The sequence below is a fragment of the Micromonospora sp. C81 genome, from assembly GCF_018070425.1.
Lineage (GTDB): Bacteria > Actinomycetota > Actinomycetes > Mycobacteriales > Micromonosporaceae > Micromonospora > Micromonospora zamorensis.
On record NZ_JAGPXS010000005.1, the window covers coordinates 1 to 114875 of the forward strand.

Below are 114875 nucleotides of genomic sequence, written 5' to 3' on the forward strand. Positions count from 1 at the left end.
GGCCGTCCTACGACAGCGTGGTGCAGAGTCAGCTCGCGGCCGCCAAGGCGACTGTCACCGAGACCCCCGAGCAGCAGCTCGCCGGCCTGCTGGGCAGTGGCGACACATGGACGATCCTCTGACCCGTACGGCATGACGAACGGCCGTCCCCGTTTCGGGGGCGGCCGTTCGTCATGCTCGGCGCAGGTTGTTCAGCGCTGGGCGGAGGCCGGCACCCAGAGGTTGTCGATCTCCTTCTCGGCCGCCGCGAGGCTCGCCTCGTGCAGCGGGATCAGCTCGGCCATCGCCGGCACCGAGGGCGCGAGGGTCAGCTCGGCATGAATGAAGCGCGGCTCCAGGCCGGTCATCGACAGGCCGTGCGGGAGCCACTGCTCCGCGTGGTCCCAGCCGTGGCGCGGGGTGCCCTCGCCGTAGCCGCCACCCCGGCTGGCCAGCACCACGAACTCGCGTCCACCGAGCATGCCCTCCTGCGTCGTCGGGTCGTAGGTGAGGCCGGCGACGATCAGGTGGTCGACCCAGGACTTGACGCTGCTGGGCGCGCCGTAGTTGTAGAGCGGCAGGCCGAGCAGCACCACGTCGGCCCGCTTCACCTCGTCGACCAGCCGCTCGCTGAGCTCCCAGGACTCGCGCTGGGCCGGGGTGTGCTGGTCCGGCGGCGTCATCCGAGCCAGCCCGCCGTCCGCGTCCAGGTGCGGCAGCGGCTTGGCGCCGAGGTCCCGGTAGTCCACCGTGCCGTCCGGGTGGGCCGCACGCCATGCGGCGACCGCGCGGGCGGTGAGCCGCCGGCTGATCGACCACTCACCGCGGATGCTCGAGTCAATATGCAGAAGATGCATGGTTCCCCCTCCAGGGATCGTCTGTGTAGCGCCAACTATTTATAGCAGGCAGATGTTCCAATCACTCGGTAGACTGGGTCACATGTCCGCCCTGGCCCCAGATCCCTCGGAGCACCGTTCGGGCGCGCTCCTGGACCACCTGGCCCGGCGGATGCGACTGCGGTCGGAGTCGGTGCTGGCGCCACTGGGCCTGCGACCACGGCACCTGGTCGCGCTCACCGTGTTGCGGGACGGCGGCGGCAGCAGTCAGCAGGCGCTCGCCAGCACCCTGGAAATGGACAGCACGAACATCGTCGGGCTGCTCAACGACCTGGAAGCGAAGCACCTGGTCGAGCGGCGACGCTCACCGGAGGACCGCCGACGACACGTCGTCGAGTTGACCGAAGACGGTGCGAAACACCTCAAAGAGGCCGAATGCGCCCTGGCTGGCGCCGAGGACGAGGTGCTGACCGCACTGGGGCCCGCCGAACGGGAGACGCTCTACGAACTGCTCCGGCGGGCCGTCTCCGCGACACCGGTCATCTGCACCGAAGCGCTCCGCGCCGACGTCGACAACTGCTGACGGCGGCGGCCGGAGGTCAGGCGGTCGTCGCCGACTGCGGCCTGTCGTCGCGTACGTGCACCAGCATGTCGCCGGTCTCGATCACGGCACCAGCCCGGTCTGCCAGGCTGACCACCTTGCCCCGCCGCACCAGGGCGATCACCAGTGACTCCAACTCACGCGGCGAGCGACCCACCTCGCTCCGCTCGGCCGAGCGCATCGCCAACGCCATGCCCTGGCCGGGAGTGAGCAGATCCTCCACCACGTCGATCAGCGGCGGGGCCGAGGTGGACAGACCGAGCAGCCGGCCTGCGGTGGCCGAGGAGACGATCACGTGGTGCGCGCCGCTCTGCTTGAGCAGCGGGGCGTTCTCCGCCTCCCGCGCCGCCGCGATGATCCGGACCTGCCCGGCGGTGAGCTGCCGCACCGTCAGCGCGACCAGCACCGAGGCGTCGTCGCTGTCGGTCGCGATGATCACGGCCTTCGCGTTCTTGACGTGCGCCTCGTTCAGCACCGACGACCGGGTCGCCGAGCCCTCGATCGCCACCAGCCCGGCGGAGGTGGCCTGCCGCAGGGCGGCGGCGCTGCGCTCCACCACCACGATCCGCGACCGGTCCAGACCGTTCTCCATCAGGGCGGAGACCGCGCTGCGCCCCTTGGTGCCGTAGCCGCAGATGATGACGTGGTCCTTCACGCTTCTCCTCCACCGCGACAGGCGACGGCCGGTGCGGTACTGCTCGGTCAGAACTTCCAGGGTGGTGCCGACCAGGATGATAAGGAAGATCACCCGGGCGGGGGTGATGAAGAGGACGTTGACCAGCCGAGCCGACGGCGCGGCCGGTGTGATGTCGCCGTAGCCGGTGGTCGAGAGCGACACGACCGCGTAGTAGAAGCAGTCGAGCAGGGTGAGGCCGTCCTCGTTGACGTCGCGGTAGCCGTCCCGGCCGATATAGACGGCGGCGACCACGGCGAAGACCAGGCCCAGTGCGGCGGCGAGCCGTAGGCTCAGCGCGCTCAGAGGGCCCCGGCGTTGCGCGGGGAAATGGATCACCGTCGAACCTGCCCCGCCACCGTCGCCTGCACGCCCACAACATAGCGGTTACGGCCCGCTTCGCACGTCCGGGTCGCTCGCGGACAACCTGGACGGCCCGGGACGGGCATGATGAGGGTGTTCCCGACGACGACCGCGAAAGTGAGGCCGGCATGTCGTTGCTGCGACGAGTCATCGGCGGAGTGCTACGCCGCCACCGGCAGCGTCAGGGCCGCACGCTGCGCGAGGTGGCTGCATCGGCCGACGTCTCGGTGCCCTACCTCTCGGAGGTCGAGCGAGGCCGGAAGGAGGCCTCGTCGGAGGTGCTGGCGGCGATCTGCCGAGCGCTCGGCATCAGCCTCGCCGACCTGCTCGGCGAGGCCCGCGACGATATGCGCCGGGTCGAGCCCCGCCTCCCGGCCGCGCCGCGCGCCGCGCTCACCCACCTGGAGCGGGTCGATGCGACCCGGCGCGAGATCGGCAACGCCACCCTGCTGGTGGGTCCACGTATCGGCGGGTTCGTCCTGCACCACGGGCCGGTGGCGAGCGAGCCGGCCCTCAGCGTCGCCGGAAAAGCCTCCGCTGGTGGCTCGTGCCCCGGTCCGCGTACCGCCGCCCTGGCTGACAGCGCACAGACCTGGCTGGGCCTGCGGCGGCTGACCGCCGCGTAGGCCGCGTGGGTTCTGCCGTCGGCGGATCTGCCGGCGGCAGAATCACTGGGCTGGCCACCGCCGCCGCGCGCACGCTGAAGGCGCCGGTCCCCCGGGCGGTCCCATCGCCCGCCGGCACCGTGAGGCGGCGGCACATGATCGAGTACGGCGTACGGATGGTGGACGGCCCGCAGGCGTCCTTCGGTGACCAGGTGTTCGAGCGGCTGCTGCGCGAACGCATTGTCTTCCTCGGCACCGAGGTGACGGAGGAGTCGGCCAACCAGATCTGCGCGCAGATCCTGCTGCTCGCTGCCGAGGACGCCAAATCGGACATCTACCTCTACATCAACTCGCCGGGCGGGTCGGTCAGCGCGGGAATGGCGGTCTACGACACGATGCGCTACGTCCGCAACGATGTGGCCACCCTGGCGCTCGGCTTCGCCGGCTCGATGGGGCAGTTCCTGCTGTGCGCGGGGGCGGCCGGCAAGCGGTACGCGCTGCCGCACTCGCGGATCATGATGCACCAGCCCTCCGGTGGAATGGGCGGGACCGCCTCGGACATCACTATCCAGGCGGAGAACATGCTGCACGTGAAGCGGACGATGCAGGAGCTGACCGCCCAGCACAGCGGACGGACGCTGGACGAGATCCAGCGCGACTGGGACCGGGACCGCTGGTTCACCGCCGAGCAGGCCCGGGAGTACGGCCTCATCGACCAGGTGATCACCCGAGCCGAGCAGCTACCGGCGGTCTGAGCCACCCGCTGGCCTGGTCTCGGCGGCGGCACTCGGGCAATATCGGTGGCGCTCGCCCGTTAGGGTCACGTCTATGCGTCGACTGATCCCAGCCCTCTCGATTGCCCTCGCCGTGACCCTCGTCAGCGGCTGCGGCACCAATTCCGGCGACCCGGCGGCGTCATCGTCCTCCGCCGCGCCCGCAGCGTCCAAGGTCGAGCCGACCGCCGCCGTCAAGCAGGGCATGGACCGCAGCCTCGCCGGCCCGCTCACCATGGATGCCTCGGTCAAGGCCGGCAACCAGTCGATCACCATGAGCGGAAAGATGGACCCTGCCGCCCGCACGCTGCACTTGACCGGCAAGGCGCCGGAACCGATCGAGGCGCGGCTGATCGGGGATGCCGCCTACCTCAAGTCGGACTCGCTCGACGGCGAGAAGCCGTGGATGAAGATCGACCTCACCAAGCTCAGGCCGAACAGCTCCTTGCGCCAGTCCTTCGACCTGAAGTCGCAGACCGGCCTCATCGGCGGCGTCGTGTCCGCCCAGGAGGTGGGCGGCGGCCGGTACACCGGCGTCGCCGACCTGGAGAAGGCCGCCGAGGCGGCCAGCGGCGAAGCCGGGATGCGGGAGGGCCTCGAGTCGACCGCCAAGCTGGCGAAGGACCCGAAGGCGGTCCCGTTCGAGGCGACTCTCGACGCCGACGGGCGCCTCACCGCGCTCTCCTACACGATCGCCACCAAGAAGCTGGGTGACCTCGTCACCGAGATGCGCATGAGCGACTTCGGCAAGCCCGTCACGGTGGACGCGCCGCCCGCCAGCGACACCGAGGCGGCGTCCGAGGAGATGTACAAGTTCCTCTGACCGGTCGGCGGGTGGGCTGCGGTTACCCGCAGCCCACCCGCCATTGTCTGTGCCCCAGCTCACAGCGCCATCGGTAACAATCCGTTGGACCAGCCCGTCCTTGAGGCAGCACAAACCACAAGGGAGGGCACATGTACGCCGCTTATGTCACGGTCACCATCCTCGCCTCGGTCTTCACCGGAGTCGCCGCCGTCACCTACCTGATCGGCCACGACTACCCGAAGGCCCAGATGGACATGAAGCGCCTGCCACGGGCCTGGATGCCGAGGTTGGGCACGGCGTTGGCAGCCGGTGCGTTGGGGCTGCTGGCCGGGTTCGCCGTGCCACTACTGGGGACACTCGCCGCCGCCGGCCTGGTGTTGTACTTCGTCGGCGCGCTCATCGCGCACCTGCGGGTAGGTTCCCGCCAGCTCGTGGGATGGGCGGTGTTCTTCTTCACCTCGGTGGCGGCGCTGGTCCTGAATCTGGCCCACCACTGGTGATCCGCCCGAGCCGGATGGGGCTTCGCGCGGTGACGTATCCGGCCAATGGTCTTCGGCGGATCTTCGAGGTGCCCGCGGCAGGATTCGAACCTGCGACACACGGTTTAGGAAGAAACTAGCGCCGCCTGCGCTGCCTAGCGTCCTACCAGGACGTATTTGGAATGATTCCCGGCTGGTGCGCCTGATGATTCCGCGCATGTTCCGAATTTTGCTACACGGCCAGACTAGTTGATTACAAGCTTCGCGCGTCGCGTCTGCACCCGTCGGGCAGCCGCTACACGCCGGAACTTCGTCCGTGCTGGGGCTTGTCAGCGTGCCGACTTACAGCGGCGTTGCTGTCGACAGCCCTTTCGCTGGTGATCCAGGCCGTTTCTCTCTCGGAGTCGTCGTAATCCGGTTCCTACGCACCGCCGGCGGCTCGAAGCCGGCCAGCACGCACATACCGACGTCGTAGGCGATCGTGGCCGAATCGTCCAGCAAGTTCGCCGAATTGAGGTAAAGGATAACGGTGACGGCAGCGCGTCGATGAAGGCGCACAAACGCGGCTTTAGGCAGGACCCCACACGACGGGTGGATGCATAGATCCGTCTCCACCCGTCGTGTGGGGTTTCAATCGACGTCGACGTGGAACTGGTCGCTGACGGCGAGGTCGGCGAGTTGCTGGGCGGTGAACGGCAGCTTCTTCAGCTCCGGCGGTGCCGTCCAGTATCTGTCGGGCCTCGAGATCTGGACGACCTTGACCAGTACCCCGTCCGGGTGCCGGTACACGGCCCACTGGGCGAATCGCGGGGGGTCCTCGTTCCAGCGGGCTTGCGCCACCCCTACCTTCGCTTGGCTGGCGGTCATCAGCTGGCATGTTCCGCGGGGGGGCCAGATCTCCAGCGCCAGGTCGCAGCCGTTACCCTGCCACCGGTTTCCAATTGGAGACTGCGGGGTGTGCACCTCGACCATCACCAACCCGGTCTGCTTCCCTTGGCGTACGTTGAAGTACGCCTGGTAGAACCCTAACGAAAACGCCTTCGGATCAAGCGGATTCAGCGGGTCGTCTCTCACCACGGTGTACCCGGCGGGCAGGGCGGCAATGAGATCGTCGAGCATCTCCCGTGCCCGGTTATTGCGTGCGTCCCACTCCTCCTGCGGCAGGTCCGGCGATCCCAGGTGCGGACAAGATGCCGGTGTGCACCTCACGGCACCGGGCGGCGTGGTCGCCCTCGGATCCGCCGCGCTGTTGGAGGGCGGCTCGGTACCCGCCGGACGATAGCTACTTCCGCTGCCCAGCACGCCGGTGAACCCGACGGCGGCGACCAGCACGACCGCTGTCGCCGACCCGGCGCAGAACGAGACGACACGGCGTCGGAACCGGGCGCGGCGACCAGCAGCGAGCGTGTCCGCTGCACTCATCGGTGGGGGAGGGCTCGTGGTCGCCATGACGTCGCGTAGCGCTCCTCGAAACTCGTCCTCATTCATTGATTCCCTCCCTGTTAGTAGCCAAAGTCGGTGCCAGCACCCGGCGCAGCGTTTCTAGCCCCCGCGCAGCCTGGCTTTTCACCGTTCCAGGCGAGCACCCCAGCAGCGACGCGGTCTCTTCGACGGACAGGTCCTCCCAGTACCGCAGGACCAACACGGCCCGCTGGCGAGGAGGTACGCCCGCTAGCGCCCGCAGCAAGACAAGCCGTTCTTCCGGCGAGTCCGCAGTCACGGCCTGTTCCACTGCCTCGCTGGTGACGCGTTCCTGTCGCCACCAGCCACGTCGCCGCTCATCGAGGAAGGTCCGCAACAGGATCTGCCGCACGTACGCGTCGAGTACTTCATGCCGAGATGTGCGATTCCAGGCCATGTAGAGCTTCGTGAACGTGGACTGGACCAGGTCCTCCGCCCGATGCCAGTCGCCACACAACAGGTAGGCGGTCCCGCGCATGGCGTCTGATCGCGCCGCGAAGTACGCCGCGAATGCGGCGTCACGATCGCTCATCCGATGCCTCCGATTCCCCAGTCGGGGATAGTCACGCAGGTTCCGGCTCCGGAGGTTGCATCCAATGAGAAATTCGCAGGGCTGCAGATGGAAGCCGCGCCGCGCTCCGTCCGGCAGAGGCATTGGCGCTGCGAGAGCAGGACTGCGACCTTCCCGAGACGGGATGGGGTTGGCTGACGCTGGCCAAGAGTCGACCCCAGGCGGGCAAGCGGTGGACCGACAGCGGCCAGGTCCATGACGACCGAGGGCTGAAGCACCGTGCCGAGGACGAGCCGCGCGGCGTGCCAATCCCACCCGCGCTCGTGGCGATCCTGCGCGCCCACATTGGACGATTTGGCGTCGCCAAGGATGGCCGGCTATTCCAAAGTGAGCGGGGCAACGTCGTTGCGGCCTCAACCTACTCACGCGTGTGGGAAGAGGCACGTCGGCTAGCTCTGACGCCGCGCCAGGTTGACTCTCCGCTGGCTGGTCGGCCGTACGACCTGCGGCACGCCGCCGTGTCGCTGTGGCTCAACACTGGTGTGCCGGCAACCGAGGTAGCCGACCGGGCCGGACACTCCGTGGACGTACTGCTGAAGGTCTACGCCAAGTGCATCGACGGCGCGGAGGCCACCGTCAACGACAGGATCTCTGAGGCTCTGACCGGGATGGCATGGCCCGTGTGACGGTCGCCGTTCCGGATCTTGCCTCGGTTGTGTCGACTGACCTGGTCGGATGCCTTCAAGGTCATTCCGCGCCCGTTCCGCGACCTACGACAAACGGCGGCTCCGGTGGCCTGCGGCTGCACATCTGTTCCAATTGAACAGCATTTATATGGGCAGCTCAGGTGGCGTTTCGACTGCGTATTGAGGTGCCCCCGGCAGGATTCGAACCTGCGACACACGGTTTAGGAAACCGATGCTCTATCCCCTGAGCTACGGGGGCGCGAGCGCACAGTCTAGCGACCTGGGCGCTCACCTGGGGTGGCAGGGAGTGGCCCACGTTCACCCGCGTCACCCGGACCCCTGTTCTCCCAGCCCAGGACCACACCCGGAGTCTTCATGTGACTCCGGATGATCTTAGTGGGCAGGGTGGAGTGGCCGCGCGGACCGTCGGTATCCGGGCAGCACATCGATGTGCAGGTGGGCAGGGTGGTCGGCGAGTTCCGGCAGCACCATCTGCTCGGGTGTGTGCAGCAGGTGCGCCATAACGGAGTCCGTGGGCCCCCGTTGTTCTCGGTTCAGCAGTCGTACGGACGGTCGGTGCGGGCGGCTGCCAGGGTGTGGGCCCACCAGTTGAGCTGGCGCACCATCTCGGCGAGGGCGGCTTCGACGGGCCCGGGGTCGCGTAGCTCGCCGTCGTCGAACACGTCGTGCACGTTTGGGATCAGGACGCTGGTGCGCATGGTGGGGACGTGCAGTTCGGCGAAGACGTTCCGTAGCTGTTCCACCGCGCGCAGTCCGCCGGAGGCGCCGCCGTAGGAGACGAAGCCGAGGGGCTTGGCTCGCCACTGTTCGTATGGAGTGTCGATGGCCGTCTTCAGGGGGCCGGGATAGCCGTGGTTGTACTCGGGCGTGACGATGACGAACGCGTCGGCCTTGTCGACACGTTTGGTGAACCGCTCGGCGTCGCCGCCACCGGCCAGATCGTCGGAGAGGTCGAGTTCGGCCAGGTCGATGTGGTCCACGCCAGCGTCGGTGTGCCGGGGGATGTGGCGCAGGAACCACCGTGTCACCGTCGGGCCGATCCGGTCGGGGCGGACGCTGGCGGTGATGACGGCGAGGGAGTAGGGGTCACGCATCGTGATCTCCTGTCGGCGGTCGGAGTTCCAGGTCCGGGGCGGTGGGCCGGTCCCCGTCGGGTGGGGGGAGGGTGGCGATGAGTGCTCGGATCTCCGGCGGGCTCAGGGCGAGGCTGAACTCGGAGTCGAGGACGGCGCCGTACTCCTCGTCGGTCAGCGACCGGGTGCGGGTCAAATCGCCCGGGCGTTCCTCGCTGTAGTCGCGGCCGATGAGCCGCCGGATCGCCGTGTCGTGCTTGCGGACGACGATGCACTGCTGGGTGAACGGCGAGTGTGGGCTGGTGGCGGTGTTGTGGTTGGCGACCTCGACGTCGACCGGGTACTGCGGCTCCTCGGTAAAGGTCAGCAGCGTGGTCCAGCTGCCGGTGGTCCGCTCACGCAGCCGCCAGGCGCCGTCCGCGCCGCGCCGGAGCTGGTACTCCCATGCGCCTTGGCGCTGCGGGGTGCCCTCGACCAGCGGCAACGGTTCAAGCAGGCCGGAGCCGAAGCCCACGTCGGCCAGCCACACCTGGTCGCCGTCGTCGACCCCGCAGGACCAGGTGCGAGCGCGGGCGCGGTTGCTCGGCCGGGTCGCCGGTACGGGCGAGCAGCCTGTCCACCCGGTAGCCGAGGTGCTGGAGTACCGCACCGAAGAGCACCCCGTGCTCGTAGCAGTACCCGCCGCGGCCGGCGTGGACGAGCTTGTCCTGCACCCGTGGCAGGTCGACCTCGACGCCCCGGCCGAGCATCACGTCCAGGTTCTCGAAGGTGATCGCGGCGATGTGGGCCCGGTGCAGGTTACGCAGGGTCATGCCATCCGGCGTGGTCGGGCCGCGGTAGCCGACCCGGCGCAGGTACGCGTCGAGATCGAGTGCGTCGATCAGCCAATGTGTCGTGGGACCGATGGCTCCCAGCGGGGAAGCCTGTCGAAGGGTCATGTCACATTCCTCCCAGTCGGTGACTCGGCACGGGGCCGGTGCTGGAGCGGACGACGAGTTCGGTCGGCAGGGTCAGGCGATTCGGCGTGTTGTCAGGGTCGAGCAACATGCGCGCCATCAGCCGGCCCTTCTCGTGGATGGGCTGACGGACGGTGGTCAACCCGGTCGAGGCCGCCAGGGGCACGTCGTCGAAGCCGGTGACCGACAGATCGCGTCCGACGCGGAGCCCCTGGACGGTGGCAACCTCGACGACGGCGGCGGCGAGCACGTCGCTGTCCGCGGCGATCGCCGTCGGGCGGTCGGGGGCCGCGAGGAGCGCTGTCGCCGCCAGGCGCCCGGCGGCGGCGGCGTTGTTTCCTCCACTGACGACACGCACTCTGGCCCGAGCGGGGAGCGCCTCGCGGATGCCGGCGAGCCGGTGCCGCGAATACGGGTAGAGCGCTGCCTCTTCCTCGACAGCGATGGCGCAACCCGGCTCGCCCGGGGAGGAGACCACCACCGCGACCTCGTGGTGGCCGAGGTCGGCAAGGTGGCGTCCGATCTCCCGACCCGCCTGCCGGTCGTCGATCAGCACGCAGCGACCTGCCGTCGTGTCGGAGGAGCGGACCAGGGGAAGGGAACGCTCGGACAGGGCACGGACAGCCGGATGATCGTCGGTGAGCCCGTCGGCCACCGCACCGTCGATGACCGCCCGGTGCACGGCGTCGAGCGACTCGCGTACCTGCGCGTCGCTGAGCCCGGCGACGACCGGCGCGAACGGGATGAGCACCAGACTCGTACGGCTCTGCGCCAACGTCTCGGCGAGGCCGCCGAGCAGAGCGAGGACATAGGGATCACTGAAGGCGTACGTCAGCTCGGTTGTGAAGATGACGCCGATCGCGTTGGCCCGCCCAGTCCGCAACGACCTCGCGGCGGCGTCCGGTCCGGAGTAACCGAGCTCGCGTGCCACCGCCAGGATCCGTGACCGCATCTCCGACGACAACCGGTCCGGGCGGTTGAAGGCGTACGACACCGACGCCGTCGAGACCCCGGCCGCCTCAGCGACCGACCGCAGTGTGACCCGCATGCCCATGCCCCTCCTCATGTTAATCGTTTAACATCGTGCATTGTGGAAGGTGAGACGTCAAGGACAGGCCCCCGACCGGAAGATCGGTCGGCTGGCGCGCGGAGCGGTATCTCCGGGCGCCTACCAGGAGAATCGCCTGTCTGGTAACAACTCCGCACGGCACCCGCCCCGACGGTCCCGCCGCGACAGATGTTCGTAAGAAGTTAGGCGAGCGGGCCGGGTGTCACGCGTACCCGATCGATGGGTCTTAGCGTGAACCGGAACGGAACGTGATGAGCCGGCCACAGTTCGAGGGTCGGCTCGTCGGGGGCGGCGTCGGCGGACGGCTGACCCGGCGGACATCGGGACGAGGAGTCGGACAGTGGCGAGCTGGGTGCAGGTGGAAACGGCGGATCGGTCTCTCGCGGACCGGGTGAAACGACGTTTCGCGATGGGGACGAACAAGACGATCGCCACGCTGCGCAAGGATGGCGGGCCCCGCATCAGCGCGTGTGAGGTCGAGTTCCGGGACGGCGAGGTGAAGCTGGGCATGATGCCCGGGTCGATGAAGCTGCTCGACCTGCTGCGTGATGCCCGGATCGCCATCCACTGCCCCACCATCGAGCCGACCGATGAGCAGTCGGACGGCTGGCCCGGGGACGCCAAGCTGGCCGGTGTAGCTGTCGAGGTACCGGAGCCGGCCGACAACACCGTGGAGGGTGCCCGGTTCTTCCGCGTCGACGTGCGTGAGGTGGTGCTGACCTACGTCGCCGAGACCCGTGACCACCTCATTGTCGAGTCCTGGCAGGAGGGCCGCGGGGTCCAACGTCGGCCGCGTTACTGAGGCTCCGCCTAGCCGATTCTCAGGCCGGGCGGACTCAGCCTCGGCGGTCGGCCGCGAGCTCGGGATGCCGCTCCGGCTTCGAACGCGACTGCCGGTACGCGAGCAACCACGGGATCGGCACGAGCGCCATGAGACCGCCGGCCACCGCCACCGCGGCGAACCCGCCCCCGGCGAAGAGTGCTCCGGCGGCCAGGCTGGCGACGATCGACGCGGTGAAGACGATTGCGTCCACGCCACCCTGCACCTCGCTGCGCTCCACCGGGTCCAACTGCCCGCTGAGCATGCTGCTGCTGCCGACGAAGACGAGGTTCCAGCCGTATCCGAGGAGGAACAGGCCCGCCGGGAGTGTCGTCGTGTGCCCGGTTGGGGCGATCCCCACGATCAGGGCGGCCGCAACGAGGAGGACGACCCCGGCGCTCACCGTCCAGCGCCCACCCCAGAGGTCGGACAGACGACCGGACAAGGGGGCCAGGGCGAACATGCCGATCATGTGGGCGCTGAGCACCATGCCGACCACGTTCAGGCCGTGGTGCTGATCGTGCAGTTGCAACGGGGTCATCGTCATCACGGTGACCATTGAGAGGTGGGCACCGAGCATCGCGCACAGGGCGGTGGCCACGGCGGGGAGCCGCACCAATGCGCGAACGCGGGACAGGGAGAGCGCGGACGGTCGGTTCACACGCGGTGGCTCGCCGGACGGTGGCAGCACCCGGGTGATGGTCAGCGCCACGATGACGAGCACGACCGCGGCGAACACCGTGCCGGACAGTGCCGGCAGGCGCATGGCTTCGGCGAGCCGGCCGGCGGGCGCGACCAGGTTGGGGCCGGTCAGCGCGCCGACGGTGCCAGCCCAGACGATGATGGACAGCGCGGACGCCTTGCGATCCTCGGGGTACATGTCCGCCGCCAGATAGCGCGACACCTGGGCGCCACCGTTGCCGACGCCGATCAGGACCAGCCCGACGAGCAGGGCTGCCAGGCCGGCGCCGGCCGCGCCCGCGAAGGCGGCGACGGCCCCCGCGACCGCCGACGAATACACCACGGTCAGCGCGAACGACCCGCCCCGCCGTGCCGTCACCGCGCCCAGACCCAGCGCACCGATCGCGGACCCGAGCACTCCCGCCGCGTTGGCGAAGCCGCTCAGGCGGGCCCCCGCACTGTCGGCGACGATCAGGGTGCTCACGGTGGTGACCGGCACGGTCGCCGTATTCATCATGGCCACCCCGACGAACAGCGAGGTCATCGCTCGCGCGCGGGAGGGTGGAGCAATTCCGTGTCGTAGAAACCCCATCCTTGCAGCCTAGAAATTCAGTAGTCGATATAGAATTTCATGCGTTTCACAGATGCGCGATCAGAGATCCGTTTGTCAGGTGAGGACAGGCGATGACTTTTCAAGTGGAAAAGGCGCTCGACGACGTCGACTGGCAGATCATCCGGGAGCTTCAGCAGGACGGTCGGCTGTCCATCCGCGCCCTCGGTCGGCGGGTCAACCTGTCGGCCCCGGCGGTCGGAGAGCGGGTCCGGCGGCTGGAGGACTTCGGTGTCATCACCGGATACCAGGCGCGGATCAACCCGCGACTTGCCGGATACCCGCTACTGGCGTTCGTGGAACTTCGGTGCGCGCGCGGGCAATGCCTGCTGAACACGAGTTCGGCTGCCGAGCATCCGGAAATTGTCGAGGTCCACAAGCTGAGCGGTGGGTACTGCTCGATGTTGAAGGTACGCACCACCTCCCTTGAGCACCTGGAAGGGCTGCTCGAACGCCTGGGGCGACACGGCGACGTCCGATCCAGCGTGGTGCTCTCCAGTCAGCACGAGGACGACCGGGTCACCCCGCCGCACGAGGTGTATCGCGGCGCCACCCGGCACGCAGGCTGGCAGCCCCGGTGACGAGCCGGGGAGCGGCGGGGCCGGTCAAGCAACTCCGGCTCCTCGGTCCTCGTGCGCTTGAGCTGGGCGCAGCGGTGCCGCCGACCTTTTGGCAGCCAAATGCACCCAACGCAGGTTCTTTCCGTCCGGTTTGGCGCGGCAGCTCGGGGTACGGCCACCTGATGGAAGGCGATCGAGCGAGGGAGGCGGCGGTGGCGGACGCGACGGTGGCGGACCTGGTGGTGTCCCGCTTGACGGACTGGGGTGTGGACCGGGTCTTCGGCTATTCGGGTGACGGCATCGACGGGGTGATGGGGGCGCTGCGTCGGGCCGGGCAGCCGGAGTTCGTGCAGGCCCGACACGAGGAGACGGCCGCGTTCATGGCGTGCGGTCACGCGAAGTACACCGGCGGGCTGGGGGTGTGCCTGTCCACTCAGGGGCCGGGTGCGGTGCATCTGCTCAACGGCCTGTACGACGCCCGGCTGGATTCCCAACCGGTGCTCGCCCTGGTCGGCCAGCAGGTGACGTCGGTGCTGGGCAGCGGTTACCAGCAGGAGATCGACCTGGTACGCCTCTTCGGCGACGTGTGCGCACAGTTCGTGCAGACCGCGTACACCGCGGAGCAGTTGCCGATGCTGCTGGACCGCGCGATCCGGACGGCCCTGGCGACCCGCAGCCCGACCTGCGTGATCCTGCCGCACGACGTGCAGACCGCGCCCGCTCCCGACCTCGGTGCTCAGCAGCACGGGATCATAGTGACCAACCCCGGGTTGCCCGTGCCGGAGCTGCGGCCCCGCGCCGATGATCTGCGGGCCGCCGCGGATCTGCTCAACGCCGGACAGCGCGTGGCGATCCTGGTGGGCCAGGGCGCCCGCGCCGCCGCCAACGAGGTGGTCGAGCTGGCCGAGGCGCTCGGCGCGGGGGTGACAGTGTCGCTGCTCGGCAAGCCGGTGTTGGACGAGGCGATGCCGTTCCACACCGGCGTGATGGGTCACCTGGGCAGCACCGCCAGCAGTTTCCTGATGAGCGAGTGCGACACGCTGCTGATCGTCGGCAGCAACGACCCCTGGTCCGAGTTCTACCCCGCGCCGGGGCAGGCCCGGGCGGTGCAGATCGACATCGACGGCCGACGCCTGGGCATGCGCTACCCGGTGGAGGTGCCGCTGCTCGGTGATGCCGCCGAGACGATCCGGGCCCTCCGGCCGCTGCTCACGCCCCGACCGGACCGGAGTTGGCGGCAGCGCGTCGAGGCCGAGGTGACCCGCTGGCGGGACATCGCCCGGCAGCGGGCCACCGCCGAGGCCGAGCCGCTCAATCCGCAGTACGCAGTGCACGCGCTCACCGACCGGCTGCCCGGAGACGCGCAGGTGTCGGTGGACGTCGGGTCGGTGACCTACTGGTACGCGCGGCACCTGCGGCTGCCCGTCGGTGTCGACGCGCACCTGTCGAGCACCCTGGCCTCGATGGGCTCGGCACTGCCGTACGGGTTGGCCGCGAAACTCGCCGCACCGCACCGACCGGTGGTGGCCCTCGCCGGTGACGGTGCCATGCAGATGAACGGGTTGGCCGAGCTGCTCACAGTGGCGCACCGCTGGCGGGACTGGGCGGACCCGCGCTTCGTGGTGCTGGTGCTGCACAACCGCGACCTGGCGGAGGTGAGCTGGGAGCAGCGGGAGATGGAGGGCGACCCTCGCTTCGTCGACTCGCAACGACTGCCGGACGCCCCGTACGCCCGTTGGGCCGAGCTGCTGGGACTGCACGGCTTCCGGGTCACCACCCCCGCCGAGGTCGATGCCGCCTGGGACCGGGCCCTGTCGGCGGACCGTCCGACGCTGATCGAGGCGATCGTGGATCCCGCGATCCCGTTGCTGCCGCCCGCGCAGCCGTACGACAAGGTCGCCACCATGTACCAGGCGCTCGGCCGGGAGGACACCGACCTGAGTCGGCGGGCGCTGGCACACCTGCGCCGCGAGCGGGCCAGCGAGGGCTTCGACGACCCGCAGTGACCAGCGGGCAGGTGTCACGTTCGGGTTCTGGGGGACATATCGCTGAGTCGGTGACGGGCGGCGAACGAGAGCAGGGGGAAGCCCATGGGCCTGGCCAGGCAGTCGGCGCACGCCTTCGTGGGCAGCGCGCTGGCGGTGGTGATCGCCGGGCTGGTCGCCCTCGTCACGCATCAGCCGTGGCTGTTTCCCAGTCTGGGGCCGGCCGTGATGTTGCATGTGGAGAAACCACGATCACCTGAGGCTTCGCCGCGTAACACGTTCATCGGGCACGCGGTCGCCCTGCTGGCCGGGTACGTGTTCCTGATGGTCTGTGGGCTCGCCGACGAACCCTCCGCGCTGCAGGAGGGGGTGAGTGGGCCGCGGATCGTGGCGGTGGCCGGCTCGCTGGCGGTGACCGTGTTGGTGTTGATGCTGCTGAAGGCGTCCCATGCCCCGGCCGGGGCGACGACGCTGATCGTGAGTCTGGGTCTGCTGCGTACGCCGACGCAGTTGCTCATCGCGGCCGGTGCGGTGGTGCTGGTCACTGTCGTTGACTGGTTGTACGGGCGGGTGTCCGGACGACCGATGCCGCTGTGGGCGGCACCCGAGCGGTAGTCGAGAGGAGTGCGTCGTGGTTGACCGGATCGCCGAACCGTGGGGTGAGCGAACCCCGTACGGGCCGGGGCAGGAGTGGCCGGTACGGGTGGACCGGTATCTGGCCGACGGTCGGGGCGATGCCGACGTGGACCGGTGGGTGCAGTCCGCGTCGGTGCTGCACTCCAACGGCGACGCCATGGACATCGGGGTCGCCGACGGGCGGATCGTGGGCGTGCGTGGCCGCGCCGTGGACCGGATCAACCGGGGCCGGCTCGACCCCAAGGATCTTTACGGCTGGCAGGCCAACCACAGCCCGGACCGGTTGACCCGGCCGCTGGTCCGTGACGGTGACCGCCTGGTCGAGGCGGACTGGGACACCGCGATGGGCCGAATCGTGGCCCGGTCGAAGGAACTCCTCGACGGGCCGGGGGGATGGGGGCACTTCGGCTTCTACACCAGCGGCCAACTCTTCCTTGAGGAGTACTACACCCTCGGCGTGATCGGCAAGGCCGGCCTCGGCACGCCGCACATGGACGGCAACACCCGGCTCTGCACGGCCACCGCCGCGGCGGCGATGAAGGCGAGCTTCGGCACCGACGGCCAGCCCGGTTCGTACACGGATGTGGACCACTGCGACGCGATCGCGCTGTGGGGGCACAACGTGGCGGAGACGCAGACGGTGCTGTGGATGCGGATGCTGGACCGTCGACGAGGGCCGAATCCACCGGCGATGCTGGCGGTGGACCCGCGCGCCACCCCCGTCGCCCGGGAGGCCGACCTGCACCTCGCGGTCCGCAACGGCACCAACATGGCCCTGATGAACGGCCTGCTGCGGGAGATCGTTCGGCGGGGTTGGTACGACCGTGACTACGTCGACGCGCACACAGTGGGCTTCGACGAGCTGTGCCGGATCATCGACGGTTACCCCCCGCGCCGGGTCGCCGACATCTGCGACGTGCCCGCGGCCGACGTGGAGCGCGCCGCCGAGCTGCTCGGCTCGTCGCAGCGGCTGCTGTCGACGGTGTTGCAGGGCTTCTACCAGTCGAACCAGGCCACCGCCGCCGCCTGCGCGGTCAACAACCTGCACCTGATCCGCGGCATGATCGGCCGGCCGGGGGCGGGCATCTACCAGATGAACGGTCAGCCCACCGCGCAGAACACCCGGGAGACCGGCGCCGACGGCGACCTGCCCGGCCTGCGCAACTGGGACAACACCGCGCACATCGAGGAACTGGCCCGGCTGTGGAACGTCGACGTCGACATGATCCCGCACTGGGCGCCGCCGACGCACGCCATGCAGATCTTCCGGTACGCCGAGCAGGGCTCGATCAAGCTGCTCTGGATCACCGCCACCAACCCGGCCGTCTCGTTGCCGGACCTGGCCCAGATCCGGCGGATGTTGGCCAAGCCCGACCTGTTCGTGGTGGTGCAGGATCTCTTCCTGACCGAGACCGCCGAACTGGCGGACGTGGTGCTGCCCGCCGCCACCTGGGCGGAGAAGACCGGCACGTTCACCAGCGTCGACCGGACGGTGCACATCTCCGACAAGGCGGTCGACCCGCCCGGCGAGGCGCGCACGGACCTCGACATCTTCCTCGACTACGCCCGCCGGATGGACTTCCGCGACCGTGACGGCCAGCCGCTGATCCCGTGGACCGGGCCGGAGGAGGCGTTCGAGGCGTGGAAGGAGTGCAGCCGCGGACGGCCCTGCGACTACACCGGCATCACGTACGAGAAGCTTCGCGGCGGCTCCGGCATCCAGTGGCCCTGCACCGAGGAGCATCCCGACGGCACCGAGCGCCTCTACACCGACGGGACCTTCAACACCGACCCCGACTACTGCGAGACGTACGGCAACGACCTGGACACCGGCGCCGAGTTCACCGAGCCGGAGTACCGCGCCAAGGAGCCGCGCGGCCGGGCGTTCCTGCTCACCGTCGACTACCAGCCCTCACCCGAGGTGCCCGACGACGACCACCCGATGCTGCTCACCACTGGTCGTACCGTCTACCAGTTCCACACCCGGACGAAGACCGGCCGCGCCCCGCAGCTCAACCAGGCAGCCCCGGACGTGTGGGTGGAACTCAACCCGGACGACGCCGCCCGACTCGACATCGCCGAGGGCGACCTGATTGGCATCTCATCCCCGCGCGGCGCCATCCAGGCCCGTGCCCGGCTCTGCGGCATCCGTCCGGGTGTCGTCTTCGTGCCGTTCCACTACGGCTACTTCGACCAGGATCCGGACGACAGCACACCGCGCGCGGCGAACGAGCTGACCATCACCGCGTGGGACCCGGTCTCCAAGCAACCTCTGTTCAAGGTCGCCGCCGTGGCGGTGGCGAAGCTCGCCGACGGCCGGGGCGTACCCTCGCCAGCACCCACGGTCGGCGGCAGCGCGCCGCCCCCGGACGCCCACGTGCCGTCGACCGTCGGCGGGCCGGCCGCCGAGGCCACCAGCGGAAAGGAGTGAGCCGTGCACCTCGCCCACTACCTCGGCCTGCTGCACCGCGCGCAGGTCAATCTGGCAGACGCTTTCCGGCAGGTCGGCGACGCGCACGCGGAGGAACCCGACATCCGCCACCTGTGTCAGCGGCAGGCAAAGCGCTGCGACGAATACGCCGAACAGCTCCAACCGTTCGCCGCCCGCTACGCCGAGGACGCGCCCGACGAACCCGACCGGCTGTACTCGCAGCTCTTCTCGGGCACCCGCACCGGCGGCATCGGCCTGCTGCGTGACCTACAGGACCTGTACCTGATGGCCGCCGAGTGCGACATCGCCTGGACCGTCGTCGGCCAGGCGGCGTACGGGGTCCGCGACCAGGATCTGCTCGCGGTGGTGCGGCGCTGCGAGGGGCAGACCGCCATCCAGCTCAAGTGGCTGCGTACCCGGATGAAGGCCGCCGCGCCCCAGGCGCTCGTCGTCGCCGACTGACCCGCGCCCGGCTCGACCGGAGCCGTTCTCCTCACACTGCCGGCAGGCGTGAGCGGGCTTCCTCGGGGTAGGAAGACGCACGGGTCAAGACATGCGCCCTCCAGCCTCCCGGGTGGCGTCTCGTGCCGCTGCGGGTGGCGTGGCCGTTGCGGAGCGGAGGCGTCATGTGGGAGACCGGCACATCTGGTGAGCGCGCGGACCGTCGACCGGACCGGCTCGGTGACCCGATCATGTCGTTGGCCCTGACCTGTGCGGGCTCGACGAAGCTGATCACCGTCTCCGGTGAGATCGACATGAGCAACGCACACCTGCTCACCGAGTTGGTGGCGTGCGCCTGCGACTCGTCGGCGCCGGTGGTCGCGGTGGACCTCTCCGCGGTGCGGTTCTTCAGCGCGCACGGAGTGAGCGCGCTGCTGCAGGCTCAGCACATCGCGGTGACCGCCGGAGCCGCGTTCATCCTGCGTGACCCCGCGCCGTGCGTCACCTACCTCCTCGCCACGTCCGGTGCCCTAGGGGACTTCCGGCTCAACCGGGGCGACGGACACCCTCCACGTCCGCGATCGACGGCCGTCGAGCTGGTGACGCCTGTGCGGGGCGATCCCCTGACCAGCGGCTGATCCTGGCCCGGGTCCTGCGCCGCAGCCAGGTCGACCGGGACAAGGCCGTGGGGCCTTGTGACAGCAACCCCGCAAGAGATAGATAGATTTGCATGTGTCTTTAGCTTCCGGTATGAAGGCTGCAAGCACGTTCGGTGCTGGTTCTTCGGGAGGAGCGACGATGAAACATGCCCTGCGCCGCCTACGAACGGTGGCCGTCGCGCTCGGCGCCGGCACACTCGGGCTGAGCTTGCTGTCGGTACCGGCCGCCGAGGCGTACTCGGTTCAACCACTCGCGCCGCAATCCCAGCGGGCACCCGAAGCAGACCAGTTCTCCGCCGAGGGCGTCACCACGGTCGGCGAACTCCGGACCATCGACGGCTCGCTGTCACACGCACAGGAGGGCGGGAAGCAGATCATCCGGCACCCCGGCGCGTCGTACGTCAAGGTGCACTTCAGCTCACTGCGCCTGGCCGACGGCGAGTACGTGACCGTGTCGAGCCCCGACGGTCGGGAGAGCTACCGGTACGACCGCCACCTGAACCGGGCGACCGGCGCGGACTACACCACCGACGGACAAGCAGGCTTCTGGGCGATGTCGGTGGACGGCGACACCGCTGTGGTGACGATGCACAGCAGCCGCTCCTCCCGCACCAGCGCCGCGACCATCGACCGGTTCTGGCGCGGCTACGACGCCACCGAGATCAAGCAGCACAACTTCACCACGCAGTCCGTCTGCAGCACCGACGCCCGGCGCGACGTGGTCTGCTACCAGAGCAGCCACCCCAACGAGTACGCCAAGGGCAGGGCGGTGGCGCGGCTGCTGATCAGCGGTGGCGGGATGTGCACCACCTGGCGGGTCGGCAACACCAACCGCATGCTGACGAACAAGCACTGCTTCTCGACGCAGTCCGCCGTCAGCGGCAGCGAGATGCAGTTCAACTACCAGTGCGCCACCTGTGGCGGCTCGAACCCGGGCGCCGGCACCAAGGTCAGCGGCGCCACCCTCTACAAAGTGAGCAGCGGCGGCTCCAGCCAGCTGGACTACACCCTGTACTCGGTGAACAACTTCGCCAACATCCAGTCGTTCGGCACCCTGTACCTGGCGACGACCGCCACCACCACCGGCACCCGGATGTACGTCCCGGGCCATGGCGACGGCAACCCGAAGCGACTGTCCATCTACGAGGACACCCAGAACGGCGCGACGTGCACGGTGAAGAACGCCAACTACAACACCTACAACATCAGCTACAGCTGTGACACCTCCGGCGGCAACTCGGGGTCGCCGGTGCTGAACGCCAGCCACCGGGTGATCGCCCTGCACCACCTCGGCGGTTGCCCGTCGAACCAGGGCGCGAAGGCGCACCTGATCTACAACGAGATCGCCAGTCTGATCGACAACGGCTGACGACCGACGTCACGAGGGCCCGGAGCCAGCTGGCTCCGGGCCCTCTTTCTGCCGTGCTCAGGGACTGGTGCAGGTGACGTTGCTCGGCGGGGTGGCGCCGTCGCCGGTGGCGGTGAACCCGAACGTGGTCGAGGCGTTCGCGCCCAACGTGCCGTTGTAGGCGGCGTTCCGCACGGTGACGCTACCGGTGGTGCCCGTGTTGGTGCCGCTCCACAGGCTGCTGATGGCCTGGCCGCCGGCCAGGGTCAGGCCCACGGTCCAGCCGTTGAGGGTCGTGGCCGTGGGGTTGGCCACCGTCACCTCGCCCTGGAAGCCACCGGGCCAACTGTTGACCGCCCGGTAGGTGGCGGCGCAGGTGCCCGGCTCGCCGGTCGGCGGCGGAGTGGTGGGTGGCGGAGTGGTCGGGGGCGGGGTCGTCGGCGGCGGAGTGGTGGGTGGCGGAGTCGTGGGTGGCGTGGTCGACTCGAACTGACTGAAGAACCGCCAGATCTCACCCGAGGTCCACGTCCGGGAGTCGTTCGGGCTGCCGGACCCGTCGACGGGGCTGGGGGTGTGGTCGCCGTCGAACGCCGCCCACTGCACCGGGTAGCCCGCTCGACATCCGGCGTACGCGGTGGTGATGTGGGTGAGGCTGCCTCGGCTCGGCTCGCGCGGGCTCTGCGCGGTGCAGCCGTTGTTGCGGACGAACGTGTCGCGCAGTTGCCGACCCTGCGAGATGTTCAGCACGCTGTCGAAGGTGCCGTGGATGCCGAAGTAGGCGACGGGTTGGGTGCCGCCGTTGCATCCGCTGAGGTTGGCACCGGACAGGACGGTGACCGCGCGGATGACGGTGGGCCGGGCGCAGGCCACCGCGTAGCTCATGGCCCCGCCGTAGCTCCAGCCCAGCGCGAAGCGTTGGGTCGTGTCGACGCAGAGGTCGTTCTCGATCTGTCGGGAGATGTCGTCGAAGAGAGTCAGGTCCCGACCGTTGGTGTTGGCCCAGCCGGCGTTGAGGCCCTGCGGCGCGACGAAGATCGTGCTGTTGTTCGACAGCGGCTGAAGCCCGTAGTAACCGGCCGAGGTGACGTTGTTGGCCGAGCCGTTCAACCAGTGGAACCCGAAGATCAGTCGGTAGGGGTGGTTCCGGTCGTACCCGTCCGGGATCCGCAGGTTGTAGGTACGGCTCTGTCCGCTGCTCTGGATCGTGCGCGTTCCGTTGGTCAGGGTGGGGGCCTTGCCGCAGCCGGCGGTGGCCGCGAGGGTCCCGTTGGTGGCGGCGACCGCTGTCGCACCGAAGCCGCCGCTCAGTGCGCCACCGGCGGTGGCCGCGAGGAGAAGTGCCGCGGCCATGATGGATGGGAGGAGATACCTACGTTTCAGCATTGCGTGGGCTCCTTGCCGTAGGGCCGTGTCGGCCGGCGACGGAATGCGGTCGCCTGGCATCGACTGGGGTGCCCGGACAGGTCACCGACCTGGGGCCGGCGGGAGAGGGCGTGCGGCGGCACGTCGTCGCGACTGGCTGCGGTGACCGGGAGCGTGCCCTTCACTCCCGGATGAAAGATAGCATGTTATCGATAACATCCTGAAGCGTTCGCGCCTCTCCGGGTCAGGGCGCAGGCGGTCGTGCCGCCCATTCGGCGGCCACCTCCTGCGGGTCACCGTTCATGAACAGCGGGGGCTCGTGCAGCAGGAAGTCGCGGTGGCTGATGTTCCAGGCGTACGCCCCGGCCATGGCGAAGGCCAGCACGTCACCCACGCCGATCGGCCCGGCGGTGGCCGACCGGGACAGCACGTCCTTGGGGGTGCAGAGCTGCCCGACCACGGTGACCGGTCCCCCGTCGGTACGCACCCCGTCGACACCACGTCGCCGGTGTACGCGGAACGGCTGCGCGTGCCCCTTCGCCGCCGGTGTACGCAGGTGGTGGGTGCCCCCGGCCACCACCACGAACCACTCGCCGTAGGAGCGCTTCACGTCGATGACCTCGGTGAGGTACGCCCCGCAGTAGGCGGTGACCGACCGGCCCGGCTCGATGCGCAGCCGCACCCCCGGGTGGGCGTCGAGGACGTCCGCGAGTGCCCGGCCGTAGCTGACCCAGTCGAATCGCGCCGCCGGGTCGGTGTAGTCGACGGCCATGCCTCCGCCGACGTCGACCTCGGCGGCACCGACCTCGGTGACCGCCCACTCGACCACGGCAGCGGCGACCGCACCGGCGAGAGGGGCGTCCAGCCCGCTGGCCAGGTGGGCGTGGATTCCGCGTACGTGGATGCCGGTGGGTGGTCTGCGGGCGCACTCGACCGCGTCCGCCGGGTCCATGCCGAACGGGCTGGGCCCGCCGCCCATGACCAGGCTCGCGCCGGGCGCCTCGACCGGCAGGTTCACCCGCAGCAGCACCTGGGCCGAGGTGCCCGAGGCGGTGGCCAGCGCGCCGAGTCGCCGAAGCTCGGCGGGCGATTCGACGTGGATGCGGTGCACCCCGGCGGCGAGGGCGGCGGCGAGGTCCGCGTCGGTCTTGCCCGGCCCGGCGTACGCGGCGGGGGGCCGCCCCGGCAGCGCCTCGGCCAGTCTGCGCAGCTCACCACGGCTCGCGGCCTCGAAGCCGTCGACGGCCGGGGCAAGGGTGCGCAGCACACCGGGGTCCGGGTTGGCCTTGACCGCGTAGAGCAGCTCCACCTGCTGGGGCAGCGCCGCCCGGATGGCCCGGGCCTGCGTGGCCAGCGCGTCGAGGTCGTGGACGTAGACGGGCCGCGTCACAGTGACCCGCCCAACGGGTTGGGCACCGGCACGAACGGCGCAGCCCGGTCCGCGTCGCGTCGCCACCGGACCAGCAGGTTCGCCTTGGCCGGCAGCGGCTCACCGTTCAGCAGCGCACGCAGCTCGGGTGGGTCGTCCAGGTCGGCGGCGACCGCCTCGACGACGGCCCGCAGCTCCTGCCACAGCCGCCGTTCGATTCCCGGTCGCGCGTCGGCGAGCGCCCCGCAGATACCACCGAGGTGATTGACGAACAGGCAGTAGACGATCCGGCGCCGGGCGTCCAGGGGGCCGTAACGGACCTGCGCGGGGACCCCCTCCGGCCAGGTCGCCCAACGGTCGGCGTCGAGTTTCACCCCCTCCAGGTCGCGCAGCAGCATGCGTACCGGGCGACGGTCGCGGTCGAGCACGACGACAACGTTCTGCAGGTGTGCCTCGTGCACGACGCCGTGGCTGAGCCAGCAGCGCAGCACCGCCGGCACCAGCAGCCCGACGTACGCCCGCCACCAGGCCACCGGGTCGGGTGTCACCAGTGGTGTGGCGGCCAGCGCCGCCGCGAGCATCGGGGTGTCGCCCGGGCGCAGGTGCGGGCGCAGGCCGCTGCGCAGGATCGTCCCATACGCCTCGTCCGGGCCGGGTGCGGCGACAGTGCGGTAGGCGGGTTCGGTGAGCAGCCCGACCCCGTCCGGCATCGGCACCCGCGCCAGCAGGTCGGTCAGGGCCACCGCGCCGGTGAGCTCGTAGCGGGCGTTCTTGCGCAGGCAGTTGGTGATCCGTACGTGCAGGCTGGTCTTGACGAACAGGTCGGCCGCCGGGGCGTAGAGGGTGCGGACGCTCGCCGTGGGCCGCACCGGCACGCCGGCCTCCCCCAGGTCCCGCAACCGGGGGTGCGTCGGCGGGATCAGTGACAGCTGCCAGGGATGCACCGGCAGGACGCGGTGCCCGTGCGGGGGCCGGGGCGGGTCGAGGGCGGCCACGAGCGCGTCGAACGGCCCGGCGCCGGCGACCAGGTCATCGGGTACGGCGAGCCAGTGCAGCCGGAACGACGTGCGCAGCTCCGGGGCGTACGCCCGCCAGCTCTCCGGGTCACCGCTGCGCCACTTCGGAGTGGGGTGGTGCGGGTGGCCGAAGACCAGTGACTGTTCGGAGTCGACGTACGCGTCGATGGCCGGTTCGCCGGTGGGCTCCGGGTTCTCGGTCGGCCGGTCGGCCAGAAGCCGGGCCACGGTGTCCCGGCTGGCCTGGACCTGCTCGACGAACTCGTCGTTGGCCAGGCCGGTGCGGGTGGTGAGTTCGGCCGCGACCAGGCTGGCGAGCCCGTCCGCGTCCAGGTCGACCCACCGTCCGTTGTCGGTACGCCGCTGCACCGGGCCGGTGTAGCGGTGCGCCCCGAGCGGCGAGTGTCGCGCGACACCGCAGCGCACCGTGACGCCGAGGTGCCGCAGCAGCAGATGCGCGGCACCGTCGACCACGCTCGGGCCGCCGTCCGGCGGGGTGAGTTCGCGGACCAGGCAACCGAAGACGGCGTGGGCGGTGGCCAGGTCGGCGAGCTGACCGGTGTCGGTGGCCGGGCGGGAGCGCAACTGGGCGCTCGTCATCGTGTCTCCCGGAGGTAGTTCGGGCCGGTACGCAGGTAGTACTTGTTGATGTCGGCGCAGCCCAGCCGCTGTTTGGGCAGCAGGGTGCCGGCGGTGAGCATCGCCTTGATGGGCAGGTGGCCGGCCCGTAGGACCCGGTCGGTGAAGGTTCGCGCCGCTGGCCCGTCACCCCACCGGTCGCGGGCGGCGGCGAGCCGGGGTGCCAGCGCCTCGGCGGGTGACGGCACGGGCAGCCCTCGGGCGGCAAGCGCGACCAGAGGTGCGGCGGCGGCCAGATGCAGGGTGATGGTGATGAACACGTCGGCCAGCTCGTGCGGGTCGCGCGCCCACATCCGGTCGTCGTCGAGGGTGAGCCCACCCGGGCCGCCGTGCCGCGGGTCGAGGCGGGCCCCGTCGTTGTCCTTGTAGAGCAGGCCGACAGTGCCGTCGGGGTGCACCAGCAGGTGGATGTTCTGCGGGTGCGCCTCCAGCGCGATCCCGTGGCGGAGCCAGAGGAAGACGTGCCAGTCGAGCAACAGGTCCAGATAGGACTCCAGCAGCGCCCCGGGCCGCTCGGGGCTGATCCGTTCGAGGACCGTTGCCGCGACCGGGTCGGGTGCGGCCAGGGCCGCGACCGGCACCACGTGGACGCCGGCCAGATCACCCGGGAATCGGCGCAGCAGGAAGCTGCGCCGCTCGTCGCCGCCGACGTGCGCCCAGGTGCTCTCGTCGACGTGCCGGATCCGCCCGGCGAAGGTTGGTTCGGCGTTGGCGATCCGGTCGAGCAGCGCGGCGACGGCCGCGCCGTCGGCGAGCGAGCCGGGGTGCAGCGTGCGCCGGTTGCCGGCGCCGAGGCTCGCGGTCGGCAGCGGCAGCTTGAGGTGCAGGTACGGGTGATCGTCGAGCGCCACCGTCCGCATGGAGAGGGTGGGCCGTACGGTGATCGCCAGCAGGTCCGTCACCGGTAACGCGTCGCGCTCGGCGGTGATCGGGTGCGCCGGCAGCAACAGGTGGTCCGGCCGCCGTGCGCGTGGCCACCAGGACGGGAGTTCGCCGGTGAGCTGGACGTCCTCGGCGGGGACGGTGTACCAGCGCAGCGCGAAACGCGGGGCGTGCTCCGGGGCGTACCGGAGAAGGTCGTCGTCTCCGAGACCGTGCCGGCACCGGTCGGTGGGGTAGACCGGGTGGCCGAGGTGGGCGGCGAGTACGTCGTCCAGGAGCGCCGCCGGCAGTCCCGTGGGGGTGGTGGCGCGTTCGGCGGCGACCTCGGCGAGCACCCGCGAGCGGTGTCGGGCCGCGAGCCGCCGGGCGCGCAGGTCGGCGCGGCACTCGACGCCGAAGTCCCGCCAGCCGGCCTCGGCCTCGGCGTTGCCCTGCGGGGTGAGCAACCTGAGCAGGCCTTCCACCGTGTCCGTGCGGTGGGTGTCGCCGCCGCTGTCGAGCAGCAGCATCATCGGTGCGGCGCTGCGCAGGGCCTGCTGGAACCCGTCCGCCCGGACCGGGATCCGCAACAGGCCGGCGGGGTGCGGTGCCTGCCACCAGTCGGGCCCGTCCGGTCGGCCGGTGCTGAGCAGACCGAGGTGATCCTCGCGCAGCAGGGCGTCGAGGACCCGGGTGAACACCTCCCGCTCGCAGTCGTCGCTCACTCGACGATGGTCCACTGGAGGTCGCCGCGGAAGGCGGCCAGCGACTGCCGGACCGCGCCCTCGTCGGGGCCGATCCCGTGCAGCACGGCGAGGTAGTCGCGGTTCGTGCCGGTGTGCTCGGCGGTGCGCCCCACCTCGCGCAGCGGATGGCAGCCCAGCCGGACATCATCATGGACGGTGTCCAGTCGGCCCGGCGCGGCGACCAGGCGGCCGGAACGATCCGCGCAGACGTACTCGACCTGGGCGTACCGGTCGACACTGGCGGGCAGGTCGAGGGCGGCCAGGGGCTCGCCGAGGTGCAGCCGGATGACGTGCTCGAACAGCGGCACACCGAGCAGCTCGGACAGGATCAGGTCCATTCGGTCGCCGATGAGCCGGTAGTTCACCTCGATCAGCCGGACCCTGCCGTCGGCGATGACGTACTCGGTGTGGCAGGCGCCGAAGCCGACCCCGAGCGCGTCGAGCCGCGCCCGAAGCTGGGTGGTCTCCGGCTCCGTCGGAGGCGACCAGGCGAGGCTCTCCTCGGTGAAGGTCGGTGGCAGCCCGAGGCCGGTGCGCCAGCCGCCGAGGGAGGCCAGCGCCGTGCCGTCGCCGAGGGTCTCGAAGGTCCGCAGCTCGCCGGGGAGGTACTCCTCCACCACCAGGGCCACGTCCGGCCGACGGCCACGGATCTCGGCGATCCGGGCGACCAGTTCGGCATGGTCGGCCACCAGGTACGCGTCCTCGCTGGCCACCCCCTCGCGGGGTTTGACCACGGCTGGGAACATCCCGTCCGGCACCTGCGGTGCGGCACCGGGATCGACGGTGACGGTGCGTACCAGATCGAGGCCCGCGGCCGCGATCACCCGGCGGGCCGCGGCCTTGTCCTTGCAGAGACGGGCGGCGTCGGGATCCTTGCCGGGCAGACCGAGCTTCCGTGCGGCGATCGCGGTGGCCTCCTGAAGGTGGTCGCTGTTGGACAGTAGCGCCACCGGTCGGGTCGGTGCCGTCGCCGCGACCACAGCGGCCGCGTCCCGGACCGCGCAGCGCGCCACCGGCACGCCCGCCGGCCACTCCGCCGGCCGGTCGGTCAACACGGTGACCGACAGCCCGAGCGACGCCGCCGCGGGGAGGAACCCCTCCAGCACGGCGTCGGTGGGGTTGAGCGCGGTCAGGTACAGCCGCATACCGCCTCCGTCGACTACGACGATGTCGTGATTAGGGTAGCCTACCCTTATTGGGCGGTTTTGGGGCGGTCTGCCCGGTAGAGCAGCCCGGCGGCGACCAGCCCACCGATCAGCACCGCGGCAGCGCCCGCCAACTGTCCCGTCTCCAGCGCCGCGGCGAAGGCGACAGTGACGGCCTCCCGCTCGGCCCCGTCGCGGGCGGCGGCCAGGGCGGCGGGAAACGATCCGGCACCGGCCAGGGCCGCCGGCAGCAGGGCGGCGAACCGGGCGTTCAGCACGGCACCCAGCACCGCGATGCCGAGACTGCTGCCGACCTCGGTCATGGTGCCGTCGACACCCGCGCCCGCGCCGGCCTTCTGCGCCGGGATGGCGCTCATCACGGCCTCGACGATGGCCGGGTTGGCCAACGCGCACCCGACACCCATCACGAGCAGCCCGGCCAGCAGCACCCCGTACCCGTCGGACGGGAAGAGGGTGATCAGCGCGAGACCGCCCGCGAGCAGCGTCATACCGATGGCGATGGCGGCGGCCAGGCCGAGCCGACGGATCACGACCGCGACCGCACCGCTGACGTTGAGCAGCACAATGGACAGCGCGAAGGGCGCCATCCGGAGACCGGCTTCCCAGGCGGGATAGCCGCGGACGAACTGCAGATGCTGGGTGAGCAGGAACAACGCGCCGGTGGCGCCGAACGTGATCAGCACGACCCCGGAGATCGCGCCCACGAACCGCCGGTCCTGGAAGAAGTGCATGTCCAGCATGGGGTGCGGGATCCGCCGCTCCCAGCGGACGAAGAAACCGAGCAGGAGTACGCCGACAGCCGCCGCCCCGAGCACCTCAGCCGACGTCCACCCGTGCTCCGGCCCGGAAATGATCGCCCAGACGACCGCGGTCAGGCCGGCGGTGGAGAGCGCCGCGCCCACCACGTCCAGGCGGCCACCGGCCGGGTCACGGGACTCGGGTATCAGCGCGCGAGCGACGAACAGGCAGACCAGCACGATGGGCACGTTGACCAGGAAGATCGCGCCCCAGGGCAGATGCGCGAGGATGGTGCCGCCGATCGGTGGCCCGACGGCGAAGCCCAGCGCGCTGGTGGCCGCCCAGATGCCGATCGCTCGGGACCGCTCGGTGGCGTCGAAGACCTGCATCGCGACCGCGAGCGTCGAGGTGATCAGCAACGCGCCACCGACACCCATGCCGGCCCGGGCCGCGATCAGTTGCCCGCTGGTGCTGGACAGCCCGGCGGCCAGCGAGCCGAGACCGAACAGGACGAGCCCGGTGAGCAGCATCCGACGACGCCCGTACCGGTCGGCGGCGCTGCCGGCGGTCAGCAGCAACCCGGACAGCACCAACGCGTACGCGTTGATCATCCATTGCACGTCGGCGGTGCTGGCGCCCAGCTCGGTGGTGAGCACCGGCACCGCCACGGTCAGCACTGTGTTGTCCAGCACCACCACGAGCTGCGCGACGCAGAGCACGGCCAGGATCAGCCACCGCTGCGGCAGTCGCGCCGAGGCCGTGGTGCCGCCGGCCGGCTCGGTGGTGTCGCTGGCCGGCTGAACTGTGGTCACGCCACGGCCTTCACGCCATCCACCGTCGGGTGCTCCGCCGTCGAGCCGACGGGACCGGGCCTGCGGGGGAATCGCCGCTGGTGGGCGAGGCCGAGGACGACACCCGCGGCCACCAGCACGATGGCCGCGATCGCGACCGGCGGGTAGCCGACCCCGTCGGCGGCCGCGAGACCGATGGACGAGGCCACGAACGAGCAGACCAGGCCAAACGACGACAGGACGGTGAAGTCGGTGCCACCGGTGTCGGGGCGCGAATAGTCCATGTTGACGGTGTAGAGCACCACGTTGGCGATGGTGTAGGCCACCATGAAGCAGCAGAGCGCGGCGACCGTCCCGCCCAGTGGGGCGCGACCGTTCATCAACGGCAGCAGCAGCAACGTCGACACCGTGAGTGCCACGCCGCCGACCACGAGCACGCCGCCGCGCCCGAACCGGCCGATGCCGAGCCCGGCGACCAGGCCCGCCACGATGGCCGGGACGCTGGTCACCACTCCGGTGACGACGCCGATGCGGCCCAACGACCACCCAGCGTCGACCAGGGCCGGCGTCACCAGTGCGTACGCCATCCCCGCCCCGACGTAGACCAGCGGCACCACGCCGAACGTCCACCACCGGCAGCCCGGCTGGCCGAACACCGACAGCAGCGCCCGGTAGGCGGTGCCGATCTTGGCCACCCGGTCGGTACGTGGAGGTTCCCGGAACCGCCACACGACCACCAGTCCGACCGCCGTCATCGCGGCCAGCAGACCGATCGCCGCCGCCCAGCCGAACTGGTCGTAGACCAGGACGCACGCGCCGCCGCCGAGCAGGTTGCCGAGGTAACTCGCGGCGACCTGGATCCCGTTACCGGTCCCCCGGCTCGACTCGGCGAGCATCCGGACCGCCACGGCGTCCACGGCGATGTCCTGCGTGGCGGAGAAGAAGACGTACGCGGCGCAGATCGCGACGATCGGGCCGAGCGCGTCGGCCGGGTCGGTGAACGGCAGCAGCGCCAGCAGAGCGAGCACCAGGGCGGTCTGGAGCACGAGCAACCAGGATCGGTAGTGGCCGCGGTGCCGCGAGCCGTACCGGTCGAGGATCGGCGCCCAGAGGAACTTGATGGGCCAGATCAGGCCGACGATCTGCAACAGGGCCAGCGTGTCCAGCGAGGTGCCGCCGTCGCGCAGGATGGCGGTCAGCCCGACGGTGATGAAGCCGACGCCGAGGTACTGCGTGACGTACAGCGCGGTCAGGGTGCCGAGCCGACCCTTCATGCGGCTTTCCAGTAGCCGAGGGAGGTCACCCGGTCCTTGTCGACACCCAGCGTTCGTCGGATGTGTCGGGTGATGCCACGGGTGGTGGCCGCCTCGCAGGCCACCCAGTAGTGCCCCGCGCCGCTGGTCGGCAGGGCCGCGCAGACCGTGTCGACGAGGTGTTGACCGTCGTCGCGCCGAGGCACCCAGGTGACGTCGTGGTGTGCCCGGGCCCGCAACGCGAGAGCCTTCTCGCCCTCGTGGGCGTACTCCAGCCACACCGTCGCCGGGATGTCGGCGCTGGCGTCGAGCAGGCTGTTCACCGCGGGCAGGGAGGCCGCGTCGCCGACGAGGTAGAGGTGCTCGGGCGCCGGGTCGGGCAGGTCGAAGGCGCTGCCCTGGACGGTCGCGCTGATGGTGTCGCCGACCTGGGCGGTGGTGGCCCAGCGGGCGGCGCAGCCGTCATGGATGGCGAATTCGAGGGTGAACCGGCCGGTGGAAGGGTCGGGGTCCACCAGGGTGTACGCGCGCTGGTGTGCCCGGCCGTCGTTGTCGAACCACAGCCGGATCCACATCGTGGGGTGCACCCCGCACGCCTCCAGCAGGCCGCCGCCGTCCAGGAGGAGCCGCTGATAGTGGCCGTCGATCGACTCGGTGCCCAGCACGGTCAACCGAAAGTCCCGGCCTCCCATGGCCTTGAGGACCAGGGCCTCCCAGTTCCGTTTCACGCACCCCTCCAGGTAAGGTCATCCTTGGTTAGGGGAGGTTAACCTAAGTCGCGCCCCGGATGGAACAGAGGACAGCGCCCGATGACGTACCTGGAGAAGATCGCCGGTCTCGGTGAGTTGTCATTGGTGACCGTCGACCCCGACCGGCACGCCGCCCTCCTGCACGGCTGGGTCACCCAACCTCGAAACTCGTTCTGGGGCATGGGTTCACACACCCTGGAACAGGTACGCGAGATCTACGCCTTCGTGGACAGTCTGCCGACGCACCACGCGTACCTGATCATGGTCGACGCGGAGCCGGTCGGCCTCTTCCAGACCTACCAACCCGAGGCGGACCCGGTCGGCGAGCGCTACCGCGTGCAGCCCGGTGACATCGGGATGCACCTGCTGCTCAGTCCCGACCGGCGCCTCGCCCGCGGCCTCACCAACGTCGTCGGCCCGGCCCTCGCCCGCTTCCTGTTCCGCGACCCGGCCGCCCAGCGGATCGTGGTCGAGCCGGACATCCGCAACCACCTCGCGCTGCGCCGACTGGAGATCGAGGGGTTCACCTTCGATTCGGAGATCGACATGCCGGACAAGCGGGCCCAGCTGGCGTTCCTGACGCGCGACCGGTTCGACGCGAACCACCCGACCCCGGCCTGAGCAGCCGCGCCAGCCTGAGCAGCCGCGCCGCGACATCGGTAGGTCTTCTGCCCGGCATGCTCAGTCGGCCTGCGGGGATCCGGTCGCGCCGGGCCGACCGTCCAGTGCGCTCAACTCGGCGGCCCGGGCCTGCTGGATCCGGCCGGCGAGCGCCTTCAGCTCCGGGCTGCCCCCGGCGGTCTGCTCTCCCCGGCACAGCACCACGGTCTGCGCGAGGTGCGCCCGCACCAATGCGGCGGCCCGGGACGGCACCTCGGTGTCGGGGGCGGCGCGCAGCTCGGCGAGGCCGGCGTCGGTGACCATGCCGGGCATCTGGTGCCCCTCGTGGATGTTCTGCTCCGGGACGTTGCCCGCGGCCAGCAGCCCGCGCAGGTCCCGCAACTCGGCCTGGTGAGCAGCCCGGAGGTCGTTGAGCACTGCCCGCAGCGACGGATCCGCCCCCGCCGACCGGCTGTCGACGTGGTCGATCAGCGCGAGCGCACCCTCGTTCATCGGGATGAGCAGTTGGATGAAGGCGTCATCGGTGCTGTTGAGCACCACCGACGCGGTCGGCGCCGGGCCGGCCGGCGGGGATGCGGCCGGCGGGGATGCGGTCTGGTCGGCGCGGCCCCAACCCTGACTGAGCCCGACCGCCACCGTCGTCACGACCAGTGTCGCGACGACGCCGACGATCCGCCCGGCGCGGCCACGGAACGCCGGGCGTCTGGTCGTGGTCGGCTGCTGATCCACCGGTGCGTCGCCGCTCAACGGGCGACCTGGAACGCGCGACCGACCACTGTCGCCTCGGTGCCGTTGCTGAACAACCCGGACCGGTCCTTGTCCGTGGCGGGCAGGCCGAACCACGCGTACCGCTGCACATAGGACAGTTGGCCGAGCATGGCGGTGGCCGCGGTGAGGAACGCCGCCTGCTGCTCCTGACCGGGGAACTGTGCGCCGCCGCTGTCGAAGCGGATCAGTGCGAACTCGGTCAGCCAGATCGGTTTGCGGTACCGCTGGTGGACGGCCTGGAGATACCGCCGGAGCTGGTCGACCGCGGTGCTGGTCGTGAAGTCGGCGCCGAACCAGTGCAGGGTGATGAAGTCGACGCGGTGGCCGCGGGCCTGGGCGCCAGTCATGAACCTGTCCAGCCAACCCTGCGGATCCGGCCCGCCCCAGGCGACCGCCGGGCTGCCCAGCCTGCTGCCCGTCGCCATCAGTTGCGGCCACAGGTCCAGCGCCTGCTCGACGGTCATGTTCGCCTGCTCGGGCATGTCCGGCTCGTTGAAGGTGAGCAGATCGGGCCCCGCCGCCCTGGCCCGGGCCAGTTCCGTGGCGGTGACGTTCTCCGCACTGCGGATCATGGGCACGAACGTCACACCGCGCGGCGTGCTGATTCCCGGGTGCTGGGTGCCCCAGGTGTAGTACCAGCCGGCCTTCGAGTTCGCCAACGCCTGACTGGCTCCGGCGAAGTTCCACACTCCGACGCCCTTGCGGGCGGAGCTGACCGCCGGGACGACCGGAGCCTTCGACGCGGGGCGTGCGCTCGGTGACGGTGCGACGCTCGGGCTGGCCACGGCGGTGGGCGCGGCGGGCGGCGGTGCAGCCCACGAGGGCGCTGGTGGGTCCTCCGGCAGGATCACCACCGCCATGGTGATGGCGAGAACTGCCGCTGCGACCCCGACGGCGAGGGACGGGACCAGGCCACGGGGACGGTTCACCGCGAGGTCGACGATGCTCGGGCCACCGCCGCCGTCGGAGGGCACACCGCCGGGCGGGGTCGTCCCGGCGGTGTGCCCGGCCGTCGGGCCCGGGGGGTGGTACCCGACGGCCTGCGCGGCAGCCGGGGGTGCGGCCGCGCTCGGAAAGTGGGCGTTCAGACCCGCCGGCAACGGCAGCATCGGCAGACCGGCAAGCAGCCGGTCGATCGGTAGGAGTGTGGAGCCCAGTCGCCCACAGAACGCGCAGTCGCGGACGTGTCGGGCCAGCCTCTTGCGCCACAGCGGGCTGGGAGTGCCGTCCCACTCGCCGCTCACGGCGCGCAGGTCCGGGCAACCGGGGCGGGCGCCGAGCGCGCGTACGACGCCCCGGGCGCTCTGGGTCTGCTCCTTCATCCGATGGATCCGCACGGCGACGTGCCCGGGTGACAGCCCCAGCGCGTCGGCGACCTCGGCGCGGGTGATCTCGCCGGTCTCCTCCAGCCACCACAGCGACAGCAGTTCCTGGTCGTCCGGGTCGAGCCAGCGGGTCGCCTCGGCGACCTCGCGTCGCTGGTCGGTGAGGCCAAGCCGGAGGATGGTCATCCCCGCGAAGTCGGAGGCCGGGTCGGGCACGTTGTGGATCGCGTCGAGCCCCGCGTCGCGGTTGAGCGCGAGCCGTCGGCGCTGTTCCCAGTCACGCACCTGACGGATGGCGATCGCCACCAGCCACGAGCGGTACGCCGCCGGGTCGTTGAGCGCGGGCAGGTACCGGATCACCCGTACCAACGTCTCCTGGACCACGTCGTCGACGTCGGCGTGACCGCGCAGCGCACGCCCGACGATGTTGTAGACCAGCGGGAGCGAGGCCGCGACGACGTCATCGAGGGCGCGCTGGTCGCCCTGTCGGGCCGCGACGACCAACCCGGCATCGGGTAGTGCTCGACCGGCTGACGACATGGGTGTCACTCCTTGTGTGCTCGTCCGCGCGGCACCCGCGCTGCGCGTTGACCGCCCTCAGGATCGGAGACTGGCAGCACCGGGCCGGATTACAGAATTCTCGGCTGCTGGCGGTGCGGATGCGATCCGGGGGCCTCGGCGGCGCATGAGGGGTGCCGAGGGCGGGTATGGTGCGGGGTGTCGGTGTCGCCGGGCGTTCGCCCGTGCACGAGGCACCTGATCGGGCGCCAGTGTGAGCGCCGCATGTCACGAGGTCGCACGGCGAGAGCCGGGGCCCGGACGCACTCCTCAATGGAAGACAGGAATCCTGCATGACATCGAACGACAACCCTCGACCGGCCCTGTTCCTCGCCACGTCGAACTCCGACGTGCTCGACGGGTCGATGGCGACCGTCGACGGCAGCGAGGAGGCCATGCTGCGGCTGCGCCATCCGTTCGCGGTGAAGCCGGCCCAGCAGGCCCCGATCGCCGGCGACGAGCCGGACCCGCAGGGCTGATCGGGGCCGTTCTCACCCGTTTCGAGCACCACCCACCTGCGCCGGATCGTACTTTCGGCTAGTAAACATTCAGTATTTCGGGTAGTGTCCGGGTCATCAAGTGAACGACATGACGCGGCGGCGAGGCCCGTGCTCGTGGCCTTGCGACAGCGCACCTTCGCCCGTACGTGCGCCCCGGCGTCAGCCGGTTCGGAGACCCCTTCCGGTCGACTCGATCGACGGGCAGTGCGGGAAGGACCACTCCCATGGCCATCATCGTCGACACCGCGACCAGCACCAGCATCGACCAGCGGTGCACTGAGCAGAGCCCGGAAGACCTCCTGGCCGCCCTGGCGGCGACGCCGGCCGACGACTCTCGCCGCCCAGCCCTGCGCGACCGCACCATCGAGGCGTGGCTGCCGCTCGCCCGGCACCTGGCCCGCCGCTACGGCGGTCGCGGCGCGCCGGACGACGACCTGGTCCAGATCGCCTCGGTCGGTCTGATCAAGGCCGTGGACAACTTCGACCACAGTCGAGGCGTCGACTTCGCCGGGTACGCCATCCCCACCATCATCGGCGAGATCAAGCGCTACTTCCGGGACCGCACCTGGGCGATCCGGGTGCCCCGCCGCCTCCAGGAGCTACGCCTGTCGATCAGCGCGGCCAACAGCGTCCTGACCCAGACCCTCGGTCGGTCGCCGACCGTGGCCGACATCGCGTCCTACCTTGACGTGACCGAGGAGATCGTGCTGGAAGGGCTGGAGGGCGCACGCGCCTACCGGGCCACGTCGCTGTCCACGCCGATCGGTGGCGAGGGCAGCCGGGAGCTCGGCGACACCCTCGGCGGCGACGACCACGAGTTCGACGTCGTGGAGATCAGGGTCGCCCTCGGCCCGGCCCTCGCCACGCTGCCGGAGCGCGAGCGCGAGATCCTGAGCCTGCGCTTCCACGGCAACCTGACCCAGTCCCAGATCGCCGACCGGGTCGGTGTCTCGCAGATGCACGTCTCCCGGCTGATCAACCGGTCGTTGGCCACGCTGCGTCGCCACCTCTCCGGCGACAACTCGTTCTGACCGTCGGCGTCGTCGACCGCTCAGAGTTGGACGACGTGACCCACCCGCGGCGGCGTACGACCCGCGAGGACGTCGGCCCAGGCCCGTTGCAGGGCCTCCGGCCCGACACCCACCTGAACGTCGAGCCACCCGCTGACCACTGCGGTGAAACGCTGCCAGGCCTCGGTGAACCGTTGGTCGAGCCCTTCGCGGCCCCAGTCCTGGCCGCGCTTGCGCATCTGGACCGGCGCGAAGAACACCTCCTCCGCGGCGGCGGCGTTCGGTGTCTGGTTGGTGAGCCCGACCGCGATGTCCCGGACGAGCCGGTCGCCGAGGTGCTGGCGCAGGGCGGCACGGGTCGAGGGCGCGCCGGACAGGTCGAGGTAGACGGTCGGGACCACGTCGAGGGCGCTGATGTCGTCGTACGGGACGACCTCGTCGTAGCAGCCGAGTGACCGGGTGAAGGCCAGGTTGCCGGGTGAGGTGAGCCCGACCAGGCGCGGCCCGCGACCGCGCAGCTCGAACGCGGCAGCGTACGCGGTCTTGCTCGACGCCGATGACACCAGCAGCGCCTCGGCACCGTAGAAGCCGTTGTCGACGACCTGGTCGGCCAGCATGAACGAGGTGAAGAACAGGGGCCGGAACAGGATCAGCAGGTCCTCCTGGTCGGCCTGGTACGCCGGGTCGCCGGTGGTCGACCGGTACGCGTTGTACGGCGACGGCAACTCGGCCCGGTGCGGGCTCGCGTCGCGGAACCCGGACGCGTCCACCCGGTCCGGCCGCACCACGAGGTGCCCCGCGGGAGGCAGGTAGCCATAGACCCGTTGCCCCACCTCGACACCGGCAACCGTCGAGGCGACCACCTCGGCGAAACCCCAGAGTGGCGGGAGGCCCCACTGCGGCCCGAGCCCACGGGCCGCCGGCGGAAAGAACTCCCAGTAGCGCATCGCGTCGCCGAGCACCGCGTAGGTCACGTTGTTGGCGGTGAGGCCGACGCGGTCCACCCGCAGCAGCGCCTCACCATCGGCCACCTCGGGCGTGGCGCCATCGACGAGCGTGCTCTGCCCGAGGTCGTCACGTGCGACGGCGAAGGTCCATGAGTCAGCCATGAGGTGACGCTAGACAGCGCCACAACCGGAGACAAGTGCACTGCGAGTGCAAAATCCCACTGCTGCGGTCAGTGGCGGTTCGCCGCGAGGTCACGGAGGTGCGCGAGCGGCAGGTGCGGCGGCCGCCACTCCACGAAGAGCGCCGTCGCGTCGTCCTGAAGCTGGTCGTCCTGGTAGCCGACGACGGCGCGTACCAGGCGACGCATCGTCTCCGGGCTGGGCAACCCGTCGTTGAGGGCCCGGTTGACGAAGTCAACCAGCCGGTCCAGCCCGAAGTGCTCACCGTCGGCGCTGCGCGCATCGGTGATGCCGTCGGTGTAGGCGAGGATCCGGTCGCCCGGGTGCAGATCCTCGACGTGCACCTCCGGGCGGCGTGGCGTCAGATGACCCAGGCCGAGCGGCAACGCGGTCGGCCCTGGCAGCTCACGGATGGCCTTGCCGTCGCGCAGCAACATCGCACCGGGATGACCCGCGTTGATCGCGCTCAGCCGGCCGGTCCGGCGGTCCAGTTCGAGGAGCAGCCCGGTCGCGAAGAAGTTCGGGTGCTCGGATCGCACCCACCGGTCGATGCTGATCGCCGTGTCGACCAGGTCGAGGCCACACCGGCGGGCGTTGCGGTACGCGCTGACGACCAGCGAGGCCAGGGTGCTCGCCTTGATGCCGTGCCCGCAGGTGTCGAAGAGCCCGACGCTGAGCACGTCGTCGTTGAGCGCGTAGTCGAAGATGTCGCCGCCGACGTCGTAGCACGGTTCGAGGATGGCGGTGATCACCAGGTCGTCGGTGGCGAAGGTCAACGGTGGCAGCAGACCCCACACGATCTCGGCCGCGACCTGCATCGGGAGCCGGCGACGCATCCGCTCGACCACGTCGCCGTAGAGCCGGCGGTTGACCAGGATCTGGGCGATGGTGACCGCCACCTCCCAGGCCGGCCCGTCCATCGCCTCGTCGGCGGCCGTCGGCGCCACGATCTCCAGCACGCCCATCCGCTCGCACCCGAGCAGCAGCGGCACCCAGACCCGGTCCGGATTGTCGGGCGCGCGCTGGATGGTGAGGTTGGTGAAGGCCCGGCCGGCGAGGGTCGTCTCGATCGGCAGTTCGTCCCGGTCGAGGCCCGCGCCGAGCAGAGGCACGAGCAGGGACTGCGTGTAGTCGGCCAGATAGAGCACCATCTCGCTGGCGTCGAGGGCGGGAGCCGCCTCGGCGATCAGCTGAGACAGCTCGTCCGGCCCGCCACGGGGCGCGTTGAGCTGAAGCCAGCGCACCACCTCGCCGACGTCGCCCACGCTCCACCTCCCCCGAGTCCTCCCCCGACCGCGGGAGCACGTAGTGCCAGCGTGAGGCTACCCTGCCCCACCCAGTTCATCAGTCGCGGTCACCGGCGGTGGGGCCTGCACCATGGCGCTGAGCAGCGCGGGCACCGACACGGTGGCGAAACCAACCCGGGCGTCACTTGCCCCGTACGGCACCCACAGCTCACCGTCGTGCACGAGTGCCCCACAGGAGTAGACGACGTTGGGAACGTACCCGTCCCGGTCGTTCTCGTCGGGTGCCAGGAGCACGCCGGGCAGGTGCGCGACGACCCGCTCCGGTCTGTGCAGGTCGAGCAGGAGCGCGCCGATCGCGTACCGGCGCATCGGCCCGACCCCGTGGGTGAGGACGAGCCAACCCGCGTCGGTCTCGATGGGAGACCCGCAGTTGCCGACCTGGATCAGCTCCCAACTCTCGCCCGGGGCGTGCAACGGGGCCGGAGCCTGCCAGCGGTTGTCGCTGTCCAGAGTGGTCAGACCGATGGTCTCGCCGTCGGCACGGCACAAGGCCAGGTGCCGGCCGCCGACGGTACGCGGAAACAGCGCGATCCCCTTGTTCCGGGCACCCGGCCCACGCATCGGGGTCATCTCGAAGCGGCGCAGGTCACTGCTGACCAGCGCACGGGTGGCGATGCTCCGGCCGTCGTAGGCGGTGTAGGTGGCCCGGTACACCGGCCCGGACTCGTCAACGAACCGGACGAACCGCGCATCCTCCATGCCGTTGCTCTCTGCCGGAGTGGCCGGCCAGAGCACCCGTTGGTGCAGGGCCGTGTCGGCGGGAAAGGCCGTGGCGTAGCTGCCGGCGTTGGTGCGACGCAGTTGTTCGAGGGTGCCCAAGCCGGTGCTGCGAGAGAGCAGATCGGGTGGCAGGTTGGCGAGCACCCGCTCGAAGGTGGCCTCGTCGTACCACTCGGGCAGGGCGTCGAGCACCGTGGCCGCGACCTCGTTGTCGCAGTCCTCCTCGGCCAGGCCGGCGACGAGCAGGTCCCGACGGTGCTGTACGCCCACCCGCTGCCCGACGGCCAACGGGCCGGACCGGTCGGCGACCGTGAGCTGCCGCCCTGGTCCGATGACCGCGGTGGCGAACCCGATGGAGGACACGTGCCCCTCCCCGACCTGGCGCAGGCTGACGGCGACACGAAGTTGCCCGGTGCCGAGTTCGGTCTGGTCCGGGTGGGCCACCATCGACGGGTTGCAGAGGGCGGCGGCCTCGACGGCGTACTCGTGGCTGAAGTAGGCGCCGACCAGCAGCCGGCTGCTCGGCGAGAGGTCCCGGGCCCGCGCGGCCCGGTGCCGGACCAGGTCGTAGTGGTGGTGGAACGTGCCGGCCAGGTCGCGGTGCCGGGCGCCGAAGCGGTCGAAGGTGTCCCGCAGCAGCCGGCCGGTCTCCTCGTCGCCGAGGCGCGCGACCCGGTCGATGAGTGCCCGCGCGCGAGTGCGTACCACCGCGGCGTCCTCACCCGGGACGAAGAGCTTGATGATGACCCGGCGCGGGTCCGGGGTGAGGGTGACGTCCTGACGGACGGCCAGACTCGGGGTCACGACCACCGCCGGGCGTGCTGGAGGGTGGAGATGAGCGCGAGGGTGGACTCGGCGCCCTGGTTGAGGTTGTGCCCGTGCGCGGTCAGCCCGTCGTAGCCACCGCCGGTCGCCGGATCCCACATCGGGGTGCCGAGGTCGTTGTCACCGAGGAACCACCCGACCGACTGCCGCACGCCGGCGTCCCACCCGGGGTCCCCGGTGACAGTGGCAGCCGTGGCGCAGGCGTCCGCGAAGGTGGCGACCTCGATCGGCTGCTGGTCGTGGTGCAGTCGTACGGCGCCGCGCCGCCACCCCCCTGCGGGTACGACCGACAACCGCCCGTCGCGGAGCTGGGTCTGGTGCAACCAGGTCAACATCCGCAGGCCGTCGTAGAGAGGTGGACCACCCTCGCGAAGCTGGCTGGCGGCGATGACCACCTCTGCGAGGGCCGCGTTCGCGTAGGTCAGCTCCTGCCGTGGCCACGGCCACCGCGGGTCGGACCCGGCCGGGCCGACAGTGCTGGCCGCGTCCGCGAGCAGGGATGCCGCGGCGACGTGACCCGGGTGACGGCGGAGCACCTCGGCCGCGCCCAGACCGGCGAACGCCATCGCGTGCGGTGCCTTGGCGCGCCGGGTGGCACCCCGGCTGAACGCCACCAGCGCCTCCTCCCGTATCCAGGGCGCGGAGCTGCGGGCGACGGCAGTGCCCAGGCCCCACAGCGCCCGACCCCACCAGTCGCCGAGCCCTGGTTCGTCGGCCCAGCGCCGGTCGTGCCCGAGTCGGTTGTGGAACGCGCCGTCGGTGTCCTGCGCGTGGGTCAGGAACGCCAGGTAGCGCTCCGCGAGCCGGAGCAGCTCGTCGCTCGGCTCCGGCTCGCGGCTGACGACCACCAGGCCGCGAGCCACGTCGTCGGTGCAGTAGCCGTGCTCGCGGCGGACGATGGCGTGCCGGGCATGCTCGAACAGACCGGTGTCGTCACTCAGCCGTGCCAGGTGCGCGAAGCTCGGCGGGGGCGCCGTCACCCAGCGCTCACCCGTCGCGGTCCGGGGGTGTCCGGTGGTCGCCGTCACGCCGGCACGGGGCTGGCGGTGGGCGAGCGGGCGGCCAGGAGGTCTTCGGCGAGGGTGCCGTAGCGGGCCGCCACCGCCGGCCAGCGCAGGTCTGCGGCCAGCGGGCGGACCCGCCCGGCCAACCGGGCGGCCAGGCCCGGCTCGGTCAGGACCCGCCGGATCGCCTTGGCCAGCGCCGCCGGGTTCTGATGGGGTACGACCAGACCGGGCCCACCGGTCAGCAGCTCGACGGCGTGCGGGAACGCCGTCGCCACGACGGGCACCCCGGCGGCCACCGCTTCGATGAGGACACCGGAGGTGACCTGTTCGCGGGAGTCGTAGGGCAGGACGACCACGTCGGCGGAGCGGATCAGCCGACCCAGTGCCTCCTGGTCGTGGTAGATGTCCTGATAGTCGACGGCGTGCGCGACACCCAACTGGGCACCGAGCTGGTGCAACCCGGCCCGGTACGCCTCACCGTGGTGCTCGATCACCTTCGGGTGGGTCCGTCCGGCGACCGTGTAGGTCGGAGTCGGTTCCAGATCCTGCAACCGCGCGAGGGCCCGCAACGACCACTCGATGCCCTTGCCCGGGCCGATCAGTCCCCAGGTCAGCAGGTGCGGGCGGGCACGCCGGTCGACGGGCACACCGGCAAGCTCGGCGGCGCCGTGCGGGATGACCGTCACCTTTCCCGCTGGCACTGCGTACCCGACGAGCAGCCGGTCCCGGGCGGTGTCGGTCATCGTGACGACCGCCCCGGCGGTGGCCACGATCTGCTCCAGCAGGGATTTCTGCCGGGCGGAGGGCTGGCTGAGGACGGTGTGCAGGACCACGATGCTCGGCACGCTGAGGCGCCGCAGCAACGGCAGGACCTCCTCGCCGTCGGTGCCGGGATAGATGCCGTACTCGTGCTGGACGATCGCCACGTCGTACGCGTTGAGGGCGGCCGCCGCGTCCCGCCAGCCGGACGGGTCCCGCGCCGACCAGGTGTGCACGACCCCTGGGGTGGGCCGTTGGTCGTCGCCGTGATCGGTGACCCGGACGATGCCGCCGTGGGTGCCGTCGGCGGTGAGCTGGGCGGCGAGGGCGGCGTTGAACGTGGCCAGGCCGCACCGGGTCGGTGGGTGGGTGCTGAGGAAGCCGTAGCTGGGCATGAACGTCGTGCCTTCCGGTTGTCGGCCCACCACAGGAGTACGCGGTGAGCCTCACGCGGGAACGGCGCACGCCGGTCAGCGTGTGTGACCGGCGGAACGAAGAGGTGTGCGGCTCAGTCAGTTACGAACGAGCTGGTCGTAGACCGCGAGATAGTCGGTGACCATCCGGTCGGCGCTGAAGCGCTTCAAAGCCTGCGCCCGACACTCCGCCCGATCGAGGTCGGCGGCCCGGGTGATCGCCTCGACTGCCTGGTCGACGGTGTGGACGAGGAGGCCCGTCACCCCTTCGTCGACCACCTCGGGCATGGACCCCCGTCGATAGGCGACGACCGGGGTGCCGCAGACCATCGATTCCACGACCGACAGCCCGAACGGCTCGTCGAAGGCGATCGGGTGCAGCAGCGCGGTGCTCTCGCCCAGCACCTCGGCACGCCGTTGCGGGCCCACCGACCCGAGGAAGACGACCTGGTCACCGTCGATGTGCGGTGCCACCTCTTCGGCGAAGTACCGCTCGTCCTGCACGATCCCGCAGATGGTCAGCGGCCGGCCGGCGCGGCGGGCGATCTCGATAGCGGTGTGGGTGCCCTTGTCCGGGTGGATCCGGCCGAAGGCGGCCAGCCCGGGGCTGGCCTTGTCGGTGAACGGCAGACCGCCGACGTCGACGCCGTGGTAGACCGTGGCAACGTAGTCGAGCTCCGGTGCCCGGTCGGCGTCGGAGATCGACACGTACGACGATCGGGCTCGGCCGTAGGCGGGCAGGATCCCCGCGCCGGAGAAGCCGTGCACCGTGGTCAGCAGCGGTGCCCGGCAGTGTTCCGCGAAGGCCAGCGGCAGCCAGTCCAGGTGGCTGTGCACCACGTCGAACTGCGCCGAGCGGGCCATCGCGTGGGAGACGTGCATCGCCTCCCACACCCGACCGTCCAGGTCGGGGTCGTCCGCGTACCCCCGTGGGCAGACTCCGTCGAGCTGGGCGGAGGTGACGGAATCCAGTGTCGCGAAGAGCGTCACGTCCACGCCGCGGCTGACCAGCCCCTCGGCGAGCAGGCCGGTCACCTGCTCCCACGGCCCGTAGTGGTGCGGGGGCGTACGCCAGGCGACCGGTCCGAGCAGCGCAACCCTCAAGGGGAGGACGCGTCGACGAGATCAGCTGGGTTGAGGTGCAGGGTGGCGAGCAGCCCGGAGTGCTTCGCCGGGTCCACGCGCTCCGGCAGCTCGCGCTCGACCCAGTCGGCCCGGGCCTGCTGGCCCCGGTCGCGAAGTGCGGTGACGATCCTGTCCCTGGCGATCCTCATCTGGTGCTCCCCCTGGTTGGGTGTTCAAAATGATCATTCGCACGGACAGTGGTGTGCATGCGTGCGTCGGATCCGGACCACCAACTGTTCCGACCGCGATGACGGCGGAACCCGACAGCCGGCACGTGCTCGGCGATCGGCCGACACGGCCAAAGAGTCGCGGCGACGGGGATGACGATCGGTAACGCCCCTGATGGGCTGGTGGCGACGGCGTCTGGCGGCCACCGGGATCCCGGGCGACGTGTCCACCGTACGCCCTCGGGGCCCTCGACTGCATACGCACCGGTGGCGAGGCCTGCCGGACACGTCAGCTCACTCCGACGGGTAGAGCCGGGCCGGGTCACCGGGTCGGAGACTGTCCGGGGTGTCGTCCCGGGTGCTGGCGGCGATCGAGCCGAGCAACGCCAACGAGCGTGCGGACTCCGTATCCGGCTCGGCGTGGTAGATCACCAGCAGCTGCCCGTCGGCGCCCGCCACCGCGAGCTTGTCGCAGTACAGGTCGAGGTCACCCACCTCGGGATGACGCAGCCGGCTGACCACGCCCTCCCGCCGACGCACCTCGTGACGCGCCCACAACCGGCGGAAACAGTCGCTCTTGAGTGACAGCTCCCCCACCAAGGCCGTCAACCGGGGGTCGTCGGTGGCCCCGCCCGAGTCGGCGCGCATCTGCCCCACCACGCTCTGCATCGCCTGCCGCCAGTCGCGGAACAGCTCCCGCTCGGCCGGGTCCAGAAACACCGCGCGTAGTCGGTTGGCGCCCGGGGCGAGATTCGGCGACAGTGCCCTCGCCATCGGGTTCGAGGCCAGGATGTCGAGGTAGCGGTTCTGCACGAAGGCCGGCATGTCGAGCTCCCGCAGCAGGTGCAGGATGCTGGCCGGCACCCGGTCAGCGGCCGGCCGGGCGGCCCGGCGCGACCGCGCACGGCTCAGCCCGATCATGTACGCGGTCGCCTCCGGGTCCAACCCCAGCACCCCGGCCAGGGCATCGAGGACCTGCACCGACGGATGCCGCTCGCGGCCCTGCTCCAACCGCAGGTAGTAGTCGGCGCTGATCCCGGCCAGCATCGCCACCTCCTCGCGCCGCAGCCCCGGCACCCGGCGCAGGCCCACTCCCGGGCCGAGCCCGACGTCCTCGGGCCGGGTCTGCTCCCGGCGGGCACGCAGAAAGTCACCGAGCGGGTTCGTCGCGTCCATGAGACCGACGGTAGATCGCCGGGCCGCCCGGTGACTGGCTGTGTCACTACCAGGAACAGCTCGCCCTGCCGGCCGGCTGATCCCCGACGCACAGTCGACGCATATCCACTCCGATCACGGATAGAGGACGACATGAGCGAGAACCTTCCCGGCGGGTCCCTGACCCTGGCTGAGGGCCTCACCCTCAGCCGGATGGGCTACGGAGCGATGCAGTTGGCCGGCCCGGGTGTCTTCGGCCCGCCCCGCGACCGCGAGCAGGCGATCGCCGTGCTCCGCGAGGCCGTCGACCTCGGTGTCCGGCACATCGACACCAGCGACTTCTACGGCCCGGTGGTGGTGAACGAGCTGATCCGCGAGGCGCTGCACCCGTACCCCGAGGATCTGCACCTGGTCACCAAGGTCGGCGCGCGCCGCGGCGCCGACCGCTCCTGGATCCCGGCGCTCGAGCCGGACGAACTGAAGGCCCAGGTCCGGGACAACCTCCAGCACCTCGGCCTGGACGTCCTCGACGTGGTCAACCTGCGGGTCGGTGTGGCGGAGGGCACCGGCGACGATCCCCTCTCCGAGCAGTTCGGCGCCCTCGCCGAACTGCGGCAGGAAGGGCTGATCCGGCACCTCGGGCTCAGCAACGTCACGCTCGACCAGCTCACCGAGGCCCAGGCCATCGCCCCGGTGGTCACCGTCCAGAACCTTTACAACCTCGCCAACCGGCAGGACGACGCCCTGGTGGACCGGTGCGCGGCGGAGAACATCGCGTTCGCCGCGTTCTTCCCGCTCGGCGGGTTCACGCCGTTGCAGTCCGACACGCTCAACGACGTGGCCGCCCGGGTGGGGTCGTCGCCGCAGCAGGTCGCCCTGGCGTGGCTGCTTCAGCGCTCCCCCACCACGGTGCTGATCCCGGGCACCTCGACGCTGGCGCACCTACGGGAGAACATCGCCGCTGCAGACCTGAAGCTGCCGGCCGACGCGATCGAAGAGCTCGACACCATCGGCGGCTGACGCCGGGACGCGGACCGCCACACGGCGGTCCGCGTCACCCACCCGCTTCACTCAGGCCCGCCGCCCGGTCCAGATGGGTGAGGAACCGCCGCACCGCCGGTGGTCGGCTCCGCCCGGCGACGGTCGCGGCGAAGATCCGCCGGACGGAGACGTCGTCGGGGTGCAGGCGGAGCAGGGTCAGGTCGGATGGAGCGGCGCGTACGGCCAGGGCCGGCACCAGCGCAACGCCCAGACCGGCCGCGACACAGCCCAGCTTGCCGGTCCACTCGGCCGCGACGATGTCGATCCGCGGGCGAAAACCCGCCGGTAGGGTCGCCCGCAGCAGGGTCTCCTCGGCGGTCGCCGAGCCGGCGATGAACGACTCGTCGGCCAGGTCGCGCAGACGGATGGTCCGCCGGTGGGCGAGCCGATGCGCCCGGGGAACAGCCACCAGAAGCGTCTCGTCGACGAGGTGGTGCAGGTCGAACTGGTCGCCGTCGAGCGGCTTGTCCGACGCGGCGCTCACCACGGCGACGTCGGCGTCGCCGTCGACCAGGCGCTCCAGCAGCCCGGGCGTGAGCCCTTCGACCAGCGACAGGGCCACCTCGGGATGCTCGGACCTGAAGCTGGCCAGAGCACGTGGCACAAGCGCGGCGACCGCCGTGGGGAACGCGCCGACCCGCAACCGGCCGGCGGACAGGTCGCGCAGCGCCGCCAGGTCCCGCCGGGCGGTGTCCAGCCGGTCGAGCACCGCCTCGGCGTGGCCGAGCAGGCAACGGCCCTGCTCGGTCAGGGCGACACCGCGCGGCAACCGGTCCAGCAACGGCGACCCGGTCTCGGCTTCCAGCGCGGCGATCTGTCGGGACACCGCCGACTGGGTGTAGCGCAGGCTGCGGGCCGCAGCCGTGATGGAGCCGTGCTCGGCGACGGCACGGAAGACCTGGAGCGCGTTCAGCTGCATCGTGCCATGCTCCCGCAGCATGGCAGCAATGCATAACAGTCGCTGGTGGCATGGCTTTCCGCCCCCTAGCGTTGGCGACATGTTCGAGATCGCACTGTTGGGTACGGGCACGATGGGCACCGCGATCGGCCGTCGGCTGCTGGCCACCGGGCATCGGCTCACCGTCTGGAATCGCACGTCCGCCCGCACGGCGCCGCTCATCGACGCCGGGGCACGAGCCGCCGGCAGCCCAGCCGAGGCGGTCCGCGACGCCGACGTGGTGATCACCATGCTCACCGATGCGGTCGCCGTCCGGCACACGTTGGTCGACTCCGGTGCGGCACTGGCGCTGCGGCCGGGCACCCCCGTGATCGAGATGTCCACCATCGGTCCCCGGGCCGTGGCCGAACTGGCCACCCTGCTGCCGGCGGGAGTACCGCTGGTTGACGCTCCGGTCGCCGGCAGTGCCGGGGCTGCCGAGACGGGCCAACTCGTGGTCCTGGCCGGCGGGGAAGAGGCGGTCGTCGAGCGGATCGCCCCGCTGCTGGGGATGTTGGGCACCGTCCGTCGCTGCGGCGGCTCCGGCCGGGGCGCGGCGTTGAAGCTGGTGCTCAACACCGCGCTGATCACCGCTGTCACCGCGGTCGCGGACACGCTCACTGTCGCGGACGCCGTCGGCGTCGACCGACGTACCGCGATCGATGCACTTGGCACCGGACCGCTCGGCGGCGCGGTCGCCCGGGCGACCGCCACGGACGCCGCGTTCGCCGCCGCCCTGGCCGCCAAGGACGCCCGACTCGCCCTCGACGTGCTCGGCGACGCGCCGGTGCCCCTGCTGCGCGCCGCCGCGTCGGCGCTGGCGGCCGCGCGCCATCCGCAGGACGACATCGCCCGTCTCACCGACGCCGCCGCTTCCGAGGAGAATCAGTGAACCTGACCCTGGACAACCCGACGACCGTCGCCGCGCCGTTCGGCGACCGGTTCGCGCACGTCGCCCGCCTCGACCTGCCAGGGGGCGCGCTGCTGATGCTCTCCGGTCAGGTCGGTGTGGACGACGCCGGCGCGGTGGTCGCACCCGGCGACGTGCGGACGCAGTCCGAACGGATCTTCGAGTTGATCGGCGCGCTGCTCGCGGCGCACGGCGCCACCTTCGCCGACGTGCTGCACGTCCGGACGTTCATGACCGACCTCGGCGACCTGGCCGGCTATGCGGACGTCCGCAACCGCTACTTCGGGCAGACCAGGCCCGCCAGCACCACCGTCGAGGTGAGCCGGCTCTTTCTCGACGGCGCGGTGCTGGAGGTCGAGGTCACCGCTGCCGTGACCACAGGTTGACCGGCATCGGCTGATCTTCGTGGCGATCGGCGCAGTCGGCGCGCTGGTCTCAGCGCTGGTGCGGCCGGTCTCAGCGCTGGTGCGGCCGGTCTCAGCGCTGGTGCGGCCGGTTGCGGACGAGGGCGAGCGTGAGCACGGCGGTGACGAGGAAGACGATGCCGTTGATCCGCAACCCGGCCTGGACGCCGGAGGTCATGGCTTCGGCGATCGCCGCCCGGACCGGGTCGGGCAGCGGCTGGTCGCCGGTGACACCGGCGGCCACCGCCGCCTGCACGGCGCCACGGGTAGGTTCGGCGACCTGGTGCGCGGCCAACCGGTCGGGCAGGTCAGCCAGCATCGTGGTGGTGAGCAGCGTGCCCAGCAGGGACGTGCCGAGCACGGAGCCGACCTGTCGGGCGGCGTTGACCGCGCCGGAGGCCATCCCGGCCTGCGCGGGCGCGACGCTGGCCAACGCGGCGGCGGTCGCCGGAGCCACCACCAGGCCGCCTGCGGCACCGAACAAGGCGAACAGCGCCCACCGGTGACCGAACGACGCGGTGGGACCCTGGGCCGCCAGGCCGAAGCTCGCCACCGCACCGAGGACCAGGCCGAGGGTGAGCGGCGCTTTGAAGCCGGTACGACGGATCGCCCGCCCGGCGCCGAAGGCGACGACCACGTAAGCGCCGAAGAGCACCAGCATCCGCCAGCCGGTGTCCAGCGGGCTGAGTGCCTGGACACGTTCGTGGAAGAGGACCAGCAGGATCGCCACGCCGGTGAAGCCGAACAGCGACACCGCGGCGACGACCATGACGGCGCTGAACGACGCGGACCGGAACAGCCGTATGTCGAGCATCGGCGCATCGGAACGCAGCTCGACCAGGACGAACGCGACAAGCGCGGCAGCCGCGGCGATCCAGGCCACCGTCACCACCGGGCTGGTGTAGCCGTCCTTGCCGCCCTGGATCAGGGCGTAGACGGCCGCGGCGATGGCGACGGTGCCGAGCAGCAGGCCGGGTACGTCGAGTCGGCCTGCGCTCGGCCGGGACTCGGCCACGCCGATGGCGGCGACGACGAGGGTGACCACGCCCAGCACGATCGTCGACAGGTAGACGCTGTGCCACGCGTAGTGCTTCAGCAGGGTGCCGGCGATGAGCGGGCCGATCGCGAGCCCGATGCCGGAGGCGGCCGCCCACGCGGTGATGACCTCGGTACGGCGGTGCGGGTCGGTGAAGGTCGCGCCGAGGATCGCCAGGCTGTTGGGCAGGATCAGGGCCCCGCCGAGGCCGGCGACCAACTGCCCGACGATCACCCAGGCCACGGTGGGGGCACCGGCCACCACGGCACCGCCCACGATCATGGCGAGGATGCCGGCGCCGAACATACGCCTGCGTCCGTAGCGGTTGCCGAGGGTGGCTGCGGACAGCACCACGCTGGCCACGACCAGGGTGTAGGCGCTGGGAATCCAGATCACGGTGGTCGGGTCGACCCGAAGATCGCGCTGGATGGTCGTCAGGGCGGAGACCGTCGCGGTGATCTGGAGGAACGTGATCATCGCGCCCAGGCACATGGCGATCAGGGTCACCGGGCGGGAACCGCGAAGGGACCTGGCGGTGGCCGGTCCGGGTGCGGCTGCGGTCGGGGCCGTGGTGTTGGTGGTCACTGGCGTCCTCGATGCTCGTCGGGCTGACTTGCGTTCGCATAAGCCAGCGACGACCAAGTGAACCACCTGGCTAGCTTTTACGCAAGTCAGGTACGCTGGACGGCATGGAGGACCTCCGAGAAGATCGCGACTCCTGGTCGAGCGAGAACTGCTCGGTAGCCCGGGCGATGGACATCGTCGGCAGCAGGTCGACGGTCCTGATCATGCGCGAGGCGCTGCTCGGCACACGCCGCTTCGACGACTTCGTCCGCCGGGTCGGCGTCGGCGAGCCCGCCATGGCCGCCCGACTCAAGGAAATGGTCGCCGCCAACCTGCTCGAACGCATCCCCTACCGGGAGCCGGGTCAGCGCACCCGCCACGAATACCAGCTCACCCGCAAGGGCCACGAACTGCTGCCAGTGATCACGGCGCTGCGCAACTGGGGCGACACCTGGGCCGCCGACGACGCCGGCCCGTCCGTCGTCGCCACCCATCACGACTGCGGCGAGCCGGTCCGCGCGGTGCTCCGCTGCGCGGCGGGCCACGAGGTGGAGGACGGCGACATCGACATCGCCGCCGGCCCGGGCCTGATCCGGCGCAGCTGACGGCTGAGGCGCTGACCACCCGAGGCCCTGACGAGGCCAGCGGCGTGCCGCCATCCAATCGATCTTGGTCACCGAAGGTTGTCGTACACCTGTTCTAGTGTGTGGTCATGGTCGAGGAGTTGGCGCAGGCAGACGACGCGGTCGCTGCCTGCGTTGACGACGCCGCCTGGGCTCTCGCCGACGATGAGCTGGTCGCGGCGCTCGACGCCGCACACCGCCTGGAGCAACGTCTCGCCGCCGTGAAGCTGGCGTTGGTGCGCGAGGTGGACGGTCGGGGCACGGCGGTCGCGCAGGGCGCCTCCAGCACCGCGGTCTGGTTGCGCGAGCGACTGCGGTTGACCATTCCCGCAGCCCGTCGGCTGGTCGATCTCGCGGCGTGCGTCGACGCGGCCCCGCCGGCCGTGCGGGGCGCGCTGGCTGCCGGCGCGGTCAGCGTGGAGCAGGTGCGGGTCATCGCCGACACCGTCGCCACCGTGCAGACGGCCGCTGGGCCGGAGGTGGCCGACAAGGCCGTCGGTGTGCTGGTCGACTGGGCCGGGCAGTTCGACCCCACCCTGCTGCGCAAGCTCAGCACCCGCATCCTCGACCACGTCGCCCCCGACATCGCCGACGCCGCAGCCCAGGCCGCACTCGACGCCGACGCCCGCCGAACCAACCGCGACCGCCACGTCACGATGTCCACGCTGACCGACGGCCGACTCCGACTCACCGGCATCCTCGACAGCGAAACCGCCGGCCTGCTGCGCGCCGCGATCGACCCGCTCACCGCCCCGTCCGGCCCCGACGACCAGCGCTGCGCCGGGCAACGCCGCCATGACGCCCTCGCTGACCTCTGCCGGCTCAGCCTGCGCACAAGGGAGCTACCCGAACACGGCGGCGACCCCGCACAAATCGTCGTCACCACCAGCTACGACGCCCTCGCGGGACAACTCGGCGCCGCCACCCTCGACACCGGCCTCCACCTCACCCCGGAAACAGTGCGCCGACTCGCCTGCGACGCCGCGATCCTGCCCGCCGTGCTCGGCGGCACCGGTCAGGTCCTCGACGTCGGCCGACAACGCCGCCTCATCACCGGCCCACTACGCCGGGCCCTCGTATTACGCGACGGTGGCTGCGCCTTCCCCGGCTGCGACCGACCACCCCGCTGGTGCAACGCCCACCACATCCGGCACTGGGCCGACGGCGGCCCCACCAACCTCAACAACGCCGTCCTACTCTGCGGCCACCACCACCGCCACCTCCACCACAACGACTGGACCGTCCGACTCGGCGACGACGGCCATCCGGAGTTTGTGCCCCCGGCCTGGCTCGACCCCGACCAACTCCCCCGCCGCAACCACTACCACCGACGGACATAGACACGACCAGCCGGGCTGAGCGCACTGTCACCACGCAGCCGGATCCAGGTGGTCCCGCGCGCGACAAGGCCGGGCCTCGGATGACGCCGCGCGCTCGGCGGTACCGGCACGGTGGCGCGACGGCGCAGGCCGGCGCTGGGCATGAGCCCAAACCGCTGCGGGCCACGCTCCCGAACGCGGAGAACCAGCCCCTTCCCGCACCAGGCCACCAGGCCACCAGGCCACCAGGCCACCAGGCCACCAGGCCACCAGGCCACCAGGCCACCAGGCCACCAGGATGAGGGTCAGGGTGTCGCGGACCGACGACAAGGGCATCCCGGTCGGCAACCAGCCCGCCGCCAAGCAGCTACCAGCGCTGGCACGTCGGAGTAACGGGCGGCGGGGGCAGCCCTGGTCGCCCGGTCCACGACGCGACGCTGGTCGTTGTTGCCCCGCCAGCCCTCGGGGGAGTGAAGCAGGTGGTGCAGGGTGCGGCCGAGCAGGTGCACGGTGGTCCGCTCGTCGATCACCGCGCCACGGACGAACTCCTCCGGTGCCATGTAGCGCCGCGAGCCGGGCAGCCGTTCGGCGTCGAGCAGGAAGGGCCCGGGTCGGTACTCGTCCAGGTCGATCAGCCGCATCCGCCCGGCGGAGAAGTCGTACAGGAAGCAGCCGTCGTAGAGGTCGACCGCGACCAGGCCGGCGGCGCTGACGGCGAGATGGGCGTCGAGGATCGCGTCGAGGGCCTCCTCGACCTGCGGCAGCGGCAGTTGCTGGAACCGCGTGAGCCCGCTGCGGTCGGCGCCGTGCACTGTCGCGTGGTTCAACAGGTCGCCGTCGTACCAGGGGTAGACGAGCGTTGGCCCGGCCGGTCCGTGAACTGTCCGCACTGGACGGACGATCACCGGGTGGTGGACTGCGGCGTGCACCGCGCAGGCCCGGTCGAGGGAAGCTCTGCCCTCGGCCGTGATGGCCGTCTTGACGAGCCAACGCCCGCCCGCGTCCTCGACCCCGTAGGACAGGCACCCGGAGTCCTGCTCGCCGAAGACGACGAAGGCCGAATTGATCGACGGCACCGAAACCCGCCGAAATGGCATGGACACCCCCAAGTTCGGTGGCGCCAAATGACGCGCAAAGTACCCGTTGTGTTACGAGCTTGTTTCCAAGATGACAGCCAGGTTACGAGTGCTTCTCGATGATCGATACCGATCCTAGGTTTCGGCCACCGTCATCAGTCGTGGCGGCCGGCACCGAACGTGGAGGCAACGACGTGCCACAACCGAACACAGATCGGACCGGACGGGCCAGGCGCGGGGTCAGCATGCTGGCCGCCGTGGCGCTGACCGCGGCCGGGCTGACCAGTCTGCCCGCCAGCGCAGTCGCCGCGCCGGCGGGCAGTGGACCGACCGCCCGTTACCTCGTCCAGCTCGACGAGGAGCCGCTGGCCACCTACACCGGCGGCGTCCCCGGCATCGCGGCGACCAAGCCGGCCGACGGCGCGAAGCTGAACCGCACGTCGGGCAGCGCCAAGGCATACCGCGATCACCTGCGCCAGCAGCGTACGTCCGTTCTGGACCGTGTCGGCGTTCCGGCCGACCGCACCCGCGTCACGATGGAGACCGCGTTCAACGGGTTCGCCGCCGACCTGACCGGGCCGCAGGCCGCCCGGCTGCGCGCCACCCGAGGTGTACGGGCGGTCTACGAGAGCCAGAAGGTGCACGCGGCCACCTCGCACACCCCGGAATACCTGGGCCTGACCGGCAAGGGCGGGGTGTGGAAGAAGGAGTTCGGCGGGGACTCCCACGCGGGCGAGGGCATCATCGTCGGGGTCATCGACAGCGGCTACTGGCCGGAGAGCGCGAGCTTCGCACCGCTGCCCAGCCCTCGCCCTGACCAGGCCGTCATCGACGCCAAGTGGAAGGGCACCTGCGACGTTGGCGTCGAGGCACCGGTCACCTGCAACAACAAGGTGATCGGCGCCCGTTGGTACAACGACAGCGGCATCGCCGACGCGTTCCCGGACGACTACTCCTCGCCTCGCGACCGCAACGGCCACGGCACCCACACGGCCAGCACCGCGGCCGGCAACCACGGCGTGCGGGCGACCTCGGGCACCCAGGACCTGGGCATGATCTCCGGCATGGCGCCGGCCGCGCGCCTGGCGATCTACAAGGCGCTGTACGACAACGGTGCGGGCGGCGCGACCGGTACCGACATCGACATCGTGCACGCCATCGACGACGCGGTCGCCGACGGTGTCGACGTGATCAACTATTCGATCGGTGACGACACCGAGCGGTTCGGGGCGGTCGACGCGACGTTCTTCAACGCCGCCGCCGCTGGTGTGTTCGTCGCCGCCGCAGCGGGCAACTCCGGCCCGTTCGCCAACACCGTCGACAACTCGACGCCGTGGCTGACCACGGTGGCCGCGAGCACCACCGACCGGCAGAACACCCGGAAGCTCACCCTCGGCAACGGCACGACCATCGCGGGTGTGGGCATGGGCGAGGCCGGTGTCGGGCCGGCCCGACTGGTCTTCGCGAAGGACAGCGCACTCGACCCGGACGGCGCGTACGGTGCGGGCCTCTGCGCCGACGACACGTTGGATCCGGCCAAGGTCAAGGGCGCGATCGTGCTCTGCCTGCGTGGTGAGATCCCGCGTACCGACAAGAGCATCGAGGTGGCACGGGCCGGCGGGGTCGGCATGGTGCTGTACAACGAGGAACTCAACTCCCTCAACGCCGACGTGCAGGCCGTGCCGACCGTGCACATCAACGAGGTCGACCTGGCCACGGTCACCGCGTACGTCGCCAAGGGCAACGCCACGGCCACCATCTCGCCGAGCAGGCTGGAGACTGTCGAGGCCCCCGCGGTCGCCGCGTTCTCCTCGGCCGGCCCGTCCAACCTGAACGCCGGTGAGCTGCTCAAGCCGGACATCAGCGCGCCCGGTCAGGACATCGTCGCCGCGTTCTCCCCGTCCGCTGGCGGGAACGACTTCGCCCTGGAGTCCGGCACCTCGATGGCGGCGCCGCACATCGCCGGCATCGCCGCCCTGCTGCTGGCGAAGCACCCCGACTGGTCGCCCGCCGCGGTCCGCTCCGCGCTGATGACCAGCGCGGTGGACAAGACCGACAAGGGCAACCCCATCAAGATCGGCACGTACGACGCCACCCCGCTCAACTACGGCGCGGGCCAGGTGAAGCCGGGTGGGGCGTTCGACCCGGGCCTGGTCTACGACTCCAACCAGCAGGACTGGATCCAGTACCTGTGCGGGGTTTCCGCCGACCGGGGCAGCGACTACGGGCTCGCCGACCTGGACGGCTGCGACACCATCGGTGCGATCGACACGGCCCAGCTCAACTACCCGTCGATCTCGCTGGGCCGGATGGTCGGCAAGCAGACCGTGACCCGTACGGTCACCAACGTCAGCGACAAGACCAGCACGTACACCTCGTCGGTGCAGGCCCCGCCGGGTTACAAGGTCAAGGTCACGCCGGCGAAGATGCAGATCCGTCCGGGCAGCAGCGCCCGCTTCAGCGTGGAGGTCACCAACACCGGCGGCGCGTTCGACACCTGGGCCGACGGCTCGCTGACCTGGCGCGACCAGTTCAAGCACGAGGTGCGCAGCCCACTGGTCGTCCACAACTCCGGGTTGGTCGCTCCCGACGCCATCACCGGCAAGGGCACCTTCGGCAGCGTCCGGGTCGCCGCCGAGGTCGGCTACAAGGGTCAGCTGATCTCCCAGCTCTCCGGCCTCACCGCGGGCACCAGCACCGTGGTCACCCTCCAGGGCGACGGGCCGAGCTGGGACTGGAGCACGTCGAACAACCTGCCGGTGCCACTGCCCGCGTCGATCAGCAGGACCACCCTGCACGTGCCGGCCGGCACCCGCAGCCCGCTCGTCCAGGTGACGTCGGAGCGTCCCACCTGCTCCCACATCGACTGGGACGACGAGGAGGGCGTGATGGAGTGCACCGAGTTCAGCCTCAACGTCTACGACAAGGACGGGAAGTTCGTCACCGCCACGGCCAGCGGTCGTGACGGCGCCAAGGTGACGCTGCCGGACGGTGCCGGGGACTACATCGTGGTCGTCGAGCAGGAGTTCACCGAGAACATGCCGAAGGGCACGAACGCGTACACCCTCACCAGCTATCTGCCCGGCGCGCCGGGCACCTCCACCGGCCGGTTCACCATCGACCCGAAGCAGCGCAGCGTGCAGCCTGGCACGACGGCGAACCTGACAGTGCGCTGGTTCGGCCTCGCTCCGGGACAGCGTTACCTCGGGGTGCTGGAGTTCCGCAACGGTGACGGCTCGCTGAAGACCGTGCCGGTCACCGTCCAGTCCTGACGGTGCCAGCGGGGCCGGTGGGCCGGCGTGTGACCCAGGTCACCGCCGGTCCGCCGGCCCATCGTCGGTCCGCGCAGAGGTGATCTGCTCGGCCCACGGTGATCGACGGCGGCGGGGACAAGACGCGGGGCGGCGGGGGCCCAACTCCGGTCCGCCCCGAACGTCTGCGTGGGCCCGTCGAGTTCGTCGGACGAACGGAGGAGTTGGCGCAGTTGCGCCGGCTCGTCGAAGCCCCGCCGTGCCTGATCCTGTTGGAGGGCGAGCCCGGGATCGGCAAGAGCCGGCTGGTCGCCGAGTTGCTCGCCGAACTTCCCGGGCACCACCTGGCCGGCGAGTGCGACGACGTGCCGGAGCCCTTCCCGCTCGGCGTACTGCTGGACGCGATCCGGGGCAGCGCCGACCGACTCGGCCCGCTCAGCCCGGTGGCCGGCGCCCTCGCGCCGCTGCTGCCCGAGCTCGCCGACGCCCTGCCCGCCCCGCCGCCCCCGTTGACCGACCCGGCGGCCGAACGACACCGGCTGCTGCGGGCCGTCGCCGCGGTGCTGGCCGCGCTGAGCCCCGCCACCCTGCTGCTGGAGGATCTGCACTGGGCCGACCCGGCGACCTGCGAGTTCCTCGGCTACCTGAGCACCCACCCGGTGGACGGGCTGGCGGTGGTGCTGACCGCACGCACGGCCGCGCCGGGCGGCAGTACGCCGATCCACGACGCGTTGGCCCGAACCCCTCCGTGGAGCGTCGCGCGAGTGCCGCTCGGCCCGCTGGACGCCGACGACGTACGCCGGCTCGCCGCCCGGACCCTGCGGCTCGACGACCCGCCGCAGCAGCTCACCGCCACCCTGCTCGACCGGACCGCCGGCATCCCGTTCGTGGTCGAGGAGGTGCTGCGGACACTCGCCGAGCGGGGTGGCGACCCGTTGGCGGACGACAGCGTTCCGTTCGTCCTGCGTGACGTGCTGCTCTGGCGGCTGCGCCCACTCAACGAGGCCACCCGGGAGGTGCTCGGTGCCGCCGCCGTGCTGGGAATGGCACCGGACCAACGCATCCTCGCCTCGGTGCTCAGCCTGGACCGGGTGGCGATCGGCGCGGCGTTGACCGCCGCCCACCGCGCTGGCCTTCTGCACGACGGCGGTGACGGCCTGCGCTTTCGTCACGACCTGGCCCGACAGGTGGTGTACGACCTGGTGCCCCGGGAGAGCCGGGAATGGCTGCACCTGCGTGTCGCACGGGTGCTGGAACAGGAGCTTCCCAGGCCGGTCGCCCAACTGGCGCACCACTACCGCCGGGCCGGCAGCGGAGCCGACTTCGTCCGCAACGCTGAGGCGGCTGCCGACCTGGCCACCGAGCGCGGCGACGACGCGACCGCCGCCAGCTTCCTGCTCCAGACGATGGACGTCGCCGAGCTGCCCCGACCGGTACGGGTCCGGCTCGCCGCGAAGCTGGGCCGGTCAGCCATCGACGGGCTCAGCCAGGCCGAGGCGATCCCGGTGCTGGAACGGCTGCTCGCCGACCGCCGGCTACCGCCCGGCGCCCGGGGCGAGCTGGGCCTGGTGCTCGGGCGGATGCTGCGTCAGCAGGGCGAGGCACTGCGCGGGTACGCCGAGATCGAGCGCGCCGTGCCGTACCTGCGCGCACCGCGCCGGAGGGCCCCGGCGCTCGCGGTGCTGGCGGCCCCGGACACCGTCGTCGGCCGGCACGTCGACGGCCACCTGGCCCGCTGCGCGGAGGCCGAGGCCGCCGCGACGGCCAGCGGGGACCCGGCCGCGCACCTCGCGGTCCGCATCGCCCGTACCTCGCTGCTGATCGAGCTGGGCGATCCGACGGCCTGGTCGATCATCACCGAGCTGCGCGCGTCCGCCGAGTTGGCCGACCGGCCCCGGGAGCATGCCCGCGCCTGCCTGAACTGGGCGCAGGGCGCGTTGCACGCCGGTCATCCGGAGCAGGCCGAGGCGCTTCTGGCGGCGGGCCGGGGGTTGGTCGACGAGACCGGGTACGAGCGGCTGACGACCCTGGTGGAGGTCACCGAGTTGTCGCTGGACCGGGCCGCCGGGCGGCTCGACGGGCTGGCCGAGCGGCTCGCCCGGCTGGTCGTGACGGCCGAGCGGATGCCGGTGACCCTGCTCGACGCGCGGGTCGAGCTGGCGACCGTGCAGGGCCGTACCGCGGTCGACGCCGACGAGGTGGAGACGGCCGAACGGGCGCTGCGGGAGGTGGTGGCCGACGCCCGGCGGGTCGGCGCGATCTGGCCGCTGGTGCAGGCGCTCTCGGCGCTGGCCCGGCTGACTTTGGCCGGGCGACCGGACGAGGCGGCGCGGCACGCTACGGAGGCGCTGTCACTGGTACGCGGAAAGGGCATCCTGGCGTGGGCCGCCGAGGCGGTCCTGGTGCTGGCCGAGGCGGCAGCCGCAGCGGGCGACCCGGCAGGGGCCGCGGGAGCGGTCGCCGAGTTGGAGGCCGGGATTGCGGGCCGCGACGCACCGCTCGCCCTGGCCGCCCTGCGCCGATGCCGGGAGCTCGTCCCGGCCTGACGCCGACCCGCCCGAGCCAGGCGACCCGGGACGAGACGCGCCGACGAAGGTGCGGGAGTCGACGCCGCCTGAGCGGACCGGGATGGTGCAGGGTGGCGGGCCGCCCAACGACGGCCCGCCACCGTGGATCAGAGGACGACCTGGTGCACCCGGTTGTCCACGCCGCGTACGGCCAGCCAGGCGCTGCCGTTGGCACCGGCGGCGGCCCCGGGCGCGCCCCGGAACGCGTCGGTCGCGAACTCACCGCGTCGGAACCAGCCACCCCAGGCGCCGTCGGTCAGGTTGCGCTGCCAGAGCCGGTTGTCGGCGGCCAACGAGAACAGGTAGACCCGGCCGGACGTGGCGAGCAACGTCGGGCTGCCACTGGTGGTGCCGCCCAGGTTGGTCCAGGCGGACCAGGTGGTGCCGGTCCGGCTGCTCCACCACACCTCGTCGGTGCGGCTGCGGACCGCCACGTGCAGGACGCCGTCGTCGTCGACGACAGCGCTCGGCCGACCGTGGAACGGCCGGTCCTCGGGAGCGCCGACGCCGGTCCAGCGGGTGCCCGCTGCACGGGACCAGAGCTTGCCGTCCGCGCCTCGGGCGACGAGCGTCCACTGGGTCGGGCTGGTCCAGGCCACCGTGGGCGCGTCGGTCAGCGTGCCACCGAGGCTGCGCCACGGCCCCCAGCTGCCGGCCACGTAACTGCGCTGCCAGGCCGCATTGTCGGTGCCACGGACGAAGACGTCGAGTCGCCCACCGGCGGAGCCGTACGCGGCTGGCTGGCCGAGGATCCGGCCGCCGACCGGGCCGCCGAGCGAGGTCCAGCGCGTGCCCCACGTCGTACCGGTGCGGGTGTTGACGGCCAGCGCGCCGGAGGCGTCGCGGACGAAGGCGGCGGCGTGCGTGTCGTCCACCCGGACCAGCGCCGGGCTGGCGCTGGCGGTGCCGCCGAGGTTGGCGCCGGCGACCTGGTCGGTGCCGGTCAGACCGAGCATGGCCACGCCGTGCGCCGGCACCTCGACGGTGTACGAGCCGGTGAACGGCTGGACTCCGGCGGAACCGGGCTGGGCGTCCACGTCAGCGCGGGACCACAGGTCACGGACGCGCACCGACCCGCCGAGCGCGACGTCGGCGAAATTCACAGTGATCTGCTGAGCGGTGTCGTGTCGGTTGAGCAGCGCGACGGCCCGCTTACCGGAACCGGTGAGCACCTTGCTCCAGACCTGCGCGTCGGTGCCGGTGTCGGCGACCTTGACGCCCTGTCGGACCAGCGGGTCCTGGTCCACCGCGATGATCTCCGGGTTGGTCAACGCCGAGATCATCTCCGCCGGCAGGCCACGTGGGTCGGAGCCGATCACCAGTGGTGCGGCCATGATGGCCCACATGCCGAGCTGCGTCTTGGACTCGTCCAGGCTCAACTCGTACCCGCCGTCGGGCAGCGGGCGCATCGGCAGCAGGTAGTCCGGGTCGTTGTAGTGCCCCGGCCCGGTGGCCGCCGGGTGGTACGCGTTGACGTCCATGTTGCGCAGCACCCACGGGTACGCCCACTGCGGGCTCGGGTCGGTCAGGCCCACGTCGGTGTACGTCCGCCAGGAGTCGGCGATGGTGGGCGCGTACGTGTAGCTCCAGGTGGAGAGCTGTTCCGGGGTGTACGGGCCGCCACCCCAGTCGGAGCTGACCGGGTTGCAGATGTTGAGCAGCATCGGCCGCGGCGACTGGCGTACCGCCTCGGCCAGCTCACGGAAGGTGGCCTCCGGGTCGAGGCCGGCGGCCCGGCCGCAGAGCCAGTCGGCCTTGAGCGCGTCGAAGCCCCAGCCGGCGAACTGGGCGACGTCGGCCTGGTAGTGGCCGTTGCTGCCGAGCCCGCACTGCCCCGACAGGTACGGCCCGGCGTCGGTGTAGATGCCGGCCTTCATCCCCTTGCTGTGGATGTACGCGGCCAGCGCTGCCATTCCGCCGGGGAAGCGGGCGGGGTCGGCGACGAGCTGACCGGCCTCGTTGCGTGGGGTGGGCGCGGCCCAGTTGCCGTCGATCCAGACGTAGGTGTAGCCGGCGTCGCGCAGGCCACTGTGGACCATATGGTCGGTGACGGACCTGACCTCGGCCTCGGTGGGATCGCCACCGAGGCCGAAGTAGGTGTTCCAGCCCTGGTAGGGCGTCGGGGCGAGGCCGCTGTTGAAGAACGTCGGGGCCCCCTGGTCCTCCGCGCCGGTGGCGGCCGGGGCGTGGCCGGGCCGGCCGGGCCCGTGACCGACCTGGGGTGGGTCGGTGTGCGGTGGGCCGGCCAGTGCCGGCGTCGGGCTGACCAGGCCCAGGCCGAGCACGGCCAGGGCAGCGGTCAGCGGTCGGTTCAGGCGCATGGAGGTACTCCTGTCCCTCGGGGGTGGGGTGGTGGTGCTCCGACCTCAGTCGCGGGTCAGCACGATGAGGTCGGCGTCATGGGTCGGGCTCCACTGCACGGGAAGGCCGACAGCGGCGAGGTGACTGCCGGAGTAGTGGCGGTCGCCGTGTCGGTAGCGGGCCGCCGGGTCGAGGCCACGCAGTGGCAGCCGTACCGGGCGCGACGGCAGCAGGCCGGCGCCGTCGAGCCGGCCGGTGTGCCAGGCCAGGACGACGACCCGGCGCTCGTCGGGCGCCGTGTACTGCACCGCGCAGCGGGCCTGGTCGGGCCCACCGATCAGGTGCACCTCGCCGTGCGTGACGACGTCCCGGATCTGCTTGTACCGGGCGATCCAGCCGGCCGCCTCGGCCCGTTCCTCGGGAGTCCAGGCCCGGATGTCCGCGCCGATGCCGAGCACACCGGCCATCGCCAGGACGAACCGGAACGCAAGGGTTCGCGGTCGACTGTCGAACAGGCCGGGCGCGTCGGTGACCCAGGAGCTGAGCAGGTGCGGGGCGTTGGCGTGCAGGAAGCCGTACTGGATGGCCAGCCGGTCGAGTGGGCCGGTGTTGTCGCTGGGCCAGAACACGTCGGCGCGGGCGGCCATCGCCAGGTCGGTCCGCGCGCCACCGCCGGCACAGGCCTCGATCAGCACACCGGGGTGGTCCCGGCGCAGCCGCTCGTAGATCCGGTGCAGGTTGGCGACGTGGGTGCCGTCCAGGTCGAGCGGACCGACACCGCCCGGCCGGCCCGGCTCGGTACGCGGCCGGTTGAAGTCCCACTTCAGGTAGTCGATGTCGTACCGGCGCAGCAGATCGTCCACAGTGGAGTGGACGAACTCGGCGACCTCCGGCCGGCCCAGGTCGAGCAGGTACTGGTTGCGCACGGGGGTGAGCGGCCGACCGTCGACGGAGTAGACCCATTCCGGGTGCTCGGCGTAGAGGCTCGACCTCGGGTTGACGCACTCCGGCTCGACCCAGAGCCCGAAGTTCAGCCCGAGCGCGCGGACGTCGGCGATGAACGTGTCGAACCCGGCGGGGAACTTCGCCGGGTCGGGCGTCCAGTCACCCAGTCCGGCGGTATCGTCGTCGCGGCCGACGAACCAGCCGTCGTCCACCACGAACGTCTCGACGCCCAGGTCGGCGGCGATCCGAGCGAGCGCGAGCTGGCTCTCCGCCTCGACGGCGAAGTAGGTGGCCTCCCACGAGTTGTAGAGCACCGGTCGTGGGGTGAGCCGGTCGGCGGCGAGCAACCGCTGGTGGGTGTGCCAGACCCGGGCGAGCCCGTCCAGGCCGTCCGGGCTGTACGCCCCGGTGACCACCGGCAGGGCCAGCACCTCGCCGGGGGCCAGCGCCAGCGGGCCGTCGACCAACTGTCGGCCGGCCCGGACGCGGGTCAGCCCGCCGGTGTCCCGCTCGGCGCTGATCTCCCACGAACCGGTCCAGGCCAACGCCATCCCCCACGCCGGACCGGCCGGCTCGGCGGTGTCCCGCACGGCCAGCCAGGGCACGTGCAGATGCCCGGGTACGCCCTGGGAGCTGCCGATGCTGAAGGTGCCGTGGCCCAGCTCGACGTGGGAGAGCTGAAACTCCTGCGCCCACTGCCCCCACTGGTGGCTGAGCAGCGCGCCGTGCGGCGTCGGTACGCAGAAACCGCCCGACCCGGCCCGGACCACCCGCAGCGGGGCGGAGCCGCCGTTGGTCAGCTCGACCCACCGCTGCACCACATCGGTGCCGGCGGGCACCCGGTAGTGCACCGTTGCGCGTAGCCCGGTCACCGCGTCGGCGAAGTCGACGGCCAGCTCCCGCTGGTCGGCGTCGACCCGTACGCCGGTGTGCGTGAAGCCCACCCGGCGCTGCCCGGTCACGGTCTCCACCACCAGGTCCGCGCCGGTGAACGGCCGGTCGGCGTCGGTGGCGTACTCGATGGGGGCGGCGTCCCCGGCGGTGAGGAACGGCACCGGGCCGTCGTAGGCGACCGGCGACGGCCCGGTGGAGACGCCGTGCGGCCCCCACGCGACCAGTTCCAGCCAGCGGCCGTGCGCCGGCACGGTGACTGTGTACTCGGTGTGCGTGCCGCGCAGCGTCCAACGCTGCCCGGGCGCGGCGGTCACTTGACCGCTCCGAGCGCCAGGCCGGAGACGAAGTGCCGCTGGAAGCGCAGGAAGACCGCGACGGTGGGGACGGCCGCGATGACGGTGCCGGCGGCGATCACGTTCCAGGACGAGACGAACTGGCCCTGGAGGGCGAGCAGCGCCGGGGTGACCGGCATGTTGTCGTCGGTACGCAACACGGTGATCGCCCAGAGCAGGTCGTTGAAGATCCAGGTGAAGGACAGCGCCCCGAGAGCGGCGAGCGCCGGCCGGGTCAGTGGCAGCATCACCCTGGTGAAGATCTGCGCCGTGCCGGCGCCGTCGATGGTGGCCGCCTCCTGGATCTCGCCCGGCAGGTCCCGCATGAAGCCGTGCAGGACGAAGGTGTAGAAGCCGAGCCCGAAGCCGACCTGCACCGCGATCAGCGCCCAGAGCGTGTCGTACAGGCCGGTCAGCTCGCTGAACTTCGCCACCGGGATGAGCAGGATCTGCGGTGGCAGCAGGTTGCCGGCGAGCATCAGCAGCAGGATGGTGCGTCGGCCGGGGATCCGGAAGCGGCTCAGCGCGAACGCGGCCATCGCCGCGAGGGCGAGACTCAACGCCACCGACGGGACGGCGACCAGCATGCTGTTGATCAGGGCGCGCAGCTCGCCGCCGTCGGTCCACGCCTGTCGGTAGGTGTCCAGCGTGAACGATCGGGGCAGGCTGCCCACGCCGTGTGCGGCGATGTCGTCGAACGACCGGGTGGACATCACCACGACCCAGAGCACCGGGCCCAGCCAGAGCAGCGACAGCAGGATCATGCCGGTGTGGAAGGCCCCGGTACGGAGCTTGTTCATCACGCTTCCTCCCGGAACGCGCGGACCAGGTAGCCGAGGATGACGGCCAGCGCGAGCACGAAGATCACCACGGCGATCGCGGAGGCGTAACCCAGCCGCAGGCTCTGGAACGCTGTCGAGTACATGTAGGTGCTGAGCAGCTCCGACGAGTGGTACGGCCCACCCTTGGTCAGCGACCAGACGATGTCGAACGAGCGCAGCGAGTCGATCACGATGACCGACAGCACGACGGCGTTGACTCCCTTGAGCTGGGGGATCGTGACGTGCCGCAGCCGCTGCCAGGCGTTGGCGCCGTCCATCCGGGCGGCCTCGTGCAGCGCCGGGTCGATCGCCTTCAGCCCGGCCAGGAACAGCACCATCACGTAGCCGATCTGCCGCCACAGGGCGGGCAGGATCACCGCGTAGAGGGCGGTGTGCGGGTCGGCGAGCCAGGGTCGGATCAGGTGCTCCAGGCCGACGGCCCGCAGCAACGTGTCGGCGATGCCGTCGGGCTGGTAGAAGACCCGCCAGACCAGCGCGGTCACCACCAGTGAGAACACCACAGGGGTGAACAGCGCGGCCCGGTAGAAGCCGACCCAGCGCCGCTCCTTCTGCAGGATCAGCGCCATGCCGAAGCCACCCAGCACGGAGAGACCACCGAAGAGCACCAGCCAGATCACCGTGTTGACCAGCGCGCCTCGGAAGGTGGCGTCACCGGCCAGCTCGACGTAGTTGTCCGTGCCCACGAAGGTCGGCGACGACATGCCGTCCCAGCGGGTGAGGGAGAACCAGAAGCCCTGCAGCGCCGGCCAGAAGACCCAGATGCTCTCGACCGCGAACGGCACGAGGACGAACGCCACCAGCAGCGGCGACAGTCGAGCCGACCGTCGCCGCCGCCGGGTGGGAGTGACCGAGGTCGTGGAGATCGTTGCTGTCACGTCAGCCCTTGAAGACCTTCTCGGCGCCGGCCTGCCACTCCCGCAGGATCGCGTCGATCTGGTCCGGCTTGTCGATGAACTTGGTCAGCGCGGTGTCCGCGGTCGGCTGGAGTGCGTCACTGGAGTCGCGGTTGAAGAACTGGGTCAGCTCCTTGGCCTCGTCGAGCATCGCCTTGCCCTTGACCACCAGCGGCGAGTCGGACGCCTTGGCCCTGGGGTTGGCCGGCAGGACGATGCCCGAGCTGGCCTTGACGTACGCCTCCTGGGCCTCGACCCCGGAGAGGTAGCTGAGCAGGGCCCTGGTGCCGGTCGGGTTGGCGGTCTTCGCGCTGGCGAAGAAGCCGTCCGTCGGGGCCTCCTCGGCCAGCGGCACCGCCGGGTCGATGATCGGGAACCGGAAGAAGTCCAGGTCACCGAGGGCGTCCTTCGGTGCCGCGTCGGCGAAGAACGTGCCGATCAGGAACATGCCGGTCTTGCCGGCCAGCAGCGCGGTGGTCGCCTCCTGGAACGGGTACGCCTTGCCCTTGGGGTCGAAGTAGGGCAGGGCCTCGCGCCAGCGGGTGAAGACCGCCTTGACCTTGGGGTCGTCGAAGCGCTGCTTGCCGGCGAGCAGCTCGCGGTGGAACGGCGCGCCGTTGATCCGGATGTTGAGGTAGTCGAACCAGGCCGAGGCCACCCATGGGGTGTCGCCGAGGCCGATGCCGATCGGCGGGATGCCCTTGCTCTTCAGCGTCTCGCACAGCGCCAGGAAGTCGGTCCAGGTCTTCGGCTCCTGCACGCCCCACTTGGCGAAGTTGGACTTGCGGTAGAAGAAGCCCCACCAGTAGTTGTTCATCGGCACGAAGATCTGCTTGCCGCTGGCATCGGTGGAGAGGGTGCGCAGCGACTGGGGGTAGTCGCCCAGCGACTTCCAGACGTCGGAGACGTCCAGCAGCAGGTTCTTGCTGGCGTAGTCGTTGGCGACCGAGCCCGCGTACCAGGTGTAGAGGTCCGGCGGGTTCGCCGAGGTCAGGTACGTCGGCAGCTGGGTCCGGAAGGTCTCCGAGGCGATCGTGTTGAGGCTCGCCGTGCCCTTGCCCTGCGCGTTGAAATTCTCGATCAGCTTCTCCATCGCGGCCTTGGCCTGCGGCGAGGAGAGGTTGGACTGGATGGTGACCGCGCCCGAGCCGTTGCTCGTCGTCGGCCCGCTGGCGGAGCTGGCGCACGCGCTGAGGAACGAGCTGGCGCCGAGCGCGCCCATGCCGGCGAGCCCAAGGTGACCAAGGAATCGCCGGCGACCGGGGTCGAAGTCGCTCACGGAGGTATCCCTTCCTCTACGACACGCAGCGTCACTGCGCAGTGTGTCGTCCATGTGAATGCTGTGACGAGAAGGTTGCATCGGCCGTCGCCGGCTGTCAAGATATCTTCGTAATTAATGATTAGATGAGATCAAGGTGAGGGTCAGGTGGATCAGCCTATGCGTCGGCTCGAAGGCAAGAACGCGCTGGTCACTGGCGCTATGGGCGGGATCGGTGCGGCCATCGCCCGGCGGCTCGCCGCCGAAGGTGCGGCCCTCGCGCTGCTCGACGTCCAGGATCCGACCCCGCTGGCCGACGAGCTGACCGCCGCCGGCCACCGAGCACTGTCCGTAATGGGCAGTGTCAGCGAGGAGAGCGACTGGACGGCTGCGGTGTCGGCGGCACGAGCGAGCCTCGGCCCGATCGACATCCTCGTCAGCACCGCGTACGCCGTGCAGGTCGCTCCGGCGCACGAGACCAGCCGGCAGTCCTGGGACGACCAGCTCGGCGTCAGCCTCACCGGCTCGTTCCTCGGCGTCCGCGCCTGCCTGAACGACCTGCGGGCCCGCTCGGGCGCGGTGGTGCTGATCTCCTCGGTGCACGCGCTGGTCGGGCTGCCCGGCCGACCCGCGTACGCCGCGGCCAAGGGCGGCCTGGTCGCGCTCGGCCGCCAACTCGCCGTGGAGTACGGCCCACAGGTGCGGGTCAACACCGTGCTGCCCGGGCCCATCCTCACCGGCGCCTGGGCCGACGTGTCCGAAGAGGACCGGCAGCGTAGCGTCGCCGAAACCGTGGCGAAGCGCTTCGGCACGCCCGACGAGGTGGCCTCGACAGTCGCCTTCCTCGCCTCACCGGACGCCGCCTACATCACCGGCGCGAGCCTCGTGGTGGACGGTGGCTGGACAGCGGTGAAAGCCTCGGCCTGAGAGATCGATACCGACCAGCGAAAAGGCCAGGAGCATTGGCACAGTACGCACGCCGCGGCGTCCACGGGCAAACCGTCGAAGCTATCGCCCGTCGCATCCTCACCGGCGAGATCGCCGTCGGCGCGACCCTGAACATCGTCGCGTTGCAGGAGGAGTTCGGCGTCAGCCTGACCGCGCTACGCGAGGCGCTGAAGGTCCTTTCCGCGAAGGGCATCGTCGACGCCCGGCAGAAGCGCGGCACCTTCGTGCGGCCCCGCGCGGACTGGAACCTGCTCGACGGTGACGTGATCCGCTGGCAGTTCGCCGAGGGCCCAGACGAGCGCCTGCTCGAAAAGCTGCACGAGGTACGCGCCATCATCGAGCCCGCCGCCGCGCGACTGGCCGCCACCCGTGCGACCGAGGACGACCTGGCCGCCCTCGACCAGGCACTCGCCAAGATGACCGACGCCATCGGTGATCCCGCCGCCGCCATCGCCGCCGACCTCGCCTTCCACCGCGCGCTGCTCGCCGCCACCCACAACGAGCTGTTGGAGCGGATGGAGGTGGTGATGGAGACCGGGCTCGCCGAACGGGACCGGCTGGTGCACGGCGGTGACGCGCACGACGACCCGGTGCCCAGTCACCGTGCGGTCGTCGACGGGCTGCGCGAACGGGACGAGACGGCGGCCGAGACCGCCATGCGTGAGTTGCTGGACAAGGCCGTCCGCGACGTCGAGAAGGCACGGGGACGAAGGGGCAGTCAGTGAAGATCGAGCGGATCGAGACCTTCCTGGTCGCGCCACGGTGGCTGTTCTGCCGGGTGGAGACCGACGACGGGTTGGTCGGGTGGGGCGAACCGGTGGTGGAGGGGCGCGCCGAAGTGGTACGCAGCGCCGTCGAGGTGCTCGCCGAACACCTGATCGGCGCCGATCCACTGCGCATCGAACAGCACTGGCAGGTGCTCACCAAGGGCGGCTTCTACCGGGGCGGCCCGATCCTCTCCAGCGCCGTCGCCGGCCTCGACCAGGCACTCTGGGACATCGCCGGGCAGGCGTACGGCGCGCCGGTGCACGCGCTGCTCGGCGGGCCCGTACGCGACCGGGTGCGGATCTACTCGTGGATCGGCGGGGACGAGCCGGACGAGGTGGCCGACGCCGCCGCCGCGCAGGTCGCCGCCGGCCTCACCGGCGTCAAGATGAACGCCTGCGGGCGGCTCTCCCCCATCCCCACCTCTGCCGAGGTGGACGCGATCGTCGGCCGGGTCGCCGCCGCCCGCGAGGTGCTCGGCCCCGACCGGGACATCGCGCTGGACTTCCACGGCCGGGCCGGGATGGCCGCCGTACGCCGGATCCTGCCCGAGCTGGTCTCCCTGCGCCCGTTCTTCGTGGAGGAGCCGGTCCTGCCCGACCAGGCCCACCACCTGCGCGACATCGTCGCCAGCACACCGATCCCGGTGGCCACCGGTGAGCGGCTCTACGGCCGCTCCGAGTTCCTCGGCCCGTTGCAGGCCGGAGTCGCCGTGGTCCAGCCGGACCTGTCGCACGCGGGTGGGATCTCCGAGGTCCGCCGGATCGCCGCGCTGGCCGAGACGTACGGCGCGTTGCTCGCCCCGCACTGCCCGCTCGGCCCGATCTCCCTGGCGGCGAGCCTCCAGGTGGCCTTCGCGACGCCGAACTTCCTGATCCAGGAGCAGAGCATCGGCATCCACTACAACGCCGGCTCGGAGTTGCTGGACTACCTGATCGACCCGGAACCGTTCCGGTTCGTGGACGGGCACATCGCCCGCTTCGACCGGCCCGGCCTGGGCATCACTGTGGACGAGGCGGCGGTCCGCAAGGCCGCGCAGACCCCGCACACCTGGCGTAACCCGGTCTGGCAGCACGCCGACGGGTCGTTCGCGGAATGGTGACCGGCGCGACCCCGGTGCCGCTGCGGGTGGCGTACGACGCGGCGCACGGCGGCCGGTGGACCAGCCTGCACGGCGGCGGTCGGGAATGGCTGTGGCGCGGCCCGGAGCCCGGCCGCCACGAGGTACGCCCCGACGACGCGTTCGTCGACGCCGGCGGCCTGGAGGAGTGCCTGCCCACAGTGCGCGGTCGACCCGACCACGGCGAGGTGTGGTCGCGGCCGTGGCACAGCGCCGACCCCGACACCCTGGTGATCCAGCGGCCGACGTTCACAGTGAGCCGCCGGATCACCGACGAAGGCGGCGTGGTGGTGGCCGACTACCGACTGTCCGCCGACCCCGGTCACCGGTTCGTCTGGGCCGCGCACGCCCTGCTCGACCTGTCCCCCGCAGCCCGCCTCGACGCACCCGCCGGCACGCCGACCCGGCTGCATCCGGAGGCCGCCGCGTTCCTGCCGCCGGGCACCTGGCCCACGAACGCCCCGTGGCTCACCGGGGCGTGGCCGGCCCCCGCCGGGCTGACGCTGGACACCTTCGGCCCGGACGACGGGACGGCGCTCGGCGCGGTGCTGCTCGACTGCCCCCGGGTCCAGGTGATCGACGGCCCCGACCGGCTGACCCTGGAGCTGGAGTGCGTTGACCAGCCCCGCAGCACCGCGCTCTGGCGCAACCTGGGCGGCTGGCCGGCAAACGGCCCCTACCGCAGCGTCGGGGTCGAACCGATGCTCGGCGGCGCCTTCGACCTGGCCGACGCCGGCCCGTCCGACGCGGCAGTGGTTCCCGCCGCCGGTGAAATCGCCTGGCGACTCACCATCTCCGCCCACCGCACCCCCTGAGGACATCCGCGATGAACCTGCTCGACGAGTTGCGTACCCACCGGCTGCTGGCGATCGTGCGCGGCCCCGACCCGGCGGCGGCGCTGACCGCCGTGCTCACCCTGGCCGAGAGCGGCGTCGCACTGGTCGAGGTCTCGCTCACCAGCGCCGACGCGCTGGACGTCATCCGACGTGCCCGGACCGCCCTCGGGCCTGACTACGCCCTGGGCGCGGGCACCGTGCTCAGCGCCGAGGACGCCCGCGCGGCGGCCGACGCGGGCGCCGCCTTCCTGGTCACCCCGGCGATCGCCGCCAGCCTCGCCGAAGGTGGCCGGCTCGGGTTGCCGGTGCTCGCCGGCGCGCTCACCCCCACCGAGGTTGTGCAGGCCAGCAGCGGCGGGGCCGCCGCGATCAAGCTCTTCCCGGCCTCCCTGGGTGGGCCCGACTACCTCGGCGCGCTGCGTGACCCGTTCCCCGGCACCGCGTTCGTACCGGTCGGTGGCGTCGACGCGGACGGCGCGAGACAGTACCTAGGCCGGGGCGCGGTCGCGGTCGGCGTCGGCTCCCCGCTGCTCGGTGACGCCGTTCGCGGTGGCGACCCGGCGGCGCTGCGCGAGCGCGCCGCGACCTTCCTCGCGGCGGTCCGGCGATGACCGACCTGCTCACGCTCGGCGAGACGATGGCGGCCTTCCGCACCACCGGGCCGCTGCGCCTGGGCGGCACCGCCGGGATCTCCGTCGCGGGTTCCGAGTCGACGGTGGCGATCGGGTTGGCTCGGCTTGGCCACCAGGCCGCCTGGATCGGGGTCACCGGCGCCGACGAGGCCGGCGAACTGGTCCGCCGTACGCTGCGCGCCGAGGGTGTCGACCTGCGCTGGTCCCGGGTCGACCCGACCGCTCCGACCGGCCTGATCCTCTTCGAGAACCGGGTCGCCGACATCAACCGGGTCACCTACCACCGCACCGGCTCCGCCGGCTCCCGGCTGCGCGCGGTCGACGTGACACCGGCCTTCGACGCGCCCGGGCCCTCACCCCGGCTGCTGCACGTCACCGGCATCACCTGCGCGCTCGGCGTCGAGCCGTACCGCGCCGTGGTGGAGGCCGTCCGGCGCGCCCGCGTCGCCGGCAGCACGATCTGCCTGGACGTCAACCACCGCAACCGGCTCTGGTCGGTCGCGGAGGCCGCCGCCGCGCTGCGCCCGCTGCTGCCCTCGATCGACCTGGTGGTCGCCTCCGACGACGAGCTGGCGGTGCTGACCGACGCGACCGACCCGGTCCCGGCGCTGCTCTCGGCCGGCGTCACCGAGGTCGTGGTCAAGCACGGTGCCAGCGGGGCGACCAGCCACAGCGCGACCGGCGTGGTGCACCGTCCAGCCCGGACGGTGCCGGTGGTGGACACCGTCGGCGCGGGCGACGCCTTCGTGGCCGGCTTGCTCTCCGGCTGGCTCGACGGCGCCGACGTCCCGGGCCGGCTGGACCGGGCGGTCACCACCGGGGCGTTCGCGGTGGCCACCCTGGGCGACTGGGAGGGCCTGCCCGACCGGGCCGAGCTGGCGCTGCTCGACCATGGCCCCGGCGGTACCGTCCGCTGACGATCCTTTGGAGGAGCACCATGGAGCTGACCGAGCCGACCATCTGGAGCACCGACCGGTTGGAGCTCGGCGAGGGGCTGCGCTGGGTCGACGACCGGCTGGTCCTGGTCGACCTGCTGGCCGGGCGACTGCTGGAGACCGACGGCGACGCCCCGACCCCGCTGCGGGAGCTGCGCCGCCTGGATGTCCCGCTCGGCGCGGTCGCCCCGGTGACCGGCCGACCCGGCGACTGGCTGGCCGCCGCCGGGACCGGCATCACAGTGCTCACCGCCGCCGGCGACCCCCGACCGGTCGCCGACCTGGTCGGTGACGCACCCGAGCCGACCCGGATGAACGACGCGGTCGCCGACCCGCACGGCCGTTTCTGGGCCGGCAGCATGTCGTACGCCGCGGTGCCTGGCGGAGGCACGTTGTTCCGCCTCACCCCGGGCAGCGAGCCGGTGCCCGCGGTGACCGGGCTGACCATCCCGAACGGGCCGGCCTTCGACGCCGCCGGCACCACCATGTACCTGGCCGACACGCCGCTTGGCGCCATCGACCGGTTCACCGTCGACCCGGAGACCGGGGCCCTGCACGGGCGGGAGCCGTTCCTGCGGATCTCCTCCGCCGACGGTGGCCCGGACGGCATGACCGTGGACGCGGCCGGCCATCTTTGGATCGCACTGTGGGGCGGTTCCGCGGTACGCCGCTACCGTCCCGACGGCACCCTCGACCGGGAGATCCGGCTACCGGCGAAGCAGCCGGCCGGCATCTGCCTGGGCGGCCCCGACCTGCGCCGACTCTTCGTCGGCACCGCCCGCGTGGGGCTGGACACCGCCGGCCCGGCGGACGGCGCGCTGCTCGCGGTGGACGTCGAGGTCCCTGGCCTGCCCGCTGCGGGCGCCACCGCGCCCCCGAGCTGACCGCACGCACAGCTGGCCGCAGGCATATCGGACGCCGGGGCGGGAATAGTCCCGCCGAAGCGGGACAACGGGCCGACTGGCAGGGGGCGGGACGATGAGCACCATGGGGCGGGAGTCGTGAACGGGCCGGTCGGCGACGAGCCGGTCGGCGAGTTGGAGCTGGTGCACACCTTCACCGGCCCCATGCCGACCGGCGTGAGCGTCTCGCACCAGGGCCGGATCTTCGTCAACTTCCCCAAGTGGGGCGACGAGGTGCCGGCCACGGTCGCCGAGCTGCGCGACGGCCAGGAGGTGCCCTACCCCGACCAGCAGTGGAACGACCCGTCCGGCGACGACGACGCGGGCGCGTTCGTGTCGGTGCAGAGCATCGTGGTCGACCCGGCCGACCGGCTCTGGGTGCTGGACACCGGCAGCCCGATGTTCCAGCCCACGAAACCGGGCGGCCCGAAGCTGGTCCGCGTCGACCTGGACACCGACACGGTGGCCCAGGTGATCACCTTCCCGACGGACGTGGCGCTGCCGACGACGTACCTCAACGACGTCCGCTTCGACCTGCGGCGGGGCGAGGCTGGGATCGCGTACATCACCGACTCGGCGGACTCCGGCCCGAACGGGATCATCGTGGTGGACCTGGCCAGCGGTGCGTCCTGGCGACGGCTGCACGACCACCCGTCCACCAAGGCGGAGCCGCTGACGTCGTTCCGCCCGGTGGTCGAGGGCCGACCGTTCCTCGAACGCCCGGCGGACGGCCCACCGAAGCCGGTGAGCATGGGCTCCGACGGCATCGCCATCTCCGCCGACGGCACCCGGCTCTACTACTGCCCGTTGGCATCCCGGCGCCTGCACAGCGTGTCCACCGAGGCGCTGGCCGACCCGGGCGTCACCCAGGAGGCGGTCGCGGAGACAGTCGTCGACGAGGGCGACCGGGGCACCGCCTCGGACGGGTTGGAGAGCGACGACGCGGGGCGGCTCTACCTGACCTCGTACGAGCACAACGCGGTGCTGCGTCGACTGCCCGACGGCGAGTACGAGACCCTGGTCCACGATCCGCGGCTGCTCTGGCCGGACACCATGTCGGTGGCAACCGACGGGTACCTCTACGTCACCGCCAACCAACTGCACCGCCAGCCGCAGTACCAGCGGGGCCAGGACCTCCGGCGCAAGCCGTACGCGCTGTTCCGCACCCGCATCGACGCCGGCCCGGTGCTGCTGCGCCGCTGATCCGGGCCGGCGGGCTCGTCAGCTCGTAGGCAGGGCGCGGTCCAGGAGGTCGAACAGGGCGGCCCAGTGACGCTCGGTGGCCTTCTCGTCGTACATCGGGGTGTCGGCCATGGTGAAGCCGTGGTGGGCACCCTCGTACACCTCGGAGCGGTAGCGCACGCCGGCGGCGTCGAGCGCCTGCTCCAGCGTGGCGATCTGCTCGGGCGTCATCGACTGGTCGGCGTCGGCGTGCCCGAAGTACACCTCGCCGGTGATCGAGCCGACGCCCCGGTGCGGGCTGTCCGGCGCGTCCGTGACGAGGTGCCCGCCGTGGAAGCTGGCGACGGCCGCGATGCGGTCGGGGTGCGCCTCGATGGCCCGCAGCGCGTTGGTGCCGCCCAGGCAGTAGCCGGTGATCGCGACCGGGCCCGGCCGGACGTCGTCGCGGGCGGCCAGGAAGTCGAGGTACGCGGCGGTGTCCCGGCTGATCGCCTCGGGGGTCAGCGCCTGGGCCAGCGGCGCGATCTTCGCGAAGAGCGCACCGCGCTGGTCGGCCTCACCGAGCCGGGACAGGTCGAACATTGGTGCCCGGCCGCCCCGGTAGAACAGGTGGGGCGTCAGCACCAGGTAGCCGCGCTCGGCGATCCGCTCCGCCATCTCCACCAGGCGCGGACGCGGCCCGAAGGCATCCATGAAGAGCAGGACCGCCGGGAACGGGCCGTCCCCGTCGGGCCGGATGAGGGACGCGTCCGCCACTCCGTCACTGGTCGGGATGTCCACCGTCGTCTGCACAGGAGCCTCCTCGTACGCCGATCTTGGTCCGTCCGGAACGTTACTCGCCGTGTCCGTGAGGCGGCCTGGCAGGCGCGTGAACGCGGCGTCAAGAATTGGCGGTGACCCGTCGAAAGCGCGTATCGACGGGCGCTCCACCGCCGTCGGGTGGTGACGATGGGTCCATGACGACCAGCACGGAAGAGCCGGTACGGCGGCACGAGGCGCTGGTCAGCGTCCGGCTCGGCCCGTCCGCGCCCGGCAGTCACCTGGTGGAGTACCTGCGGCACGAGCCCTGCGCCGTCGACGCGTGGTGGATCGCCGCCGACGTCGACGCCGTGGTGCGGCTCTCCGCCGACAGCATGACGGTGCTGCACCGCGCCGTGGCCGACCTGCGCCGCCGTGCCGGGGTGGAGGTCGCCGTGGCCAACTACATCCTCCGCGCGCTCGACCTGACCACGCCGGCCGACCCGCGTACCGGGAAGGACGCCCCGGCGTGGGCGGTGTCCGCCGCGTGAGCCGCCCCGCCGACGACCGCTTCCTTTCGGAAAGGACCAACCCGACCATGGACGAGGCCCCGATAATTTACGCCGTTCCGGTGCGCGATCTGCCGGGGCGGCTGGGGGTGCGGACGGTGCGGACCGGCTGTTCGCCACAGGGGCAACGGGTGGGCATCGCCTTCACCCGCCCCGAGCTGCTGGTCACCGCAATGGGTGCCGACCAGCAGTGGGAGGAGTTGTGCGAGTCCGCGCTGCGCGGCATGCTGCGCCCTCTCGGTATCGACGTGATCCAGGTCGACCCGCTGCTGGTGGCGCCGCCGCTGGATCCGAAGACCGCCGCCCGTCCGATCGGTGTCCGGGTGGTCACCCCGCCGGCGTACGCGATGTCCACAGGTGCGTGTCACCGGGGTCAGGGGCGGTAGCGGTAGCCCATTCCCGGCTCGGTGATGAGGTGGCGGGGGCGGGCCGGGTCGTCCTCCAGCTTGCGCCGCAGCTGGGCCAGGTACTGACGCAGGTAGTTGGTCTCGTTCTGGTATTCCGGCCCCCACACGTCCTGGAGGAGCTGACGCTGACTGACCAGCTTGCCGGGGTGACGCAGCAGCTTCTCCAGCACGCTCCACTGGATCGGGGTCAACTTGACCTCGGTGCCGTCGTCGCGCCGCACACTGTGGTCGGCCAGGTCGACGGTGTGCTGGCCGATCCGCAACGCCGGCACCGCCTCGCTGGGCCCGCCGAGACGACGGGTGACGGCACGGATGCGGGCCAGCAGCTCCTCCACCCCGAACGGCTTCGTGACGTAGTCGTCGGCGCCGGCGTCGAGCGCCGCGACCTTGTCCTCGCTGCCGGCCCGGCCGGAGAGCACGATGATCGGCACGGCGGTCCATCCGCGCAGGCCGCGGATCACCTCCACCCCGTCGATGTCGGGCAGACCAAGATCCAGCACCACCAGGTCGGGCGGGTGGCTGGCGGCGGCCTTCAACGCGGCGGCGCCGGTCGCGGCGACGTCCACGTCGTACCGGCGGGCCCGCAGGTTGATCCGCAGGGCGCGCAGGATCTGCGGTTCGTCGTCGACGACCAGGATGCGCGTCATTCCTGCGACCCCTCCGAGCTGGTCGGCGCGGCGGGCAACCGCAGCACCATGGTGAGCCCACCGCCGGGCGTGGTCTCCGGGGTGATGCTGCCACCCATCGCCTCGGCCAACCCCCGGGACAGGGCAAGCCCGAGACCGACACCGGTCTGGTTGTCCCGGTCGCCGAGGCGTTGGAACGGCAGGAAGACGTGCTCCCACTGGTCCTCCGGGATGCCCGGCCCCCGGTCGATCACCCGCAGCTCCACCTGGCCGGCGTGCGCGCTGGCGGTGATCGTGGGCGGCTGGTCCGGTGGGCTGTAGCGCAGCGCGTTGGCGACGATGTTGACCAGCACCCGTTCCAGCAGGCCCGGGTCGGCGGTGGCGGCCGGCAGGTCGGCCGGGATGTCCGTGCCGACCGTCGCGGCCGCCGGGCCAAGTTCGTCCAACGCCAGGGGTACGGCGTCCTCCAGGCCGATCGCCGTGGCCGTGATGCCGAGGACGCCGGCCTGGAGCCGGCTCATGTCCAGCAGGTTGCCGACCAGCCGGGCGAGCCGGTCCAGCGACTCCTCGGCGGTCTCCAGCAACTCCTCACGGTCGGACTCGTCGAACTCGATGTCGTGGCTGCGCAGGCTGGTCACCGCCGCCTTCGCCGACGCCAGCGGCGTACGCAGGTCGTGGCTGACCGCGGCGAGCAGCGCGGTGCGCATCCGGTCCGCGGCGGCCAGCGGCCGGGCGGTGGCGGCCTCCTCGGCGAGCCGTTCCTGGCGCAGCGCGACGGCCGCCTGGGCGGCGAACGCCTCGACGATGCGCCGGTCGGCGGCCTCCAACCGTCGGCCACAGAGCACGACGGTGATCCGGTCGTCGACCGGCACCGTCGTCTCACCGCCTTCGGGTGTGCAGGGCGGGCTCTCGCCGACGCTGGCCACGACACACCAGGCGTGCTCCTCGCGGGCCCGTTCGGGGCGCCCGCTGGCGTCCTCGGCCAGCTCCAGGACGCTCACGGCGCGCAGCCCGAAGGTTTCCCGGAGCTGTTCCAGCAGTGCGGGAAGTGGGCGTTCGCCGCGCAGCACGCCACCGGCGAGGGCGGCGAGGGTCTGCGCGTCGGCGGCGGCGCGGGCGGCCTCCCGGGTGCGCCGGGCGGCCACGTCGACGACCCAGCTCACCGCAAGCGCCACGGCGACGAAGACGGCCAGGGCGAGCAGGTTGTCGGCCTCGGCGATGGTCAACGTGCGGTAGGGCGGTGTGAAGAACCAGTTGAGCAGCAGCGAGCCGCCGAGCGCGGCGACCAGGGCCGGCCACACCCCACCGACCAGCGCGACACCGACGACCCCGGCGAGGAACAGCAGGATGTCGTTGGTCAGCGTCAGGTCGGGCAGTGTCCTCAGCAGCAGGGTGAGCAGCGGCATCCCCAGCGCGGCCAGACCGAAGCCGAGCAGCCGTCGACGCCGGGACAGCGCCGCCGGCACGGCCATGGCTCGACGGCCCTTGCCAGCCTGCTTGTGGGTGACCAGGTGCACGTCGATCGACCCGGAGAGCGCTGTGGTGGTCACCCCGACGCCCCGGGCGAAGATCTGCGCGAGGCGACCCCGCCGGCTGGCGCCGAGCACCAGCTGGGTGGCGTTCACGCCCTGGGCGAAGTCCAGCAGCGCGGCCGGCACGTCGGTGCCGAGCACCTGGTGGTACGTGCCGCCCAGACTCTCCACGAGCACCCGCTGACGGGCCAGTTGGGCCGGGTCGGCGCCGGCCAGGCCGTCACTGCGGGCCACGTGCACGGCGAGCAGGTCGGCGCCCTTGCTGCGGGCCGCGACCCGGGCCGCCCGCCGGATCAGCGTCTCACCCTCCGGGCCACCGGTCAGTGCCACCACGACCCGTTCCCGGGCCTCCCAGGTGGCGGCGATGCCCTGCTGGCTGCGGTAGCGGTCGAGCTGCTCGTCGACCTTGTCGGCCAGCCAGATCAGCGCCAGTTCGCGCAGCGCGGTGAGGTTGCCGACCCGGAAGTAGTTGCCCAGCGCGGCGTCGATCTTGTCGGGTCGGTAGATGTTGCCGTGCGCCATCCGCCGACGCAGCGCCTCGGGGGTCATGTCGACCAGCTCGACCTGCTCGGCGGCGCGGACGATCTCGTCCGGCACGGTCTCCCGCTGGGTGGTGCCGGTGATTTGCGCGACGACGTCGTTGACCGACTCCAGGTGCTGCACGTTGACCGTGGACAGCACGTCGATCCCCGCGTCGAGCAGCTCCTGGATGTCCTGCCAGCGCTTGTCGTGCCGGGAACCGGGCACGTTGCTGTGCGCCAACTCGTCGACCACTGCGATCTCCGGCCGGCGGGCCAGCACCGCGTCGAGGTCCATCTCGGTGAACTCGACGCCCCGGTACTCCATCGTGCGGCGGGGCACCTGTTCCAGGTCGGCGAGCATCGCGGCGGTGTGCTGGCGACCGTGGGTCTCCACGAAGCCGATCACCACGTCGGTGCCGCGCGCTGCCCGCCGCTGGGCCTCCTCCAACATGGCGTACGTCTTACCGACGCCGGGGGCGGCCCCGAGATAGATGCGCAGTTCTCCGCGTGGCACGGGGACCATCCTCCCTGGTCAGATCGGCGGGCGGGGCCGTGCCCGGTTGGCACGGCCCCGCCCAGAGTGTGCTCAGCGTGCGGCGAACTGCTTGTCGAGGGCGATGTTGAGCTCCAACACGTTGACCCCGGGCTCGCCCATGAAGCCGAGCCCGCGCCCGTCGGTGTGCTCCTTGACCAGCTTGCGGACCGCCGCCGGGTCCGCGCCGCGCTCGCGCGCGACCCGGTTCACCTGCAACTCGGCGTACGCCGGGCTGATCTGCGGGTCGAGACCGCTGCCGCTGGCGGTGACCGCGTCGGCGGGCACTGCCGGCTCGGCGGGCGCGTCGCCGCGGATCGGGGTGACCACCCCGCCGGCGGCCACGTAGTCCTCGCCGGGCTGGGCCGGCTCCACAGCGACACCCTCGTACTCGGTGACGAACGGGGTGGCCGGGGCAGCCTGGTTGACGCTGACCACCCGGGTGACCGGGCCGGTCAGACCGTCGGCGCGGAAGACCGCGAGCACGGCGCCCACCCCGTCGTCTGTGCAGTAGGGGCGCCGGCCGTCGACGCCGTTGAGTTCACCGACGGACTTGCTGCGCCCGCACACCTGGGTGAGCAGGCTCTCGCTGGACTCCTCCGGGTCGGTGGCGATGGTGTCGACCACGCTCTCCGGCCCCAGGTTGCTGGCCGAGGTGGACGTCGGGTCGTAGCCGTCGCCAGCGGCGGACGGGCGGGACTGGAAATAACGGGCGACGGGGTTGCCGTCCGCGTCGGTGAAGGACTGGCCGATTAGCGCGCTGCCGACGGTGTCCCCGCCCACGGTGATCAGCGAGCCGTCGGCCTTGTGGTTGAGGCCGGGCAGCTGACCGAGCGCCACCAGGGCCAGCGGGTAGACCAGGCCGAGCAGCACCGTGAAGACGAGTACGGCGCGCAGCGCGGCGAGGTGTTGGGCGATCCAGGTCGGTAGGCGCATCACGAAATCCCCGGGATGAACTGGATGAGCAGGTCGATGAGTTTGATCCCGATGAACGGCACGATGATGCCGCCCAGCCCGTAGACCAGCAGGTTGCGGCTGAGCAGCTTCGACGCGGCGGCCGGCCGGTACCGCACGCCCCGCAGGGCGAGTGGGATCAGCGCGATGATCACCAGGGCGTTGAAGATGACCGCGGACAGGATCGCCGACTCCGGGCTGGACAGCCGCATGATGTTCAGCGCGTCCAGGCTCGGGTAGAGGCCGGCGAACATGGCCGGGATGATCGCGAAGTACTTCGCGATGTCGTTGGCGATGCTGAACGTGGTCAGCGCGCCACGGGTGATCAGCAACTGCTTGCCGATCTCCACGATCTCGATCAGTTTGGTCGGGTCGGAGTCGAGGTCGACCATGTTGCCGGCCTCCTTTGCGGCCGACGTACCGGTGTTCATCGCCACCCCGACGTCGGCCTGGGCGAGCGCCGGCGCGTCGTTGGTGCCGTCACCGGTCATCGCGACCAGCCGGCCGCCCTCCTGCTCCCGCTTGATCAGCGCGAGCTTGTCCTCCGGCGTGGCCTCGGCCAGGAAGTCGTCCACCCCGGCCTCGTCGGCGATGGCCTTCGCGGTGCGCGGGTTGTCACCGGTGATCATCACCGTCCGGATGCCCATCCGGCGCATCTCGTCGAACCGCTCACGCATGCCGGACTTGACGACGTCCTTGAGGTGGATGACGCCCAGGGCGCGGGCGGGTTCACCGTCGACGTGCTCGGCGACCACCAGCGGGGTGCCGCCGGTGCCGCTGATCGCGTCCACGATCTCGCCGACCTGTTCGGTCGGGTGACCGCCGTTCTCCCGTACCCACTTCATCACCGCGGCGGCGGCACCCTTGCGGACCCGGCGGGCCGTGCCGACCGCGCCGGCGTCCACGCTGGCGTCCGGGGTCAGGTCGACGCCGCTCATCCGGGTCTGCGCCGTGAACGGTACGAACGTGGCGTGCGGCATCACGCCGGGCTCCCGCTCGCGCAGCCCGAACTCGTTCTTTGCCAGTACGACGACGGAGCGCCCTTCCGGGGTCTCGTCGGCCAGGCTGGACAGCTGCGCGGCGTCGGCCACGGTCGCGGCCGTGACGCCCTCGACGGGTACGAACTCGGCGGCCTGCCGGTTGCCCAGCGTGATGGTGCCGGTCTTGTCCAGCAGCAGTGTGTTGACGTCACCGGCCGCCTCGACGGCCCGGCCACTCATGGCGAGGACGTTGCGCTGCACCAGCCGGTCCATGCCGGCGATGCCGATGGCGGAGAGCAGCGCGCCGATGGTGGTCGGGATCAGGCAGACCAGCAGCGAGACCAGCACCACCCCGGTGACACCGGAACCGGTGATCGCCCCGCTGTCCGGCGCGGCGGCCTGGTACGCCTTGGAGAAGATCGCCAGCGGCTGGAGGGTGACAACGGCCAGTAGGAAGATAACCGTGAGCGCGGCGAGCAGGATGTTCAGCGCGATCTCGTTCGGCGTCTTCTGCCGGTTGGCGCCCTCGACCAGGGCGATCATCCGGTCGATGAAGCTCTCCCCCGGCTTCTGGGTGATCTTCACGATGATCTGGTCGGAGAGCACCTTGGTGCCACCGGTGACCGCGCTGCGGTCACCACCGGACTCCCGGATGACCGGGGCCGACTCGCCGGTGATTGCCGACTCGTCGACGCTGGCGATGCCCTCGACGATGTCGCCGTCACCGGGGATGATGCCGCCCGCCTCGATGAGCACGATGTCGCCCTGACGCAGCGCGGGCGCGGGCACCGCCTCGTCGCGGTAGGTGTTGGCCCGCGCGCCGGGCTTCCAGTCGATCAACCGGGTGGCGATGGTGTCCTGCTTGGCCTGCCGCAGCGCGGCGGCCTGGGCCTTGCCCCGGCCCTCGGCGACCGCCTCGGCGAGGTTGGCGAAGACCACGGTCAGCCACAGCCAGATGGTGATCGCCCAGGCGAACACCGACGGGTCGATCACCGCCAGGACCGTGGTGAAGGCCGCGCCGACCTCGACGATCAGCATCACCGGGTTGCGCCACAGCGTGGTCGGGTTGAGCTTGCGTACGGCGTCCGGGAGGGACCGGACGAGCTGCTTGGGGTCGAGCAGGCCCCCGCCGATCCGGTTGCCCTGGGTGGCGGGCGTGCCGGGGAGTTGCTCTGTCGGGGCGGACGTGATGGACATGTCCTCGTTCCTCATGATGGTCAGAGCCCCTCTGCCAGCGGGCCGAGCGCCAGCGCGGGCAGGAAGGTCAGCGCGACGAGGACCACGGTGACGCCGACGACCATGCCGATGAACAGCGGTCGGTGGGTCGGCAGGGTGCCCTCGGACGCGGGGGTGGGTGCCTGGCGGGCCAGCGAGCCGGCCAACGCGAGCACGAAGATGATCGGCAGGAACCGGCCCAGCAGCATGCACAACCCGAGCGCGGTGTCCCACCAGGTGGTGTTGACAGTGATGCCGCCGAAGGCGGAGCCGTTGTTGTTGCTGGCCGAGGTGAACGCGTACAGCACCTCGGAGAGGCCGTGCGGGCCGACGTTGAGCGCCGTGGAGTTGTTGCCGGTGGCGAACGCGGCCGCCGTACCGGTCAACACCAGGATCGGCGTGATCAGGAAGTAGAGCGAGGCGAACTTGATTTCCCGCGAGCTGATCTTCTTGCCCAGGTACTCCGGGGTCCGGCCCACCATCAGGCCCGCCACGAAGACCGTGATCACCGCGAGGATGAGCAGGCCGTACAGCCCGGAGCCGGTGCCGCCCGGCGCGACCTCGCCGAGCATCATGTTGACCATCGTCATCATGCCGCCGAGCGAGGTGAACGAGTCGTGGAACGAGTTCACCGCACCGGTCGAGGTCAGCGTCGTGGCGGCGGCGAAGGTGGCCGAGTTCGAGACGTCGAACCGCACCTCCTTGCCCTCCAGGGCAGCGCCGACCGCCTGCGGCACCGTGCCGTGGCCGGTCAGCTCGAAGATGTTGGTGATGACGACGCTGGCGACCGCCAGAATGCCCATCACCGCGGCGATGGCGTAGCCCTGCCGGTTCTGCCCGACCATCCGGCCGAAGACCCGGGGCAGGCTGAACGGGATCAGGAAGATCAGGAAGATCTCCAGCCAGTTCGTCCAGCTGGTGGGGTTCTCGAACGGGTGCGCGCTGTTGACGTTGTAGAAGCCACCGCCGTTGGTGCCCAGCTCCTTGATCACTTCCTGGCTGGCGACCGGACCACCGGTGATGGTCTGGGTGCCGCCGGTCAGCGTGCTCACGTCGGTGCCGCCGGAGAGGTTCTGCACCACGCCGCCGATCATCAGCGCGATGGCGCCGAGCACGGCGATCGGCAGCAGGATCCGCAGCACGATCCGGGTCAGGTCGACCCAGAAGTTGCCGAGCTGCCCGGTCCGGCTACGGGCGAAGCCGCGTACCAGGGCGACCGCCACCGCGACACCGACCGCCGCGGAGGTGAAGTTCTGCACCGCCAGGCCGGCCATCTGCACCAGGTGACCCATGGTCGACTCACCCGAGTACGACTGCCAGTTCGTGTTGGTCACGAACGACACGGCCGTGTTCCAGGCGCCGTGCGGCACCACCGGGTCGAAGCCCAGGGACAGCCACAGGTGGTTCTGCACCCGCTGGAACAGGTACAGGAACAGGATCGAGACCGCGGAGAACGCCAGCACGCTGCGGGCGTACACCCCCCAGGTCTGCTCGGCGGCGGGGTTGACCCCGACCAGCCGGAAGATGCCCCGCTCGACCCGCGACTGCTTCGTCCCGGCGACCGCCCGGAACATGTAGTCACCGAACGGCTTGTAGACGGCGACGAGGGCCGCCACCAGCGTCACGATGAAGATGACGCCCGCTGTTGTCATGGTCATCAGAAGCGCTCCGGAAACAGCAGGGCGAACACCAGGAACGCGCCCAGGACGATCGCGAGCACCAGACCGACGGCGTTGACCGCGTTCACAGCTTCTCCACCGCCCGGACCACCAGGGCGAGCACTGCGAACAGCACCACCGTCAGGACCACGAACACCACGTCAGACACGCTGACTCCTCATACCGGAAAGGTTCGTCGCGACCGCCTTCCGGTCGCGCCGGGCAATCAAAGCCCCACCACCCACCGGTCGGCAGGGGTCATAACGCGACCATGACGGAGCCGAACCTTTTCTTGACGTGGTTTTCACACCCGTGCACTGAACAGGTGAAATGCGGCACAGGCCCTGGACCGTCCGCGAGGTCAAGACCTGTTGTCCGCCCCCTTTGCTCTGCACCCGCGGAGGCACCAGCAACAGAGCGTGAGTGTCGCCTCCGCGGCTGCAGAGCAAAGGACGGACGAGAGACCACGCGCGACCCGGATGGGTGGCGCGGGCAGTGGGCCGGGTCAGGCCGGGCGGCGAGCCACCAGCACGTCGCGCATGATCGACTGGTCGACCCGGTGCCGCAGCGCGCGGTAGGGCTCGGCGTCGACCACGGTCAGCCCGGCGTCGGCCAACGCCGCCGCCGCGTCCTCGCGACTGGCCACGTGGGTGTTCCAGGAGATTCCGAGCGCACCGCCGGGACGCAGCAACCGCGCCCAGACCGGCGCGGCGTCCGCGAGCAACGCCAGCGGATCACGGGTCAAGCCCTTCTCGGCCGTACGGCTGCCGTGCTGCACGCCGTAGGGCGCGTCGGCGACGACCAGGTCGACGGTCTCCGGGCGGAAGAACTCCGCCGAGCGGGCGGTGTCGGCGTTGACCACGTCCAGGAGTTGGGTCTGACCGGCCTTGTGCTCCTCACGGGTCGGAGCCAGCTCGATCCGCACCCGCCGGCCGACCACCTTGCGCTCCCGCCGCACCGGCCCCGACTCCAGCACCCGGTGCTTGACCCGCTTCTGCTTCAGCCAGGTGGTGATGAACGCCCGGTACGCCTCGACGTCCTTCTGGTCGCGCTCGATCCCGGCGGCGTCGAAGCCATACATCAGCGCCTGGTTGAGTGTGGTGCCCCGGCCGCAGAGCGGGTCGAGCACCCGGAACCGCCGGCTGGTCATCTCGGTGGCCCAGTCCGAGGCGAGCAGGGTGACGTTGAGCAGCAGCTTGGTGAACTGCTCGTTGGTCTTGCCCGGGTACTTCTGGATGGTGAGCAGGTCGTCGTCGTAGCGGTCCAGCCGGCTCCACTCGATCGGGCGCAGCAGCTCACCGACGATCTCGAACAGCGCGTACCCGGCGGAGAGATTGCCCAGGACGGTCAGGTCCCGCTCGGTCAACCCGTCACCGGTGAAGGTGACGTAGGAGGCCCCACCGACCACCTCGGTGTCCAACTCGCCGATCTGGCCGTCGAGGGCCGAGAGACCGAAGATCTCCAGCTCGGCCCGGGTGAGGTCGATGGCGGAGCGGGCGTACACCCGGTTGGTGGCGGGCAGGATCAGCAGGCCGTAACGCGTCATGATCGGGCGAGTATTCCACAACAGGCCCCGGTCACCGGGAACCGGAGCGGCCCCCGGAGCGACTACCGGTACATGGGGTGTGAGCAGTGGCGGGAGGTCCTGTCCGCGCAGTTGGACGGGGAGGAGACCGCCGCCGAACTGACGGCGGTGCAGGGGCACCTCGACGGGTGTGCCGATTGTCGGGCCTGGTTCACGGCGGCGGCTGCGGTGACCCGTCGGGTTCGTACCCGTCTGGTCACCGACGTGCCCGACCGGACCGAGGCGATTCTGGCCGCCGTCGCGGCGGCACCGGCCCGCCGGCCGTGGTGGCGGCGAGGCGGGTTGGTCGCGGGCGGTCGGCCGGTCGGCGGGCTGCGCGCGGCGTTCGGGCGCGGCAAGCTGGTCGCAGGGCTGCGCGCGGCGCTCGGGCTACTCGGCGCGGTGCAGTTGGTGCTCGGGCTGGCCCAGGTGGGCCGGGGCGCCGCCGCCGATCACCTGCACCCCACCGGTCAGCACCTGTGGCACGAGTCAGCCGCCTGGAACGTCGCGGTGGGCGCCGGCTTCCTCTTCGTGGCGGTGCGTCGCAGCCCGCCGGCCGGGCTGCTGCCGATGCTCAGCGCGTTCGTCGGCACCTTGCTGCTGCTCTCGGTCAACGACCTGGCCACCGGCTCGGTGGGCGGTGAGCGGCTGGTCAGCCACGGCTTCCTGGTGGTCGGCTACCTGATCACCGTGCTGCTGTCCCGGCCCAATCTGCGCCCCGGTGGGCCCGCGCCGCAGCGGCAACCGGCGCCGTCGCGCTGGCGGTTCGGCGCCGACGAGGTGGACCGGCCGCTGCGGGTGGTCCGCGCCGAGTCGTACCCGGCGCAGGCCGCCGACCGTTACGCCGCCCCGGCAGCGCGTACCGGCCGACCCGCGCGCAGCGGCCAGGCCGACGAACGCCGCGCCGCCTGACCGGCCAGGTCAATCCGCTTGCCGCTGGCGTGCGCGGTGGGCGCGCAGGTTGGTCGGGTGCCCGCAGACACGCACGGAGTGCCACACCCCGCTGTTGTTGCGCGAGCGGTCGTAGAACGCCACCCGGCAGCGGGGGTTGCGGCAGGTCTTGATCCGCCGCCCGACGTCGGCGAGTTGCGCCTCGAACAGGGCGGCGAGAACGAGCGAGATCAGCAGATCGGCTCCGACCCCGGCCGGGTCGAGGTGGACGGATCCGTTCCGATCGAGCCGAAGGGTGGCGCCGCTGGTCCGGGACCCGGTCGGTGCACGGTCCGACGCCCCGGTGCCGGGTTGCCCAGGTTCCGCCGGGACGTGGAGTCTGGCGTCGATCTCGTCCCGCAGTTCCTCGCGGAAGATCCGCAGCGCCCGGAGGCCCGCGGCGTCAAGCGTGACGTCGGGTGCCGGCCGCCCGGTGGCCGCCGACCACTGGGCGACGGCCTGCTGTGCCCACTCGGTGGCACTGGTCAGGTCGTCAAGGAGATCGGCCTGCCGTGGCATGCCGGCCGAGATCGTGTTGAGCAGATCCTGGACGAGCCCGAGGCCGCCTGGGGCCTGGTCCAGGTCGTATCTGGCGGTGGCGATCCACGCCGCGACCACCACACCTGCCGCGCGGTCGGGAACCGAGGGCACCATCAGCTCACTCACCGAGCAGGGCGAGCGCCCCGTACCACGCCGGTCCCGGATTCACCCAGTCTGGGTAGAGCCGCACCATCTCGTCGAAGAACTCTCGGGCGGTCGGCTTCTCGGCCAGCAGCCGCTCCACGTTCAGCAGGTAGTTCCGGGTCTGATCGATGCTGGCCGGGTCGTCCGGGCGGTCCCGGTTCTTGTGGCCGGCGACGACCGCGCGGGGCGCGAGTGCCTCGACGCGATCGAGAGCCTTGAGCCATTCCCGCAGGCCACCGTCGACTGTCTCCACGATGTACTGGTGAACCCCGTTGTAGACGACGTCACCGGCAACCACGAGGCCGATCGACGGGACGTGCAGGACTGTCGTCTGGTCGGTGTCGGTGTGCCCGGTCTCGACCGGCTGGATGAGGTTGCCCTCGAGCAGGAATCCTTCGGCAGGCACGGGCACGGCGTCGACCGGTGTTTCCGGAATCAGGCCGGGGAAGACCTGGTCGAACAGCTGGCTCCGCCCGACGGTGGCCTGCTGGCGCATGACGTCGATGGTGCCGGGCGTCGCGTAGGTGACGGCCCCGGGGAAGCGCTTGACCAGCTCACCTGCGCCGAACCAGTGGTCGCCGTGCCCGTGAGTGGCGTAGATGTAGGTCAGCCGTTTGCCCGACTGTGCGATCCAGTCACCCACCGTCGCGATCTGCTCGTGAGTGAACGGAGGATCCACGAGGAGCGCCTCCTCGGTCCCGAAGATCAGCGTGGACGAGATCGGGTTCCAGTGGATCCGCGAGCCGTCCGGCATGCGCTGGTCACCCGCTCGAACCGGACCATCCGAGACGAAAACCTCGTAGGACAGGGCGGATGGGTTCATGCGTCCCCCTCGGTGATGTGACGAACCAGGTGCCGCAAGCACTGGCGTACCCCTGGGTCAGTGAAATAACCATAGCTCGTATGCCTATTTCAACCGCGCCATCGCTTCCATGGCCTGCGTCACCCACCCGGGTCAGGTCCTAGGCGGAAGGCACCGCCGACCGGGTCGGACCGTCATCGGCGATGACCTGCGGGATGACCTGTTCGACGATGGTCAGCAGGGTGGTGGTGAGCAGCAGGTGCACCTGTGCGCGGGTCAGCGCGCCACGCTGCAGCCACTCCCGGGCGGTCGACGTCGCCAACCCGCAGTACGCCCGTACCATGCCGCGAAGCTCCTCGTGGTGCGCGGCCTGGCCAGCCAGACCGACGGCGACGAGCATCCGGTCCGCGGCGACCTCCTCGGCCTCGGCGAGCACCCGCTCGACGTCGGCGTCGCCGCCCATCCCCCGGGCGGTGACGGCGGCGAGCCAGGAGGTGCTGTGCCGGGACACCACGTCGAGGAACCAGGTGACGCTGGCGTCGACCCGGGTCCGCAGGTCCCCCTTGGGCAGGCGCTCCACGGCGACCTCCGGGATGGTCACCATGACCCGGACGACCTCCAGGTAGAGGCCCTTCTTGGCACCGAAGTAGTGGTTGACCAGGCCGCGAGCGACACCGGCCTCCCGGGCGATGTCGGTGGTCGACACGTCCGCGTACGGGCGTTCGCCGAACAGCCGGACCGCACACGCCAGGATCTGCCCCCGCCGGGCGTCCGGCTCCAAACGGCGGCGGCGCGGAGCCGTCTCGACACTCATCTGCCCGACCCTATCGGCAGCTCACCGATCGGCCGCCGTTCGCGCTCGCTGCACCCGGTCGACGACCGGGGTGAAGAAGTTGACCAGGTTGCCGTCGGGGTCGCGGAAGAGCAGGGCTCGGTTACCCCAGGGCATGGTCGTGGGCTCGTTCACGAAGTCCTCCACCACGTTCTTCAGCTTCTCGTAAAGCGCGTCCACGTCTGCCACGAGGAACTCGATGATCACGGTGTGGTTGTCGGCCGGGCGGGCCGACCCTGGCGCGAACAGTGGGACCGTGCGGGTACTGCCAATCGCCAGCGTGCCGTGGGCAGTGCGCAACTCGGCGAAGTCCTCGTTGCCCCAGGCCGCCTGCACGCCGGTGATCTTCTCGTAGAAGCCGACCAGGCGGTTGATGTCACCAGTGATGATGCGGATCGAGACAAAATCCACTGTCTTCTCCCTGCTCAGTACGGTCGGGACCGGTCTGTCGTCAGGACGCTAACCTGAATACCGGACAGATCTGGTCCAGTATTCGGATTAGGTTCAGACCATGGCACGACCGACAGCCCAGGTGCTCGCACTGCTGGGGCTCTTGCAGTCCGGCGGCGTCCGGACAATGGCCGAGCTTGCCGAGCGCCTCGGTGTCGAACCGCGCACGGTGCGGCGCTACGTGAGTCACCTGGTCGACCTCGACGTGCCAGTGGAGTCGGTGCGCGGTCGGTACGGCGGGTATCGGCTCGCCGCCGGCTATCGTCTGCCGCCGCTGATGTTCAGCGACGACGAAGCCTTGGCCGTCCTGCTCGGCCTGGTTGCCGGCCGCCGTGCCGGGCTGGCGACGGCTACAGGTACGGCGGGTGAGACTGCCGCCGCGAAAATCCGGCGCGTCCTGCCGTCGCGGATCGCGGACCGGCTGGACGCCGTACTCCAGTCCTTAGCCTTCACCACCGAACCCGACGACTTCCCTGCGCCGCAGGCAGATGTACTACTCACCGTCGCCGAGGCGGTCCGCCAGCACCGGCCGATCTCACTCCAGTACACCTCGCGCAACGGCAGGCGTAGCGTCCGCGCCCTGCATCCGTTCGGGCTGGTCAACCATGCGGGCCGGTGGTATGTCATCGGGGCCGATCCGGATATCGGTGAGGATCGGACCCTTCGGCTCGACCGCATCGCGGACGCGAGAACGCTGCCCGGCTCGTTCGAGCCGCCCGCCGGGAACGATCCGGCAGGGCACCTCCTCGCCTCGATGGCACAGGCGCCGTACCAACATGCGGTGTCGCTACGGATACAAGGAACACAGGAGCAGATCCGCAGGCAGCTACCGGCCAGCATCGCCGAGGTGCGAGAGGGTGCGGACGAAGGCTGGCAGGACGTGGAGATCCGGGCAGAGAGTCTCGACTGGTTACCCGGTGTGCTCGCCGCGCTCGACCTGCCGTTCGTCATCGAACGCCCGGACGAACTCCGCGATCGTGTCGCCGCACTCGCTGAGCGGTTGACGGCATGCGGACGACGTGAGTCGCCGTCGTAGCGGGCAGTCGCGAGGCGTACGCCCGGCACGTGGCGCTGGCGGGCTGCGGACATCTGCCCTTCGCGGAGGACCCAGAACCGGCTCCCGCCCGTGGATCTCTTCTTATTGACATGCCGCCAACAGCGCGCGAGGGTGGTGCACATGCCGACGCCCCCACTCGACGGTCCCCTCTCGCCCTGGCGCGAGCCGGAGCACGACGACCTGGCCGACCTGGCCCGCACCTTCTTCACCAAGGAGGTCCTGCCGCACGCCGACCGCCTTCAGGAGCAGGGCCACCCGGACCGTGAGCACTACCGGCGCGCCGGTGAGCTGGGGTTGCTCGGCCTGTCCGTCCCGGAGGAGTACGGCGGCGGGGGCGGTGGGTTCACCCACGAGGCCGTGATGCTGCACGAGCAGGCGTACACCGGGGAGAGCAGCCTCGGGCTGGCCGTCCACAGTGGCATCGTCACCGGTTACCTGGTCGCGTACGGCAGCGAGGAGCAGCAGCGACGCTGGCTGCCCGGCCTGTGCAGCGGCGAGCTGGTCGGCGCGATCGCGATGACCGAGCCGGACGGCGGCTCTGATCTTCAGGCGATGCGGACCAGGGCGGTCCGGGACGGCGACGACTACCTGGTCACCGGCGCGAAGACGTTCATCACCAACGGCGGCCTGGCCGATCTGATCATCGTGGCCGTGAAGACCGACCCCGAGCAGCGGGCAGCTGGCGTCTCCCTGCTGATCTGCGAGGTGGGCGGCGACCCGGAAGGCTTCCGCCGCGGCCGACTGTTGTCCAAGATCGGGCTGCACGCCAACGACACCGCAGAGCTGTTCTTCGACGAGTTGCGGGTACCGGCGGCCAACCTGCTCGGCGGCGCCGAAGGGCTGGGGTTCATCCAGCTCATGCAGCAGCTCCCGCAGGAACGGCTGGTGATCGGCGTCGGCGCGGTCGCGGCAATGGAACGGGCCGTCGCGCTGACCGTCGCGTACGCCAAGGAGCGCACCGCCTTCGGCAAGACCCTGATGGGCCACCAGAACACCCGGATGGTGCTCGCCGAGTGCGCCACGCGTACCCGGGTCAGCCGGGTCTTCCTGGACGACTGCATCGTCCGGCACAGCCGCGGCGACCTGGACGTGGCGACCGCGGCGATGGCGAAGTCGTGGCTCACCGACGGGCAGTGCGAGGTCATCGACCGGTGCCTGCAACTGTTCGGCGGCTACGGCTACACGACCGAATACCCGATCGCCCGAATGTACGCCGACGCCCGCGTCCAGAAGATCTACGGCGGCACCAACGAGATCATGAAGGAGCTGATCGCCCGTGCCCTCTGAGGCGTACGTCTATGACGCGGTCCGCACCCCGCGCGGACGCGGCCGGGACACCGGCGCGCTGCACGGGGTCAAGCCGATCTCCCTGGTGGTCGGCCTGATCGACGCGCTGCGTGAGCGCAATCCCGGCCTGGACGTCGGCCGGCTGGAGGATCTGCTGCTGGGCATCGTGACTCCGGTCGGCGAGCAGGGCGGCGACCTGGCACGGGCCGCCGCGCTGCTGGCCGGGCTGCCCGACGAGGTGGGTGGGGTGCAGCTCAACCGGTTCTGCGCCTCCGGGCTGGAGGCGGTCAACTCCGCCGCCGCGCGGATCCGCTCCGGCTGGGAGCACCTGCTGCTCGCCGGCGGGGTGGAATCGATGTCCCGGGTGCCGATGGGCTCCGACGGCGCGGCCTGGGCCACCGACCCGCAGACCGCCCTGGCCACGTCGTTCGTGCCGCAGGGGGTCAGCGCCGACCTGATCGCGACCCTGGAGGGCTTCACCCGCGACGACGTGGACGGCTACGCGCTGCGGTCGCAGGAGCGGGCCGCCAAGGCGATGGCCGGCGGGTACTTCGCCCGCTCGGTGGTGCCGGTCCGTGACGGCAACGGGCTGGACATCCTCACCGTCGACGAGCACCCGCGCCCGGAGACCACCCGGGAGGCGCTGGCCCGGCTCACCCCGTCCTTCGCGACGATGGGTGAGGCGGCGGGCTTCGACGCGGTCGCGTTGCAGAAGTTCCACTGGCTGGAGGCCATCGAGCACGTCCATCACGCCGGCAACTCGTCCGGCATCGTGGACGGCGCGGCGCTGGTGCTGATCGGTTCGGAGCAGCTGGGTCGGGATCTCGGCCTCACTCCGCGCGCCCGAATCGCCGGCGCGGCGGTCACCGGCGCGGACCCGACGCTGATGTTGACCGGCCCGATCCCGGCCACCCACAAGGCGCTCGCCGTCGCCGGGCTCACCCTCGACGACATCGACCTGTTCGAGATCAACGAGGCGTTCGCCGCTGTGGTGCTCAAGTACGTCCGCGACCTGGGCCTCGACCCGGACCGGGTGAACGTCAACGGCGGGGCGATCGCTCTCGGCCATCCGCTCGGCGCGACCGGAGCGATGCTGCTCGGCACCGCGTTGGACGAGTTGGAGCGCCGCGACCTGCGCCGCGCCGTGGTGACCCTCTGCATCGGTGGCGGCATGGGCGTCGCCACCGTTCTCGAGCGCTGCTGACCCGGGGGAAAAGACAAATGACCACCACCATCCGGTACGACCGCGGCGCCGACGGCATCGTCACGCTCACCCTGGACGACCCCGACCAGTCCGCCAACACCATGAACCGCGCGTACGCCGCCTCGATGAGCGCGATCCTCGACCGGCTGGAGGCCGAACGCGACGAGCTGACTGGGGTCATCGTGACCAGCGCGAAGTCGACGTTCTTCGCCGGCGGTGACCTGCCCGAGATGATCCGGGCCACCCGCGAGGACGCGCCCGCGCTGGCGGAGCTGCTCGGCACCATCAAACGGGACCTGCGCCGCCTGGAGACACTGGGCCGGCCGGTGGTCGCGGCCGTCAACGGCTCCGCGCTCGGCGGCGGGCTGGAGATCGCGCTCGCCTGCCACCACCGGATCGCGCTGGACGCGCCGGACAGCCGGCTCGGGCTGCCCGAGGTGACCCTGGGCCTGCTGCCCGGGGCCGGCGGTGTCACCCGGACGGTACGGATGCTCGGCCTGGCGGGTGCGCTGACCACTGTGCTGCTCACCGGCCGGCGGATGCGCCCGTCCGATGCCCTGGCCGCCGGCATCGTGGACGAGGTGGTCGCCACCGAGGCGGAGCTGCTGGACCGCGCGCGGGCCTGGATCGCCGCGAACCCGTCTCCCAAGCAGCCGTGGGACCGACCGGACTATCGGATGCCCGGTGGCACCCCGGCCAGCCGTTCGCTGGCCGCCCAGCTGCCCGCCTTCCCGGCTACCCTGCGCAAGCAGCTCAAGGGTGCCCGGCTTCCCGCGCCCGAGGCGATCCTGGCCACCGCGGTCGAAGGCGCACAGGTCGACCTGGAGACCGCCCTGACCGTGGAGACCCGGCACCTGATCGGCCTGCTCACCGGGCAGGTCGCCAAGAACATGATCGGGGCCTTCTTCTTCGATCTGAAGGCCGTCAACGGTGGTGCCGCCCGGCCGTCCGTCGACGTTCCGCCGGTGCGGCGGGTGGCGGTGCTCGGCGCCGGCATGATGGGCGCGGGCATCGCGTACGTCTGCGCCAGCGCCGGCCTGGACGTCGTGGTCAGGGACGTCTCGCCCGAGGCCGCCGGGCGGGCCCGGGAGCACGCCGAACGGCTGCTGGCCCGCAAGGTCCGTAAGGGCCGCGCCACGGAGGCGGAGGCCCGCGCGGTGCTGGACCGGATCACCACCACCGACCAGGTGGACGCCCTCGCTGGATGCGACGCGGTCATCGAGGCGGTCTTCGAGGACCCGGCGCTGAAGCAGGCCGTGTTCGCCGAGGTGCTGCCGGTGCTGGCGCCCGACGCGCTGATCGCCTCCAACACCTCCACCCTGCCAATCACCGGGCTCGCCGCCGGGGTGGACCGCCCGGCCGACTTCATCGGCATGCACTTCTTCTCCCCGGTGGACCGGATGCCGCTACTGGAGATCGTGGTCGGCGAACGGACCGGTGACGCCGCTCTGGCGCGGGCGTTCGACCTGGGTCGGCGGATCGGCAAGACCCCGATCGTGGTCAACGACGGCCGGGGTTTCTTCACCAGCCGGGTGATCGGCCGGTTCATCGACGAGGCGGTCGGCATGGTCGCCGAGGGTGTTCCCGCCGCCTCGGTGGAGCAGGCCGCCCTTCAGGCCGGCTATCCGACCGGGCCGCTCGCGCTGGCCGACGAGGTCAGCCTCACCCTGATCCAGCGGATCCGCCGCCAGTTCGAGGCGGCCAGCGAGGAGTTCCTGCCGCTGCCGGCGCACCGGCTCGTCGACGAGCTGGTCGACGCGTACGACCGGCCGGGGCGTGCCGCCGGGCGCGGCTTCTACTCCTACGACGAGGGCACCCGCGGCCGGCTCTGGCCCGGCCTTGCCGACCTGGCCACCGACGCTGGTCGGGCGGTGCCCTTCACCGACCTCCAGGAGCGGATGCTCTTCGCCGAGGCGCTGGACGCGCTGCGCTGCCTCGACGAGGGCGTGCTGCGTACCGAGACCGACGCCAACATCGGCTCGATCTTCGGCATCGGCTTCCCGGCCTGGACCGGAGGGGTGATCCGCTACGTCCGGCAGTACGCGGGCGGCCCGGCCGGCTTCGCCGCCCGCGCCACCGAACTGGCCGACCGCTACGGCGACCGGTTCACACCCCCCGCCGACCTGGTCGACCGGCTGGCCGCCCGTCCCGCCGAAACGGCCGGCGTCGCGTGACGGCGGCGCGGGGTGGGCCGCTCGCCGGGGTGCGGGTGGTCGAACTCGCGAGCCTCGCCCCGGCGCCGTTCGGGTGCATGGTGTTAGCGGACCTCGGCGCGGACGTGGTGCGGGTGGACCGGCCGGGCGCGCCGGGTGCGGGGCGCCTGGCCGCACCGACCGGCGGGCCGTTGCAGCGCGGCCGGCGGGTCACCACGCTGGACCTGAAGTCCCCGGCCGGCGTGGCGGACCTGCTGCGCCTGACCGAGCGGGCGGACGTGCTGGTCGAGGCGTACCGGCCGGGGGTCGCCGAGCGGCTCGGCTTCGGCCCGGAGGTGTGCCAGGCCCGCAACCCCAGACTGGTGTACGCGCGGATGACCGGCTGGGGTCAGGACGGCCCGCTGGCGGCCCGCGCCGGGCACGACATCGACTACATCGCTGTCGCCGGAGCGTTGGAGCCGCTGGGCCGTGCCGGCGAGCGCCCGTACGCGCCGATGAACCTGCTCGGCGACTTCGGCGGCGGCGGCATGCTGCTCGCCGTCGGCGTGCTGGCCGCGCTGCTGGAACGGGAACGCTCCGGTGTCGGCCAGGTGGTCGACGCGGCGATGGTGGACGGTTCGGCACTGCTCACATCGTTCCTGCACGGGCTGCTCGGCACCGGACTGTGGGCGGCGCCGCGCGGGCGCAACATGTTCGACGGCGGTGCGCCGTTCTACGACACGTACGCCACCTCGGACGGCGGTTTCATGGCCGTCGGCGCGATGGAACCGGCCTTCTACGCCGTACTGCTCGCGGGCCTCGACCTCGCCGACGACCCGGACCTGCCCGCGCAGTACGACCCGAGCGGCTGGGACGAGCTGCGGCGACGGTTCACCGAGCGGTTCGCCGAGCGGACCCGGGACGAGTGGACGGCGGTCTTCTCCAACCTGGATGCCTGCGTCGCGCCCGTGCTCGCCCCCGGTGAGGCGCACCAGCATCCGCACAACGCCGCCCGGGGCACGTTCGTCGAGGTTGGCGGCGAGATCCAGCCGGCTCCAGCGCCACGCTTCGACCGGACGCCGGCTGACCGACCGGCCCCCGCGCCGGACCCGGAACGGGACGTCCTGCCGGTCGAGGAGATCCTCACCGGGTGGCAGTGACGGGCGGGGGCACACCCCGTACCGCCGACCAGGGCTACGCTGCCCGGGTGGCAGCGTGCCCCGAGCTGACCTGGCCGCGAGCCCTTTGGGGGCGCGGTCGAGGTTCCTCCGGGGTAACCCCGGGGGCGTCACATCCACCTGGGCAGCACACCACAGGTGCGTCGGCACGCTTCGCGAGCCTGTGCACCCGTACGACCGGGCATCGTCGGGGCACGCTGCCACCCTTCCCGGTGCGGCCGTGACGACGGTCGCCTCCCTGGCCGTCGCGCTCGGCGACGCGTTTCTCGCCGCCGAGCGGTGGCAGCGCGGCGGCCTGGTCGAATCAGGCGGGCGGGTGCTGGGCGTACGCCGACGGTGGCTGTGGCCGCTCGCGGACGCGGTGCTCGCCGCGTACCCCCGTGCCCCGCGCGACCGGCCCCGGGAGCTGGCCGCCTTCCTCGCGGACCTTGCCCTGCTGACCGAAGTGGTCGACGGGGCACGGCAGCGCGGCCAACCGATCGTGGTCCGCGCCCGCCTGGTCACTCCGACCCGGACGCTTCGTCGGCCCTGGTCGACTCCGGTGCTGGACGACCTGGGTGACCTGGCCCGGCTGCTCGACCTGACCCCGGAACAGCTCGACTGGTACGCCGACCGGCGAGGAATGAACCGCCGCACCGACGATCATCGGTTGCACCACTACCGGTACCGCTGGGCGGCCGGTGGCCGGTTGATCGAGGCCCCGAAGCCGCGGCTGCGCGTGCTGCACCGGCGGTTACTCGCCGAGGTGCTGGGCCCGCTACCGGTGCATCCGGCAGCGCACGGGTTCGTGCCGGGCCGTTCGGCGTACACGTTCGCCGCAGCCCATGCCGGGCAGGCCGTGGTGGTACGCGTCGACCTGGCCGCGTTTTTCGGCAGCGTTCCGGCCCGCCGGGTGTACGGGCTGTTGCGCACCGCCGGATACCCGGAGCCCGTCGCGCACGCGCTCACCGCGATCTGCACCACCCGGACCCCGGCCCCCGTGCTGCGTACCGCGCCGGCCGACCTGCCTGATCGGGCTTGGCGGCTGGCCGTGCTGCGCGGCGGGCACCTGCCGCAGGGCGCGCCGACGTCGCCCGCGCTGGCGAACCTGTGTGCGTTCCGGCTCGACCGTCGGCTGACCGGGCTGGCCGTAGCGTTCGACCTCGCCTATCAGCGCTACGCCGACGATCTCGCCTTCTCCGGCGAACTGCCACCCCGGCGGGTCGCCGACCTGCTCGCCGCGGTGACGGAGGTAACCCGGGACGAGGGGTTCCGAGTGCACTCGGGCAAGACCCGGGTGCGTGGCCGGGCCGACCGGCAGCTCCTCGCCGGGCTGGTGGTCAACGAACGGCCCGCGGTGCCGCGCACCGAGTACGACCTACTGCGCGCGATCCTGCACAACGCAGCCCGCACTGGCCTGGCCGCGCAGAACCACGCCGGTCATCCGGCGTTCGCAGAGCACCTGATCGGCCGCGTCGCCTGGCTGAGCCACGCCCACCCCACCCGATCCGCGAAACTGGCGAGACTCCTGACCGCCGCCCTTGCTGGGCCGGTGCCGCGATCGGATCTTCCACGGGAGTGAATGAGTATGGGTACGAACAGTTGGAAGGGCCACGTCAACGGGATCCTCTACGGTATCCAGTTCGACCGGGCGCTCGACGACACAGTGGTGACCCGGGTCGCCGACGGGGTGACCGGCGGCCTCTACCCAGGTGACCGAGCCGAGATGCTGGAGGCGCTCGCCCATGCGCTGCGCCATCCAGGCCCGCTGAACGACCAGATCGAAACCCACCACAGCGAGGAGAGCATTCGCACTTTCCTCAGCCAGCTCTCGGCAGCCCTGGCCACCCCATCTCCATGTTGATCAAGAGGTTTGCGTCAGAGAACCGTCCTTTGGTGACGCAAACCTCTTGATCAACCGGGTTGGGCGGGGTGGGCGCAGACGGTCGGGGCGGTTGTACCAGGTGGCGAAGAGGGCGACCGCCAGGAGCAACTCCGCCAGGTCGCCGCCGTAGTACATGAGTTGGGCGGCCGACTGGAACGCCGCCGGGTCCCGGTCGGTGAGGCCGGGTGGCAGGGTCTCGGCGTTCGCGTACAGGTATTTGGCCAGCACGGCGTGACCGGCCGCCGCCCCCAGCAGCGCGCCCAACCGTACCGCCAGGCCGGGTCGACGCGGTGCCGGGTCCGGGCCGGCCAGGGACCAGGCGAAGAGATAGCCGGCGGCGACATAGTGCAGGTGCAGGGCGTGGTGCAGCGCAGAGTGACGTTCGGCCGCCGCGTACAGCGGGGTGAGCAGCACCAGCGCCAGCCCACCCGTGCTGAGCAGCGCGGCGGTGACGGGGTGCGCGATCAGGTGCAGCGGACGGGCGCGCAGCAGCCGGCCCACCACCCGGCGTACGGGCGGCGGGGCGACCCGCAGCAGCAACGTCACCGGGGCGCCGAGCACCAGCCCGAGCGGGGCCAGCATGCCGAGCAGCAGGTGCTGCGCCATGTGCCCGCGCGGGTCGTCGGGGAGCGGGGCAATCGGCCCGACGGCGACCGCCAGCAGTGCGCAGCCGACCAGCCAGGCGGCGGTGCGGCGGTGGTCCCAACCCCGCGGGTCGCGTACGGCCGCCAGCAGGTAGCCGACGGCCAGCAGCACGACCGGGAGCAGCGGGAACCAGCTCGGGCCCTCCGCCACGTGCCCGCCGTGCGCGAACGCGGGCGGCACGGTCACCGTCCCCGACGGCCGTCGCCCGGCCGCCGGGACCGGGCCCACCAGACCACGGCGACGCCGGCCAGCAGCAGCACAGCACCGGACGCGATCCACACCACGTCGTACGGCAGCAGGTGTACGCCGTAGCGGATCTGGTGCAGCCGGAGCACCTTGTGGTCGACCACCCCGTCGAAGACCTGGAACCCTCCGGCGCCGAGCAGGAATCCGCCCCAGGCCAGCCGGGTCGACAGGGCACGTCGTCGACGCAGGTCGGCGAACCAGAAGAACCCACCGACCAGGATGATCACCTCGGCGGCGTGCAGAAGCCCGTCGGAGAGCAGCGCCACCGACGGGGTGGACCGGTCGTAGAAGTGGTGCCACGCCAGCAACTGGTGGAAGACGATCTCGTCCACCGCAGCCATGATGGCGATGCCGATCAGCACGCCGACGAGCGTGGAGGAACGTACGTCGGCGGTGCGTGCACTCGGCAGGCTTGCATCGGCCACCACACACCTCGCATCCACCTCGGGGTCAGGTCGGAAACTACCCCGAACATGTCGAAACATGCCCAGTCAGCGCCGCCGCGGGCCATCCCCGTTTCACGACTCGCACACCACTAGCGGCATGATCATGCAGCCTGAAGGGGCAGCGAACACCTAGCCGAGCAACCAGAGCCCGAGAAGGAGGTGCCCGTGCCGGACGCGGACGAACTCGTCGCCAACGCACTCGCGGCGGTGCGCGGCACCGACGTACGGCAGGCCGAACGGCAGCTGGACCAACTGATGGTCGGCACCGGCGCGGCGGACGGCACCACGGCGGTGGACGCGGCCCTGCTGCGTCGCCTGGTCCGCGCGCTGGGCCGGCTCTGGCCGCGTGGCTGGCAGCCGGTCGACGTGGACCGGCTCACCAGCCGGCGGCTCGACCCCCGCTCGGCGCGGCTGGTCCGCGAGGCGATGGCCGCCCAACGGCGTGAGCAGGCCGAACCGATCCCGGCCTGGTGGGACGACCAGCTACGCGAGTTGACCGCCGACGTCCGGGACGACGGCCATGACGTGCTGGCTGCCTGGACCGCCGCGGAGGGGCTGGACCGGGCGGACGCGCTCCGCGCGGCCGTGGACACTCTCGCGCTGGTGGAGAGCCTGCCGCCGATCGCGGTGCTGCGCCCACCGCCGGGCACGACCGGCGCGCTCACCTCCCGGTCGGCGGGCACGACGCGCAGCGGGTCGCCGATGCTGGACCGGGTCCGGGCGCTGCTGGCGAAGGCCGAGTCGACCACCTTCCCGGCCGAGGCGGAGGCGTTGACCGGTAAGGCGCAGGAGCTGATCGCCCGGCACAGCATCGACGAGGCGCTGCTGGCGGCCGGGTCGGAGCGCGGCGACGTGCCCGGTGGGGTGCGCCTGAGCACCGACACTCCGTACGCGGGCGCGAAGGCGCTGCTGGTGCAGGAGGTGGCGGCGGCGAACAGGTGCGAGGCGGTCTGGTCCGACGATCTCGGCTTCGCCACCGTGCTGGGCTGGCCGGCCGATCTGGTGGCGGTGGAGCTGCTCTACACGTCGCTGCTGGTCCAGGCCACGGCCGCGATGCTGCGCGGGCGCGCTGAGCGCCGGTCGGGGTCGGGGCGGCGCACGAAGGTGTGGGACGAGTCCTTCCTCAACGCGTTCGCGCTGCGGATCGGCGAGCGGCTGCGTACGGCCACCGAGGCGGCGACCGAAGCGGCGGACCAGGCGTCGGCCGAGACGGCCGGGGCGGAGCGACTGTTGCCGGTGCTCGCCGCCCGGGGCGAGGCCGTCCGGGAACGACTGGACACCCTCTTCCCCGGCGTGACCCGGCACCGGCTCAGCGTCCGGGACGCCGAGGGCTGGTCCTCCGGCACGTCGGCCGCCGACCGCGCCTCCCTGGACGTCGGTGGCGGGCGCAAGCAGCCCCGACAGGTGCCCGGCCGGCCCGATCGCCGCTGACCCGACCGGCGTGGGACCACCACCGGCGAAGTTATCTGCGATTTTCTTCGGTACGCCGTAGGGAACGGGTTGTCCGCTCCGACCCTCCGGTGAGCCGCGCCCCGACCGGGGGTGCGACCAGAGCTGAGGAGCACCGCCGTGAAGTACATGCTGCTGATCTGGAACCGGCCCGGCTTCACCGAGGAGCTGACCGAGCAGGACCGCACCACTCTCTTCGGCGAGGTCGACGAGATCATGAAGGAGCTGACCGAGACCGGCGAGCTGGTCGACGGCCAGGCGCTCGCCAACCCGTCGCAGACGCTGACGGTCCGGCAGATCGACGGCAGCACAGAGATCGTCGACGGGCCGTTCATGGAGAGCAAGGAGCAGTTCGCCGGTTACCTGACCGTCGAGTGCGACAGCCCGCAGCGGGCCGCCGAGATCGCGGCCCGCTGGCCGGACGTCCGTTACGGCGGCGCGATGGAGGTCCGCCCGGTGATGGAGCAGGCCGGGACGGAGATGTGACCGGGGACCGGACGGTCGAGGATCTGCTGCGCACCCTCGCGCCGCAGGTCCTCGGCCTGCTGGTCCGCCGGCACGGCCAGTTCGACCGGTGCGAGGACGCGGTCCAGGAGGCGCTGCTGGCCGCCGCGACACAGTGGCCCGGGCAGGGCGTACCGGACAGTCCCCGCGCCTGGCTGCTCACCGTGGCCACCCGCCGGCTCACCGACGAGTGGCGCAGCGAGAGCGCTCGCCGGGACCGCGAGGTGGCGGTGGCGCTGCGCGAGCCGACGTACGCCCAGGTGGCGCCGGCGGCCGACGCGGAGCCGGCGGCCCCGGCCGCGGACGACACCCTCACGCTGCTGTTCCTCTGCTGCCACCCGGCGCTGACCGGATCGGCGCAGGTGACGCTCACCCTGCGCGCGGTCGGCGGTCTCAGCACCGCCCAGATCGCCCGGGCGCACCTGGTGCCGGAGGCGACGATGAGTCAACGGATCCGCCGGGCCAAGCAGCGGATCGAGGCCGCCGGGGCCCGGTTCACGATGCCCGAGCCGGCCGAGCGGGACGAGCGGCTGCGGTCGGTGCTCCGGGTGCTCTATCTGATCTTCAACGAGGGGTACACCGCGTCGAGTGGCCCGGACCTGCACCGGGCCGAGCTGACCGGCGAGGCGATCCGGCTGGCCCGCATCCTGCGCGGGCTGCTGCCCGACGACGGCGAGGTGGCCGGGCTGCTGGCGCTCATGCTGCTCACCGACGCGCACAGGGCGGCCCGGCTCGGCCCGGACGGGGAACTGGTGCCCCTCGCCGAGCAGGACCGCACCCGGTGGGACTCGGCCGCCATCGCGGAGGGCATCGCGCTGATCACCGAGGCGTTGACCTGGTCTCCGCCGGGCCCGTACCAGCTCCAGGCGGCGATCGCCGCCGTGCACGCCGAGGCGTCGACGGCAGCGGAGACGGACTGGCGGCAGATCGTCGCGCTCTACCGACTGCTAGCCCGGATCGCGCCGAACCCGATGATCACCCTCAACCAGTCGGTGGCGGTGGCGATGGTGGACGGGCCAGGGGCCGGGCTCGCGCTGCTCACACCGCTGATCGCCGACGAGCGCACGGCCGGGCACCATCGGCTCGCCGCCGTGCGGGCGCACCTGTTGGAGATGGCCGGGGACGCCGAGGCGGCGCGGGAGGCGTACCTGGCCGCGGCACGCGGCACCACGAGCCTGCCCGAGCAGCGGTATCTGGAGCTGAAGGCGAGCCGACTGGCTGGGCAGCGATGACCTGGGTCAATCGGCCTTCGGGGCGGCGCGGATGTGCGCGCGTTCGCCCTGTTTCCCGATCAGGCTGAGAAACTCGACGGGGCCGGAGCTGGTGGCCCCGAACCAGTGCGGGGTGCGGGTGTCGAACTCGGCGGCCTCCCCGGGCGTGAGGACGAGATTGTGCTCGCCGAGGACCAGTCGCAGCGTGCCGTTGAGGACGTAGACCCAGTCGTGTCCCTCGTGGGTGCGCAGGTCGGGTTCGCGGTCGTCGGCGCTGGCCGGGAGCACGTACTTGTAGGCCTGGATGCCCCCGGGTCGTCGGGTGAGCGGCAGGATGACCGATCCGTCGCTGCACGTGATGGGGCGCAGGTTGATGCGGGGATCGCCGGTCGGAGGCGCGCCGACGAGCTCGTCGAGCGTCACGCCGTGGACGCGGGCGAGCGGCAGGAGTTGCTCCAGCGTGGGGCGACGCAGGCCGGCTTCGAGCCTGGACAGGGTGCTGGCGGAGATGCCGGTCTCCGCGGCGAGGTCGGTGAGCGTGATGTCGCGGCGGAGCCGAAGGTGTTTCAGTCTTCCTCCGACAGCGTCCAGGGTGCGGTCCGGCTCATCCATGTCGCCAATTTTGCCATTCGGCAAGAAGTTTTGCGGATCGGCGGGTGAGCCGGTCACAGTCGCTACCGAGACGCGAAGGAGCAGGTAGATGACCGAGCAGCACGAGTTCGACAAGGGCTACTGGGATCGGCACTGGCACCAGGTGCACCATGATCATCCGGGTGCCGTCGGCGCGGCTCCCCCGCACCCGTACCTGGCCCGTGAGACCGCCGGCCTGACGCCCGGCACGGTGTTGGACGCCGGCTGCGGCACCGGCACCGAGGCGATCTGGCTCGCTTCGCACGGCTGGCAGGTCACCGCTGTCGACATCGCATCCGCCGCCCTCGCTCTCGCAGCCGGACGCGCGGCGGACGCCGGGGTGCCCGAGCGCGTGCGGTGGGTGGAGGCGGACCTGACGACCTGGGAGCCGGGGACGCAGTTCGATCTGGTGACGACGCACTACGCACACCCGGCGATGCCGCACCTGGCCTTCTACGACCGCATCGCCGGGTGGGTGGCGCCGGGTGGCAGCCTGCTGATCGTCGGGCACCTGCACACCTCGGAAGCCACCGGGCACGGCCACCACCCACCCGAGGAGGCATCGGTCACCCTCGCGGACATCACCGCCGGCCTGGACAGCGCCACCTGGGAGATGGTCACCGCCGAGGAGCACCGCCGCTCGGTGCCCGGCCGGGAAGTCCCGCTGCACGACGTGATCGTCCGCGCCACCCGACGCCGCTGAGCCGCCGCTGCCAGCCGTCGGGCGAACCTGACCACCCGACGGCCGGCGGCACGCTCACACGTCGGGGTCGACGGCCGGGCAGCTGGCACCACGGGCGGGCACCACCTGATCGATCAGGTAGGCGTCGACGGCTCGTTGCACGCACGGGCTGCTGCTGTAACTGCCGTGCCCCCACCCCTGGTAGGTGAGCAGAGCGCCGTGCCTGCCCAACTGCCGGGCCACAGTGCGGGCCCAGTCGTACCCGCTCGCCGGGTCGTGCACCGTGGCGGCGATCAGCAGTGGCACGTCGGTGCGGACCCGCAGTCGGTGCTGCGGGTTGGCGACCGGCGACGGAGTGCCCAGGCAGGTGACGAGCGCGAACAGGGCCGGCGGATACCGCAGGTCCGGTGCGAGCAGGGCCGCCCGGCGCACGTGTGCGTCGTACTCCCGGTAGTCGCGGACGGGCAGGCTCCAGTCCTGGCAGAAGACCGCGAAGGGGTACGGCGCGACGGCGTCGACCGTCGTCGTGGCGTCGGCCGGGGGCGCGGTGGTCGGCGAGGCGGCCGCGTCCATCCTGCCGAGCCAGTCGGCCAGCCCGGGCCACCGCCACGTGTCGTAGAACCTCTTGTGGGTGAGCCGGGCCAACTCGAACGGGGTCAGCACCACGCCGGCCCGGTCCGGGTCGGTCAGCGTGCCGCTCTCGGCCCGGGCGCGCAGCCCGGCCCAGATCGCCCGTACGTCCCGTCCGTTGAGCCCACAGGCGGTGGACCGGTCACACCAGGCGACGAACTCGTCGAACGCGTTCTCCGCGGTGACCGCCTGGCTGTCGAGGAAGGCGCGAGTGCCGAGGCTGTGGTCCATCGAGGCCTCCAACACGACAGCTCGGACCCGGTTCGGGTACAGCTCCGCGTACCGCTGCCCGAGCAGCGTGCCGTACGAGCTGCCATGGAAGGTCAGCTGTCGCTCGCCGAGCGCGGCGCGGACCGCGTCCAGGTCCCGGGCGGCGCTGGTCGTGTCGACGTGGTCGTAGAGCGCCCCGGTGCGGGCCCGGCAGTCGGCGCGCAGCAGCGCGTTGTTGGCAACTGTCGCGTCGAACTGGGCCTGGTCGGCGATCAGCTGCGGCTGCCGGGCGAGCAGGTCCCGTGCGCAGATCACCGGGTGGCTGCCGCCGGTGCCGCGCGGGTCGAAGCTGACGATGTCGAACCGGCGGCGCAGGTCGGCACTGAACCGGGAGCTGCCGTTCACCACCCGGTCGACCCCGCTGTCGCCCGGCCCGCCGGGCCCGAAGACCAGCGCACCCTTGCGGGTGGCCTTGTCGGCGGCCCGGCGAGCCAACGCCAGGTCGAAGCGCTCACCTCGGGGCTGGTTCCAGTCCACCGGCAGCGACAGGGTGCCGCACTCGGCATCCGAGTCTGCGGCGCAGGGCCGCCAGTCGATCGTCGGGCCGGGCTGTGGTCGGGCGGCGGCGGGGCTCGCCGGGGTCAGGCCGGTGGCCGTGAGGGCCAGGGCCACCGCCCAGCCCACTGCGGATTTGCGTACGCGCAGCATGAGGTGCTGTCCTCTCCTCGAAGGAGCGTTACCGGTGAAGCTCGCCCACTGGGCGAGGTGATGCTGCTTCCACCCGGGCCGTCGAGTAGCCGCTCGACGGCCCGGGGCCTCCTGCTCTCAGCGGGTCACTCGACCTCGAGCAGGACGCGCTCGAGCGTGGTCATCCGGGTTTCCATCCCGCCCAGCCGCCCGTCCATCGCCGCGAGCAGTCGGGCGTTCTCGGCCTGGGCCTGGGCTGCCGTCTCGGCCAGCCGGCGGTAGTCGTCCGCGCGGGCCAGTTCGAGCCGGGCCCGGCGGGTCTTGGCCAACTGGACGACGGTCACCGTGAACACGCTGATGATCAGGGCGAAGATGCCGATCGCGCCGACCACCTCGGTCCAGTCGTGCTCGCTCATCGGCCCACTCCCGGCTGCTCGGCCGAGCGGGGCACGGTCAGCGACTCGACCGCCGCCGCGATGACCTCGGGGGTGAGTGTGAGCGCGAACGGCTTCACCTCGTAGTAGTTCATGGCCTTCCCGTCCCTCGACAACTCCAGGTTGGCGGTGACCAAACCGGACGCCGCCAGCTGCTCATAACCTTCCCTCGCACGTGCCAATGGAAGTTAGCAGGTAGAGGCGTGCGGCTGTGGGTGCCGGAAGCGGAATCAGGGGGATCTCAGGGTCACGGAAAAGCGCCGGACAGACAGAACGCCGGGCCGGTGATGATCACCGGCCCGGCGTGCAATGTGCGTCGTACGTCAGCTCTTGAAGGCGTCCTTGATCTTCTCGCCGGCCTGCTTGAGCTTGGCCTTGGACTGGTCAGTGCGACCCTCGGCCTCGAGCTGCTCGTCGTCGGTGGCCCGACCGGCGCCTTCCTTCAGCTTGCCGGTCGCGTCCTCGGTGGCGTTGTTGATCTTATCGTCGATACCCATTGCCAACCTCCATTGCAAGCGTCGCTACAACACCACCAATACCCCGGCCATCACCGGTCCAACCATTCCCCTCGTCACAGTCCGCGATCGGCGGTGGCCGAACGGAACCGTCGCAGCCGCAGACTGTTGGCCACTACGAAGACCGAGGACAGCGCCATCGTGGCACCGGCGATCATCGGGTTGAGCAGCCCGGCGGCGGCCAACGGCAGGGCCGCCACGTTGTAGCCGAAGGCCCAGAACAGGTTGCCCCGGATGATCCCGAGCGTGCGTCGGGACAACCGGATGGCGTCCACAGCGGCGTCCAGGTCACCCCGGACGAGCGTGAGGTCGGACGCCTCGATCGCCACGTCGGTGCCGGTGCCCATGGCCAGCCCGAGGTCGGCCTGGGCCAGCGCCGGGGCGTCGTTGACCCCGTCGCCGACCATCGCCACCGACCGCCCCTCGGCCTGGAGCCGCTTGACCACGTCGACCTTCCCGGCCGGCAGCACCTCGGCGATCACCTCGTCGATGCCCACCTCGGCGGCGACCGCCCGGGCCACTGTGGTGTTGTCCCCGGTCAGCAGGACCGGAGTGAGCCCCAGCGCGCGCAACCGGGCCACCGCAGCCCGACTGGTCGGCCGCACCACGTCGGCGACCGCGAGCACTCCCCGGGCCTGCCCGTCCCAGCCGGCGACGATCGCCGTACGACCGGCGGCCTCCGCGTCGCGCACGGCCCACTCGACCTCCGGCGGTACGTCGATGTCGTGCTCGCGCAGCAGGCGGGCCCGACCGACCAGCACGACAGTTCCGTCGACGGTGCCGGTCACGCCCAGCCCTTCGAGGTTGCGGAAGCCGGTCACCGGGGGCAGTGCGCCGGCCTCGGCGGCACCGGCGGCGACGGCACGGGCGATCGGGTGCTCGGAGGCGGCCTCCACCGCGCCGGCGAGCCGGAGCAGCTCGGCCCGGTCCTCCCCGCTCGCGGGCACCACGTCCACCAGCGTCATCCGGCCGGTCGTGACGGTGCCCGTCTTGTCCAGCACCACGGTGTCCACCCGGCGGGTCGACTCCAGGACCTCCGGCCCCTTGATGAGCACACCGAGCTGCGCGCCCCGGCCGGTGCCGACCAGCAGCGCGGTCGGCGTGGCCAGGCCCAGCGCGCACGGGCAGGCGATGATCAGGACGGCCACGGCGGCGGTGAACGCTGCGGTCGGGCCGGCTCCGGTGCCGAGCCACCAGCCGAGGGTGCCGACGGCCAGCGTGATGACGATCGGCACGAAGACGCCGGAGATCCGGTCCGCCAGCCGCTGCACGGCCGCCTTGCCGCTCTGCGCCTGCTCGACCAGATCGGCCATCCGGGCGAGCTGGGTGTCCGCGCCGACCCGGGTCGCGGTGACCACCAGTCGGCCGCCCGCGTTGATGGTGGCGCCGACCACGCCGTCGCCGGGGCCGACCTCGACCGGCACCGACTCACCGGTGAGCATGCTGGCGTCCACGGCGGAGGTGCCCTCGTCGACCACCCCGTCGGTGGCGATCTTCTCCCCGGGACGGACCACGAACCGGTCACCGACGACGAGCCGGTCCACCGGAATCAGAGTCTCCACCCCGTCCCGCAGCACCGCCACCTCCCTGGCCCCGAGTTCGAGCAGGGCGCGCAGGGCGGCGCCGGCGGTCCGCTTGGAACGGGCCTCGAAATAGCGACCGGCCAGGATGAACACCGTCACCCCGGCGGCCGCCTCCAGGTAGATGTTGCCGGCACCGTCGGTGCGGGTGATGTCGAAGCGGAACGGGTGCGTCATCCCCGGCATCCCGGCGTCGCCGAGGAAGAGCGCCCAGAGCGACCAGCCGAACGCCGCCAGGGTGCCAAGCGACACCAGCGTGTCCATGGTCGCCGCGCCGTGCCGCAGATTGGTCCAGGCGGCCCGGTGGAACGGCAGCCCACCCCAGACCACCACCGGGGCGGCCAGGGTCAACGACAGCCACTGCCAGTAGTCGAACTGCCAGGCCGGGACCATCGCCAGCAGGACCACCGGCACGCTCAGTGCCACCGACACCCAGAGGCGGGTACGCGGGCCCTTCAGCGGGTCCACCGACTGCTCTTCCGTCGGCGCGCTGGGCAGTGCGGCCGTGTAGCCGGTCTTCTGCACGGTCTCGATCAGGTCGTCCGGCGTGACGGCGTCGGCGTACCGGACGGTCGCCTTCTCCGTGGCGTAGTTGACTGTGGCACTCACGCCGTCCATCCGGTTGAGCTTCTTCTCGATCCGGGCGGCGCAGGCTGCACACGTCATCCCGCCGATCGCCAACTCGATCCGGTTCGGCGCCTCGGGCAGTGGTCTGCTGCTGGTGGTGGTCATCGTCTGGTCCCGTCAGTTGTGCCCGTGCCCGGGGGTGCCGTGGTCGGCGCCCCCGGTCGGTGCGGGTCCGCTCGGGTCGCCCCCGGTGAGTGGGGCGTCGGCCGCTGGAGTGCCGGCCGCTGGGGTGCCGGCGACGACGGTGAACTCGGCGGTGTGCACCGCCCCGCCGTGCCGGAAGTCGAGGTAGAGCCGGTAGCTGCCAGCCGACGGCACCTCGGCGAGGAAGGTGACCGCGGGGCCGGGCCGGGTCCGCCCGTCGCCGGGAGTCCCGTCCGGGTGCACGTGCAGGTATGCCAGGTCACCCCGGCGCAGGGCCACCAGGTGCCCGTACGCGCCCAGGTAGGGCTCCAGGTCGGTGACCGGCTGCCCGCCCCGACTCACCGTCAGGGTCAGCGGTGAGGTGCGGCCAGGCTGCAGCGAGCCGGTCAGGGTGACGGTGTAGCCGTCGACGGTGGTGCTGGTCGAGGGGGCGGGCAGCGGCCGTTCGGTCAGCTCACCGGGGACGGTCACGTCCACCCCGAGGGTCAGCGCCTCGCCTCCGGTCGGGGTGAAGTCGGCGAACGCCCGCCACAGCCCGGCACCGGCCAGCGGGGTGTCGACCCGCCAGGTGCCGTCCGCTGCCAGCTCGGGGTGCACGTGACGGAAGCCGGAGAGGTCCCGCCGGGCCACGATCAGGTGCATCTGCTTGTCGTGCGCCACGTCGTACCGGGTCACCGGTTGACCGTCCGGCCCGGCGATCCGGAAGGCGAACTCGTCCGCCGGGGCGTCGACCGGTTCGAGGGTGTAGCCCCGGTCGGAGACGAGCAGGCCGCCGGGGAGCCGGTCGGTCGTCTCGTCGTGCTCGCCCGTCGCATGGGCGCCGTCGCCGTCGTGCCGGCCCTCGACCACCGGGGCGCGGTCGACGACCCGGCCGATCCCGTACGTCGTGCCGAAGACCGCCGCGAGGCCCACGGCGAACCCGGCCAGTCTCGTCACGGTGCGCATGCCCGCCCTCCGATCACGCGTCGACGAGGTCGTAGCCGGCCTCGTCGACGGCAGCCCGGACAACTGCCGGGTCGAGGGGCTGGTCGCTGCTGACGGTGACCCGGCCGGCCGCGAGGTCGACCTGGACGTCCTGCACGCCCGGGATCGCGCCGACCTCGGCGCTCACCGCGCTGACGCAGTGCCCACAGGTCATGCCCTGCACCTGGTACGTCGTGTTGACCATTGGAACGCCTCCCTGAACGGATTACCCGTACCCGGTGGGGGTATCCCACCCGAAGACGACCGTACCATACCCCCCAGGGGTACGCTATCCTGGTTCGCATGACCGCACCCACCCCGATCCGCGGGTACACCGCCAGCAAGGACCAACTGCTCACGCGGCTCCGCCGCGTCGAGGGGCAGGTCCGCGGCATCGAGAAGATGGTCGACGACGACCGCTACTGCATCGATGTGCTCACTCAGATCTCTGCCATCCAGGCCGCACTCGACAAGGTGGCGCTGGGGCTGCTCGACGGGCATGCCCGGCACTGCATGCACGAGGGGGCGGCCGAGGGCCGGGCCGACGAGATGGCCACCGAGATGATGGCGGCGGTCGGCCGGCTGATGAAGCGCGGCTGACGCCCCTCAGCCCGGCGCCGGGTCGAGACGGACGCGGCGCAGCAACTGCGCGTTGAGCGCCACCACGATGGTGGACGCGGACATCAGCACCGCTGCCACCGCCGGGCTCAACGCCACGCCGGCCCAGGCCAGCACACCCGCCGCCAGCGGCAGCGCCACCACGTTGTAGCCCGCCGCCCAGGCCAGGTTCTGTCGCATCTTCCGGTACGAGCCCCGGGACAACCGGACCACGGCAGCCACCCCGCGCGGGTCCGAGGACGCCAGCACCACCCCGGCGGACTCGATCGCCACATCGGTGCCCGCGCCGATCGCGATACCGACGTCCGCTCGGGCCAACGCCGGAGCGTCGTTCACCCCGTCACCGACCATCGCCACGATCAACCCTCGCCGCTGGAGCTCCGCCACCCGGTCGTCCTTCTCCCCCGGCAGCACCTCGGCGAAGACCTCGTCGACACCGGGCCGGAAACCGACCTCGGCCGCGACCGCCTCGGCGACCGGTCGGGCGTCACCCGTGATCATGGCGATGGTTCGGACGCCCTCGGCACGCAGCTCGTCGACGGCCCGCCGGGCCTCCGGACGCACCTCGTCGGTCAACGCGAACGCGCCGAGCACGGCGTCCGGCAGCCGCACCAGATGCAGCACCGCCGCACCCCGCGCCGACCACCGCTCGTTCGCCGTCACCAGCTCCGTCGGGAGCGACAGGCCCAGTTCCCGCAGCAGCGCCGGCCCGCCCACCGCGTACTCCGTACCGTCGATCGTCGCCTGCACACCGCGGCCCGGCAGCGAGCGGAACCCGGCGGCCGGGGCCGGGCCTGCGTGTCCGGCCGCTGCCACGATCGCCCGGGCCAACGGATGTTCACTGTCCGACTCGACACCCGCCGCGATCCGCAGCACCTCGTCCCGCCCGATGCCCGGCACCGTCACCACGTCGGTGACCGCGTGCTCGCCCCGGGTCAGCGTGCCGGTCTTGTCGAAGAGAACCGCGCCGACCGTCCGCATCCGCTCCAACGCCAACCGGTCCTTGACCAGGATTCCGGACCGCGCGGCCAACGCGGTGGAGAGCGCGACGACCAGGGGGATGGCCAGACCCAGCGCGTGCGGGCAGGCGATCACCAGGACGGTGACCGCACGCACCACCGCCTCGTCGGGCTGACCGAGCGCGGTCCAGACCAGCACGGTCAGCACGGCGGTGCCGGTGGCCACGTAGAACAGCGCCGCGGCGAAACGGTCGGCCAGCAGTTGGGTCCGCCCACCGGAAGCCTGGGCCTGCGCGACCATGCGCTGGATGCCGGCGAGTGCGGTCTGCTCACCCAGCGCCTCCACACCGACCCGGATCGCCGAGTCGGTGGCGACGGTGCCGGCCACCACCCGATCACCCGTCGACCGGGCGACCGGCCGCGACTCCCCGGTGATCATCGATTCATCCAGCTCGGCGCCGCCATCGATGATCCGCCCGTCGGCCGGCACCCGCCCGCCCGGGCGGACCAGCACCACGTCACCGACCCGCAGACCGGTCACCGGCACCGCCTCGACCCGGCCATCCGCCGCCACCCGCTCGGCCTCGTCCGGTAGCAGCGCGGCCAGCGCCACGAGCGCTCCCCGGGCCTGCCCGATGGCCTTCATCTCCTGCCAGTGCCCGAGCAGCATGATGGTGACCAGCGCGGCCAACTCCCACCAGAAGTCCAGGTCGAAGACGCCCACGCTGGTCGCCAGGGACGCGGTGTACGCCACGGTGATCGCCATCGCGACCAGCAGCATCATCCCGGGCGCCCGGTCCCGCACCTCCCGGACCGCACCGACCAGGAACGGCCAGCCGCCCCACCAGAACACCGCCGAGCCGAGCACCGGACCCACCCAGGAGCGGCCGGGAACGTCCCAGCTCAGACCCAGCTGGTCCCAGACCAGGTGGCTGGCCAGGACCACCGGGATGGTGAGCGCCAGGCAGACCCAGAAGCGACGACGGAACATCGCCGGATCGTGCCCGGCGTGCTTGTCGTGCTTGTCGTGCCCGGCGTGCTTGTCGTGCCCGGCGTGGTTGTCGTGCCCGGCGTGGTTGTCGTGCCCCGCTTGCTGCGGGGGCGTGGCCGGGGTGGCGTGCCGCTCATGGCCGGGATCGGGCGGTGATTGAGCGGGCATGTCTCCAACATGCCTGGCCGGGGACCGGCACGCGAGCGGTTCGGCGGCGACACTCCGTCACGACCTGCGTCCCCAAGCCGGGCTGGTTAGCATTCCCCACGATGACCCCCCGCATGCCGCTGCACGAACGGGCAACGGCGCCGCCACCCGGTGGCGTCGCTCCTGGCCGCCCGGGCCGGGCACTGACCATCCGTGATCGGATGGTCGTCGGTCAGCGATCCGCCGCGTCTCCCGCCGCGATTCCGCAGTGCGGATGAACCGACCGGCCCACTGACACGTACCCCGCACCGGATCGTTGGGAGTCTCGCCTTGGGTTCCGACCACACCCGCCCCGCTCCGTCCGCCCCGCCCCGGGTCCGGCGGATCCTCATCATGACGGTGGTGCCCCTCTTCGTCGCCACCGTGCTCGCAGCACTGCTGCTCTGGCCGCGCGGTGGGGCACCGGAGACCGACGGCGGGGCGGATGTGCCGCGCTTCCCCGGCACGGTGACCCGGGTGGTGACCGAACCATGCCCGCCGACACCGTCGAGCCCGGAGGGCACACCACGCGTCGGCGGCGGGCAGTGCGGCACTGTCGACGTCCGGGTGGACGATGGGCCGTCCGCCGGCCAGCAGGTGCAGACACCGGTGCCCGACGGGCCGGGCGCACCCCGGGTCGCGGTCGGCGACGAGGTCATCCTGGTCGAGCTGACCGATCCCACCGATCCCAGCACCAGCAACTGGAACATCTCCGAGCACCAGCGTGGCACCCCGATGCTGTGGTTGGCGGTGGTCTTCGCCGCGGCGATCGTCGCGTTCGGTAGGTGGCGGGGCCTGGCCGCGCTCGCCGGGTTGGCGGCCAGCTTCGCCATCCTGCTCACCTTCGTGCTGCCGGGCATCGGCGCCGGCAAGTCACCCCTGCTGGTGGCGGTGGTGGGTGCCGCCCTGATCATGTTCGTGGTGCTGTACCTGACGCACGGGGTCACCGCACAGACCTCGGTCGCGGTCCTCGGCACCCTGGGCAGCCTGGTGCTGACCGGCGTGCTCGCCACCATCGCGACGGCGGCAACCCACCTCACCGGCTTCGGCAGCGAGGACGCCACCACGCTGTCGATGTTCCAGGGCGACGTGGACCTGCACGGTCTGCTGCTCGCCGGGATCATCATCGGCTCGCTCGGGGTGCTCGACGACGTGACGGTCACCCAGGCGGCCACCGTCACCGAGTTGGCGCACGCCAACCCCGGCCTGACCCGGTTGCAGCTCTACCGGGCCGCGACCCGGGTCGGCCGCGCGCACATCGCCTCCACTGTCAACACCATCGTGCTGGCGTACGCGGGCGCGTCGCTGCCCCTGCTGCTCCTGCTCACCGCCGACGCGCGGCCGATCGGGCAGATCCTCACCAGCGAGTTCCTCGCGCAGGAGATCGTCCGCAGCGCGGTCGCGACCCTCGGCCTGATCGCCGCCGTGCCACTGACCACCGGGCTGGCCGCAGTGGTGACCGCGGCCGGGCGCACGGACGCCACACCGTCCACCGACGCTTCCGCCCCGCGACCTCAGCCGGACCGGGCGGAGGCACTGGCCGCACTCATCTCTCCGCGAGCGGGTCGCTCCGACGAGCCGGAACCGACGCGGACCCCACCCCCATCCACCGCCACCGACGGGTGGCCGGAGCCGAACAGGAGCACGGATACGGCATGGTGACACTCCTCAGCGTGACCAGATCGGGCGTCCACCCTGAGAACCACGTCACTGGTCACTCAACGCTATGGCGAAATGACGCTTTTGGTCGGCATCCAGGCGTAGCTCACACGGCCGACTCTCGGGTAACCTCGCTGCCGGTTACCGATGAAGGCGCGAAGCGGCGCCTGCGGTGCCACCGCCCAATCGCCAACCGGCGAATCGGGGACCCAGGTACGTGGGGTGAATCCGCGTCAGCGGTAGGGGCCACTTCCGCCCCGAACCCGTCAGCTAACCCGGTCGGCGGTCGACGGAAGGGAACATTGTGACGGCACCCCTACGCCGCTGGTTGACACCCGTGGTGGCCGTGATCGCCGCATTGACCGTGCTCGCCGGGCCCCTCCCGGCCCACGCCGCCCCGACGACCCCCACACCGTCCGGGCACGAGGAGGACGGCGAGCCGCAGCTGCTCACCGACGTCATCGAGCAGGCCAACCGCGACTACTCCGCCGCCAAGTCCCAACTGGACAAATCCAAGAAGCGGCAGTTGGAGCTGGCCCTGGAGGTCGACCGGGCCAAGGCCGACCTGGACGCGTTGACCCCACAGGTCGGGCTGATCGCCGCCCAGTCGTACCGGACCGGCCGGATCGGCGCGCTCGCGATGCTGCTGGAGAGCAAGGCTCCCGACGCCTTCGTCCAGCGCGCCGCGGTGCTCGACGAGATGAACATGGTCAATGAGAAGAAGCTCGCCGAGGTCAACACGGTGAAGGCCCGCGCCGAGCAGGCCAAGCTGGCCCTCGACGCGGAGGTCCGCGAGCAGCAGAAGCAGACCGCCCTGATGGCGAGGCGGAAGAGCGAGGCGGACAAGGCGCTCTCCCTCGTTGGCGGCAAGGGCTTCACCGGCGGCCTGGTGGACGCCACCTCGAAGGTGGCCAAGATCGGGCCGGGTCGCACCGCCGACGGTGACTGGAAGCCGCAGTCGTGCAGCGAGAATGACCCGACCACGTCCGGTTGCGTCACGCCCCGCACGCTGCACGCGTACAAGGAGGTCAAGGCGGCCGGCTACAACCGGTTCGTCGGCTGCTACCGATCCGGTGGGCCGTGGGAGCACCCGAAGGGCCGTGCCTGCGACTGGTCGCTGCAGAAGAGCGGCTTCGCCCCGTGGCACAACGATGACACCCGGAGGTACGGCAACAACGTCGCCGCCTTCCTCATCCGTAACGCCGACCGGCTGGGCATCTACTACGTGATCTGGAACCGGCAGATCTGGTTCCCGGCGACTGGCTGGAGTTCGTACAGCGGGCCGTCGAACCACACCGACCACGTCCACATGTCGCTGCTCTGACCCGCTGAACCCTCGCCGAGGGCCGTTCCGCGTCGCGCGGAGCGGCCCTCGTCGCGTCAGGCGGCGGCGGGCGCGGCCGGGTCGAGGGGCCCGGCCTCCTCGCCGAGCGTCGCGAAGCCGGCCGGCACGGCGGCCACCGGGCGGACCGCTCCGGCGGCGAGCCGGTA

General features: G+C 71.4%; 107 protein-coding genes, 1 tRNA gene, 1 pseudogene and 1 riboswitch (1 of these 110 running past the window's edge). Of the genes and pseudogenes, 50 read left to right on the forward strand and 59 right to left on the reverse strand.

Translation table 11 applies throughout. The features are described from left to right. A pseudogene (locus tag KBX46_RS10875) lies at positions 1-122 on the forward strand (2-oxoacid:ferredoxin oxidoreductase subunit beta); the annotation flags it as partial. A 69-nt stretch (positions 123-191) separates the two neighbouring features. Here KBX46_RS10875 and KBX46_RS10880 read toward each other — a convergent pair. Then, a complete protein-coding gene (locus KBX46_RS10880) occupies positions 192-836 on the reverse strand; it encodes an FMN-dependent NADH-azoreductase (protein ID WP_210792398.1) in 645 nt (214 codons plus the stop codon). An 82-nt stretch (positions 837-918) separates the two neighbouring features. On the opposite strand from KBX46_RS10880, the gene KBX46_RS10885 reads away from it, so the two are divergent. Further along, positions 919-1398 carry a MarR family winged helix-turn-helix transcriptional regulator gene (locus KBX46_RS10885; RefSeq protein ID WP_185755183.1) on the forward strand — a complete coding sequence of 160 codons (480 nt, stop codon included), beginning with the start codon at positions 919-921 and terminating at the stop codon, positions 1396-1398. A 16-nt stretch (positions 1399-1414) separates the two neighbouring features. Here the strand turns inward: KBX46_RS10885 and KBX46_RS10890 are convergent, their stop codons facing one another. After that, positions 1415-2428, reverse strand: a complete 1014-nt coding sequence (locus tag KBX46_RS10890) for a TrkA family potassium uptake protein (protein ID WP_088951350.1) — start codon at positions 2426-2428, stop codon at positions 1415-1417. A 152-nt stretch (positions 2429-2580) separates the two neighbouring features. Between KBX46_RS10890 and KBX46_RS33105 the strand changes: the two genes are divergently transcribed. The 4 genes from KBX46_RS33105 to KBX46_RS10910 all read left to right on the forward strand — a co-directional run bounded on the left by KBX46_RS33105 (position 2581) and on the right by KBX46_RS10910 (position 5135). Beyond that, positions 2581-3078: a helix-turn-helix domain-containing protein gene (locus KBX46_RS33105; protein WP_210792400.1), complete on the forward strand. Its 498-nt coding sequence runs from the start codon at positions 2581-2583 to the stop codon at positions 3076-3078. A 134-nt stretch (positions 3079-3212) separates the two neighbouring features. Beyond that, a complete protein-coding gene (locus KBX46_RS10900; protein ID WP_210792401.1) occupies positions 3213-3812 on the forward strand; it encodes a ClpP family protease in 600 nt (199 codons plus the stop codon). A gap of 73 nt (positions 3813-3885) precedes the next feature. After that, positions 3886-4653, forward strand: a complete 768-nt coding sequence (locus tag KBX46_RS10905; protein ID WP_141907789.1) for a hypothetical protein — start codon at positions 3886-3888, stop codon at positions 4651-4653. A 131-nt stretch (positions 4654-4784) separates the two neighbouring features. Beyond that, positions 4785-5135: a DoxX family protein gene (locus KBX46_RS10910; protein WP_210792406.1), complete on the forward strand. Its 351-nt coding sequence runs from the start codon at positions 4785-4787 to the stop codon at positions 5133-5135. Positions 5136-5744: 609 nt separating this feature from the next. On the opposite strand, the gene KBX46_RS10915 is transcribed toward KBX46_RS10910, so the two are convergent. Both KBX46_RS10915 and KBX46_RS10920 read right to left on the reverse strand, forming a co-directional pair. Continuing rightward, complete coding sequence (locus KBX46_RS10915; RefSeq protein WP_210792407.1) at positions 5745-6446, reverse strand: hypothetical protein; 702 nt, start codon at positions 6444-6446, stop codon at positions 5745-5747. A gap of 148 nt (positions 6447-6594) precedes the next feature. Continuing rightward, the gene (locus KBX46_RS10920) at positions 6595-7107 is read right to left on the reverse strand and encodes a SigE family RNA polymerase sigma factor (RefSeq protein WP_099850257.1); all 513 of its coding nucleotides are present in this window, start codon (positions 7105-7107) and stop codon (positions 6595-6597) included. Positions 7108-7229: 122 nt separating this feature from the next. Here KBX46_RS10920 and KBX46_RS10925 point away from each other — a divergent pair, with 122 nt between their 5' ends. Beyond that, positions 7230-7772: a tyrosine-type recombinase/integrase gene (locus tag KBX46_RS10925; protein ID WP_247667352.1), complete on the forward strand. Its 543-nt coding sequence runs from the start codon at positions 7230-7232 to the stop codon at positions 7770-7772. 186 nt (positions 7773-7958) lie between these two features. Here KBX46_RS10925 and KBX46_RS10930 read toward each other — a convergent pair. From KBX46_RS10930 to KBX46_RS10950, 5 genes are all read right to left on the reverse strand, one after another. Next, a tRNA-Arg gene (locus KBX46_RS10930) sits at positions 7959-8031 on the reverse strand. A 295-nt stretch (positions 8032-8326) separates the two neighbouring features. After that, a complete protein-coding gene (locus KBX46_RS10935) occupies positions 8327-8887 on the reverse strand; it encodes an NADPH-dependent FMN reductase (RefSeq protein WP_210792408.1) in 561 nt (186 codons plus the stop codon). Then, the gene (locus KBX46_RS10940) at positions 8880-9395 is read right to left on the reverse strand and encodes an arylamine N-acetyltransferase (protein WP_210792409.1); all 516 of its coding nucleotides are present in this window, start codon (positions 9393-9395) and stop codon (positions 8880-8882) included. Before KBX46_RS10940 ends, KBX46_RS10935 begins: the two co-directional genes overlap by 8 nt. Next, a complete protein-coding gene (locus KBX46_RS32860) occupies positions 9355-9804 on the reverse strand; it encodes an arylamine N-acetyltransferase (protein WP_210792410.1) in 450 nt (149 codons plus the stop codon). Before KBX46_RS32860 ends, KBX46_RS10940 begins: the two co-directional genes overlap by 41 nt. A gap of 1 nt (position 9805) precedes the next feature. Next, positions 9806-10870: a LacI family DNA-binding transcriptional regulator gene (locus KBX46_RS10950; RefSeq protein WP_210792411.1), complete on the reverse strand. Its 1065-nt coding sequence runs from the start codon at positions 10868-10870 to the stop codon at positions 9806-9808. Between the two features lie 430 nt (positions 10871-11300). On the opposite strand from KBX46_RS10950, the gene KBX46_RS10955 reads away from it, so the two are divergent. Beyond that, entirely contained in the window at positions 11301-11693 is a 393-nt protein-coding gene (locus KBX46_RS10955) for a pyridoxamine 5-phosphate oxidase (protein ID WP_247667353.1), read from the forward strand. Between the two features lie 34 nt (positions 11694-11727). Here KBX46_RS10955 and KBX46_RS10960 read toward each other — a convergent pair whose 3' ends face one another. Next, on the reverse strand, positions 11728-12936 hold the full coding sequence (locus tag KBX46_RS10960) for an MFS transporter (protein ID WP_247667354.1): 1209 nt from the start codon (positions 12934-12936) through the stop codon (positions 11728-11730). Between the two features lie 140 nt (positions 12937-13076). Between KBX46_RS10960 and KBX46_RS10965 the strand changes: the two genes are divergently transcribed. From KBX46_RS10965 to KBX46_RS10995, 7 genes are all read left to right on the forward strand, one after another. Next, positions 13077-13583 (forward strand): Lrp/AsnC family transcriptional regulator, encoded by a 507-nt coding sequence (locus KBX46_RS10965; protein ID WP_210792414.1) that lies wholly within the window; start codon positions 13077-13079, stop codon positions 13581-13583. 161 nt (positions 13584-13744) lie between these two features. Next, positions 13745-15568 (forward strand): thiamine pyrophosphate-requiring protein, encoded by a 1824-nt coding sequence (locus tag KBX46_RS10970; protein ID WP_247667355.1) that lies wholly within the window; start codon positions 13745-13747, stop codon positions 15566-15568. An 84-nt stretch (positions 15569-15652) separates the two neighbouring features. Further along, positions 15653-16162: an HPP family protein gene (locus KBX46_RS10975; RefSeq protein WP_210792416.1), complete on the forward strand. Its 510-nt coding sequence runs from the start codon at positions 15653-15655 to the stop codon at positions 16160-16162. A 16-nt stretch (positions 16163-16178) separates the two neighbouring features. Then, positions 16179-18614, forward strand: coding sequence for a molybdopterin oxidoreductase family protein (locus KBX46_RS10980; RefSeq protein ID WP_210792417.1), 2436 nt, complete (start codon positions 16179-16181; stop codon positions 18612-18614). A 3-nt stretch (positions 18615-18617) separates the two neighbouring features. Then, entirely contained in the window at positions 18618-19076 is a 459-nt protein-coding gene (locus tag KBX46_RS10985) for a hypothetical protein (RefSeq protein WP_210792418.1), read from the forward strand. A gap of 164 nt (positions 19077-19240) precedes the next feature. Beyond that, on the forward strand, positions 19241-19693 hold the full coding sequence (locus KBX46_RS10990; RefSeq protein ID WP_210792419.1) for an STAS domain-containing protein: 453 nt from the start codon (positions 19241-19243) through the stop codon (positions 19691-19693). Positions 19694-19853: 160 nt separating this feature from the next. Beyond that, positions 19854-21083, forward strand: a complete 1230-nt coding sequence (locus tag KBX46_RS10995; protein WP_210792420.1) for a serine protease — start codon at positions 19854-19856, stop codon at positions 21081-21083. Positions 21084-21140: 57 nt separating this feature from the next. Here the strand turns inward: KBX46_RS10995 and KBX46_RS11000 are convergent, their stop codons facing one another. The 8 genes from KBX46_RS11000 to KBX46_RS11035 all read right to left on the reverse strand — a co-directional run bounded on the left by KBX46_RS11000 (position 21141) and on the right by KBX46_RS11035 (position 31731). Continuing rightward, positions 21141-22445 (reverse strand): cellulose binding domain-containing protein, encoded by a 1305-nt coding sequence (locus KBX46_RS11000; protein WP_088951343.1) that lies wholly within the window; start codon positions 22443-22445, stop codon positions 21141-21143. A 223-nt stretch (positions 22446-22668) separates the two neighbouring features. Further along, positions 22669-23814, reverse strand: a complete 1146-nt coding sequence (locus tag KBX46_RS11005; protein WP_210792421.1) for an alanine racemase — start codon at positions 23812-23814, stop codon at positions 22669-22671. Continuing rightward, positions 23811-25409 (reverse strand): IucA/IucC family siderophore biosynthesis protein, encoded by a 1599-nt coding sequence (locus KBX46_RS11010; RefSeq protein WP_210792422.1) that lies wholly within the window; start codon positions 25407-25409, stop codon positions 23811-23813. Before KBX46_RS11010 ends, KBX46_RS11005 begins: the two co-directional genes overlap by 4 nt. Further along, positions 25406-27034, reverse strand: coding sequence for an IucA/IucC family protein (locus KBX46_RS11015; protein ID WP_210792423.1), 1629 nt, complete (start codon positions 27032-27034; stop codon positions 25406-25408). The genes KBX46_RS11010 and KBX46_RS11015 overlap by 4 nt, the downstream gene beginning before the upstream one ends. Next, positions 27031-28200, reverse strand: a complete 1170-nt coding sequence (locus tag KBX46_RS11020) for an acetyl-CoA carboxylase biotin carboxylase subunit family protein (protein ID WP_210792424.1) — start codon at positions 28198-28200, stop codon at positions 27031-27033. Before KBX46_RS11020 ends, KBX46_RS11015 begins: the two co-directional genes overlap by 4 nt. Positions 28201-28247: 47 nt before the next feature. Then, positions 28248-29771 carry an MFS transporter gene (locus KBX46_RS11025; protein WP_210792425.1) on the reverse strand — a complete coding sequence of 508 codons (1524 nt, stop codon included), beginning with the start codon at positions 29769-29771 and terminating at the stop codon, positions 28248-28250. Further along, on the reverse strand, positions 29768-31024 hold the full coding sequence (locus tag KBX46_RS11030) for an MFS transporter (RefSeq protein ID WP_210792426.1): 1257 nt from the start codon (positions 31022-31024) through the stop codon (positions 29768-29770). The genes KBX46_RS11025 and KBX46_RS11030 overlap by 4 nt, the downstream gene beginning before the upstream one ends. Beyond that, a complete protein-coding gene (locus KBX46_RS11035) occupies positions 31021-31731 on the reverse strand; it encodes a siderophore-interacting protein (protein ID WP_210792427.1) in 711 nt (236 codons plus the stop codon). The genes KBX46_RS11030 and KBX46_RS11035 overlap by 4 nt, the downstream gene beginning before the upstream one ends. A gap of 81 nt (positions 31732-31812) precedes the next feature. On the opposite strand from KBX46_RS11035, the gene KBX46_RS11040 reads away from it, so the two are divergent. After that, positions 31813-32373: a GNAT family N-acetyltransferase gene (locus KBX46_RS11040; protein ID WP_099850198.1), complete on the forward strand. Its 561-nt coding sequence runs from the start codon at positions 31813-31815 to the stop codon at positions 32371-32373. A 60-nt stretch (positions 32374-32433) separates the two neighbouring features. Here KBX46_RS11040 and KBX46_RS11045 read toward each other — a convergent pair whose 3' ends face one another. Then, the gene (locus tag KBX46_RS11045) at positions 32434-33120 is read right to left on the reverse strand and encodes a DUF305 domain-containing protein (RefSeq protein ID WP_247667356.1); all 687 of its coding nucleotides are present in this window, start codon (positions 33118-33120) and stop codon (positions 32434-32436) included. After that, entirely contained in the window at positions 33117-35006 is a 1890-nt protein-coding gene (locus KBX46_RS11050; RefSeq protein ID WP_210792428.1) for a sigma-70 family RNA polymerase sigma factor, read from the reverse strand. The genes KBX46_RS11045 and KBX46_RS11050 overlap by 4 nt, the downstream gene beginning before the upstream one ends. Positions 35007-35317: 311 nt before the next feature. Between KBX46_RS11050 and KBX46_RS11055 the strand changes: the two genes are divergently transcribed. Both KBX46_RS11055 and KBX46_RS11060 read left to right on the forward strand, forming a co-directional pair. After that, the gene (locus KBX46_RS11055; protein WP_210792429.1) at positions 35318-35503 is read left to right on the forward strand and encodes a hypothetical protein; all 186 of its coding nucleotides are present in this window, start codon (positions 35318-35320) and stop codon (positions 35501-35503) included. Positions 35504-35748: 245 nt separating this feature from the next. Beyond that, the gene (locus KBX46_RS11060) at positions 35749-36555 is read left to right on the forward strand and encodes an RNA polymerase sigma factor SigF (protein WP_210792430.1); all 807 of its coding nucleotides are present in this window, start codon (positions 35749-35751) and stop codon (positions 36553-36555) included. A 20-nt stretch (positions 36556-36575) separates the two neighbouring features. Here KBX46_RS11060 and KBX46_RS11065 read toward each other — a convergent pair whose 3' ends face one another. The 8 genes from KBX46_RS11065 to KBX46_RS11100 all read right to left on the reverse strand — a co-directional run bounded on the left by KBX46_RS11065 (position 36576) and on the right by KBX46_RS11100 (position 45160). Continuing rightward, positions 36576-37643, reverse strand: a complete 1068-nt coding sequence (locus KBX46_RS11065; RefSeq protein ID WP_210792431.1) for a DUF2855 family protein — start codon at positions 37641-37643, stop codon at positions 36576-36578. Positions 37644-37711: 68 nt separating this feature from the next. Continuing rightward, complete coding sequence (locus KBX46_RS33110) at positions 37712-38926, reverse strand: PP2C family protein-serine/threonine phosphatase (protein WP_308159454.1); 1215 nt, start codon at positions 38924-38926, stop codon at positions 37712-37714. A 57-nt stretch (positions 38927-38983) separates the two neighbouring features. Next, positions 38984-40492 (reverse strand): glycoside hydrolase family 130 protein, encoded by a 1509-nt coding sequence (locus KBX46_RS11075; protein WP_210792432.1) that lies wholly within the window; start codon positions 40490-40492, stop codon positions 38984-38986. Next, on the reverse strand, positions 40489-41541 hold the full coding sequence (locus tag KBX46_RS11080; RefSeq protein WP_210792433.1) for a glycosyltransferase: 1053 nt from the start codon (positions 41539-41541) through the stop codon (positions 40489-40491). The genes KBX46_RS11075 and KBX46_RS11080 overlap by 4 nt, the downstream gene beginning before the upstream one ends. Beyond that, positions 41538-42674, reverse strand: coding sequence for a glycosyltransferase (locus tag KBX46_RS11085; RefSeq protein WP_210792434.1), 1137 nt, complete (start codon positions 42672-42674; stop codon positions 41538-41540). The genes KBX46_RS11080 and KBX46_RS11085 overlap by 4 nt, the downstream gene beginning before the upstream one ends. Positions 42675-42791: 117 nt before the next feature. Continuing rightward, positions 42792-43796 carry a glycosyltransferase family 4 protein gene (locus KBX46_RS11090; protein WP_210792435.1) on the reverse strand — a complete coding sequence of 335 codons (1005 nt, stop codon included), beginning with the start codon at positions 43794-43796 and terminating at the stop codon, positions 42792-42794. Further along, on the reverse strand, positions 43793-43966 hold the full coding sequence (locus KBX46_RS11095; protein WP_172862148.1) for a hypothetical protein: 174 nt from the start codon (positions 43964-43966) through the stop codon (positions 43793-43795). Before KBX46_RS11095 ends, KBX46_RS11090 begins: the two co-directional genes overlap by 4 nt. 312 nt (positions 43967-44278) lie before the next feature. Continuing rightward, positions 44279-45160, reverse strand: a complete 882-nt coding sequence (locus KBX46_RS11100; protein WP_210792436.1) for a helix-turn-helix domain-containing protein — start codon at positions 45158-45160, stop codon at positions 44279-44281. Positions 45161-45292: 132 nt separating this feature from the next. Between KBX46_RS11100 and KBX46_RS11105 the strand changes: the two genes are divergently transcribed. After that, on the forward strand, positions 45293-46159 hold the full coding sequence (locus KBX46_RS11105) for an oxidoreductase (RefSeq protein ID WP_210792437.1): 867 nt from the start codon (positions 45293-45295) through the stop codon (positions 46157-46159). 34 nt (positions 46160-46193) lie between these two features. Here KBX46_RS11105 and KBX46_RS11110 read toward each other — a convergent pair whose 3' ends face one another. Continuing rightward, a complete protein-coding gene (locus KBX46_RS11110; protein ID WP_210792438.1) occupies positions 46194-47099 on the reverse strand; it encodes a LysR family transcriptional regulator in 906 nt (301 codons plus the stop codon). Between the two features lie 79 nt (positions 47100-47178). Between KBX46_RS11110 and KBX46_RS11115 the strand changes: the two genes are divergently transcribed. Both KBX46_RS11115 and KBX46_RS11120 read left to right on the forward strand, forming a co-directional pair. After that, entirely contained in the window at positions 47179-48009 is an 831-nt protein-coding gene (locus tag KBX46_RS11115; protein ID WP_210792439.1) for an NAD(P)-dependent oxidoreductase, read from the forward strand. After that, the gene (locus tag KBX46_RS11120) at positions 48006-48413 is read left to right on the forward strand and encodes a RidA family protein (RefSeq protein ID WP_208741284.1); all 408 of its coding nucleotides are present in this window, start codon (positions 48006-48008) and stop codon (positions 48411-48413) included. The genes KBX46_RS11115 and KBX46_RS11120 overlap by 4 nt, the downstream gene beginning before the upstream one ends. A 91-nt stretch (positions 48414-48504) precedes the next feature. On the opposite strand, the gene KBX46_RS11125 is transcribed toward KBX46_RS11120, so the two are convergent. Next, on the reverse strand, positions 48505-50052 hold the full coding sequence (locus tag KBX46_RS11125; protein WP_308159456.1) for an MFS transporter: 1548 nt from the start codon (positions 50050-50052) through the stop codon (positions 48505-48507). Positions 50053-50156: 104 nt separating this feature from the next. Here KBX46_RS11125 and KBX46_RS11130 point away from each other — a divergent pair, with 104 nt between their 5' ends. Next, a complete protein-coding gene (locus KBX46_RS11130; RefSeq protein WP_088951318.1) occupies positions 50157-50636 on the forward strand; it encodes a helix-turn-helix domain-containing protein in 480 nt (159 codons plus the stop codon). Positions 50637-50743: 107 nt separating this feature from the next. Then, positions 50744-51994 (forward strand): HNH endonuclease signature motif containing protein, encoded by a 1251-nt coding sequence (locus tag KBX46_RS11135; RefSeq protein WP_210792440.1) that lies wholly within the window; start codon positions 50744-50746, stop codon positions 51992-51994. A 284-nt stretch (positions 51995-52278) separates the two neighbouring features. Here KBX46_RS11135 and KBX46_RS11140 read toward each other — a convergent pair whose 3' ends face one another. Further along, positions 52279-53070 (reverse strand): serine/threonine protein kinase, encoded by a 792-nt coding sequence (locus KBX46_RS11140; RefSeq protein WP_247667357.1) that lies wholly within the window; start codon positions 53068-53070, stop codon positions 52279-52281. 236 nt (positions 53071-53306) lie between these two features. Between KBX46_RS11140 and KBX46_RS33005 the strand changes: the two genes are divergently transcribed. Continuing rightward, on the forward strand, positions 53307-56321 hold the full coding sequence (locus tag KBX46_RS33005) for a S8 family serine peptidase (protein ID WP_210792441.1): 3015 nt from the start codon (positions 53307-53309) through the stop codon (positions 56319-56321). Positions 56322-56419: 98 nt separating this feature from the next. After that, positions 56420-58846 carry an AAA family ATPase gene (locus tag KBX46_RS11150; RefSeq protein WP_210792442.1) on the forward strand — a complete coding sequence of 809 codons (2427 nt, stop codon included), beginning with the start codon at positions 56420-56422 and terminating at the stop codon, positions 58844-58846. A gap of 128 nt (positions 58847-58974) precedes the next feature. Here the strand turns inward: KBX46_RS11150 and KBX46_RS11155 are convergent, their stop codons facing one another. Genes KBX46_RS11155 through KBX46_RS11175 form a run of 5 tightly spaced genes read right to left on the reverse strand, consistent with a single transcriptional unit; the run spans position 58975 to position 66353 of the window. Continuing rightward, entirely contained in the window at positions 58975-61188 is a 2214-nt protein-coding gene (locus KBX46_RS11155) for a glycoside hydrolase family 27 protein (RefSeq protein ID WP_210792443.1), read from the reverse strand. Between the two features lie 45 nt (positions 61189-61233). Next, the gene (locus tag KBX46_RS11160) at positions 61234-63321 is read right to left on the reverse strand and encodes an alpha-galactosidase (RefSeq protein ID WP_210792444.1); all 2088 of its coding nucleotides are present in this window, start codon (positions 63319-63321) and stop codon (positions 61234-61236) included. Continuing rightward, entirely contained in the window at positions 63318-64139 is an 822-nt protein-coding gene (locus KBX46_RS11165; RefSeq protein WP_210792445.1) for a carbohydrate ABC transporter permease, read from the reverse strand. The genes KBX46_RS11160 and KBX46_RS11165 overlap by 4 nt, the downstream gene beginning before the upstream one ends. After that, a complete protein-coding gene (locus tag KBX46_RS11170; RefSeq protein WP_210792446.1) occupies positions 64139-65056 on the reverse strand; it encodes a carbohydrate ABC transporter permease in 918 nt (305 codons plus the stop codon). The genes KBX46_RS11165 and KBX46_RS11170 overlap by 1 nt, the downstream gene beginning before the upstream one ends. A 1-nt stretch (position 65057) precedes the next feature. Beyond that, a complete protein-coding gene (locus KBX46_RS11175) occupies positions 65058-66353 on the reverse strand; it encodes an ABC transporter substrate-binding protein (RefSeq protein ID WP_210792447.1) in 1296 nt (431 codons plus the stop codon). Positions 66354-66500: 147 nt separating this feature from the next. Between KBX46_RS11175 and KBX46_RS11180 the strand changes: the two genes are divergently transcribed. From KBX46_RS11180 to KBX46_RS11215, 8 genes are all read left to right on the forward strand, one after another. Then, a complete protein-coding gene (locus tag KBX46_RS11180; RefSeq protein ID WP_308159458.1) occupies positions 66501-67259 on the forward strand; it encodes an SDR family oxidoreductase in 759 nt (252 codons plus the stop codon). A 35-nt stretch (positions 67260-67294) separates the two neighbouring features. Next, positions 67295-68005 (forward strand): FadR/GntR family transcriptional regulator, encoded by a 711-nt coding sequence (locus KBX46_RS11185; RefSeq protein ID WP_210792448.1) that lies wholly within the window; start codon positions 67295-67297, stop codon positions 68003-68005. Next, entirely contained in the window at positions 68002-69147 is a 1146-nt protein-coding gene (dgoD, locus tag KBX46_RS11190; protein WP_210792449.1) for a galactonate dehydratase, read from the forward strand. The genes KBX46_RS11185 and dgoD overlap by 4 nt, the downstream gene beginning before the upstream one ends. Continuing rightward, a complete protein-coding gene (locus tag KBX46_RS11195) occupies positions 69141-69980 on the forward strand; it encodes a hypothetical protein (protein ID WP_210792450.1) in 840 nt (279 codons plus the stop codon). Before dgoD ends, KBX46_RS11195 begins: the two co-directional genes overlap by 7 nt. 11 nt (positions 69981-69991) lie before the next feature. Continuing rightward, positions 69992-70612 carry a bifunctional 4-hydroxy-2-oxoglutarate aldolase/2-dehydro-3-deoxy-phosphogluconate aldolase gene (locus tag KBX46_RS11200; protein WP_210792451.1) on the forward strand — a complete coding sequence of 207 codons (621 nt, stop codon included), beginning with the start codon at positions 69992-69994 and terminating at the stop codon, positions 70610-70612. Next, positions 70609-71550 carry a sugar kinase gene (locus tag KBX46_RS11205; RefSeq protein WP_210792452.1) on the forward strand — a complete coding sequence of 314 codons (942 nt, stop codon included), beginning with the start codon at positions 70609-70611 and terminating at the stop codon, positions 71548-71550. The genes KBX46_RS11200 and KBX46_RS11205 overlap by 4 nt, the downstream gene beginning before the upstream one ends. A gap of 20 nt (positions 71551-71570) precedes the next feature. Beyond that, on the forward strand, positions 71571-72452 hold the full coding sequence (locus KBX46_RS11210) for an SMP-30/gluconolactonase/LRE family protein (protein WP_210792453.1): 882 nt from the start codon (positions 71571-71573) through the stop codon (positions 72450-72452). Between the two features lie 117 nt (positions 72453-72569). Next, positions 72570-73673: an L-dopachrome tautomerase-related protein gene (locus KBX46_RS11215; RefSeq protein ID WP_210792454.1), complete on the forward strand. Its 1104-nt coding sequence runs from the start codon at positions 72570-72572 to the stop codon at positions 73671-73673. 18 nt (positions 73674-73691) lie between these two features. Here KBX46_RS11215 and KBX46_RS11220 read toward each other — a convergent pair whose 3' ends face one another. Then, positions 73692-74444: a dienelactone hydrolase family protein gene (locus KBX46_RS11220; RefSeq protein WP_210792455.1), complete on the reverse strand. Its 753-nt coding sequence runs from the start codon at positions 74442-74444 to the stop codon at positions 73692-73694. Between the two features lie 164 nt (positions 74445-74608). Here KBX46_RS11220 and KBX46_RS11225 point away from each other — a divergent pair, with 164 nt between their 5' ends. Both KBX46_RS11225 and KBX46_RS11230 read left to right on the forward strand, forming a co-directional pair. Further along, positions 74609-74941, forward strand: coding sequence for a hypothetical protein (locus KBX46_RS11225; protein WP_210792456.1), 333 nt, complete (start codon positions 74609-74611; stop codon positions 74939-74941). A gap of 47 nt (positions 74942-74988) precedes the next feature. Further along, positions 74989-75345 (forward strand): SAV_915 family protein, encoded by a 357-nt coding sequence (locus KBX46_RS11230; protein ID WP_210792457.1) that lies wholly within the window; start codon positions 74989-74991, stop codon positions 75343-75345. On the opposite strand, the gene KBX46_RS11235 is transcribed toward KBX46_RS11230, so the two are convergent. From KBX46_RS11235 to KBX46_RS11265, 7 genes are all read right to left on the reverse strand, one after another. Continuing rightward, a complete protein-coding gene (locus KBX46_RS11235) occupies positions 75333-76013 on the reverse strand; it encodes a response regulator (RefSeq protein WP_088951300.1) in 681 nt (226 codons plus the stop codon). The two genes, KBX46_RS11230 and KBX46_RS11235, sit on opposite strands and share 13 nt — an antisense overlap. Continuing rightward, complete coding sequence (locus KBX46_RS11240; protein ID WP_210792458.1) at positions 76010-78559, reverse strand: DUF4118 domain-containing protein; 2550 nt, start codon at positions 78557-78559, stop codon at positions 76010-76012. The genes KBX46_RS11235 and KBX46_RS11240 overlap by 4 nt, the downstream gene beginning before the upstream one ends. Before the next feature lie 72 nt (positions 78560-78631). Then, complete coding sequence (locus tag KBX46_RS11245) at positions 78632-79513, reverse strand: potassium-transporting ATPase subunit C (RefSeq protein ID WP_210792459.1); 882 nt, start codon at positions 79511-79513, stop codon at positions 78632-78634. Continuing rightward, positions 79513-81708: a potassium-transporting ATPase subunit KdpB gene (gene kdpB, locus KBX46_RS11250; RefSeq protein ID WP_210792460.1), complete on the reverse strand. Its 2196-nt coding sequence runs from the start codon at positions 81706-81708 to the stop codon at positions 79513-79515. Before kdpB ends, KBX46_RS11245 begins: the two co-directional genes overlap by 1 nt. A 20-nt stretch (positions 81709-81728) precedes the next feature. Continuing rightward, positions 81729-83384, reverse strand: a complete 1656-nt coding sequence (gene kdpA / locus KBX46_RS11255) for a potassium-transporting ATPase subunit KdpA (RefSeq protein WP_210792461.1) — start codon at positions 83382-83384, stop codon at positions 81729-81731. Next, the gene (gene kdpF, locus KBX46_RS11260) at positions 83384-83473 is read right to left on the reverse strand and encodes a K(+)-transporting ATPase subunit F (RefSeq protein ID WP_036390805.1); all 90 of its coding nucleotides are present in this window, start codon (positions 83471-83473) and stop codon (positions 83384-83386) included. The genes kdpA and kdpF overlap by 1 nt, the downstream gene beginning before the upstream one ends. Positions 83474-83889: 416 nt before the next feature. After that, complete coding sequence (locus KBX46_RS11265; protein ID WP_088951294.1) at positions 83890-84930, reverse strand: TRM11 family methyltransferase; 1041 nt, start codon at positions 84928-84930, stop codon at positions 83890-83892. Between the two features lie 72 nt (positions 84931-85002). Here KBX46_RS11265 and KBX46_RS11270 point away from each other — a divergent pair, with 72 nt between their 5' ends. Next, positions 85003-85860 carry a zf-HC2 domain-containing protein gene (locus KBX46_RS11270; RefSeq protein ID WP_210792462.1) on the forward strand — a complete coding sequence of 286 codons (858 nt, stop codon included), beginning with the start codon at positions 85003-85005 and terminating at the stop codon, positions 85858-85860. A 9-nt stretch (positions 85861-85869) separates the two neighbouring features. Here KBX46_RS11270 and KBX46_RS11275 read toward each other — a convergent pair whose 3' ends face one another. From KBX46_RS11275 to KBX46_RS11290, 4 genes are all read right to left on the reverse strand, one after another. Then, positions 85870-86544: a CGNR zinc finger domain-containing protein gene (locus tag KBX46_RS11275; RefSeq protein ID WP_308159462.1), complete on the reverse strand. Its 675-nt coding sequence runs from the start codon at positions 86542-86544 to the stop codon at positions 85870-85872. Beyond that, positions 86537-87385: an MBL fold metallo-hydrolase gene (locus KBX46_RS11280; RefSeq protein WP_210792463.1), complete on the reverse strand. Its 849-nt coding sequence runs from the start codon at positions 87383-87385 to the stop codon at positions 86537-86539. Before KBX46_RS11280 ends, KBX46_RS11275 begins: the two co-directional genes overlap by 8 nt. A 139-nt stretch (positions 87386-87524) precedes the next feature. Beyond that, a complete protein-coding gene (locus tag KBX46_RS11285; protein ID WP_210792464.1) occupies positions 87525-88178 on the reverse strand; it encodes a TetR/AcrR family transcriptional regulator in 654 nt (217 codons plus the stop codon). 21 nt (positions 88179-88199) lie between these two features. Next, positions 88200-88607 carry a VOC family protein gene (locus KBX46_RS11290; RefSeq protein ID WP_088951289.1) on the reverse strand — a complete coding sequence of 136 codons (408 nt, stop codon included), beginning with the start codon at positions 88605-88607 and terminating at the stop codon, positions 88200-88202. Between the two features lie 121 nt (positions 88608-88728). Between KBX46_RS11290 and KBX46_RS11295 the strand changes: the two genes are divergently transcribed. The 7 genes from KBX46_RS11295 to KBX46_RS11325 all read left to right on the forward strand — a co-directional run bounded on the left by KBX46_RS11295 (position 88729) and on the right by KBX46_RS11325 (position 97347). Continuing rightward, on the forward strand, positions 88729-89682 hold the full coding sequence (locus KBX46_RS11295; protein ID WP_308159464.1) for a YafY family protein: 954 nt from the start codon (positions 88729-88731) through the stop codon (positions 89680-89682). Between the two features lie 141 nt (positions 89683-89823). Next, positions 89824-90990, forward strand: coding sequence for an acyl-CoA dehydrogenase family protein (locus KBX46_RS11300; protein ID WP_210792466.1), 1167 nt, complete (start codon positions 89824-89826; stop codon positions 90988-90990). Continuing rightward, positions 90980-92194, forward strand: a complete 1215-nt coding sequence (locus KBX46_RS11305; protein ID WP_141907727.1) for an acetyl-CoA C-acetyltransferase — start codon at positions 90980-90982, stop codon at positions 92192-92194. The genes KBX46_RS11300 and KBX46_RS11305 overlap by 11 nt, the downstream gene beginning before the upstream one ends. 17 nt (positions 92195-92211) lie before the next feature. Then, entirely contained in the window at positions 92212-94368 is a 2157-nt protein-coding gene (locus tag KBX46_RS11310; protein WP_210792467.1) for a 3-hydroxyacyl-CoA dehydrogenase NAD-binding domain-containing protein, read from the forward strand. Beyond that, positions 94365-95486 carry a CaiB/BaiF CoA-transferase family protein gene (locus tag KBX46_RS11315; protein ID WP_210792468.1) on the forward strand — a complete coding sequence of 374 codons (1122 nt, stop codon included), beginning with the start codon at positions 94365-94367 and terminating at the stop codon, positions 95484-95486. Before KBX46_RS11310 ends, KBX46_RS11315 begins: the two co-directional genes overlap by 4 nt. 238 nt (positions 95487-95724) lie before the next feature. Next, positions 95725-97065: a reverse transcriptase family protein gene (locus tag KBX46_RS11320; RefSeq protein ID WP_210792469.1), complete on the forward strand. Its 1341-nt coding sequence runs from the start codon at positions 95725-95727 to the stop codon at positions 97063-97065. Then, on the forward strand, positions 97066-97347 hold the full coding sequence (locus KBX46_RS11325) for a hypothetical protein (RefSeq protein WP_210792470.1): 282 nt from the start codon (positions 97066-97068) through the stop codon (positions 97345-97347). On the opposite strand, the gene KBX46_RS11330 is transcribed toward KBX46_RS11325, so the two are convergent. Both KBX46_RS11330 and KBX46_RS11335 read right to left on the reverse strand, forming a co-directional pair. Continuing rightward, positions 97348-98193: a cytochrome c oxidase assembly protein gene (locus KBX46_RS11330; protein WP_308159466.1), complete on the reverse strand. Its 846-nt coding sequence runs from the start codon at positions 98191-98193 to the stop codon at positions 97348-97350. Positions 98194-98195: 2 nt separating this feature from the next. Next, the gene (locus tag KBX46_RS11335; RefSeq protein WP_210792471.1) at positions 98196-98684 is read right to left on the reverse strand and encodes a DUF2243 domain-containing protein; all 489 of its coding nucleotides are present in this window, start codon (positions 98682-98684) and stop codon (positions 98196-98198) included. A 186-nt stretch (positions 98685-98870) separates the two neighbouring features. Here KBX46_RS11335 and KBX46_RS11340 point away from each other — a divergent pair, with 186 nt between their 5' ends. From KBX46_RS11340 to KBX46_RS11350, 3 genes are all read left to right on the forward strand, one after another. Then, positions 98871-100136, forward strand: coding sequence for a DUF2786 domain-containing protein (locus KBX46_RS11340; RefSeq protein ID WP_088951279.1), 1266 nt, complete (start codon positions 98871-98873; stop codon positions 100134-100136). A gap of 147 nt (positions 100137-100283) precedes the next feature. Further along, the gene (locus KBX46_RS11345) at positions 100284-100640 is read left to right on the forward strand and encodes a YciI family protein (RefSeq protein WP_231927527.1); all 357 of its coding nucleotides are present in this window, start codon (positions 100284-100286) and stop codon (positions 100638-100640) included. After that, positions 100637-101890 carry an RNA polymerase sigma factor gene (locus KBX46_RS11350; RefSeq protein WP_210792472.1) on the forward strand — a complete coding sequence of 418 codons (1254 nt, stop codon included), beginning with the start codon at positions 100637-100639 and terminating at the stop codon, positions 101888-101890. Before KBX46_RS11345 ends, KBX46_RS11350 begins: the two co-directional genes overlap by 4 nt. Positions 101891-101896: 6 nt before the next feature. Here the strand turns inward: KBX46_RS11350 and KBX46_RS11355 are convergent, their stop codons facing one another. Further along, positions 101897-102481 carry a helix-turn-helix domain-containing protein gene (locus KBX46_RS11355; protein WP_210792473.1) on the reverse strand — a complete coding sequence of 195 codons (585 nt, stop codon included), beginning with the start codon at positions 102479-102481 and terminating at the stop codon, positions 101897-101899. Between the two features lie 88 nt (positions 102482-102569). Here KBX46_RS11355 and KBX46_RS11360 point away from each other — a divergent pair, with 88 nt between their 5' ends. Beyond that, complete coding sequence (locus KBX46_RS11360) at positions 102570-103202, forward strand: bifunctional 2-polyprenyl-6-hydroxyphenol methylase/3-demethylubiquinol 3-O-methyltransferase UbiG (protein WP_210792474.1); 633 nt, start codon at positions 102570-102572, stop codon at positions 103200-103202. A 54-nt stretch (positions 103203-103256) separates the two neighbouring features. On the opposite strand, the gene KBX46_RS11365 is transcribed toward KBX46_RS11360, so the two are convergent. The 6 genes from KBX46_RS11365 to KBX46_RS11390 form a co-directional block, all read right to left on the reverse strand. Then, the gene (locus tag KBX46_RS11365) at positions 103257-104729 is read right to left on the reverse strand and encodes an alpha/beta hydrolase (protein WP_210792475.1); all 1473 of its coding nucleotides are present in this window, start codon (positions 104727-104729) and stop codon (positions 103257-103259) included. A gap of 125 nt (positions 104730-104854) precedes the next feature. Then, positions 104855-105124 (reverse strand): hypothetical protein, encoded by a 270-nt coding sequence (locus tag KBX46_RS11370; RefSeq protein WP_088951273.1) that lies wholly within the window; start codon positions 105122-105124, stop codon positions 104855-104857. A gap of 341 nt (positions 105125-105465) precedes the next feature. Beyond that, entirely contained in the window at positions 105466-105639 is a 174-nt protein-coding gene (locus tag KBX46_RS11375; protein ID WP_088951272.1) for a CsbD family protein, read from the reverse strand. A gap of 74 nt (positions 105640-105713) precedes the next feature. Next, positions 105714-107969: a cation-translocating P-type ATPase gene (locus KBX46_RS11380; protein ID WP_099850122.1), complete on the reverse strand. Its 2256-nt coding sequence runs from the start codon at positions 107967-107969 to the stop codon at positions 105714-105716. Between the two features lie 12 nt (positions 107970-107981). Beyond that, positions 107982-108953 carry a hypothetical protein gene (locus KBX46_RS11385; protein ID WP_210792476.1) on the reverse strand — a complete coding sequence of 324 codons (972 nt, stop codon included), beginning with the start codon at positions 108951-108953 and terminating at the stop codon, positions 107982-107984. Between the two features lie 13 nt (positions 108954-108966). Then, the gene (locus KBX46_RS11390; protein WP_088951269.1) at positions 108967-109176 is read right to left on the reverse strand and encodes a heavy-metal-associated domain-containing protein; all 210 of its coding nucleotides are present in this window, start codon (positions 109174-109176) and stop codon (positions 108967-108969) included. Between the two features lie 98 nt (positions 109177-109274). On the opposite strand from KBX46_RS11390, the gene KBX46_RS11395 reads away from it, so the two are divergent. After that, complete coding sequence (locus KBX46_RS11395; RefSeq protein ID WP_088951268.1) at positions 109275-109571, forward strand: metal-sensitive transcriptional regulator; 297 nt, start codon at positions 109275-109277, stop codon at positions 109569-109571. A gap of 6 nt (positions 109572-109577) precedes the next feature. Here the strand turns inward: KBX46_RS11395 and KBX46_RS11400 are convergent, their stop codons facing one another. After that, on the reverse strand, positions 109578-111707 hold the full coding sequence (locus KBX46_RS11400) for a copper-translocating P-type ATPase (RefSeq protein WP_210792477.1): 2130 nt from the start codon (positions 111705-111707) through the stop codon (positions 109578-109580). Positions 111708-112016: 309 nt separating this feature from the next. Here KBX46_RS11400 and KBX46_RS11405 point away from each other — a divergent pair, with 309 nt between their 5' ends. Together KBX46_RS11405 and KBX46_RS11410 are read left to right on the forward strand one after the other, a co-directional pair. After that, positions 112017-113387, forward strand: a complete 1371-nt coding sequence (locus KBX46_RS11405; protein ID WP_210792478.1) for a YibE/F family protein — start codon at positions 112017-112019, stop codon at positions 113385-113387. A gap of 166 nt (positions 113388-113553) precedes the next feature. After that, a riboswitch (cyclic di-AMP (ydaO/yuaA leader) is annotated at positions 113554-113684 on the forward strand. Between the two features lie 4 nt (positions 113685-113688). After that, entirely contained in the window at positions 113689-114708 is a 1020-nt protein-coding gene (locus KBX46_RS11410) for a hypothetical protein (RefSeq protein WP_210792479.1), read from the forward strand. 56 nt (positions 114709-114764) lie between these two features. Here the strand turns inward: KBX46_RS11410 and KBX46_RS11415 are convergent, their stop codons facing one another. Next, positions 114765-114875 carry the final stretch of a carbonic anhydrase gene (locus KBX46_RS11415; protein WP_099850111.1) on the reverse strand. Its footprint extends 618 nt past the window's final position, so only the last 111 of its 729 coding nucleotides appear in the window; its start codon lies off the right edge, out of view — the gene reads right to left on this strand; the stop codon is at positions 114765-114767.

Coding starts and splice junctions, on each gene's coding strand:
- KBX46_RS10880 (WP_210792398.1), bottom strand. CDS start 836: ATGCATCTTCTGCATATTGACTCGAGCATCCGCGGTGAGTGGTCGATC.
- KBX46_RS10885 (WP_185755183.1), top strand. CDS start 919: ATGTCCGCCCTGGCCCCAGATCCCTCGGAGCACCGTTCGGGCGCGCTC.
- KBX46_RS33105 (WP_210792400.1), top strand. CDS start 2,581: ATGTCGTTGCTGCGACGAGTCATCGGCGGAGTGCTACGCCGCCACCGG.
- KBX46_RS10900 (WP_210792401.1), top strand. CDS start 3,213: ATGATCGAGTACGGCGTACGGATGGTGGACGGCCCGCAGGCGTCCTTC.
- KBX46_RS10905 (WP_141907789.1), top strand. CDS start 3,886: ATGCGTCGACTGATCCCAGCCCTCTCGATTGCCCTCGCCGTGACCCTC.
- KBX46_RS10910 (WP_210792406.1), top strand. CDS start 4,785: ATGTACGCCGCTTATGTCACGGTCACCATCCTCGCCTCGGTCTTCACC.
- KBX46_RS10920 (WP_099850257.1), bottom strand. CDS start 7,107: ATGAGCGATCGTGACGCCGCATTCGCGGCGTACTTCGCGGCGCGATCA.
- KBX46_RS10935 (WP_210792408.1), bottom strand. CDS start 8,887: ATGCGTGACCCCTACTCCCTCGCCGTCATCACCGCCAGCGTCCGCCCC.
- KBX46_RS32860 (WP_210792410.1), bottom strand. CDS start 9,804: ATGACCCTTCGACAGGCTTCCCCGCTGGGAGCCATCGGTCCCACGACA.
- KBX46_RS10950 (WP_210792411.1), bottom strand. CDS start 10,870: ATGCGGGTCACACTGCGGTCGGTCGCTGAGGCGGCCGGGGTCTCGACG.
- KBX46_RS10955 (WP_247667353.1), top strand. CDS start 11,301: ATGGGGACGAACAAGACGATCGCCACGCTGCGCAAGGATGGCGGGCCC.
- KBX46_RS10960 (WP_247667354.1), bottom strand. CDS start 12,936: ATGACCTCGCTGTTCGTCGGGGTGGCCATGATGAATACGGCGACCGTG.
- KBX46_RS10965 (WP_210792414.1), top strand. CDS start 13,077: ATGACTTTTCAAGTGGAAAAGGCGCTCGACGACGTCGACTGGCAGATC.
- KBX46_RS10970 (WP_247667355.1), top strand. CDS start 13,745: ATGGAAGGCGATCGAGCGAGGGAGGCGGCGGTGGCGGACGCGACGGTG.
- KBX46_RS10975 (WP_210792416.1), top strand. CDS start 15,653: ATGGGCCTGGCCAGGCAGTCGGCGCACGCCTTCGTGGGCAGCGCGCTG.
- KBX46_RS10990 (WP_210792419.1), top strand. CDS start 19,241: ATGTGGGAGACCGGCACATCTGGTGAGCGCGCGGACCGTCGACCGGAC.
- KBX46_RS10995 (WP_210792420.1), top strand. CDS start 19,854: ATGAAACATGCCCTGCGCCGCCTACGAACGGTGGCCGTCGCGCTCGGC.
- KBX46_RS11000 (WP_088951343.1), bottom strand. CDS start 22,445: ATGCTGAAACGTAGGTATCTCCTCCCATCCATCATGGCCGCGGCACTT.
- KBX46_RS11010 (WP_210792422.1), bottom strand. CDS start 25,409: ATGACGAGCGCCCAGTTGCGCTCCCGCCCGGCCACCGACACCGGTCAG.
- KBX46_RS11020 (WP_210792424.1), bottom strand. CDS start 28,200: ATGCGGCTGTACCTGACCGCGCTCAACCCCACCGACGCCGTGCTGGAG.
- KBX46_RS11030 (WP_210792426.1), bottom strand. CDS start 31,024: ATGAAGGGTCGGCTCGGCACCCTGACCGCGCTGTACGTCACGCAGTAC.
- KBX46_RS11040 (WP_099850198.1), top strand. CDS start 31,813: ATGACGTACCTGGAGAAGATCGCCGGTCTCGGTGAGTTGTCATTGGTG.
- KBX46_RS11050 (WP_210792428.1), bottom strand. CDS start 35,006: ATGTCGTCAGCCGGTCGAGCACTACCCGATGCCGGGTTGGTCGTCGCG.
- KBX46_RS11055 (WP_210792429.1), top strand. CDS start 35,318: ATGACATCGAACGACAACCCTCGACCGGCCCTGTTCCTCGCCACGTCG.
- KBX46_RS11060 (WP_210792430.1), top strand. CDS start 35,749: ATGGCCATCATCGTCGACACCGCGACCAGCACCAGCATCGACCAGCGG.
- KBX46_RS11065 (WP_210792431.1), bottom strand. CDS start 37,643: ATGGCTGACTCATGGACCTTCGCCGTCGCACGTGACGACCTCGGGCAG.
- KBX46_RS11085 (WP_210792434.1), bottom strand. CDS start 42,674: ATGCCCAGCTACGGCTTCCTCAGCACCCACCCACCGACCCGGTGCGGC.
- KBX46_RS11095 (WP_172862148.1), bottom strand. CDS start 43,966: ATGAGGATCGCCAGGGACAGGATCGTCACCGCACTTCGCGACCGGGGC.
- KBX46_RS11100 (WP_210792436.1), bottom strand. CDS start 45,160: ATGGACGCGACGAACCCGCTCGGTGACTTTCTGCGTGCCCGCCGGGAG.
- KBX46_RS11105 (WP_210792437.1), top strand. CDS start 45,293: ATGAGCGAGAACCTTCCCGGCGGGTCCCTGACCCTGGCTGAGGGCCTC.
- KBX46_RS11110 (WP_210792438.1), bottom strand. CDS start 47,099: ATGCAGCTGAACGCGCTCCAGGTCTTCCGTGCCGTCGCCGAGCACGGC.
- KBX46_RS11115 (WP_210792439.1), top strand. CDS start 47,179: ATGTTCGAGATCGCACTGTTGGGTACGGGCACGATGGGCACCGCGATC.
- KBX46_RS11130 (WP_088951318.1), top strand. CDS start 50,157: ATGGAGGACCTCCGAGAAGATCGCGACTCCTGGTCGAGCGAGAACTGC.
- KBX46_RS11135 (WP_210792440.1), top strand. CDS start 50,744: ATGGTCGAGGAGTTGGCGCAGGCAGACGACGCGGTCGCTGCCTGCGTT.
- KBX46_RS11140 (WP_247667357.1), bottom strand. CDS start 53,070: ATGCCATTTCGGCGGGTTTCGGTGCCGTCGATCAATTCGGCCTTCGTC.
- KBX46_RS11155 (WP_210792443.1), bottom strand. CDS start 61,188: ATGCGCCTGAACCGACCGCTGACCGCTGCCCTGGCCGTGCTCGGCCTG.
- KBX46_RS11165 (WP_210792445.1), bottom strand. CDS start 64,139: ATGAACAAGCTCCGTACCGGGGCCTTCCACACCGGCATGATCCTGCTG.
- KBX46_RS11195 (WP_210792450.1), top strand. CDS start 69,141: ATGGTGACCGGCGCGACCCCGGTGCCGCTGCGGGTGGCGTACGACGCG.
- KBX46_RS11200 (WP_210792451.1), top strand. CDS start 69,992: ATGAACCTGCTCGACGAGTTGCGTACCCACCGGCTGCTGGCGATCGTG.
- KBX46_RS11205 (WP_210792452.1), top strand. CDS start 70,609: ATGACCGACCTGCTCACGCTCGGCGAGACGATGGCGGCCTTCCGCACC.
- KBX46_RS11210 (WP_210792453.1), top strand. CDS start 71,571: ATGGAGCTGACCGAGCCGACCATCTGGAGCACCGACCGGTTGGAGCTC.
- KBX46_RS11225 (WP_210792456.1), top strand. CDS start 74,609: ATGACGACCAGCACGGAAGAGCCGGTACGGCGGCACGAGGCGCTGGTC.
- KBX46_RS11230 (WP_210792457.1), top strand. CDS start 74,989: ATGGACGAGGCCCCGATAATTTACGCCGTTCCGGTGCGCGATCTGCCG.
- KBX46_RS11235 (WP_088951300.1), bottom strand. CDS start 76,013: ATGACGCGCATCCTGGTCGTCGACGACGAACCGCAGATCCTGCGCGCC.
- KBX46_RS11245 (WP_210792459.1), bottom strand. CDS start 79,513: ATGCGCCTACCGACCTGGATCGCCCAACACCTCGCCGCGCTGCGCGCC.
- kdpB (WP_210792460.1), bottom strand. CDS start 81,708: ATGTCCATCACGTCCGCCCCGACAGAGCAACTCCCCGGCACGCCCGCC.
- kdpA (WP_210792461.1), bottom strand. CDS start 83,384: ATGACCATGACAACAGCGGGCGTCATCTTCATCGTGACGCTGGTGGCG.
- KBX46_RS11265 (WP_088951294.1), bottom strand. CDS start 84,930: ATGACGCGTTACGGCCTGCTGATCCTGCCCGCCACCAACCGGGTGTAC.
- KBX46_RS11270 (WP_210792462.1), top strand. CDS start 85,003: ATGGGGTGTGAGCAGTGGCGGGAGGTCCTGTCCGCGCAGTTGGACGGG.
- KBX46_RS11280 (WP_210792463.1), bottom strand. CDS start 87,385: ATGAACCCATCCGCCCTGTCCTACGAGGTTTTCGTCTCGGATGGTCCG.
- KBX46_RS11285 (WP_210792464.1), bottom strand. CDS start 88,178: ATGAGTGTCGAGACGGCTCCGCGCCGCCGCCGTTTGGAGCCGGACGCC.
- KBX46_RS11300 (WP_210792466.1), top strand. CDS start 89,824: ATGCCGACGCCCCCACTCGACGGTCCCCTCTCGCCCTGGCGCGAGCCG.
- KBX46_RS11310 (WP_210792467.1), top strand. CDS start 92,212: ATGACCACCACCATCCGGTACGACCGCGGCGCCGACGGCATCGTCACG.
- KBX46_RS11325 (WP_210792470.1), top strand. CDS start 97,066: ATGAGTATGGGTACGAACAGTTGGAAGGGCCACGTCAACGGGATCCTC.
- KBX46_RS11345 (WP_231927527.1), top strand. CDS start 100,284: ATGCTGCTGATCTGGAACCGGCCCGGCTTCACCGAGGAGCTGACCGAG.
- KBX46_RS11355 (WP_210792473.1), bottom strand. CDS start 102,481: ATGGATGAGCCGGACCGCACCCTGGACGCTGTCGGAGGAAGACTGAAA.
- KBX46_RS11360 (WP_210792474.1), top strand. CDS start 102,570: ATGACCGAGCAGCACGAGTTCGACAAGGGCTACTGGGATCGGCACTGG.
- KBX46_RS11365 (WP_210792475.1), bottom strand. CDS start 104,729: ATGCTGCGCGTACGCAAATCCGCAGTGGGCTGGGCGGTGGCCCTGGCC.
- KBX46_RS11370 (WP_088951273.1), bottom strand. CDS start 105,124: ATGAGCGAGCACGACTGGACCGAGGTGGTCGGCGCGATCGGCATCTTC.
- KBX46_RS11375 (WP_088951272.1), bottom strand. CDS start 105,639: ATGGGTATCGACGATAAGATCAACAACGCCACCGAGGACGCGACCGGC.
- KBX46_RS11380 (WP_099850122.1), bottom strand. CDS start 107,969: ATGACCACCACCAGCAGCAGACCACTGCCCGAGGCGCCGAACCGGATC.
- KBX46_RS11385 (WP_210792476.1), bottom strand. CDS start 108,953: ATGCGCACCGTGACGAGACTGGCCGGGTTCGCCGTGGGCCTCGCGGCG.
- KBX46_RS11390 (WP_088951269.1), bottom strand. CDS start 109,176: ATGGTCAACACGACGTACCAGGTGCAGGGCATGACCTGTGGGCACTGC.
- KBX46_RS11395 (WP_088951268.1), top strand. CDS start 109,275: ATGACCGCACCCACCCCGATCCGCGGGTACACCGCCAGCAAGGACCAA.
- KBX46_RS11400 (WP_210792477.1), bottom strand. CDS start 111,707: ATGCCCGCTCAATCACCGCCCGATCCCGGCCATGAGCGGCACGCCACC.